Here is a 115,343-nt window from a genome sequence, read left to right on the forward strand (position 1 = left end):
GCCGTCCAGGTGTGTGAGAAGAGATCCACCTCGGCAACGTAGTGCGGTGCCGGAACGGCGGACAAGCGCATTTCGGGGACGGCGGGCCGCGTACCTGGACGATCGGCTCCGGCGCCCGCCGCGCGTCCCCGACCTGGCTCGACCGGCCCCGGTACAGCGGGGAGCGGTTCCGTCAGCCGGCGCTCCCGCACGGTGCCTGCCCGCTCCCCCGGTCCCGGTGCGGCGAGTAGAGGTGGCTGTCGCCGAACTGCTCGGCGGCCAGGGTCCGTCCGACCATGATGACGGCCGTACGCACGATGCCCGCCTCCTTCACCTGCGCCGCGATCCCGTCGAGTGTGCCGCGCAGGACCGTCTCCTCGGGACGGCTGGCCATGGCCACGACGGCGGCGGGGCAGTCGGGGCCGTAGTGCGGCAGGAGTTCCTCCACGACGCGGTCCACGTACCCGGCAGCGAGATGCAGCACGAGCAGGGCACGGCTGCGTCCCAGCGTCGCGAGGTCCTCGCCCTCGGGCATGGCCGTGGCACGGGCGGCCACGCGGGTCAGTACGACCGTCTGCCCGACTGTCGGCACGGTCAGTTCACGCTTGAGCGCGGCTGCCGCGGCGGCGAACGCCGGTACGCCCGGCACCACTTCGTACGGCACACCAGCGGCGTCGAGGCGCCGCATCTGCTCGGCGACGGCGCTGAAGACGGACGGGTCGCCGGAGTGCAGCCGTGCCACGTCGTGCCCTGCCTCGTGGGCTCCGACCAACTCGGCCGTGATGCGGTCCAGATCGAGCCGGGCCGTGTCGATCAGACGGGCGCCCGGCGGGCATTCGGCGAGCAGCTCCCGCGGCACCAGGCTCCCCGCGTACAGGCACACCTGGCAGGCGGCGAGCGTCCGTACGCCGCGCACCGTCATGAGGTCGGCGGCGCCGGGGCCCGCGCCGATGAAGTAGACCGTCACTCTGTTTCTCCGCTCGCAGCGTCGTTCGTCCCAAGGGCCGGGCGGCCGGGGCGCGTTCTGGTGACGGCCCACTGGGTGACGGGCATGGCCTGCCGCCAGCCGGTGAAGCCCCCCACGGGCGCCGCCTGCGCGACGGCCAGCCGGAAGAGTTCGCCGCCGTGCCGCCGATGCCACGCCGCCAGCAACGCCTCGGACTCCAGCGTCACGGCGTTGGCGACCAGCCTGCCGCCGCCCGCCAGCGCATCCCAGCAACCGTCCAGCACGCCCGGCGCCGTCAGACCGCCGCCGATGAACACGGCGTCGGGTGTGGGCAGTTCAGCCAGGGCGGCAGGTGCTTCGCCCCGCACGACCTGGAGCGACGGCACCCCCAGGGCATCCGCGTTGCGCCCGATGCGCTCCGCCCGCACCGGGTCCCGCTCGACGCTCACCGCCCGGCAACTGCGGTGCGCGCGCAGCCATTCGACCGCGACGGAGCCCGAACCGCCCCCGACGTCCCACAGCAGTTCGCCGGGCGCGGGCGCGAGAGCCGCCAGCGTCGCCGCCCGCACGTGACGTTTCGTGAGCTGGCCGTCGTGCTCGTACGCCCCGTCCGGGAGGCCCGGCACGAGCGAAAGCCGTGGCTCCTCACCGGACCGGCGGCACTCCAGGGCGATGACGTTGAGCGGATCGCCCGGCGGATGCGTCCATTCTCCGGCGGTGCCTTCGACCTGACGCTCCCGCTCCCCGCCGAGCTGTTCCAGTACGCGCATGCGGGTCGGCCCGAAGCCGCGCGTCCGCAGCAGCCCGGCGACCTCGGCGGGCGTCGCCGCTCCGGCGCTGAGTACGAGCACCCTGCGCCCGTCGTACAGGGCGGCGGTCAAGTTCTGCCCGGGACGTCCCACGAGCGTGACGACCTCGGTGTCCTCCACCGGCCAGCCGAGCCGGGCACAGGCATAGCTGACGGACGACGGCTGCGGCAGCACCGACAGCCGTTCCGGGCCCGCCACTTCGGCCAGTGCGCGGCCGATCCCGTAGAACATCGGATCGCCGCTGGCCAGTACGCACACGCGCCGGTCCCCGTACTCGGCGAGCAGCCGGGGGACGGCCGGACGCAGAGGCGACGGCCAGGCCACGCGCTTCCCCGTGCACTCCGGCGGCAGCAGGGCGAGTTGGCGCTCACCGCCGATGAGCACCTGCGCCTCGCGCAGCGACTCGCGGGCGGCCGCGGCGAGGCCGGGCCAGCCGTCGGCGCCGATGCCGACGACGGTCACTGCCGGCCGGGTGGGACATGCGCTGGCCACTGCTGCTACCTCGAACCTCGGGAGGGGGACGCAGCCGACTCTACTGACCGGTCACGGGCCCTCTCCCCGGCAGGGCACCCGGGTACTCCCAGGTCGGGGCTTCAGACCGTCCCGTCGGCGAAGCGGACGAAAGCCGCCCAGGCGCCGGGGGTCGCGGAAAGCACCGGCCCGGCGGGCCTCTTGGAGTCGCGCACCAATACCGCACCAAAGGCGGCCACCTCGACGCAGTTGCCGCCCGCATCGCTGCTGTAGCTGGACTTGAACCACTCGATCCCGCTCGAACCTCGCGCACCGGCTGTGCTGTTCATGATCCTCCCGCCAGATCGTCCAGCAACTTCACGCTCTCCTCGGGGCTGAGAGCCTGCGAGCGCAGCATCCCATACTTCTGGTGATACGAACTGACCTCATCCGGCTCGTCGACGAGGAAGCCGACGTGCTGGCCTTCGATGTAGGCGAGATGATCGTGATCGGGTGTCTCCAGGAGCACCATGGGACCGGCGAGCCCGGCGTGACTCTCGCGACTGGTCGGCATGATCTGGAGCCCCAGGAAGGGTAGTTCGGCGCAGCTTCGCAGGTGCCGGATCTGCTCCCGCAACGTTTCGGCTCCACCGATGGGCCTGTGCAGAATCACCTCCTCCAGCAGAAAGTTCATCATCGGCGGCCACGGCTTCCGTTCGAAGATCCGCTGCCGGTCGAGCCGTGCTGAGGTCCACTCCTCGACCTCCTCCGGACTGATGGGCGGGTACAGGCAGGAGAACACCGCCCGCGCGTAGGCCTCCGTCTGGAGCAGCCCCGGCACCACGTGGTTCTCGTACGACAGCAGCGTCAGCGCCTCCTGCTCGTGCTCGACGAAGTCCTGGGCGAAGGCCGGGAACCTCTCACGCTCCGGGACGTTCGCCACTGCCACCGCCAGTACGCCCTTCGTGTCGAGCAGTTCGTCGAGCTGTTCGGCCAGGTCGGGCTTGAGAGGTCTGCGGCCCTGCTCGATCGAGCCGATCGTGTCCTCGTGCACGCACAGCCGCTCGGCCAGCGCGGGCTGCGTGATGCGGGCGGCCCTGCGGAACTGGCCGACCTGGGCGCCGATCACGTGCCAGGACGAGTACTTCTTGGGCTTCTTGTTCCCCACCGGCTGCATGCGCGCGCTCCTTTCCCCGCCCCGCGCCGTACACGAGCGCGCCGGCGCCGTACGGTGCATCCGTACGGGTTGACTCCCTGGTCAAGGTTAGTGACCCACTGTGACAGTCGTCTCATGAACGACGAGATCCGACCCTCTCTCGCCCGCGCCGCCTTCTTCCGGCGCGAACGCCGATCCGTGCCCGCCGCCAGGGAGTTCGCGGCACGGGCGCTGGCCGACTGGCGCGCGGGCGCCCGTACCGACGACGTGCTGCTCTGCGTGAGCGAGCTGGCGACCAACGCCGTGCTGCACGGCGTTCCGCCGGGCCGCGGCTACAGGCTGCATCTGCTGCTGGCGCCCTCCGCCGGTCGTCTGCGCGTCGAGGTGCACGACAGCGGTCCGGGTCTGTCGCGCGTACGGGAGCGCGGGGCCGGTGCCGAGGACGTCGGCGGAAGGGGACTGCGGCTGGTCTCGGCACTCGCCGACAAGTGGGGAGCCGACGCGCGGGACCCCGGCAAGACGGTGTGGTGCGAACTGTCCCTGTGCCCGGGCCGCCCGGGCGACGCGGGCTGAACGGGGGCTGACCGGGGGCGAGTACAACGCCGACGCCGAGGTGCTCGTCGCGGGCGGCGCGAAGACGGTGCAGCAGTTCCTCGCGGCCCGGCTGCTCGACGAGCTGCACCTGCACCTCGTGCCCGTCGTGCTCGGAGGCGGCGAACGGCTGCTGGAGAACGTCCAGGACCCCGTACTCGAACCGGTGAGCGTCACCGCCTCCCCCACGGTCACCCACATCAAGTACCGCGTCGTGCACGACCGTTGAGCGAGGACGACCGTTGAGCGAGGCGGCCGGACCGCTTCGGTTGACGCCCGCTGTCCCCAGTACCGCCCGGGCCCCCTGGCCAGGACCGCCCACCGGCCCCGATGCTGGACCGGGCGGCGCGACGGCCCGGTGTCGCATCGGGACGGAAGCCGCCTCCGAACGAACGCCCTGTCCGACGTTTGGAGTTCGCATGACGTACGACATCGGCGCCGTCCGTGCGCAGTTCCCCGCACTCGCCACCGGAACGGCCTTCTTCGACGGCCCCGGAGGCACCCAGACGCCGCGCCCCGTCATCGACGCCATGGCGGACGCCCTCGCCGCTCCGCTCTCCAACCGCGGCCGGGTCACCGCGGCGGAGCGCAACGCCGAGACGCTCGTCCACGAGGCGCGGCTCGCGCTGGCGGATCTGCTCGGCGCGGAACCGTCCGGCATCGTGCTCGGCCGCAGCGCCACCCAGCTCGCGTACGACTTCTCCCGCACTCTCGCCAAGAGCTGGTCCCCCGGCGACGAGGTCGTGGTCACGCGTCTGGACCACGACTCGAACGTCCGCCCCTGGACGCAGGCGGCCACGCAGGCCGGTGCCGAAGTCCGGTGGGCCGAATTCGACCCCGCGAACGGCGAGTTGACCGCAGAGGACATCCGCGCGGTGCTCTCCGCGCGCACCCGGCTCGTCGCTGTCACGGGCGCGTCGAACCTGATCGGCACCCGGCCGCCACTGCCGGAGATCGCCCGCCTGGTCCATGAGGCGGGTGCGCTGCTGTACGTGGACGGCGTGCATCTGACCGCGCACAGCCTCGTCGACGTGGAACAGCTGGGCGCGGACTTCTTCGTCTGCTCCCCCTACAAGTTCCTCGGGCCGCACATGGGCGTCCTCGCCGCCCGCCCGGGCCTTCTGGAGACGCTGAACCCGGACAAGCTGCTGGCCTCCACCGACGACGTCCCGGAGCGTTTCGAGTACGGCACCCTGCCGTACGAGCTGCTCGCCGGTGCCCGGGCCGCCGTCGACTTCCTCGCCGCGCTGGGAGGGCCGGACGGCGGAGACCGCCGGGAGCGGCTGGCCGCGTCCTTCGCCGCCCTCGGCGAGCACGAGGACCTGCTGCTCGGCCGCATCGAGGACGGGCTCGCCTCCCTGCCCGGCGTCACCACGTACTCGCGTGCCGCGGCGCGGACGCCCACGGTGCTGCTCACCCTCGACGGCCGCAACACCCCTGACGCACACCGTCACTTGGCGGAGCGCCGCGTCAACGCCCCGGCCGGCTCCTTCTACGCGGTCGAGGCCTCCAGGCGGCTCGGCCTGGGCCACGAGGGGGGTCTGCGCGTCGGCCTCGCCCCGTACAACGACGCCGGTGACGTGGACAGGCTCCTGGAGGGACTGGCGGACTTCCTGCTATGACGTGACGGGCGCCCCGGCGGGCAGGGACCGGCGAAGAGCCTCCGAACATGGGGCGCACGCACAACGGCTGCCGCCCTCACGTGCCGCCCCGAGGCAGCACGCGGCGGCGCAACGATGCTGGACAATGCCGCCATGCGGATTTCGGCGAGGGCGGACTACGCGGTGCGAGCCGCACTGGAACTGGCGGCGGCGGACGAGGGTCCCGTCAAGGCGGAGACGATCGCCACGGCGCAGAGCATCCCCCACAAGTTCCTCGAGGGCATCCTGACCGACATGCGGCGCGGCGGCCTCGTCGTCAGCCGGCGCGGCGGGCAGGGCGGCTACCGCCTCGCCTCGCCCGCCGACACGATCACCATCGCCGACGTGATCCGCATCGTGGAGGGTCCGCTGGTGTCCGTACGGGGCGAACGCCCGCCCGCCTTGTCGTACACGGGCCCGGCGGAGTCGCTGCTGCCCCTGTGGATCGCCGTGCGCGCGAACGTACGGGCGATCCTCGGCGAGGTCACCCTGGCCGAAGTCGCGACGGGCGGCCTGCCGGACCGGGTCCGCAGGCTCGCGGAGGCGCCCGAAGCGTGGACGAACCCCTGAACTGCCTGATGGGGACCGCCCGGAGCCGTTGACCGTGTCCATCTGACGAGACGCTTCTTGACCGTGCCCGCCACAGCCCGCATGCTTTCTCTACTAATACGGTAGGAAAACTAGGGAACTGGATCGGGGCAGCATGCGCACGCTCATCGTGCTGGCGTTGACGGGACTGGGGGCCCAACTCGTCGACGGCAGCCTGGGAATGGCCTACGGAGTCACCTCCACGACACTGCTGCTGGCCGTCGGCACCAACCCCGCGGCCGCCTCCGCGACCGTCCACCTCGCGGAGATCGGCACGACCCTCGTCTCCGGCGCCTCCCACTGGCGCTTCGGCAACGTCGACTGGCGAGTGGTGCTGAAGATCGGCGTGCCCGGCGCCGTGGGCGCGTTCACCGGAGCGACGGTGCTCTCCAGCCTCTCGACCGAGATCGCCGAACCGGCGATGTCGCTCATCCTCCTCGCGCTCGGCGTCTACGTCCTGGGCCGCTTCACCTTCATCGGGCTCTCCTCGCGGAACCTCGGGAAGCCGCTGCGCAAACGGTTCCTCTCACCACTCGGACTCCTCGCCGGGTTCGTCGACGCCACGGGCGGGGGCGGCTGGGGTCCCGTCGGTACGCCGGCCATCCTCGCCAGCGGCAGGCTGGAGCCGCGCAAGGTGATCGGTTCGATCGACACCAGCGAATTCCTCGTCACCGTCGCCGCGAGCATCGGCTTCCTGGCCGGACTGGGCTCCGAGGGCATCGACCTGACCTGGGCCGCGGCGCTGCTCATCGGCGGTGTGATCGCCGCGCCGCTCGCCGCCTGGCTCGTACGGCACATCCCGCCCCGGGTCCTCGGTTCGGCGGTGGGCGGCATCATCGTCGTCACCAACGCCCGCACGCTGCTGAACAGCGACTGGCTCTCCGCGAACGGCACGGTGAGCACCGCTGTCCATGTCGTGCTCTACCTGGTCTGGGCGGGGGCCCTGGCGTACTCGGTGCGGGAGTACCGCCGCAACGCCGCCCGGGAACGGGAGTTGGTGCAGGCGGCGGGGAGCGCCGGGGACGCCGCCGGGGGCACCCGGAAGACCGAGGAGGAGCCCGCGGCGGCGAGCTGAGCGGTCTGCGGGCGGCCCCGGCTCAACCGGCGTGCGCGGGCTGGGCGTCGGCCCGGCCGGCGGTGCGGGTGCGCGTCAGCCTGCCACCGCCGTCAGGCCGAAGAGCTGAACGCGCAGCGGATCGAGCGCTGCCGAACGGAAGCGGAAGGGCGGCGCTGACGCCGCGGGGCAGGCGAAGCCGGTGCCGTCCGTGACGAATCCGCTCGTCACTCCAAGAGCTCGTGCAGGTGGTGCAGCCGTGTGTAGTAGTCGGGGTGGGAATCCAAGAGCTTTGTGAGTCCGCCCTGTTGAGGTGCGTCGAGCCCCGCAGGCGGTCCGTCCTTGGTCCCACCCGCACCCGCACCCGCACCCGCACCCGCACCCGCACCCGCGGCAGCCTCGTCCTTGTGACGCCGGGTCAGGATCTCCACCAGCTCCGGTCCGAAGCCGAGCGCGACGGCGTAGGCGTCGGCACGCAGTTCAGCGCCCCGTCCCAGAGCGGCGAGCATCAGAGGGCCGAGCACCACAGGAAGGGCCAGCCACCAAACGGCGGACAGCGCTGCCAGCGCGGCGCTGCCGAGGAGAAGCACGGCGCACCCTCCGCCACAGGCCAGTCCGCCGCCGCGACCCATGACCTCCATGAGGCCGGAGAACATCCGTCGGAGGAGGCTCCAGGTCAGCCTCGTCGGCAGCGAGTACCAGTAGGCCATGAGACTCGCCCATGCGTGCCCGCTCACGTGGTGGCCGAGTTCGTGGGCGAGCACGGCCGCGAGTTGCTCCTTCCGCAGCCCCTCGAGGGAATGCCGCGTGACGCCCACGATGTGCCCGGCCGCGGCAGTGGCGTTGAGCTGGTCCCGTTCGTCGATCCACAGGTCGTATGTGGCGCTGCGTACCCCGGCCCGGCGTGTCACTTCAGCCCACACGGATGCCAACTGCGCGCGCTCCTCGGCCGTAGGACGACGCATGCGCAATGCGTACTGTGCCAGGGATGCCTCGGTGGGACGGTGGAAAACCAGTGCCCCTGACGCCAGCCACACAAGCGTGACGAACAGGGCGAAGCCTGCGCTGACCAGGCCACCGACCCCGAAGACGAGCAAGAGGCTCACCAGCGCAGTGGGCACCGTCGCCATCAGCTTCCCGACGGCTGTCCGGTCGGCGCCGCGCTGGTACGCCTTGAGATGAACGCGCTGCTGCTCAAAGGGCACGTCCTGCTGGGCACCGGCGCTGGCCCCGCCGCGTGCGGTGCCCGCGTTCGCGGCGCTTGGAGGCCCCTGCGAGGCACCATCGCGGCGCGGCGGCTGTGTTGTGGCGTTCGGAGGAGGTGGGCCGTCCGGGCGAGGCGGCGCACTGTGCTCACGAGCGCCGGCCGATGTCCCCGAGGAGACGGGGGTGGTGCCTCCTGGGTAGACAGGCGGCTGGTCGTCGCCGGGGGCGGCCTCCGGTCCCGACGGGTACGCAGGCGGCCGGTCCTCATCCTCGCAAGCCGCCTCTCCCACGGCGGCGGGCACTTCACCGGGGTACACCGGAGGCTCCTCCGGGTACGAAGGGGGCTCCTCCGGGTACGGAGGGGGCTCCACCGGACGAGCAGGGGGCTCCTCCGGGTACGAAGGGGGCTCCACCGGGTACGCCGGAGGCTGTTCCGGATACGCCGGTGGCAGTGGTTCCTCGGCGACGTGCGCACCGGTATCCGGATGCTGCGGCTGCGACCCGGTCCGGCCCCCGGCGTGGTGGGGAGCAGGCTCGTCGGGTCGGGACGCGTCAGGCATGAATCCTCGTTCCTCTCCAGTCAGCCGAGGAGCAACGCGGCGGGAAGCAGCACTACAGCGGCGGTGATCGAAGCCAGACCGCTCCGAATCCACCAGTGCTTGCCGGCCACGATCCGGCTGTTCTCCATCAGGGATGCGACCAGGCCGGGCATCGGGGTGCGTTCGGTCTCGATCAGTGCCGCCGCCACCGCCTGAGGACCGTGCCTGGACGCGCTGCATATGTCGCCGAAGTACGTGACGGGCGTGCCCGGTTGCCAACTGCCGGAGCGATACCGGGGGACGACGGCGAGAAGCAATGAGCACAGCGAGACGAGGAAGCACGACGCCCCCGTCCACCAGACGGCTTGCGCTGCCGGGGAGAGCGACGAGGGATGCCATCCCTCTCCGCCGAGAAATCCGACGGCGGCCGCTGCCGTCACGCCCTGGGCTCCTGCCAGTACGGACGCCTTGGTGTCGGCGCGCGCCACTTCCTGCCGCAACTCTGCCAGCAGCCGTTCGGCGGCCCGTTGGCCGACCACTGCGGACCGGGTCGCGTCCGGGGCCGGAGCGGACGGCTGACCGTCCGTGGTCCGGGGGGCACATGCCGTTCCATCGTCTGTCATGACGCTGTCGTCGCCGGTCACGAAGCGGCGGAGGCGTCGTGGCCGTCCTCAGGGTGGTCCGGCGACGTGGACGGATCCGGCCCGGGCTGCTTGCTTCCTTCGGCGTGATAGCCGAACAGCGATGCACCCTCGTCGGTCGTCCCGCCCCCTCGGGACGCCTCGACTGCGGCGGCCGATGCGCGCTTCGAGCGTGCTGCCGCTGCCGACGCCGCCTGCCCGGCAGGCCCGTCCTCCTGCTGCTCCCGCGGTTGCACCCCCTCTCCCATGACGCCCGGCTTCTCAGCGGCGTCCCTGCCCTGCTCCACCCCGGCGGCGGGTTCGTCGCGGGACCCCGGGAAGCGCTGGCTGAAGAAGTCACGCATCACCTTCGCGGCCAGCTTTCGCGGCTCGTCCAGCTGGTGTTCCTCCAGGCCGCCCGGACCGCCGCCGAGCGCCTGCACAGCGACCTGCAACTGGTTCTGCACCATGTTCAGGTGGTCCTGCCTCAGGTTCTCCATCACGAGGCGGGTGTCCTCGGGATGTTTGGCGAGGTGAAAGGCCATCGTGGCGGGTCCGCCACGTTCGAGGTAGTACGTGTAGTACTCGATCTTCTTGGCCTCGATCTCCTGAAGTTCGAGCTCATGCTTGCCCTTGGCCAGCGCACGCTCGTGTCCGAGCTCCTGCTCCTGCTGCTCGGTCAGGTGCCGCTGCCGTCCCTGCGCGAGGGCGCGTTCGGCCGCGAGTTCGTCCTCACGCATGGCCAGGTCATGGCCCGGTTCGAGCTTGGCGCGCTCGTAGCGGATGGCACGCAGTTCGTGCTCATGCCGGATGGCCGCTTCGTCGCGGCGGATCTGCACCCCACAGCTGAGGCTCAGTCCTTCGGCTGCGCCGAAGGAGCCCGCCTGCTCCCTCAGCGCCCGCTGCACGTCCTGCTCTGCCTCGGCGCTCTCCTCCATCCCGCGGCGCCTGAGCAGGGGACGGGCGACGCTGTCGACCAAACGCTGCGCCAGAGCCGGTACGTTGCGCTCACCACTGCCCACGAACTTCGCCGGCTCCTTGACCTGCCAGGTGCAGCCCAAGGTCACTTCGAAGGCGAAGGCGTCGTTGCTGCTGGGCAGTTCGAAGACCCTGGAGTCCTGGTGCAGCCCGGTGTCGACCTCGTAGACGGTGGTCCACCTGTGCGCGGCGATCTCGGAGCGACTGGGACGGTGCGGCGGCAGGTAGGTGTCGAATTCGCCCTTGGACGTGGTGAAGACGAGCGCGTAGTCGATCCGGGTGGGCCGCAGGGACTTGAACCGCGTCAGCTCCTGGATCGTGATGACGGGGTCGACGATCTGGGTGTGACGGTTCGCGTCCTGCTGCCACTGGGGTGGACGGCTGACCATGCTGTTCCTTCTCCTCGAAAGACGGGAGGACGGGTGTGGTTACTGAGAACGACGCCGCCTCAACGGGATGTCGTGCTCACTGACTTGAGCCTCGTGTGCAGCCGGTCTGCGACAGCGGGGTGTCGCTTGCCTTCGTCGCAGCGCAGGTGCTGAAGCAGATACGCGAGCCGTTTACGGTCCTCGCCGGTCACCGAGAGCGCCGGCAACAGCTCCGCCAGCGCCGCTTCCGCGCCGGGGTCCTTGTCCGCCCGGCGCACCCAGTTGCGCATGACCTCCAGAGCGGAGGCCGTGCTCCACGGATCGTTGAGCACGGCACGCCACAGCGCGGCCATCGACTGCCGTTGCAACGCCCCGGGAGTACCGGGGACCGGCGTGAGCTGTGCGTACAGGTCCAGCAGCAAGGGCCGTCCACCACCGAGAACGTCATCCGTGGGGCCGCAGGCGTGGATGAAAGTGCGCAGTACGAAGCCACGCCAGACCGGCTCCTTCAGCAGCGGAACCAGCTGGGACAACAGACTGTCTCCGTCGCTGTCGGCGCTCTGTGCCTGTGCGAGGAGGAGCGAAGCCGCCGACTGCGCCAATTCGTCCGGTTCCTCGGGCCATGCCCGGGCCGGTCCGCCGCGCGCATCCAGTGCGGCGACGGCGTCGAGGACGGCATCGAGCGAATCGCGTGCGAAGGCATCACCGGCCAGCGCGTACGTACGTACGGCGGTCCAGCGCAGCCGGTGATCGTCAGCCGTGCACCAGGCCTGCAGAATTCGCGGCACGTGCGGGGCGTCGAGGCGGTGAGCGAGGGCGAGGGCGCTTGCGGCGGCCAGGCGGGTGCGGAAGCGGCGGGCACACGCCCAGGGCTGGATGAGCAGCCCCATTGCGGACGGTAGGTCCGCAGCGGCCAGGACCGCAGCGGCGGCCGCAGCACGGGTACGCACCACGGCGCGGGAGTCGTTCGCGAGCCGCCGCAGCCACGCGACCAGAGCGGGCCGTGAGGAGGGGTGGCCCGTCCACACTTCCCGCAGGAGCACGAACGCGGTGAGCGGGTCCCGGAACTGCACCTTCGTCTGCTGTACCGGACCCCAGTCGGATTCCTCGGTCTCCTGGTAGAGAACAGCCCGGGCGAACTCGACACGCTTGGCGCTGGAGCTGCCGAAGACGGGAATGCACGGCGACACGTCCGGCATCTCCGTGCGCAGCAGGTGCCTGTAGAGGATGTCGCTGAGCTCTGCCGTGAGCGGGTAGGGAGCCTCGTCGAACGCGGCGAGGGCGATGAGGAACGCCTTGTCGTGCAGAGTCGCGTCGGGATCGTCGAACCATTGCGTCACCTGCTGTTCGACAGCGGCGTTGCCGAAGTCGGCGAGCCCCGTCAGCGGGACCGTGCCCCGCGCATGGGCGGCGACGCGCTGGGCGAAGCGTGTCAGCTCCGCCACCGGACGCTGGTGCTGGAGCACGTCCTGCACCACGTCCAGAGCGAGCAGTTCGTCGACCGGTCGGCCGCCGAGGTCCTCCCGTTGAAGGTGGGCCCGGAGAAGTGCCACGGCAGGAGGCATCCGCCAGGAGACGCTCGGAAGACCGTCGAGCAGGACCGGACGCGGGCCGGTCACGAGGACGAGGTATCCGTCGGCTGACCGGAGTTTCTCGCTCGCCGCCCGGACGTGGTGCTCGCGCAGCGGGCGTTCAGGGCTGGTGGTGAGGCCGTTGAGGAGGTAGCCGCAGGAGCCGGTGAGTTCCGGCGCGATACGTCCGGGTGGGAGAACGGGATCGAGGGCGCGGTAGGCCGTCGCGCCGGCAGCGCGCAGCAGCATCAGCGCTGCGGTGCGTCTCCCGGTGGACGATGCGCCGGACAGCACCAGGACACGATTCCTGCGCAGCTCGGCGAGGGCTGTCGTGAAGCAGTCCTCCCCGGCAGTGGCTCCGCCCTCTGGGTGACTGCCGAGCGAGGGACGTACGAAGTACGAAGCAAGCGAGTCGACTTCGGCAGCAAGAATCTCGCCGGACGTCTCCTCCGGAGTGCCGCTCCCGAGGTGGTACTCGTACTTGCTGCCGCCCAGTACGACGTCTCCGGTGACCTGGCCCCCGCTCACACCGTGCTGGTCACCAGCCACAAGGGAGCCGCCCAGCCGCGCAGAGGACCCGAGGATGATGCCGGGGCTGTGCCGCAGGAGGTCCCTGCGGGAGTCCCACGCGTGGGCCGGGCGGTCGTCCTCAGCGGCCTCCTCCCCCTGCGCATCGGCGTGCGTCTGCTCTGCGGCGGCGGGCGCGTCCTGGGCGCCCGCTGGAGCCTCGCCGGCCCGAACGCCTCCTGCTCCGGGGGCTTCTCCTGGCGCCTCGTCGGTCCGCTGAGCCTGTTCGCCGCTCACTTCCCGCCCCCACGACTGTCCGCGTCCCCGGAGTCCCCTGCCTGCCCCTCGCCGTCGGGGGCACAGCGCGTGTCCGCCTGTGTCACCGAGGTCCCTCCGAGCACGACGCCGCCCGAGACCTGGCCGCCGCTCACGCCGTGCTGGTCGCCACTGACGATGGAACCGTGCACCGTGGGCGCGCCGTGGAAGTGGAAGACCGCACCGGCTGCCGGGGGTTCTGCGCCGCGCGGCAGTGCAACCCCGGCCGCCGCCAGGTCCGGCGGCGACGTGCCCTCCCCGGCAGCACCACCCTGCACGCTGCCGGACCTGGCCGGGGAACCGCCTTCCGCGGCCTGCCCCGGCCCGTAGAACCATGCGGGAAGGACTCCGTCCTTGACCTGGACATCCCGGCGCTGGAACAACTTGGGCCGAATGCCCCGATGTCCGTGCTGAACCACGCCCTCATGGACGGACTGGCTCACGCACAGCGCGCACGGCTCGCCGGGACGCTCGCTGAGCACCGAGCGAAGCGCGTCGGAATCAAGCAGACGGCAGGCCTGGTTGAGGTCGTGGCCGACGAGGCCGCCCGCTGTGCCTGCCTGCGGGTCGTGCGCGACCTCACCTGAGGAGAGGACCACTCGCAGCCTCATCTGCGCGCTCTGCGCGGCAAGCCTGTTGTGGCCGTGGAGAAGTTCGGGAGTCACGGTCAGCAGGGCCCGCAGAACGGCGGCCTTGGCGACGTCCCCGCTGATCAGGACGATCAGCCCGTCGCCGCGGTCCTCGCGGTACTGCTGGGTGCGCTCAACACCAGCCGTTGCGAGCGTCTCGTCGACGACAGAGTTCAAGGTGCGGCGCAGCACCGTCTGCACGACGTCGTCTCGACGGCTGAACTGCTCGATGTCGAGCAGCAAGATCGTGCGATTCACCGGTTCGGGCATGGTCACCTTCCGCTGGGGACGTGTGTCGCAACTACGTCTGGAAGGCCAAGACAGTGACACGGAAAGGGAGTTGAGGACGACGGAAACTAGCACAGAAGGAATGTGACCGAGTGCACACAGCGGCCCGGGGCCGCCAGTCAGCCCTCCCAGGTCATCTGCCGCAGCACTTCCGGACGCACCAGCACCAGCCCGCGGCGGCCCGTGTGCACCACCCCGCGGTCCCGGAGGTTCTTCAGCAGACGCGCCACGGCTTCCCGGGAGGCACCCACCGAGCCGGCCAACTCCTGCTGCGTGAGCCCGGGGGTGAGCCGCACACCCTCCGGGGTGTCCTCACCATGTGTTCTCGCCAACTGCAACAGCAGTGCCGCCAGCCGTTCCTGCACGCTCAGCGCCGCGTACTGCACACGCCGCCGGTCGCTGTCGCGGGTACGGTCGGTGGCCAGTGCCAGCAACTGCATGGCGATGGCGGGACGATCCGTGAGCAGCGCGGTGAAGCGCTCCGAGTCCACAGCAACCGTCTCCACCTCCCCCAGCGCCGTAACCGTCGCCGAGCGGGGTCTCCCACTGAGCACGGCCCCCTCGCCCACGATGTCGCCGGGACCGCGCAGCGCGAGGAGGGCCTCGTAGCCGTTGGAGGCGGATGACGTGACCTTCATCCAGCCGCTGAGGACGATCAGTACATGGGCGGAGGGTTCGTGCTCACGCAGCATCACCTCCCTCGCTGCGTACCGGATGTGACGCCCCAGGCCGAGGATGGCCTCGCGGTCCTCACGTTCGAGGCGAGAGAGGAAGGGAACCTCGTCCTCGAAGCCCGTCGGCCCCGTCGTCCACCCGCTGCCGCGCTCACTCATCCCGTCGGCCTTCCCCCCACAACCGTCACTGCCGCCCCTCAGGATCGCCCTTCAACTGGTCCACGCACGGGAAGTCACCGCACGCTGCCAACTCCTCCCGCACTGCACCACGGCGGCGACACACGTCGCGTCCTCCCCGGATTCTGCCGGGGTTCCGGGGAAGGGACCGGCGAACACGCGCGACCCGTCGCGAAGTTGCCCTCGGTGCTGGCAGGCTGCCACGCCATGAAGAGACTCACACTTCCCGGTGGCGTGCCCGCCTCCCGTACGACGGCGGCGGCCGTGCCCAGGCGCCGCCTCCGCAACAAGGCCGCCGCCGTCACCGTCGGCTTCGTCCTGGTGCTGGGCACGGGCGGGGCCGCAGGAGCCGAATCGCCCACGGCCGGCAGCGAGTTGAAGAAGACCCTCGACCGGATCCTCGACGACGAGCGGCTGGAGGGGGGCGCCACGAGCGTCGTGGTCAGGGAGGCTGCCGGCGGAGACGTCCTGTACAAGCGGCACTCCGGCGAGAGACTCATGCCCGCGTCGAACACGAAGCTGCTGACCGCCGCCGCTGCCCTGGACGTCCTCGGGCCGGACTACCGATACCGTACGGACGTCCTCGCGCACGGCACCCGCGACGGCGGACAGCTCGACGGTGACCTGTACTTGCGCGGCACCGGCGACCCGACGCTGCTCGCCGAGGACTACGACGCTCTGGCGGCCGACGTGGCCGCGTCCGGAATCAAGAAGGTCACCGGCGAACTCGTCGCGGACGACACGCGGTTCGACGACGAGCGGCTCGGCCGCTCCTGGGCCGCCGACGACGAGTCCGCCTACTACTCGTCGCAGATCTCCGCGCTGAGCGTCGCCCCGGACACCGATTACGACACCGGCTCCGTGAAACTGGAGGTCGCCCCCGGCTCCGCGCCGGGGAAGAAGCCCGAAGTGAAGATGACCCCCGCCAACGACTACGTCGACGTCGAGGTCACCGCGGAGACGGTCGCCGAGGACGGCTCCAACTCGCTGTCCGTGGACCGCGAACACGGCGGCAACACCCTCACGGTGAGCGGCGGCATCCCCGTCGGCGCCGACCCCGAGGAGTCGTGGACGAGCGTGTGGGAACCCACCGGCTACGCCGCCTCCGTCTTCGCCGAGGCGCTCAGGGACCACGGCGTCCGCGTCGCGGGCAGGACCGAACTGGGCAAGGCCACCCCGGACGGCGCACGGCGGGTCGCCCGTCACAAGTCGATGCCGCTGACCGAGCTGAACGTCCCGTTCCTGAAGCTGTCCAACAACAACCACGCCGAAGTCCTCACCAAGACCATGGGCTACGAGAGCGGCGGCGAGGGCACGTGGGACGAGGGGCTGAAAGCCGTCGACGGCTTCCTCGAGAAGGAGGGCGTGGACACCGGGACACTGCGCCAGGTGGACGGCTCGGGGCTCTCCCGTATGAACAACGTGCCCGCCGCGCAGATCGCCGCCCTGCTCCGTGCGGTGCGCAGCAAGCCGTGGTTCGAGGAGTTCCACGACGCCCTCCCCATCGCCTGCGCACCCGACAGGATGAAGGGCGGCACGCTCCGTACCCGCATGTGCGACACCCCCGCCGAACTCAACGCGCACGCCAAGACGGGCTCGCTGACCGGCGCTTCGGGACTCTCCGGGTACGTCACCGACGCCGGCGGCCGTCAGCTCGTGTTCAGCGTCATCCTCAACAACTACCTCGCCGAGTCGGTGAAGGACATCGAGGACAAGATCGTCGTCGCGCTGGCCGAGTCCGGCGGTGACGGCGAGGCGGCCGACGGCACAGGCCGGAGCGATGAGTCCCGGAACCCGAAGAGCGGCGGCCCGCAGCCGTCCGACACGGCCGGAACGGGCGTCCTGGAGTGCTCATGGAGGAAGCCGGCCCGCTGCTGACGGGGCCCCGCCCCTGACCGGAGGCCGTCCGGGTGCGTGCCGCCGCCGGTGCCGCACGCGCCCGGACTGCTGTTCAACAGCCTTGCCAGTGAGCAGGGTTCGAAGGTCGGACGAAGCCCCTCAGGTGCCGCATCAGGCGTTCGAAGTCCTGCCACCCCGACAGGTCCGACGGGTCGCCGGTACTGGAGCCGCCCCAGTACCCACTGGTACTCATTGAAAGGTTGGCGAGTCATCGTGCGAGGAAAGCAAGCCCTGCTGATCGGCATATGCGCCATCTTCGCCGTGATGCTGACGGGGAGTTGGTTCATCTGGGACGAATACTGGAGCGAACAGGCCGACGAGGTGGGCCGGTCGGAGACCGGTGAGGTCTACGCGCAACTCACCTTGGACGACGGCCGTGACGTCGAGCTGCGGTACACGCCAAGGGGACTGGTCGAACGTCACCAGAGCTCCAAGGGCGGCGCGTTCTCGAGGGCCCAACTGCTCTACGGCAGTGAGGAACTCAAGTGCAAGGACATCGTCCTCGCCACCCACAAGGACACAGTGGCAGCCATCGCCGGCTTTGGCTTGCACTGCCCAGCCGGAAACGAGCCGGACCGCTCGATGACCGCTGTTGCCACAGCGGACGACCTGGACGACTGGGACGTCGTGATTGGCGAGAACTTCGGCGGCTGGAAGTACCTGCGCTTCTCGCCGAGCGGCAAACACGTCCGGTTCTACATCCCCACGCTGGATGGAACCGCCAACCTGCACTGGCGGTTCTCCCGAGGCTTCTCTCAACCAGAGGGGCCTGAAGACGTGATCCCGAAGTGATCCGAGGGTTGTTTCCCCAACGGGAAGCTGGGGAGGTGGCCGACGTGCCGGACATCGATGATGTCGAAGCCGACGCGTGAACGTCGTTCTCCCCTCCCCAGGCCTCCGTCCAGGCGGTGGCTCAGGTGGCGTCCGACGGCCGGCTTCGCATCGAGATCCACGACGACGGCCTGGGAATGGACCCCGAGCATCTTGCCGAGGTCAACGCACGGCTCCGGCGCTCTCCCGATCCGGGCGGGGGCTTCACCAACCACATCGGGCTCGTCGTGGTCGGCTGCCTGGCCCGGCATCACGGCATCGAGGTGGAGTTCAGCCCGGCGCGGTCCGGCCGGGACGGGGGCACGACGGCGACCGTGCTGCTGCCCGCGAGCCTTTGTTCTCGGGCGTCGTGACAGCTGGAGGCAGTGGCGGACGTGGAACCCCCCGGCCGGGCCCGGCCCGGGGATTCCACGTCCGCCCCGCCCCTCGCCGTCCGCTCAGAGCAGCCCGAGGTGCCGGAGATCCGTCACGTACTTGGCGACGAGCGACGGCTGGAGCGAGGGGATGCCGTCGTGCCCGTCGGCTCCCGCTTCCCGCACGGCTGCGGTGAACCGGTCCGTGGGGAGCGTCCGTTCGGCGGGGGCGAGCTGCCCCGGTGTGCGGAAGGCGTCCATCAGCGGGAGCAGGGAGTGCTGCCGCTGCCGCTCCGGCAGGCCCCGCAGGGCCGTCTCGAAGCGCCCGGACCACTCGTCGTAGTCGTCGATGCGCCGGATGCGCTGTCCGCTCTCGATCAGCCAGTCCACGAAGACGTCGAGTGAGACGCCGTCGTCGTGCGGATTGACGACGTTGCAGGTGCGGAAGCCGTCAGTGGTCCGGTCCCCGATCGCGGCGACGGCCCAGGCGGTGAAGTCGGCCGGCAGACCGTGGAGTCGGGCCCGCTGCCGGTTGCCGCCCGCGTCGGTGCCGTAGAAGGAGCGGGGCGCGGTGCCGGAGGCGACGAGGCTGAGCAGCAGGCGGGTGACGACGTCGGGGACGTTCAACTGGCCGCGGTAGCGGGTGTGCGCGAGGATCATGTCCGAGCGGAGGACCGTGCAGGGCAGTCCGCACAGGTCGTGGGCCTCGCGGAGCAGCACCTCACCCGCCCACTTGCTCGTGCCGTAGCCGCTCGCGTACGCCGAGTCGACGCGGCGTACGGGGACGGTGGTGCGGATGTCGCCGTCCTCGGTGAGCGGCCCGGCCGACCGCGTGCCGACTGCCACACTCGACAGGAAGGCGAACCGTTTGACGCGCGTGGTGAGCGCCAGTCTGATCAGTTCGGCGGTGCCCGCCACGTTGGGGCCGAACAGCTGGCTGTAGGGCAGCACATGGTTGACCAGGGCGGCCGGGTGGACGACGAGGTCGACTTCGGCAGCGAGCCGCTGCCAGTCCCGCTCGTCCAGACCGAGGCCGGGTTCGGCGATGTCGCCGGCCAGCACCCGCAGACGGCCGTCGGCCGACTTCCGGTAGCGCTCGAGGAGTTCGGGGTCGCCGCTGTCGAAGGCCGCGTCGAGACGGCGGCGGGCGGCCTCCGGGCCGGCACCCCGGACGAGGCAGATCAGGGTGCCTCCCCGTTCCGCCAGCCGTTCGAGCCATTCAAGGCACACGAAGCGCCCGAGGTAGCCGTTGGCGCCGGTCAGCAGGACCGTGCGGGGCGGTCCGTCCGGACGCGGGAGTGTCCGGGCCTCGTCGAGTACCCGGGCGCCGGCGAAGGTTTCCAGGCGGAGATCCCCGGCGCGGATCTCCGTGGGCTGCGGTCCGTGCACGCCGGCGTAGGAAGGGCGGTCCTGACCGGAGGCGAGCCGGGTCCCGATGTGGTGCGCGAGCTGCCGCAGATCGGTGGCCGGACTGGTCAGGACGGCGACGGGGACGTCCACTTCGTAGATCTCGCCGAGCAGCCGGGACAGGGACAGGGCGGAGAGCGAGTCGCCGCCCAGGTCGGTGAAGCGCGCCCCGGGGTCGATGTCGGCGGAGGGGCAGCCCAGCAGGCTCCGGGCGGCACGCCCCACCGTCTCGAGCACGGGCCGTTCCCGGCCCTCGCGGCGCAGGGCGCGCAGTTCGTCCGCCTGCTCGGCGGCGATGTCCGCGTAGAGCTGCTCCAGGCGCGCGCCGTAGCGTTCCTTGGCCCGGGGACGGGAGAGTTTCCCGGCATCGGTGAGGAGACCGTTCCCGACGGAGAACGGTTCGGTCTCCACGATGAAGTCGCGTGGAATCTCGTAGGACTTGAGCCCGGCTTCCTTCGCGGCCTCGCGGAGTGCCCGGCTCAGGGCCGACTTGAGCGCGCCCGCGCTCCCCCCGGCCTGCTCGATCGTCTCCGGAGTCGGTACGACGGTGGCGAGGAGGTGGGAGCGCTCGCTGCTGCCGTGGACGAGTATCTGCCGGATCTGCGGACTGGCGGCGAAGACCGTCTCCAGTCGCGAGAGTGCCACCAACTCGCCCTGGGAGAGCTTCAGTACGTTCTTCGTGCGGTCCACGTACACGTACTCGTCGGGGCCGGTGCGGGCCATGATGTCGCCCGTCCTGTAGAAGCCCTCCTCGTCGAACGCCTCCGCGGTGGCCTCCGGCCGGTTGAAGTAACCGGCCATGATCATTTCCGTCTTGATCCTCAACTCACCCCTGGGGTACGGGGTATCGGTACCGAAGTAACCCAACTCCGGTACGTCGACGAGCTTGTGGTCGGTCACCGGCGGGGCCAGCTTGTGCCCCGTCGTGATCATCCCGGCTTCCGTCGCGCCGTAGCCGTCGGCCGGTTTCAGCTCCAGACACGCCTCCAGGAACGCCCGCGTCTCGGCGTCCAGCGGTGCGCTGCCGCACATGACGCGCACGATCCGCCCGCCGAGGACGTCGTCCCTCATCTCCGTGAGCACCGCTTCCTCGACGGCGGCCGGTTCGCCGCCCGCGGCCACACGCCGGTCCACCGCGCTCCGGTACTGCTGGAAGACCATCTCCGAGACGCGCGGGACCAGCATCAGGTCGGTCGGACGGGCGAGGGACATGTCCTCGAACAGCTCCGACAGGTCGCCGGCAGCCGTGAAGTAGTGCACACCGCCCGCGCTGAGCGTGCTGAACAGCATGTAACGGCCCGCAAGGTGGCTCATGGGCAGGTAGTTGAGCGTGATCACGGGTGTGTCGGTGGTACGCCACGACGCGCCCCACAGGTAAGTGGCGAGCCGCTGCGTGTACATGGCCCCCTTGGGAACGCCCGTACTGCCGGAGGTGTAGAGAAGCGAGGTCAGGGAGTCGTCGGCCACGTCCGTACGGAGGGGTGCGGGCGGCAGCGCACCTCCGCGTGCGAGCATCGCGTCCAGCGTGTCGATCGTGACCTGCGACCCGGCATCCGCGAGGCGTTCCGCCGCTTCCTCGAACCGTTCACGCCGCTCGTCCACCCGCAGGTCGCAGTCGAAGACGACCAGCCGCCGCAGCGACGCACTGCCCAGCGCCAGCTCAACGCCTGTGTCGAGGAGTTCGGCACTGACCGCCAGGACGCGCGGCTCCGTCTCCGCGACGAGCGGTGCGAGCTCGGACGGCGTCGCGGTGATGTGCAGCGGCACGGAGACCAGGCCGAGATGGATGCACGCCAGGTCGACGGTCGCGTAGTCACCGCTGGTGAAGCCCAGCGTGCAGACGAAGTCCCCTGCCGAGACGGGGGACTTCACGTCACCGGATAATTCGTTCGCGAGCGCCTGGACCCTGGCCTGTACGTCGCGGTAGCTGATGGTCCGGAACTCCGGCAGCAGTTCGTACGTCGTTCGGCCGGTCGTGGCGTCCTTCACCAGCTTCTTCGCGCGCTCGCCGAAGGCGGGGCGGTCCGCGTAACCCTCCAGGACCGTGGCCATGATCTGCGGGAGCCGCATGCCGGGTGCCCGGATCGCCCCGGTGACGGCGTCCAGCGGTCTGGCTGCCCTGAACTGCTCGTCGTGTGCGTACAGTTCAGCAGTACGGCGAGCCACCGGCGATTCAGCCGAGTGGGCATCGCTCCGGCTTCCGGACTGTTCGTTCACTGCCATCTCCGTCTCCTGTTCGCCGTCACGACGGGCTCCGGTCGGAAACGGCGACTCTATGCACTCAGCCGAACACTGTGGCGGGTTGAGCACATTGGTGCGCACTGGAGCGGGCAGACGGACGACTCGGCTTCAACTCGCATACCGCAAGCCGGACTTCACGCCCCGGTCCGGAGGGCTGCGACGCCGGCGCTCAACACGAAGCGGCCGGGCCCGGGGCCGGCCGCCAGGACGGCGGACCGGCTGCGATCCCTCAGCCCCGCTCACGTCCCGGTAGCGGGGCTCCGTCCAGGAACGCCTCGTACGCATCCCGGGCGTCGTCGTCGACGGCGGGCAGGGCGGGGCCGTACCGGCCGTCGGTCCGGTCCCGCTTCGGGCCGGAGACCCAGAAGTCCTCCCGGGTCTCCACATCGCAGAAGTTGCCATCGGACATGCCAGGTTGACGGCGCAGCGTGCGGCCGTGGACGTAGGCCGTCTTCCACGTCTTGGAGAATCGCACCCAGGCGATCCACGACGGGCCCCGGTCGATGTCGTAGCCGGTCTTGAGCTGCACGTACATGATTCGCCGGGGCATGAGCCGACAGTAGTGAACCGCCGCCGGAGCCGGCACTCGGTTTTCGGGCGGCCGGACGCCCCGTCAGCTCGGACGCCCCCGCCACACGCAGCAGTGGGCCGCAGCCCCCGGTGAGGGAGCTGCGGCCGACGGCCGAGTGGTCAGAACGTCGCGGTGAACCGGTACGCGAAGTGGTCGGAGCCGAAGCGCTGCAGGCGCTCGACCAGGGTGTTCTTCACCGACCGGGTGGCATAGGCCTGGTCGATCGGTGTGCCCTCGGCGCCCTTGACCCGGATGTACTGGACACTGCCCGGCAGCTTCAGCGAGCGCGGCCGGTTGAAGTCGCCGACCACGAAGACCGGCAGCTCGGGGTGCTTGCCGTGCAGGTTCTTGATGACCGAGCGCAGCTTGTCCGCGTGCTTCAGCCAGCGGCCCTGCCGCTCCGGATGCTTGCTCCAGGCACCGGAGATGAAGTGCGTGTTCATCATGACGAACCGCTGCTTCTTCGCCCGGTGTTCCAGGAGTGCCCAGGTGACGTAGCGGCTCGGCGTCACCCGCGCCTCGCCCTTGTGGGTCAGTACGGCGTCGGCCTTGATGAGCTTGAACGTGTCCTTCCGCCAGGAGATCGGCACTGCTCCTGCCGCGCCCTCCCGCGGCAGGAAGTGGCCGTACCCGGAAAGTTCGGTCCGCAGCCGCTTCCGGTCGGCCGCGGTGTTCATCTCCTGCCAGCCGATCACGTCGCCGTGCGGCTTGAAGGTGGCCTTCCCGCGCCACACGTTGTGGGTGGCGACCTTCATCTTGACGGCGGCCGCCGCGGCGGGCGAGCCGCCGGCGGGCGCCGCGTCCGTCGCGGCGTTGGCGGACACGGTGGAGAACGTGATCCCTGAGGCCATCAGGGCCGCCACGGCGCCGAGCAGCACCCTCGTACGCGGTCTCATTCAGAAGCTCCTCGAGGTCGGAACGTTGGAACGGAACGGTGGACCGGGTGGCCGGAACCGGCGGCCTCCAGCCGGCCGGCCAGGGTCTCCGTGCATGTGGGAGCGGCGACCGCAACCACCGTGCTCAGTGGCGGGTGACGCACCGCCGCACGTGACATCGCTCGTCGTCGGCCGACCGGACGATTCAAGAAGGCGGGCATACAAAGCGGATACATTCCGGCCGGGCACATCGGCGGCGCCGCCTCAAGTGCGTACACCGGGCCGCCGATCACGCAGATCTCGGGTACGCCGGGGGTTCAACGCCGCGCATGGCGGATCTTCAACCGCCCCAGCGCCATGGCCCCGGAGATCCGGATTCTCGGCCCGCCGGGGCGGGAGCGCCGCGGGGTCTTGTAGAGCGCGTCCTTCCACACGGTGCGCAGACCCTCGACGTCGACGACCGCGTCGCGAGGCACCGTGATCTTGGCTCTGCCGGAGCCGAGCTGCAACTCGATGTCGACCACCGGATGTTCGATGACCGCCCGGGACAGGTCCAGGTGCACCCTCCCGAACGCGGACTCGACCTTGAGCGTCCGGGGAACCCGCCATGCGCCGCGCCGCCGGATCCGTCCGTTGAGGGCGGCGATCGTGGACGTGGTGCCCGCATTCCCCTCCGGGAGCGAGGCCAGTGCCGACACGAGCTCGCCGTGCGTCTTGGCGGTGAGCACCTGGTGGAGGTGCTCGTCCATCTCCTCGTACGAGATGTGGCCTTCGGCGTACGCCTCCTGCAGGCGCTGCACGGCCGTTTCGCGGTCGTCTTCGCCGATGAGCGGCGACGGGTCTTCCGGCGGAGGAGGCACCGTCTCACTCTAGTAGGCGGCCGGCGCGGCGCCGGGGGTTCCCCGATACGGACGGCACCGGCGAGGAGTGGGAAGCCCGGACACCGGCCCGGTTCCGGCCCTCCGGAAGCTGACGCGGTGCACGCCGGACGGTCGTCGGGGACGGGATACGGGGGACGGGATACGAGGGACGGCGGACGGGAGACAGCGGACGGGGAACGGGAGGCGGGAGACGGGGGACGTCCCGCAACTCAGGCCTGTGCCGGGGCGTTGCGGGCGCGGCGCCGTACGTTGGTCACGGTGAACACCCCGGCGGCTGCCGAGGTGACGGCCAGCAGGAGATATCCCCAGGTGAACTCGCCCGTGGCCCCGAGGACCACGCCCATCACCAACGGCGGGAAGAACCCCCCGAGCCCTCCGGCGGCGCCGACGATCCCGGTGACCGAGCCGACCTGCGCCGCGGGCACGAGCCGGGCGACGAGCGCGAACACGGCGCCCGCTCCTGCTCCGAGGCCGACCGCCATCCCGAGGAAGGCGGTCGTCCCGACGGGGTTGAGCGGGGGTTCGAAGGCGCAGACGACGGCGAGCGCGGCCACAAGCGTGTAGACGGCGACGAGCACCGGAACGGGGTGCAGCCTGTCGGACAGCCAGCCGCCCAACGGGCGTGCCACGACGGCGAGTACGACGAAACCGGCGGTGCGCACCGCCGCGTCGGAATGCCCGAGTCCGTAGGCGCTGGAGAGGTAGGTGGGCAGGTAGACGCTGAAGGCGACGAATCCTCCGAAGGCCACGGCGTAGAGGAAGGCCAGCCCCCAGGTGCCGCTTGTCCGGGCGCCGGCAACCATGCGGCTGACCAGTGACCCTGCCGGGACGGCACGGTCCGGATGGTCGCGCAGAAGGATGTGGGCGGTGACGGCGTAGACCGCCAGGACGACGGCCGCCAGGTCGAAGGGGAAGCTGTTCGACACGGCGTCGGCCAACTGCACCGTGGTGAACGCCGAGATGGCGGTACCGCCCGTGCCCATACCGAAGATGCCGAGTGCCAGTCCGCGACGCTGCGGCGGGTACCAGGCGTTGACGAAGGGCACTCCGATCGCGAACGTGGTGCCGCCCAGCCCGAGGAAGAACCCACCGGCGATCACTTCGGCGAAGGAGTCGGCGAGGTGGCCCAGGTAGAGCACGGGCAGGATCGTCAGGGCGGAGACCAGGGGGAACATCCGGCGTGCACCGACACGGTCGGTCAGACCGCCCACGGGGACGCGTCCCAGAGATCCGACGATGACGGGAACGGCCACCACCAGGGACTGCTGGAACGAGCTGAGGCCGAGTTCGTCGGCGAGCGTCGAGCCCAGCGGCGCCAGCAGGGACCACGCCCAGAAGGCGACCACGAATCCGGCGGTGGCCAGGGCGAGCATCAGAGCGGGCTGAGCGGAGGCGGGCGTACGGTCCGTCCCGGGTGTGCCGTTCCGGTTCAAGAATCCTCCCTCGTTCCGACGAGCGGTCGCCCGCCTGAGCCGCCTGTGGTTCCGATGCCCACGGCAGTCCGCTACGACACCGTTACGGCTGAATCCTCGCGTGACGAAACATTTCACCCGTGGTCCGAGTCGAACCGCGGATCAGCGGGTACGCCTCGCTGGCAAGTGCCACTCCCAGCCTGTGTACGGACGAGGTGACAGCGTGACGGACCGCACGACTCCGGACACGAGAGGTACAGAGGCGGCGGAGGCCCGGCCGGCGGGGGACGCGCTGCTGCGGGCCGGCCGCTTCTTCACGCGCCGCGAAGTCACCCCGGACATGCGTGCCGAGTTCCGTGCGGGCGGCCGCGAGGGCGATGTCTTCTACCGGGACCGGTGGAGCCACGACAAGGTGGTGCGCTCCACGCACGGCGTGAACTGCACCGGCTCGTGCTCGTGGAAGGTCTACGTCAAGGACGGGATCATCACCTGGGAGAGCCAGGAGACCGACTATCCCTCGGTCGGCCCGGACTCGCCCGAGTACGAACCGCGCGGCTGCCCGCGCGGAGCGGCGTTCTCCTGGTACACGTACTCGCCCACCAGGGTCCGGTTCCCCTACGCACGCGGTGTGCTCACGGAGATGTACCGGGAGGCGAAGGCGCGCCTGGGCGACCCGGTGCTCGCGTGGGCCGACGTCGTGGAGGATCCGCAGCGCCGCCGCCGCTATCAGCAGGCACGCGGCAAGGGCGGGCACGTGCGGGTGTCGTGGGAGGAGGCGGTGGAGATGGTCGCCGCCGCGCATGTCCACACGGCCAAGCGGTGGGGGCCGGACCGGATCGCGGGCTTCTCGCCGATCCCGGCCATGTCGATGGTCTCGCATGCGGTCGGCTCGCGGTTCATCGAGCTGGTCGGGGGCTGCATGACCTCCTTCTACGACTGGTACGCGGACCTGCCCGTCGCCTCCCCGCAGGTCTTCGGCGACCAGACGGACGTACCGGAGTCCGGGGACTGGTGGAACGCGGCGTATCTGCTCATGTGGGGCTCCAACGTGCCCGTCACCCGTACCCCGGACGCGCACTGGATGGCCGAGGCGCGCTACCGCGGCCAGAAGGTCGTGGTGGTCTCCCCCGACTACGCCGACAACACCAAGTTCGCCGACCAGTGGCTGCCCGCCCAGCCGGGCACCGACGGGGCGTTGGCCATGGCGATGGGCCACGTCATCCTCAAGGAGTGCTTCGTCGAGCGGCGGGTGCCGTTCTTCGTCGACTACGTCCAGCGCTACACGGATCTGCCGTTCCTGGTCACGCTGGAGGAGCGGGACGGCGCGTACGTACCGGGGAAGTTCCTGCGCTCCAGCGACCTCGGCGGGACGGAGGAGGGCGCCGAGTGGAGAACCGTGCTGGTCGACGGCCGTACGGGAGAGCCGGTCGTACCGAACGGGACGATGGGCGACCGGTGGACCGAGGAGGGTGCCGGGCGCTGGAACCTCGAACTCGGCGATGTGACTCCGCAGTTGACCCTTCTCGGTGAGGACGCGGAGCCGGTCGCGCTGCTGCTGCCGCGCTTCGACACCGCGGACGGCGGGGCGACGGGCCAGGACGACGCGGTACTGCGTCGCGGAGTCCCGGCCAGGCGCGTCGGGGGCCGGCTGGTGACGACGGTCTTCGACTTGATGCTGGCGCAGTACGGCGTACGGCGGGAGGGGCTGCCGGGGCAGTGGCCGAGCGGCTACGAGGACGCCGGGTCGCCCTGCACGCCCGCCTGGCAGGAACCGCTGACGTCGGTTCCCGCCGGGACCGTCGTGCGGATCGCACGGGAGATGGCGCACAGCGCCGAGCGTTCCGAAGGCCGCACCATGATCATCATGGGGGCGGGGATCTGCCAGTGGTTCCACGGTGACGCCACCTACCGGGCGATCCTGGCGCTGCTGATGCTGACCGGGTCCATGGGACGCAACGGCGGGGGGTGGGCCCACTACGTGGGGCAGGAGAAGTGCCGGCCCGTCACCGGCTGGTCGACACTGGCGTCGGCCACGGACTGGCAGCGCCCGCCGAGGCAGGCGATCGGTACGGCGTACTGGTACACCCACACCGACCAGTGGCGCTACGACGGATACCGGGCCGACGCTCTCACCTCACCGCTGGCGAAGGGCGACCTGTCCGGACTGCACACGGCCGACACGCTCGCCCTGTCCGCCCGGCTGGGCTGGATGCCCTCGTACCCCCAATTCGACCGCAATCCGCTCGACTTGGCGGACGAGGCGGAGGCCTCCGGAGAAGACGTCGCGGTGTACGTCGCGGGGAAACTGGCCGCCGGCGAGCTGGGCTGGGCCTGCGAGGACCCGGACGCCGAGGAGAACTGGCCGCGCTGCCTGACGCTGTGGCGGGCCAACCTGCTCGGCTCGTCCGCCAAGGGGAACGAATACTTCCTGAAGCATCTGCTGGGCACGCACACCAGCCTGCGCGCGAGCGAGACACCGGAGGACCGGCGGCCGCGCGATGTGACGTGGCGCGAGGACGCCCCGGAGGGCAAGCTCGATCTGCTGCTCGCCCTGGACTTCCGCATGACCAGTTCGACGCTGCTCGCCGATGTGGTGCTGCCGGCGGCGACCTGGTACGAGAAGCACGACCTGTCCTCCACCGACATGCATCCCTTCGTGCACGCCTTCACCCCGGCCATCGACCCGCCGTGGGAGACCCGCTCGGACTTCGCCGCGTTCACCGCGATCGCCCGCCGCTTCAGCGAACTGGCCCGCGAACACCTCGGCGTGCGCCGCGACATCGTCACCACGGCGCTCCAGCACGACACCCCCGGCGAGACGGCGCAGCCGCTGGGCACCGCCACCGACTGGCGGGCCGACGGCACCGCCCCCGTACCCGGCCGGACGATGCCCGCCCTCACCGTGGTCGAACGCGACTACGGCGCCGTCGCCGACAAGCTCGCCTCGCTCGGCCCGCTCACCGAGCGACTCGGCCTCGCCACCAAGGGAGTGGCCTTCCACCCGAAGCCGGAGGTCGACCGTCTCGGGCAGCTCAACGGCCTGATGCTCGGCGGAGCGGGCGACGGACGGCCTGCCCTGGACACCGATGCCAAGATGGCCGAGGCCGTCCTCGCCCTGTCCGGGTCGACCAACGGCCGTCTCGCCGTGGAGGGTTTCCGCGACGCCGAGCAGCGCGTGGGACGACCGCTGGCGCACCTTGCCGAGGGCAGCGAGGAGCGGCGGATCACCTTCGCCGACACCCAGGCCCAGCCCGTGCCCGTCATCACCTCCCCCGAATGGTCCGGCAGCGAGACCGGTGGCCGCCGCTACGCCGCCTTCACCACCAATGTCGAGGAACTCAAGCCCTGGCACACCCTCACCGGGCGCATGCACTTCCTCCTCGACCACGACTGGATGCACGAGTTCGGCGAGGCGCTGCCCGTCTACCGCCCGCCGCTGGACATGCATCAGCTCTTCGGCGAACCGCAGATCGGCCCGGACGGCGAGAAGCAGGTCACCGTCCGCTACCTGACGCCGCACTCGAAGTGGTCGATCCACTCCGAGTACCAGGACAACCTGTTCATGCTGTCGCTGTCCCGCGGCGGCCCGACGGTGTGGATGAGCCCCCAGGACGCCGAGACGATCGGCGCGAGCGACAACGACTGGGTGGAGGCGGTCAACCGCAACGGCGTCATGGTGCTGCGCGCGATCGTCTCGCACCGCATGCCGCCGGGGACGGTGTTCGTCCACCACGCGCAGGAACGCGTCGTGAACGTGCCCATCGCCGAGAGCAGCGGACGGCGCGGCGGCATCCACAACTCCCTGACCCGCATCCTGATCAAGCCGACGCATCTCATCGGCGGTTACGCCCAGCTCTCCTTCGCCTTCAACTACCTCGGCCCCACCGGCAACCAGCGCGACGAAGTCACCGTCATCCGCCGACGCTCCCAGGACGTGAGGTACTGATGCCCCGCCGCGACTCCCGTGGAAAGACCCGGGGGGAGCCTGCCCCCGGACGCGTCATGGCGCAGCTCGCCATGGTCATGAACCTCGACAAGTGCATCGGCTGCCACACCTGTTCGGTCACCTGCAAGCAGGCGTGGACGAACCGCAGCGGAACCGAGTACGTGTGGTTCAACAACGTCGAGACCCGGCCGGGCCAGGGCTATCCACGGCGGTACCAGGACCAGGAGAAGTGGCAGGGCGGATGGGTCCGCACCCGCGGCGGGCGCCTGAAGCCCAAGGCGGGCGGCCGGCTGCGCAAACTGCTCACCATCTTCGCCAACCCCGTACTGCCCGACATCCGCGACTACTACGAGCCCTGGACGTACGACTACGAGAACCTCACCTCCGCGCCGCTCGGCGACGACTTCCCCGTCGCACAGCCCAAGTCGCTGATCTCGGGCGAACCGATGAGCGTGGAATGGAGCGCCAACTGGGACGACAACCTCGGCGGGGGCCCCGAGGCAGCCGAACTCGACCCGGTCGTCGAGCGGATGCGCAGCGAGGCGGAGGAGAAGGTCCGCTTCGGCTTCGAGCAGGCGTACATGTTCTACCTGCCGCGCATCTGCGAGCACTGCCTGAACCCGTCGTGCGTGGCCTCGTGCCCGTCCGGAGCGATGTACAAGCGGTCCGAGGACGGCATCGTCCTCGTCGACCAGGACCAGTGCCGGGGCTGGCGGATGTGCGTGACCGGCTGCCCGTACAAGAAGGTCTACTTCAACCACCGCACCGGCAAGGCCGAGAAGTGCCACTTCTGCTATCCGCGCGTCGAGGTCGGCCTGCCGACCGTGTGCTCGGAGACCTGCGTGGGCCGGCTGCGCTACATGGGCCTGGTCCTCTACGACGCCGACCGGGTCGGCGAAGCCGCCTCCGTCCCCGACGAGAAGGACCTGTACGAGGCGCAGCTGGGGCTGCTCCTCGACCCGGAGGACCCCCGGGTCGCCGCCGCCGCGCGGCGCGACGGCATCCCCGAGGACTGGCTGGAGGCCGCCCGCCGGTCGCCGGTCTACGCCCTGGCCAAGAAGCACAAGGTGGCCCTGCCGCTGCATCCGGAGTTCCGCACCATGCCGATGGTCTGGTACATCCCGCCGCTCTCCCCCGTCGTCGACGCGCTGACGGAGACCGGGCACGACGGCGAGGACCTCGACAATCTCTTCGGCGCCATCGACTCGCTGCGCATCCCCGTGGAGTACCTGGCGGAGCTGTTCACGGCAGGCGACCCGGCGCCGGTCCGGGGCGTACTGCAGAAGCTGTCCGCCATGCGCTCCTACATGCGTGCCGTCAACCTGGGGGACCCACCGGACGAATCCGTCGCCGGGGCCGTCGGCATGACGGGGCGCGAACTCTCCGCCCTGTACCGGCTTCTGGGCGTGGCCAAGTACAACGACCGCTACGTCATCCCCACCGCCTACGAGGCGGAGGGACGGCAGCTGGAGGAGGCCCACTGCAGCCTCGACTACGAGGGCGGCCCCGGCGCGTACGGCAGCGGCCCGTTCGGTGAGGCCTCGGGCAAGCCCGTCCCCGTCTCCGTGGAGACCTTCCACGCGCTGAAGGAGCGCCAGACCAGCGGCTCGATCGCCGATCCCGAGGACAAGCGGTCGCGCGTCAACCTGCTCAACTGGGACGGCAAGGGCCGGCCGGACGGCCTGTTCCCGCCCGGCCCCCCGCGGAACGAAGGAGAGGAACGCCCGTGACCTCCGGGCGCGACGCCGCCGTCATCTGTCAGGCAGCCTCCGTGCTGCTCCAGTACCCGGACGAGACCGTACGGGACCACCTCCCCCTGGTGGCCCGTGCGCTCGCCGCGCTGCCACCCGGTCCGGGCCGTGAAGCGCTGACCGGTTTCCTCGGCCATCTCGAAGCCACACCGCCCCGCGACGCGGCGGAGACGTACGTCGCCACCTTCGACCGGCGCCGCCGCTGCTGCCTCTACCTGACCTGGTGGACCGACGGCGAGACCCGCCGCCGCGGCAACGCCCTCGCCGTCCTCAAGGAGCGCTACCGCCGCGCGGGGCTCGAACCCGCCGCGCACGAGCTGCCCGACTATCTGCCGCTCGCCCTCGAGTACGCCGCCACGGGCGACCTGACCGACGGGCTCACGCTGCTCCAGGAGCACCGCGCCGGGATCGAACTGCTCCGCCTCGCCCTGCGCGACGCCGGTTCCCCTTACCACGCGGTGGTCGAGGCGGTCTGCACGCTGCTGCCCGGCCCCTCCCCGCAGGACCGCGCCGCCGCACAGCGCCTGGCCCGCAACGGCCCGCCCACCGAGACCGTCGGCCTGGAGCCGTTCCCCGCCGCAGATCTGGGAGGTGCCCGCCGGTGACCACGCTCGGCATCCTGCTGTGGGGCGTACTGCCCTACGTCACCCTCGCCGTCCTGATCGGCGGCACCCTCTGGCGCTACCGCTACGACCAGTTCGGCTGGACCACACGCTCCTCACAGCTGTACGAGTCGCGGCTGCTGCGCATCGGCAGCCCCCTGTTCCACTTCGGCATCCTGGTGGTGATCGTCGGGCACGTGATCGGGCTGCTCATCCCGGAGAGCTGGACCACGGCCGTGGGCCTGTCCGAAGCCGCTTACCACGTGCAGGCCCTCGTCCTCGGCACCGTCGCCGGGATCGCCACCCTCGGCGGCACGGCGATCCTCATCTACCGCCGCCGCACCAGCGGCCCGGTGTTCATGGCGACCACCCGCAACGACAAGGCCATGTACGTCGTCCTCGTCGCCGCTCTCGTCGCCGGCCTCGTCACCACTCTGCTGGGCGCCGGGGTGGTGGGAGAGGAGCACAACTACCGCGCGACGGTCTCCCCCTGGTTCCGCTCCGTCTTCACTCTCCAGCCGGACGTCGAGGCCATGGGCGCGGCCCCGCTCTCCTTCCAGGTGCACGCCCTGATCGGCATGCTGCTCTTCGCGGTCTGGCCCTTCACCCGGCTGGTGCACGCCTTCACCGCGCCCGTCGGCTACCTCTTCCGGCCCTACGTCGTCTACCGCTCGCGCGCCCACGGCGCCGCGTCCAGGCCGCCGCGCCCCGGCTGGGGGCCACCCGGCCCCTGAACCGGCCGGAGGCTTGCCCCGTGCACGCCACCCGACGAGGATCGATTCCAGAGCACACGGCCGGGCAAGCTCCCAGGGAGGCCCCCATGCAGGTGCCAGAACTCGACGCGAAGACCGTCACCTCACTCATCGCCGACGCCACGGCGGCCCCCTCCATGCACAACGCTCAGCCGTGGCGGTTCCGCTTCCTCTCCGGGCCCCGCACCGTCCAGCTCTACGCCGACCTCGACCGCGCGATGCCCCACACCGACCCCACCCGGCGCGCGCTCCATCTCGGCTGCGGCGCCGCCCTGTTCAACCTCCGCGTCGCCGCCGCACACGCCGGCTGGGAGCCGGAGACGCACCTGCTGCCCGACTCCTCGGACCCGCAGCTGCTCGCCGCCGTGCACCTGACCGACCCCGTCAGCAGCAGCTTCCACCTCGCTCAGCTGCACCCGGCCGTGCGGCGCCGCCACACCAGCCGCCATCCGTTCGCGGACAAGGAGGTCCCCGAGCAGATCAGGACCGCGCTGTGCGACGCGGCCGCGGAGGAGGGCGGACAGCTGACCTTCCCGGGCGCCTGGCACGTGGATTCACTGCTGGAACTCGTACGGGACGCCGAAGGCCACGACACCCTCGACCCCGACCGGTTCGAAGACGTGGCCCGCTGGACCCGCATCGGTGCCGCCGACGCCGACACGGCCACCGACGGCATCCCGGAGTACGCCTTCGGGCCCCGCAAGCGCGACGGCAAAGCCCCGGTACGTGACTTCGCCGGGCGGCGGCCGATCGCGGACCGCGGCTCGACCACCTTCGAGGAAACCCCTCAGCTCGCCCTGCTGGGCACCCCCGGCGACCACGTCGGCGACTGGCTGCGCGCGGGGCAGGCGATGGAGCGCGTCCTGCTCCTGGCCACCCTCGAAGGACTGGCCACCGCACTCACGTCCCACCCGCTGGAAGTGCCCGAGCTGCGCAGGCTGACACGCGACCCCCTGTCGGACACCGGCGCCGTCCAGATGGTGCTGCGTCTGGGCTACGGCCCACAGGGCACGGGAACACCGCGCCGTCCCGTGGACGAAGTGCTCGAGCGCTTCTGAGACCGGCCGACGCGCGCCGGCCTCGCACGCGGCGCGCGGACTGCGGCGTCCTGGAGACGCACGGACGCTGTGACCCGGATCGTTTCCGTCCGGGGCGGACCAGGAGACCCCGACGGCGCCCTCCGCGCCCCGTGCGGGGGCCTCGCCGGGCTCCCGCAGGCCGAGCAGAGGAGCCCCGGTCCGACGCCGTTCGAACGGCACGGGGCCGGACAGGCCCCGGACAAGCCATGGTGCTGCTCACGCGACGTACGGTGGGTGGCGTGGGTCCAGGTGCTCCACAGCATGGATGGCGACTGTGTGGCGCGCTGTACCGGAGTTCTGCCACTGAGTAGTGGGAGCAGCCCGGAGAGGGGCCTGGGAGCGCACTGGCAGCCGGCAGTTCGCGATCGACCGGACGTCACCGTCCGGCCAGGTCGTCGAGATGGAGCGGTGCTGTGAAAGAAGATCGCAGAGTCCGGCTGTGGAACGAAATCGTCGAACACGCACATGGTGAGGCGATTGCGCTCTGTCATGTCTGCGCCGCAGCGATCCGCGCTGCCGGAGTCGGAGCAGCAGCCGTCACGATGGTCCTCGATGCCGGCCCCCGCGAAGCGGTCCACGCCAGTTCCCAGCTCGCTTCGGACATGGCCGAGCTGACCGCGACGCTGGGTGAAGGACCCGATGCCTCGTCCGACAGCCCGTGTCTGGTGGCGGATCTCGCCGCTGACGAGTGCCGGACGCGCTGGCCGGTCTATGCACCGGCGGCACTGGCAGCCGGAGTACGCGCGGTGTTCGCTTTCCCGCTGCGCATCGGCGGGGCCGGTGTCGGGGTCATGACTCTGTACCGCGCCGAGCCCGGCAACCTCAGCCGTGATCAACTGGCCGACGCACTGATACTGGCCGACACCGTCCTGGGGTTGCTGCTCGATACGGGTCGGAACCCCCAGACGTCGCTGGACGGCCGCTGGTCCGAGCAGACCGGTCCATGGCATCCCGAGGTCCACCAGGCCACCGGCATGATCACTGTGCAGCTGGGCGTGACGGCGGCGGTGGCACTCGTACGGCTGCGGGCGTACGCGTTCTCGCAGGACCGGCGGTTGAGCGAGGTTGCCGGGGACGTGGTGGCACGGCGTCTGCGGTTCGACGGAAGCGAGCCGTAGGCATGGAGTCGGTGATCTTTTCTTCCGGCACCGGGCGATGCGACGGCTCGCACTTGGTGCAGACTGCGGGAATACCGAAGGACGCGGGTGAGTGAGATGGCACAGGTCCAGCTGACCGAAGTGTTCGTGGAGATGGCCGACACGCTCGTCGATGACTTCGATGTGCTCGACTTTCTTCACAACCTGACCGAGAGGTGTGTAGAGCTGCTGGGCGTCACTGCTGCCGGCATCATGCTCACCGACGAGCGTGACAACTTGCAGGTGATCGCCGCGTCCACGGAGAAGACACGTCTGCTGGAGCTGTTTCAGCTGCAGACCGATCAGGGCCCTTGCGTCGACTGTTTCCGCAGCGGTGAACCCGTGTCGGTGGCTGATCTGCGCACCGTCGGCCAGTGGCCTCATTTCACCGCTGCCGCCGCAGAGGTGGGCTTCGCTTCCGTGCACGCATTGCCGATGCGCTTGCGCACCGAGGTCATCGGCGCGCTGAACCTCTTCCATACCCGGGCGGGTGCCCTGGAGGGGGAGAAGCAGCGCGTCGGCCAGGCACTGGCCGACGTAGCCACCATCGGGCTGCTTCAGCAACGTGCGATTCAGCACCGGGACGGCCTCACCGAACAGTTGCAGACCGCGTTGAACAGCCGTGTCCTGATCGAACAGGCCAAGGGGACGCTCTCGGAGCGGTTGGGTCTGGAGGTGGACGAAGCCTTCGTGATGCTCCGCAACGGGGCGCGCTCGCGTAACCAACGGCTGTCCGTTTTCGCCAAGGCCGTGCTGGAGGGCTCCCAGGACGTGCTGCCGGAACCGGACGAGGCACCCCGCTGACACTTCCGCCGGACACGGCGTGACCGGGCAGATGAGCACCGGCCTTCGTCTGGCCTGCAAGCGGCGGTCGGCTCTACAGTGTTGCTGCGGCCCCAGACCCCGGTCGAGCCTCTGCCCGTTTAGTCGAGTGACGGGTGGAGCGACGGCTCCGGTCCGGCGCGAGGGGGCGACATGATCGCCAGTGAGTCCCGATACATCCAGCACGAGGAACGAGCGGCAGCCCGCGATGTGGCGGGGACCGCAACCGGCGCCGCTGCTGCGGAAGTTGCCGGTCTGCGGGCTGAGAACGAGCAGTTGCGTGAAGCGATGGACAGCCGCGCAACGATCGAGCAGGCCCGCGGCATGCTGATGGCCCTCGCTTCATGCCCAGGTCAGACCGCATGGTCCATGTTGGTGGAGATCTCCCAGCGCAGCAACGTCAAGCTGCGCGACGTCGCAGCTTTCCTCGTCGCCGCTGCGACCGGCGGGTTGCTTCCGCCGGAGATAGAACCTGCGTACCGGCACGCACTGGCCCGGGCGCGACGTGGACGGGCGCGCTGAACTGACCTGTCCCCATTGCGCCATGGCGGTTATGCTGACTTCCTGTCGCTCCGGACCCCGGTGACATCCTGCCCGAAGAACGCCTTGACACAGTGCCGTTCCGCACCGGCGGCGACCGCAGGATGGCGGCCAGGAGCCGACCCAGGCCGTGAATCCCCGCCTACTGCGATTCACGCACCGTCTGTCATCGCGCGTTCTGCCCTCGACCGGTGACGTCCCCTCACATGAGATCGCACGACCGAACTCAGGTGCGGGACACGTCAGATGAGGATGCGAGAACGATGAGCAGCACCGAGAACGGTCCGCGCAGCATCGCGGCGGACAGGACACAACTCCCCAGCAGCAGTTGCGTGACGGATGACTGGGAGATCTCCCTGGTGCTCTGCACGCGGTGGGTACTGCCGCTCCGTGCGCAGTTCACCTACCGAGCCGACGACCCCTACGCCGCTCAACTCGACATCCACCTGGACACCCGTCAGTCGGTGCGCTGGACCTTCGCACGCGAGCTGTTGGCCACGGGAACGGTCCGTCCGGCGGGCTTCGCAGACGTCCGCGCGTGGCCGGCTGACGACGGGACACGAGTAAGTCTCTGCCTGGAATCCCATCAAGGTGAGGCCCTGTTCGAGATCCCCCTGGCCCCCCTGAGCGAGTGGCTGGAGCGCACCTACCAACTCGTACCGCAGGGGCAGGAACACAGCCGGCTGAGTCTCGACTCGTGGCTCGAGGGCCTGCTGCAAGAGGCTCCGTACAGTTCCGGCTCCACAGCTGCGGACCTTGCCGACCGCGCGTGCGGCCAGGCGGACGACACCACCGGAACCCGCGCTTGCACCGACCGGGACCCGGGAGGCGAGCACGGGGGTGCAAGCGGGGCGTGAGGCACCTCTGACGGTGGTTCACGTCCCATGGACGGCGCGCTGTCCCCGCGCCGTACGGCCGCCAGAGTGAGGAGAGATGTCAGTCAACTGTCCCTGCCTGAGAGGGCGTTGACTCGACCCGGCTGACGTTCGGGGGTTTCGGGTACTGACGGGCGTCGGTGCCGCAGGGCGCCGCACAAGCGCGCTCCGCGCACCACCGGCGCCGACGGAACGCCCTCAGCCGGCGGCCCAGGCGTCCTCGATCGGAACCGCATGACCGAGGACGTCGGACGCGGCGCGGTGGCCGGAGCGGAGCGCCGCGTTGACCGTCGCCGGATCGTCGGTCCACGTCGCCTCGCCCGCGAGATGCAGCACGCCGCCCACGGGGGTGGCGAGAAGGTCATGGTCTTCGGGCGCCGATCCCACCGTCATGTACGCGTACGAACCTCGCGACCAGGGGTCGTCCTGCCACGAGGTCACGTGCACACCGACGGGGTTCTCGACGCGGTCGCCGTAGAGCCGGCGCAGTTCGCGGAGGACCGAGTCGACGATCTTCTCCTGCTCCCATCCTCGCGTCTCCTGCGCGGCCGGACCGGCGGCGAACGTGAGGAGCGTCGGCACGCCGTGTACGGCGGTCAGGTCGTACCAGGAGTGCCACCAGACCCCGCCCGGCCCTTGCTGGCGGATGCCGTACACCTCGTCGTCCCAGAACTTCGAGCGGAAACGGAGGAAGACCTTCTCGAAGGCGTTCATCTCCAGGCGTGCCAACGCACCGGCCACGGGTTCGGGCAGCGGGGGCTCGATGCTGAACTCCTCGGACTTCAGCACCCCGACCGGGACGGTGACCACGGCACGGTTCGCCGTGAACACGCCCTGATCGGTGGTGGCCTCGACTCCGTCGGACGACCAGCGCACCGAGGTGACGACGTGCTCCAGTCGAACGTCGAGTCCCGTCGCGAGGTGCGTCGCGAGGGCGTCGTAGCCGTCGGGGAAGACGACCTCGTCGCCGTCGATCCAGTCGTCGTCGAGCCCGTGCGCGTCGAGCTCGTCGATCCAGACGCCGTACTGCTCCTCGGTCCGATGGCGCAGGTACTCCCGGACGCGCTCGGCGCGTTCCGCCCCCCATCCCTGGGCGGCCAGGGCCGACTCGACCGCCTCGCCGTACGACCGTCCCGGCGTCATGGCGGCCACGACGCGGGCGAGCTCGGCATCCACCGCGCCGATGTCGGCCACGAAGCGCTCCACTTCGTCGTCGGTGAGACGAACGCCCGACGGACCGTAGTACGCGATGGGCCGGCTGTACGGCTGGTACCCGCCGACCGTGAACTCCACGGTCCGCAGCCCGAACGCGGCTGCCGCTGCGGCGACCGGGCTGTCGGTGATCCCATGTATCCAGGACGCGCCGAGATCGGTGACGACCCCGCCGTCACGGACGCTCCACACACGTCCGCCGATGCGATCGCGAGCCTCGAGCAGGACGACCCGCCGGCCGTTCCGGGAAAGCAGTCGTGCCGCAGTCAGTCCTGCGACACCCGCACCCACGACGAGCGTGTCGGCTCGATCCATCGCACCCACCCCTTCTCGGCGCGCTTCGCGCGGCGCGCCCGGTCAGCGTAGTGGCCGGTACGGCCTGTCGATCAGGCCCATGTGTCACGCCGGCGCCCTTCGGACACCACGTAGCTCAACGCTGCCTCGCGGAAACGGCCGCGGGCCGCACCTCCCGGGAGCGGAAAGTGCGGCCCACGGCCCGTGCACGGCCCAGGAGAGCGAACGGGGCGCTCTGACCTGCGCCGTTTCTGGACAGCGTCAGCCCGTCGTGCGCCGGTCCACGAACGTGCGCAACTTGCCGCTGGCCGCGGTCCGTTCGAACGCGGCCCCGTCGGTGATCTCGACCGAGCACGTGAGGAGGTCCTCCTCCTCGACTGCTGAGCGCAGGCCGGGAACCTCCGCCAGGAAGGCGGCCCGGGCGGAACCGGCCGCCGGGGCGTAGCGCTCGTCGAGCCGGACGGTGAGCCGCTCCCGCGCCGCCTCCGAGGTGAGGACGATCTGGAGTTCTCCGCGGTAGCCGAGGCGCGTCTCGGCGGCTTGGACGAAGCGCCGGTAGTGGTAGGAGTTCGTGCCGATGCGTGCCACGTCGCCGTGACGGCCGAGGAGTTCGATCCGCGGGGCACGGCTGCCGCAGGGGCACACGCCGTCGAGCGCTCGGCCGATGTCGCCGATCTGGTAGCGCTCGAGCCGCTGCCCGGACCGGGCTCGGCTGGTGAAGATCAGTCGCCCCGGTTCACCGGCGTCTGCCGGCCGGTCCTCCTCGAAGTCGAGGATCTCCAGGGTGTGCAGGTCGGTCAGCACGTGGTGGACGGAGCCGTCGGCGTACTCGCACTGGTATGCCAGCGGCCCGAGATCGGTGCTGCCGTACGCGGCCGACCGGATCACCTCGACGCCGAAGTCGTCGGTGAGAACGCGGCGTTGCTCGGCGGTGAAGTGCTCGCCCCCGTAGTACACCTTCCGGACTCCGCCGTAGGCGCGCATGGTCTCGCTCTGGGTGTGGAAGAGCCGCCAGAGGTAGGAGGGCATGCCGAAGAGGGTGTCGGCCCGGTAGGTCACCAGGGCTTCTGCGACTGCGGCGAGGTCGTTGCCCGCGGACAGCGGGATCTGGGTGGCGTTCAGCCGCTCCAGGATGGAGAAGAAGCTGATGAAGCTGCCGTACAGGCCGCCGCTGTAGAAGAGGTTGGCGGCGCGGTCGCGGGCCGGGTCGAACCCGGAGTCGAGCAGGCCGTTCGCAGCGGCACGCATCTGGGTGTCGTAGTCGGCGTTGGTGAAGACCGAGAGGGCGGGCGCGCCTGTGCTGCCGCCGCTGCGGAAGTACAGGTGGGCGTGTTCGGGGGCCAGGCTCCGCAACTGCTCCTGGACGCCTGCCTTGTCGAGCAGTGGTCCGGTGGGCGGGGCCGGCTGTACGGCCGGAGCCACGAGGTCGTCCAGGCAGGAGGTGGCGGTGAAACGCTCGTCGGCCTGTACGGCGACCCGCCTGCTGTACCGCTGCAACGCGTAGACGCCGTCGTGGGGTTCGCCGTCGTAGGCGTCGAGCATGGCGCCCACCGGGGTCACTCGCGTGACGCCTGCGGAGACGACGGAGCGGGCGAGCTCCGCCACGTCCGTGCGGGTGCCGGCGATCGCCGCGGTCTGCAGGTAGCGCCGCATGGGTCGCAGGGTGGCGGCTATGTCCTGGCGGGGCAGCGGCTTCACCCAGACGCTGCGGTGCAGCGGTGAGGCGGTCATCGCGGGACGGGTGTCGGCGAGGACGCGCCAGGAGCCGTCCTCGGCGGCGACGACCCGGGTCAGGCCGAGGTGCTGTTCGAGCCGGGCGACGAGTTCGGTATTGGTGATCTCGGCGTGCTCGGCGACGTCGAGCCGGGTGGGAGGCGTCTTGCCGGAGACCTTGGCCAGCTGAGCCGCGAAGCTGTCCGCGAAGGCGAAGACCTCCTCCTGAGCGTCGGTGTCGAGGTAGACGACCTGCGGGCTGGAACAGGCCTGCTGGTCGAGGAGGCAGACGTCCTCGGCGAGCGCGGACTGGACGGCGGGGTCGTTCCAGGCATCGCGGGTGAGGTACGCGAAGGAGATCTTGTGGCCCCACTCGACCAGGCGGCAGCCGGGCGGCGTGAGCGCGGCGACGCCGGCCACGGCGTCCTCGCCGCCCCAGACGGCGACCGCGTCGGCGGCGGCACACAGGGGCTCCAGCCATGCGCGGCGGCTGGAGGGGAAGCTCAGGGCGATGACCCGGCGGGCGAGGAGGCCGGTCTCGTCGACGGCGCCGAGCTCGGCGAGCAGACGCGGCGCGAGCGGTGTGTCGGAACTGCTGGTCTTCAGCACGTTGAGGTTGCCGGTGAGCAGTCCCTCGACGACGCTCAGCGGAGCCACGCCCGCCGCGTTGCCCGGGGCGATGTGCACGACGAGGCCGACCGGCGCCCACGCCTCGTAGACGGTCTCCCGCGCGTCGGGCCGGGTGAACCGCTCCGGGCGGAGTCCGCCGAGTTCTCTGCGGAGCTTGCGCTCCAGCGCCGGGCGGCTGAGGGCCTCGGCCAGCTCGGCGAGCAGGGAAGACGCCTGCTCCGGTTCCGTGCCGCCCTCGGTGAGACAGTCCGTCAGCCGGGCGTGGACCGGGTCACCGGGGGTGCGCAGTGCCTCGGAGAGCCGGTCGCAGGCGGACAGCACGACGTCGGTGGGCAGCTGCTCCCCCATCGTGCGCTCGGTGAGGGCAGGCAGGCCGGCGAGGAGCTCGGTGGCCTGCGCGTCGTCGACGAACGCGCCCTGCCACAGGTGGAGTCGTCCGCCGGTCGCCTCGGGGGTCGGTGCGCTGGTCATGACATTCCCTTCAGAAGTTCGGCGGCGGCCACCGCACAGCTGCGGTTGCGGCTCACTCCGGCGCGGCCGTGGACGGTGAACCACGGGGTCGGCTGGGCGCAGCCGCACTCCTCGCCGGGGTGCAGCGAGGCGAGGTCGCCCATGAGCACGCTCTGCGCCGGGACCGAGGTGATGTACGGGGAGACGAGGTGGAGGTAGCCGCGCTCACCGTGGGGAAGCGGCTCGAGGGTGGCGGTGTCGCGTACGGCGGCACGGGACCACACCGGAACGTGCAGCCGGTGCCGTTCGCACTCGACGTAGGGCACGCAGTGCTCGACGGACCCGAACGTGTCGCGGATCCGCTCGGAGGGGATGCCCAGGTGCTCGGTGACCTCCGCATAGAAGTCGTCCTTGCCGATCTGACGGTCGGCGTGGCCCTTCCAGCCGCCGCCGAGCACGACGAGCGAGCCGGGCGGCAGCTGCACCGGAGGGATCCCCAGCGAACGCATCCGCTCGAGGGTGAAGTGGAGGAAGGCCGGGAAGCCGAAGATCCGTACCGGCAGTCCCTCGTCGGCGTACCGCTGGAGCGCCTCGATGCAGCCGCGCACGTCGAACTCGTGTCCCGTGCCGGTGTGGCGCAGGGCGTGAGTGGTGTCCCGGGCGGGTGCGAAGTCGCACAGGTAGTTGTCGGTGAAGGAGGTGCCGAGCTTCAGGTGGGGTGCGGGCTCGTAGCTGTAGAGCAGGTAGTTGACGGGCTGGTCCGGGGTGATCCACCCGTAGTGGTCGAAGACGCGGGCCACCATGCGCTGGGCGGAGCGGATGGTCCACTCGTCGAAGAACATCTGGGATTTCTGACCGGTGGTGCCGGAGGACGTGAGGTGGAGGAAGACCTCGTCCCGGGGGACGGAGAGCACCTCGTGGCGCTTGAAGAAGTTGGCGTGCACCAGCGGGGCGCGGACGTCCGGGCCCACGCCGGGGGCCGGCGTCCCGGGCTCGTCGGTCAGCAACGACCGGAAGAACTCGGAGCGTTCGGCATGCCACGAGTTGCTCTCCGCCATCGCGGCGGCGAAGAGGGCGTCGGTCTCCGGGCCCTGTTCGTAGGGTGCCGCGAGGTCGCACAGTTGCTGGACGTGCCGAAGGGACGCCGGATCGGGGACCTCGGCGGGAAGCAGATGGCGGTTCAAGAGACAACCTCGTGAAGTGGAAGGTACGTCGCGGTCCAGGCCCTCAGATACGCGCTCAGGTAGGGCTGCACCGGCGAACTGACGGCGGCGGTGCGGAAGTCGATCTGGCGGTTGGTCCGGGAGAGCACGACGTAGTCGTGGAAGCGGTCGCCGAGGCGGCGCATGGCCGGATAGAGCGCGCTGGGAACGAATCCCGCGGCCAGGAAGGCGCTGAGCCCCGCGGTGTCGGAGAGGGGAAGCAGCGTCTCGACGTAGTCCACGCCGGTACGGGTGACCGCGGCCATCAGTGGTTCCAGGGCGTGCGCCATGGCGGCGGGGTAGGGGTGCACCGCGATGAGCGAGCAGCTTCCGGTGACCGGGTCCAGATCCGCGTACGCCTCGAACTCGCCGTTCTCCGGGGTGAGGATCGCGTTCGGTGAGTGCAGCGGGAAGAAGCGTCCCGCCGGGTCGGGGAACTGTTCGAGGAAGCGGCGGTTGACGAAGGAGCGGGCGGTGATGATCTCCATGGCCGTGGTGGAGGGGACGACCGGCCCGGAGAGCAGGCCGGTTCCCGGCACCTCGATGGGGCGGACGCTCGCGTAGTCGAGGCCCGAGGTCTCCTCCGCGGCGGTGAGGAGCGGAGCCAGTGGGGCGGGCACGCACGGCACGTACTCGCGGTGGTTCAGTACGTCGTCGGCGAAGCGGGCGAAGAGGGCGAGGCTTTCGCAGCCCGCCACTTCGACGGCGTTGGGCATCAGCCCCAGCGGGCGGAAGCCGTTGCGCACCACGATGTGCTGGGGGCCTTCGGTCACCACCCGCACCGTTGCGTAGATCGAATCGAGGGAGCCGGTGGCCAGGGCGTCGGCGCAGACTGCGCCGGTCAGCCGGCCGGCCAGTCCGCCCTCGCGGTGGACGGGGTGGACGGCGAGTCCGACGAGTTTGCCGATCCGGCTCCCGGGGTCGGTCTGCACGACCACCGAGCCGGCCAGTTCCCCGGTGCCGGGCCTGCGCGCGACCAGCCAGCGGGTGTGCGGATCGGTGATGAGCCGTCGCATCTCGGCGGGGTCGCTGCCGAGCGGCACCGGGTATCCGTGGCCGTACACCTCGAAGTACAACTGCCGCAGTTCCGCGACGTCCTGGAGGACGGCGGGGGTGATCGTGACGGTCATCGTGCTCCTCCTTCAGCGGTGGCGGTGGCGGTGGCAGTGGCAGCGACGGTGGCGGTGGCAGGCGCGGTCTCCGGCGCGGTCGTGTGCGCGGCGGCGATTGCCGTACGCCCGGAGCCGGGTGAGCCCGTCCGCTCGTCGGCGGCGTTCCCACGGGCGCCCGTCCACCACAGGGCGAGGGCCACAGGCACCAGGCCCGTCGCCTGGACCAGGCAGAGGGTCTGCGGCGAGATCCGGTCGCCCAGGACGCCGAACAGCAGGGAGGCGAGCGGGAAGGTGGCTCCGAGGAGCGACTGCATGACCGCGAAGAACCCCGGCTTGTCGGCGGGCGGTACGAGCCGCTGGAAGAGGGCTACGAACCGTACGCCGACAGCGCCCACGCACCACCCCGCGACGACCATGGCCGCCGCGTAGACGGTCCGGTCGGCAAGCATGCCCGGAAGGGCGAACGAGACCGCCATCAACCCCAGGCAGACGGCGCCGACAGTGGTCGGGCGCCCCGGCAGCCGGCTGCCGGTGAACGCCCCGGCGAGGGTGCCGATGCCGAGCGCGGCTTCCAGCAGCGCCACAGTCGAACCGTCGGCACGCAGCACGGAGGCGGTGTAGAGCGGCATGACGACGAAGACGGCCGTGGTGAAGACGTTCGCCGCGGCGAAGCTGAGCAACACCCTTCGGATGAACGGCAGTTCGGCGAGGATCTGCCGCAGCGTACGACGCGGAGCGGCAGGCTGTTCGCTGCCCGTTGCCGGCTCCTCGGCGGACTGTGCCGCCGTTCCTCCGCCTCGCGTCTGCTGAGCTCCCGTTCCGCGGGGCGCCGTTCCGGGGAAGCGTGTGACGCCGATCAGCCCGGCGGCCAGCAGGTACGCGCCGGCGCATCCGGCGACGATGCCCGGCAGCCCCCAGGCGTCGACCACGAGCGGGCCGAGGAGGCCGCCGGCCAGCCCCGCGAGGGACTGCGTGGACAGCTCGAAGCCGGTCGCCGCCTCGATGTCGGCGTCGTCGACGAGTTCGGGCACGGACGTGGTCAGGCAGGGGTCGAACAGGGCCTGGCAGCCCGCCAGGAGCAGGGCCGCGCCGTAGGCGACGCCTGTGGGCAGCGGAGTCGTGAACGCCCACGCCGCGGTGCACGCGGCGACCAGTCCGGCGCCGGCCGCCGCCGCGGCCATGACGGACCGGTACGGGTTGCGGGCGATGACGGCGGCCACCACGGGGGCCAGGGCGACCGCGGGAAGCGTGCACACGGCGAGGAACGCGCCGGAGGCCAGGCCCGGTTCGGACCCGGCGGCGTACTGGACGAGCCACCAGACGATGCCCACCTGGAACATCCGGGCCGAGCCCTGGGTGAGGACCTGGGCGATCCACACGGCGCAGAAGGCGGGGTTGCGCAGGACGACGGGCCCACGCCCGCGGTGCGCCTTCGCTGCGCTCATGCGTGCGGACGTTCGTCGATGACGCGAATCAGCTTCCCGGAGCGGGTGTTGACGGCGAGGTCGGCGTGCCGCACCCACTCCACGGCCATCGGGTGGACGTGCCCGGCGTCGACCGCCGCCGCGTACATCGGGCGGGCCGCCAGGAACGCCTTGTCCACGGCTGCGGTGAGTTCGGGCAGTTCCTCGTCCCGGAGGTCGGAGCCGAGACGCAGTATCAGCCCGTCGCGGTCCTCCCAGCGGCGCACCACCAGTTGCAGACCGGTGATGCGGCCCGCGGGGTCGACCGATCGCACCAGGTCCTGTACGTCCTGGGTGTGCAGCGCCACCGCGCCGACGCGGACTCCCTCTTCGGCGCGCCCGAGGATGCGGAAGTGTCCGGCTGTGGTGCAGGTCCACTCGGCGCGGTCACCGACGGGGTAGCGCAGGACCGGCATCAGGCGCCGGCGCAGGTCCGTGACGACGACACGGCCGGGGACGCCGGCTTGGGTGACGGGTTCTCCGCTGTCCTCGTCGAGGATCTCCACCACGGTGTGCGGAGTGAAGGCACGGTGCAGCCGCGGGTCGCCTCCCGGGACGGCGGCGCCCACGAGTCCGGCGTCCACCGCGGCGTAACCGACCGAGGCCACACGGGCGTTGGGGAAGGCCGTCGCCAACAGGCGCTGCTGGTCGTTGAAGATGCTCTCGCCGCCGAAGAACAGGGTGGTCACGTGGGGCAGTCGGCGACTGTCGGCCCGCAGGTACTCGGCGAGGGAGCAGAGAGTCGTCGGGGCTCCGGCGATCACCTCGACGTCGAACTGCTCGAGTGTCTCGACGGTCGAGGCCAGGGGCGCGGCGCCGCCGATCGGAAGGCGGACGTTGGCGACCGGGGCACGGTGCAGTGCGTCCAGGATGAAGCTGAAGCTGGCGTAGAGATCGCCCGTGTAGAAGAGGTCGGCGACCCGCTGACCGGGCCGCAGCCCGGCCTCGACCAGCCCGGCGCCGAAAGCCGTGGTGAATTCGTGCCATTCCACCCGGGTGTAGAAGGAGAACTTCGGCGCACCGGTGGTCCCACCGCTCTTGAAGACCACAGCCTCGTCGAGCGGGCCGGTCAGCAGTGTGTTTCCGCGAGGGGTGTTGGCCTGCCAGAACTCGGTCTGGGGTATGACCGGGAGTTCGGTCAGCTCGTTCACGCGGTCGGGCAGACCGGAGTAGAGCGCTGCGTAAAAGGGTGAATTGCGGCGGACGAAGCGTACGAGTTCCGCGAGTGATTGAACGGGCATATTTCCCTGCTTTACGGCATGCGAAGGAGAACGATGTCCCGGAAGAGCGAACACCGTTGAGGTGTGGTGTGGTTCAGCTGCTGTTCATGCAGTACAGCGTTCTACGGCCGGTCCCGGAAGTTTCACGGGTGGCCGGAATCCTTCTGGCAGACCCTGAACGGAAGCCTCGCTTCTGCTCCGGTCAACTCTGGCTTGCTACTCACTGCTTGAGGCTTGCGCCGACACTCGACGATAACACTCTCTCCACACCCTGATTACACCCCGCTCCGCCCTGCGACGGTGAGTTACATCTCACGGCGGCGGAATTACCAGGACAGCGGCGGATACCGCCCTGCAGCGCTTCACCGGAGTTGCCGAGCAGTCCCCGCACGAAGTGGCAGCGTCGTCCGCGCAGCGTCCACGGAGACGATCTTGTGGTGCGTCGCATACGGCTCGCCGTGGGCCGCTGGGCCTCCGGGCCGCCGATGCGCTGCGGAAGCGGGCGAGTTGAAGCTTTACCGTCATCGCCGACTCCGCTTCCGCCCGGTCACCGGTCAGCTTCCGGAGCAGGCCGCGCGACACATCGCCGACCGCCGCGAGCGACGAGGTCTGCGCCTAATCACCGCTGCCGACTGCTCCGCGGTCGGCCGGATCGCTCACCACGACCCGCACCCTCACCCGTCCTTGACCTTGGTGGCCGACGTGTCGTAGAGGCCGAGGCGACCTTGTGGCCGTCTCCGGAGCTCCCCGGCCAGGTGCCCGTACTCGCCCCGGCCGGCCCCGGGTGAGGCCGGCCCACAAGGGCGACAACCCTAGGACGGCGGCATGAGCGCGGCCCTGACGAGCTCGGCGAGGTCGTCGATGGGGAGTTCGGCGTCGCGGCGGAACTGGACGGAGATCTTGCCGCCCGTGATCTCCGGGTGCTTTGCCCTGAACGCCTCGATGGGTGCCGCGCTCCGGGCTGCGAGCGAGATCCCGCCTTTCCATGTGGCCACAGTCACTGGGAGTTTTCCGTGCTTGAAGGTCGGCAGCTTGTACGAGTACACGATCTCGTCGACGAGCCCTGTGCTGAGGATGACGGACTCGACGGCCTCGTAGATTTCACGGTCGGCCGGGGCGAGCTCAGCGATCCAGGTATCCACTTCTGGAGGGCGCTTCATCGCGAATCTCCTCTTCTCCTCACCTGATTACTCGTCATGGACCCAGATCGGCTGCCATGCCGCGATCTCGTGGAATCGGCGCAGCTCGGCAAGACCGCTGACGGCCCCGAGCCAGGCGGTATAGGGGGGCTGCCCGGGGTCAAATCCGCTCTGGGAGAGGACGATGCGGGTCTTGCCCTCAGAGCCTTCGAGTTCCCATGTGGCAACGCCCATCGGCCCGTAGTCGACCGACAGGAGCCGGTCGCCTTCGAGTTCGGCGATGCTGCCGAAGCCGTACTGTCCGCCGATCTCGGGATCGATCTCTGTCGGGAAGCCGAACCACGCACTGACCTTCTCAGGGTCGATCAGCGAGGCGAACACCGCTTCGACGGGAGCATCGACGGTGGTCTCACTCCGCAGAGTCGGGGACGTCAGATCGGTCAGGGTGAGCACGTCCCTGTCTTCGGCGTAGTCGACGAGGTTCGCGAGCGTGGCGGCCCAGAACGTCTGGATCTGGCCGAGTGCTCCGGGCGCTGCGGGGTCGGCTCCGGTGTGCTGCACGGTCACGACGGTCCCGTCGTCCGCTGCGGCCACGGAGATGTCGACGTCCGTCTCGGTGCCGTCGAGTGTCCAGGTGAAGTGGAGCCGGTCGGATGCCGCCTCCACGAGTCGTTGCGTCGGCTTGGCGCCGTCCGGGGTGTAGCGGCCCCAGAACTGATAGCGCTCGGGCAGGGACACCTCGGCGTGTTCGGCGAGCCAGACGGTCATCGCAGCGGGGGTGGTCAGCGCATCCATGATGCAGGCCGGAGGGACACCGGCTCTTACCCGCAGGATGAGCGGTGAAGTCTGTTCATTCACGATGGCCGTCCTTCAGTGCTGGGGTGGTGGTGTCCGGGTAGCAGGCGAGGGCAAGGGTGAATCCCTCGCCCTCGGCCCCGCCGTAGCGGGTGAAGAGCTGTTGGAGCATGGCCTGGACGTCGCGGAGGAATGCCTCCCGGTGCTCGGGCTTGACGCGCACCTCGCCGTGCACGCCGATCGATGGCAGCGGATCCTCTCGGGGGCGCAGCTGCGCGACGTCACGTTGGATCTGCTCGGCAAGATCCAGCAATCTCGCCAGATTCTCGTCGTCGGGATCGGTGGAGGGCAGCCCGATCATCCCGGGCGACATCCAGAATTTCCGCGCCACGGCCTGATAGGCCGCCTCGACGAGGTTGCGCACTTGACGTTCGGCCACGCGCTCCACGACACCCGCCGCTTCCAGCTGCTTCACGTGGTAGTAGACCCGCTGCGGCGTCTGTCCCAGCCGCTCGGCTACTTCCGAACAGGTGCGCGGTTCGGTGAGCTCGCGCAGCACGGCTGCCCGCGCGGGCTTGAGAATCGCCTCGGCCTGCTCGGCGCTCTCCACGTAGACGACGTCCCTCACGCCTCTGCCCCTCTCTCGGCGGCCTCGCATCATCGTTGACAAAATTTATTTTTACGTGAAGCATCAATTTTGTCAACGTCGGCCTCGACGAAAGAGATCCCGCTCATGGCTCGATCCGTCCTCACATCCGAACCGTCCGCGCCCACGGCGTCGACGACACGTCTACTCATCGCCGGCAGCATCGCCGGTCCGCTCTTCGTCGCCGTCGTGATCATCCAGCAGAGCCTCAGAGCGGGTTTCGATCCGCGCATTCACGCGCTGAGCATGCTCAGCCTCGGCGGCGGCGGATGGGTGCAGACGCTCAACTTCCTCGTCTCGGGCATCCTCGCGATCTGCGGCGCGATCGGACTGCGATCCGCGTTGAGAGCCGGCGTCGGCAGGCTCTGGGGACCGCTGCTCATCGGTCTCTACGGCGTCGGCCTCATCTGGGGCGGGCTCTTCCCGACCGACCCTGCGCTGGGCTTCCCCGACGGCGCATCCACCCCGACGAGCCAGTCATGGCACGGAACGCTGCACGCCCTGTCACCGACGATCACGGGCATAGCTCTCATCGCGGCGTGCATCGTGTTCGCCCGGCGGTACGGAGGACAGGGACTTCGCGGACTGACGTCCCTGGCCATCATCACGCCCCTCATCTACCTCGGACTCGGATTCAGCGCCTTCCCCCTCGGCGACCTGCGCCTACTGCTCGCCGGAGGAACCGTGATCTGGCTCTGGCCATTCGTCATCATGTTCCACGAAATGCGGTCCGCTCCGCCAAAGCCCCGGTGAACGAGGCGAGTTCTACTCGAGCAAACCTCGCCACGCCCTCATCGGGTACCTCCCGATGCCACCAAGCGTGACGAGCTCGGCCGGGGGTGCGGAATCCGAACCCGACCCGGACCGGGCGTCCCTGGCCAAGTGGGCATTCGAGGCGTACGCGACAGGGAGCTGAAGGTGATTGCGCGCGGCGGCCGACGCAGCAGCCTCGGGTCACAGGGCTCGCCCACGTCGACACACGTCCCACCTGGCCGCGCGCAACAGTTCCCTGACTACCCGTCGGCCGTCTTCGACGCCTGCGCACATCCGGTGCACATGAGGGTGGAGACAAACGGTGACCCGCGGAAGACGCCGGAAGGCGTTTCCGCGGGTCACCGTTGTCACGCACCGTCGGAGGCCACGCCGACCGGCCCGCGGTTCGGATGTCGAAGCACAGGCACAGTGATGGCCGGGTCCTATGGCTGAGCGGCCAAGCTCGGGGCGGGGAGCCCCCCATGCTTGCCGGCTGCATCCACAGGCCGAGGTCCGCCCGTTCTCCATCGCAAGTACTGGACGGTTCACACGAGCCCCAGGGCGGTCAACTCCTCGCCAACAGGCCTGAATCAGCCCATCGTGGACGAAATGATGCAACATCCGTCCCGCAGGGAGCGGTTCACGGCCGAACGCACCCAACTCCGTGATCGACAGGCCCCGTTTCGTGCGCCCACGTCTCGTACGAGGCGAGGGTCGCTGCCGCCCTGGGATTTCGGCCGTGTTGTCGGGTGCAGCACGGTTCATCCGTACCGAGTCTGCTCATAAGCAGAGCACTATCGGTTCTGCCACTGCAATTGCCTCTAACGTCGAACCAGTCTGCGGACTGTGCACCGTGGTCGGCGCGCGAGCAGTGCCGCGGGGGAACGCGACGCAGCGGATCCGTTGAGGAGGCCGAGGGTGACAGCGCTAACGTGCTCGACGTGCGGGGCACTTATCCAGACCGACGGTACATCGCCCTGTCCGTGCGTGCTCATGGCCGCGGCAGAAGTCGACCGGGCCTTCGAGACGTTCCAATACAGGTGGAGTCCTCTGCCGTCCAGGCCCGCCAAGGCCACCGCACCGCATGCTCCTGCCTCGGACGGCACAGGCGGCGCGCGTCCGGGCCGACGCGGCAAGACCGTTCTCATGGCCATTGCAGCGGCCGCGGCGTTCGGGACAGTGGCATTCAGCGTGCAAACGTTGAACGACGGTGAAACAAAGGACGAGAGCGGCGGCGCGCCGTCCTTCTTGCTTCCACCCGGCCTGGGCGGCACCGACCCGGGTGATGCGGCCGGCCAACGCCCGCCCGCTGGGGACGCCGATGGTTCCTCGCATCCTGACTGGTCGGACCAAGTCAGTGACGACGACGGTGGGTTGCGCCCTGCCATGCCTCCCCCCGAGCGTCACCCCGATGACCCCTCACCTCCGCCCTCGTCGAACGACGGCGGCGGCATCCCGCCCCACGACGACGGAGGAATCCCACCCAGCGACGGCGGAGGCGCTCCGCCCAACGGCGGCGGCGGCAGCTCGCCGGACAAGGGCCACGGGTTGGACAGGCTGCTGGGCAAAGTCGGCGGCCTGCTCGACGGTGGCGGCCACAGCCAAGACGGCGGTGGTCACCAGGGTGGCGGCAGCAACCAAGGCGGAGGCGGTCCCCAGGGCGGAGGTCCCCAGGGCGGCGGCAACAACCAAGGCGGAGGCGGTCCCCAAGGTGACGGTCCCCAAGGCGGGGGCCACCAAGGCGGCGGAGGCGGCGGCCACCAGGGCGGAGGCAGCTCGCCGAACAAGGGCCACGGATTGGACAGGCTGCTAGGCAAAGTCGGCGGCATGCTCGACGATGGCGGCCGCAGCCACGACGGCGGTGGTCACCAGGGTGGCGGCAACAACCAAGGCGGCGGGCACCAAGGCGGCGGTCCCCAGGGCGGGGGTCCCCAGGGCGGGGGCCACCAAGGCGGCGGTCCCCAGGGCGGGGGTCCCCAGGGCGGGGGCCACCAAGGCGGAGGTCCCCAGGGAGGCGGAGGCCACCAGGGCGGAGGCGGTCCACAAGGCGGCGGCCACCAAGGCGGAGGCGGTCCCCAAGGCGGCGGCGGAGGCGGAGGCCACCGCTAAGGCCTGTTGCGGGGTTTCAGCACGCAGCGCGTCCCTCATCAGGCCGCGCGGTGGCGGTGGCTCGATTTCTTCGACAGAGGTGGAAGTTCGAATTCAAGCTCTGCAAAAGATCTCGATATCCTCAAGGGCGTTCTCTGCGGCGCCGGATGTCCGGGAATCCTCGCGGAGCCTGGACACGGCATCGACGGCATCTTGGGATACCTGACCGTGCAAACGCGCGAGGTGCCCCAAACCGACTGCGGAGGTACTGCGCACCGCGGGGTCCCGATGCCGGGACAACCGAATGATCCACTTCTCCAGCCACTGACGGTTTTCACCGCTCAACGCCGAGGCCACGAGCGCTTCGCTCACCTCTTCCGGCTTCCCGTGCAGAAAGACGTCCTCCGCCACTTCAGGTGTGACCGGCTCAGGTGACTCGTACTGCACGGTGAAGAGCTCGTCTCATTTGGGGTTTCTGCGGTAGCAGATGAGGGTGCAGGCGGTGCTGCTGAAGGCAAGGCCGAAGTGAATGCCAATTCCCCTCGGCTGCGCATTCTGCCGACTAGTTCAACTTCGAAGACCCGTCAAACGGCAGCGGATCCACCCTGCGCCTACAGCAGATCAGCTCATCTCTTCGCGGACGTCCTTTCCCTGCTCGGCGAACGCCTTGAAATCCTGCATGTGCTGTTGCGACTGCTTGCGGAAGGCGCCGGGCATCAGAAGCCCCACCAGCCGCATCAGCAAGCCGTCGAACCTGTATTCACTCTCGCTCACCCAGAGCGTCGTCTCCGGACTGGCTTCGGTAAGCCGCTCGCGCACGGCACTCCACATGCCTTCGCCGACGATCTCGCGATCGAAGTGAACGACGCTCCCTTTCGGGATCGCGTGCAGGTCTGCCGGTTCCCGGCGCGTGACAGTCTCGGTGCACTCGAACTTCCGCTGCCCCGTCTGCATCACGACCCGCGACGTGGTACCGAGCTGCCCGTGCGTCCCACTCAGCGGCTCGTGCAGCACCAGGCCCCGCAGCCACTTCGGCAGGTGTGCCGGGTCGGCGAGCAGCTGGGCCACCCGCTCCCGCGGCAGGGCGATCTCGATCGAGTCGGTGTACTTCATGGCGCGCATCGCTCTTCCTTCCAGGGGTGGGACAACATGCTGTTGCACGGCTCGTCCTGCTCCTCGACCGAGGGGCGCTGACGCTCTGTGTCCGTAAAGGCAAACTCGTGATCTGCGGTGTGGTCGCCAGAGGTCACGGTCATTGAGCAACCTCGGTACGAATTGACCGGCTGACGCAGCGGGTGAGCGGCCCTCCGCCTGCGATCGATGATTCTCACCGGCGGTGCGAGTGCCGGGGACGCCGGTCGGCCCACCGCAGCAGGAATGTCAGGTCGGGTCGGGTACGTAGAACTTCGTCGTGGCCTCGACCGCGGCCGCGACCTGCTCCGGGTCGCCACCGGCGGCGAGGTGAGCCTGGCCCCAAGCCGCGGCGCTGCGCCGGCTGAACTCGCGTCCCTCGGGCGACTTCTCGAACTCGTCCAGGTTCTCGATCTCGTCGTCGGCCAGGAGCCGGGCCAGGGTGAGCAGACCCAGGTCCCAGCCGACGCCGCCGGCGCCGGGGCCGTACGTCGGGAAGAAGTGCGGGTCGACGACCGCGGCGTGGATCAGCTCGAACTCGGTGTCGCCGGCCGGGCCCGGGGCCAGACGCACCTCGACCTCGCTCGTGCCGGGCCAGGCGTCGGCGTCCGGGCCGTAGAGCCAGGACACCTTCAGCAGCCGCGGCGGATCGCACCGGAGGATTTCGCCGTGCCCCATACCCTCCAACTCGAACTTCCCGCCCAGCCGGAGGTCTCCGGTGACCGGCTTCAACCAGCGGGGCAGCCGCTCGGGGCTGGTGATGGCGTCCCAGACGTCCTCGATCTCCGCGTCGTATCGGCGCCGGAGCTCCACTGTGTACGCCTCGCCGGCCGGCACGGTGCCCTTGCCCATCTCCCGGTGCGCAGCGGCCAGTTCGTCCAGTACGTCCTTCATGTCATGTCCCCTCGGTGGGTGGATCGGTCCTGCTCGCATCGGTGTCGGACCCGTCCGTTCGCGTGGGCGTTCCACCTGCCCGGGTCTGGCGTGCACGCTTGCCTCGGGCCAGCTCGGTGCCGAGGGCGTCGAGGCGTTGTTCCCAGAACCGGCGGAACCGGTCCAGCCACGCGTCGACCTCGCGCAGCGGCGCGGGCTCGACTGTGTAGAGCCGGCGGGTGCCCTCGGCCCGGACCGACGCGAACCCGCTGTCGCGCAGCACGCGCAGATGCTGGGAGACGGCGGGTTGGGAGATCCCGAACTCGGCTCGGATGACGTCCGTGACCGCCCCGGAGGTCCGTTCACCGTCGGCCAGCAGTTCCAGAATGCGCCGGCGCACAGGGTCGCCGAGGATGTCGAACGCGTGCACGGCAGAGACCGTACCGGCCTTCACTTATATAAGTCAACGCTACTTGATGGAGCCACGTCGGCCTGAGCTCGCTCCTTGGGATTCTGCGGTAGCAGATGAGGGCGCAGGCGATGCTGGTGAAGGTGAGGAAGTGGGCCGCCTTGCGTTCGCAGCGTCGATGGAGGCTTCGGCAGCCGGCGCCAGCCGGGCCATGGTGCGTTCGATGGTCGAGCAGTGGCGGCCCAGCCGCTGCGAGTTCTCGTTGCCTTTGCGTGCGATGCGGTGGGCGATGCCGCACGCGGATAACCAGCGCGCAGGTGGTCGTAGTCGTAGACCTTGCCGCTGTGCAGCTTGCCCGGCCGTCGTCGGCGCCTCCCGCGGCGGGACCGATCGGCGGTATGCCCTGGAAAAGCGGTATCAGTGCCTGGCTGTCGTGGAGTTGGCACCGGAGATCCCGACTGAGATCGGGAGACCGGTGCGGTCGGCGAGCAGATGGATCTTCGACCCGTTCTTGTCCCGATCGACAAAATTCGGACCGGTCAGATCCCAGCTGCCCAGAACTGGCCAACCGGCGCCCGGTGCACATGAGGGTGGAAACAGACGGTGACCCGCGGAAGACGCCCGAAGGCGTCTCCGCGGGTCACCGATGTCACGCACCGTCGAAGGCCAGGTCGACCGGCCGCGGTTTAGATGTCGAAGTACAGCTCGAACTCGTGCGGGTGCGGCCGCAGTTGCATCGGGGCGATTTCGTTCTCGCGCTTGTAGTCGATCCACGTGTCGATCAGGTCGGCCGTGAAGACGCCCCCCGCCTGGAGGTACTCGTTGTCCGCCTCGAGGGCTTCGAGGACCGCGGGGAGGGAGGTGGGCACCTGCGGCACGCCCGCGTGCTCCTCGGGGGCGAGCTCGTAGAGGTCCTTGTCGATCGGCTCGGCCGGCTCGATCTTGTTCTTGACGCCGTCCAGGCCCGCCATCAGCAGAGCGGAGAAAGCCAGGTAGGGGTTCGAGGACGGGTCCGGCGCCCGGAACTCGACGCGCTTCGCCTTGGGGTTGGACCCCGTGATCGGGATGCGCATGGCGGCGGAGCGGTTGCGCTGGGAGTAGACCAGGTTGACCGGCGCCTCGAAGCCGGGGACCAGGCGGTGGTAGGAGTTCACCGTCGGGTTGGTGAAGGCCAGCAGCGACGGGGCGTGCCTGAGGATGCCGCCGATGTAGTAGCGGGCGGTGTCCGACAGGCCCGCGTAGCCCTGCTCGTCGTAGAAGAGCGGCGAGCCCTCGTTCCACAGGGACTGGTGCACGTGCATGCCGGAGCCGTTGTCGCCGAAGATCGGCTTGGGCATGAACGTGGCGGTCTTGCCGTTGCGCCAGGCGGTGTTCTTCACGATGTACTTGAAGAGCATCAGGTCGTCGGCGGCGGCGAGAAGCGTGTTGAACTTGTAGTTGATCTCGGCCTGTCCCGCGGTGCCCACCTCGTGGTGCTGGCGCTCGACCTGAAGGCCGGCCTTGTTCAGCTCCAGGGTGATCTCGGCGCGCAGGTCGGCGAAGTGGTCGACGGGCGGCGCGGGGAAGTAGCCGCCCTTGTAGCGGACCTTGTAGCCCCGGTTCCCGCCGTCCTCGATGGTGCCGGTGTTCCAGGCGCCGGCCTCGGAGTCGATGTGGTAGTAGCCGGCGTTGGCCTTGGTCTCGAAGCGCACGTCGTCGAAGACGTAGAACTCCGCCTCCGGGCCGAAGAAGGCGGTGTCGGCGATGCCGGAGGAGGCGAGGTATGCCTCGGCCTTCTTCGCCACGTTCCGCGGGTCACGGCTGTACTGCTCGCCGGTGATCGGGTCGTGGATGAAGAAGTTGATGTTGAGGTGCTTCTCCGAGCGGAACGGGTCCAGCCTGGCCGTCGCGAGGTCGGGGACGAGCGCCATGTCCGACTCGTGGATGGCCTGGAAACCGCGGATCGAGGAACCGTCGAACATCAGGTTCTCGTCCGGGTCGAAGGACTCGGCCGGGACCGTGAAGTGCTGCATGATGCCAGGCAGATCACAGAAACGGACGTCGACGAACTTCACATCGTTGTCCGCGATGTATTTCTTGGCCTCAGCGGCGTTCTGGAACATCCAACTCCTCCTAGTCCCGCCGTGGAGGGACGGGAATTGCTCGGGACGCAGGCCAGTGCGGTGGCGCGCGCTGACGGCGAGGGTAGGCAGGGGCGATTTCTCAAGCGTGACCCGACTGTTTCACCGATGTTAACCAGTGAACTCCTGTCCCCTGACGACCTGCAAACCAGGCCGTCTCCGCCGCGCGCTACCGTTGTCGCGTGGACAACAGGGAAGCTATCGGCTCGTGGCTCTCGGGCCCTCGCGCCACCGCCGAGAACATGGGCGCGGATTTCGGCCACCCGGGCGAGCGCCTGGGTCTGCCGCAGGACGGTCCGGGTTCCATCGCCTCCTTCGGACGGCGTCTGGGTGCGCTGTTCATCGACTGGGCGGTCGCCGCGCTGATCGGGTACGGGCTGCTCGCGAACGGTGAACTGCGGACCGCGAACAACTGGGCCCTCGCGGTCTTCCTCCTGATGAGCCTGCTCACCGTGGGAACGGTCGGCTGCACGCCGGGCAAGCGGATCCTCGGCCTGCGCGTCGTGTCGGTGGACGGGCTGACCAGGCTGGCGCTGTGGCGGGTGGCGGTCCGTACGGTGCTGCTCGGTCTCGCCGTTCCCGCTCTGGTGTGGGACCGGGACGGACGCGGCCTGCACGACCGGCTCTCGGGAGCGGTGCAGGTCAGGACGTGACCACGTCAGGACGTCAGCAGGTCAGGCCCTGACCCCGGGTCAGAGCCCGGAACGTGACGCGAGCGCGGGGGCGGGGCCCGGAGCCCGTCCCCGCGCAGACAGCAGAAGGGCCGGGTGCGGGAAACCTGCTTCCCGCACCCGGCCCTCGTCACGTTCTCCCGTCACGTTCTCCGCCGTGGCCGTGCCGCTTCCGTTCTCTGCCCGGTGCTCTCTGCCTGGTGCGCTGCGCAGCGGCTCAGCGCCCGCCCTGGCCCCGCGGCATCCGCATGCCCTTGGGCATCGGGCCCTTCGGGATCGGCATGTTGCTCATCAGGTCGCCCATCGCCCGCAGCCGGTCGTTGACCTGCGTGACCTGGCCGCCCTGCAGTACGCGCGACAGTTTCAGCAGCGTGGTGCGCAGCTTCTTCAGCGGCACCTGACCCTCGTCGTCACCGACGATGAAGTCGTGCACCGGTACGTCCGAGACGACGCGGGCCATCCGCTTCTTCTCGGACGACAGCAGCGTGCGCAGCCGGTTCGGGTTGCCCTCGCCCACCAGGACGATGCCCGCCCGGCCCACGGCCCGGTGTACGACGTCCTGGTTGCGGTTCATCGCCACGGCAGGCGTGACGGTCCAGCCGCGTCCGATGTTCTCCAGTACCGCTGCCGCGGCGCCCGGCTGGCCCTCCATCTGACCGAAGGCGGCCCGCTCGGCACGGCGGCCGAAGACGATCGCCATCGCGAGCAGAGCCAGGACGGCACCCAGAATGCCTGCGTAGACGGGGTGCCCGAGCAGGAAACCGATGGCGAGGAGTACACCCAAGGTGACAAGCCCCACGCCGGCCAGGATCCAGCCGATCATCCGGTCCGCACGCCGGGTCATCTTGTACGTCAGGGCGATCTGCTTGAGCCGCCCTGGGTTCTCGGAGTCTTCCTTCCTCGCCATGCGGGGAAGTTTACGTGGCGGTCGGCCTGCGGGTGGCCGCGGCCTCCAGTACCCGCTGGGCCTCGGTACGTGCCACCGCCCGGCGGCGGTCCTCGAGCACCGCTGTCCAGGCATTGCGCAGGGCGGTCTCCCGGCCCCTGCCCAGCAGCAGGCTCTCGAAGCTCTCCAGCGCGCGCAGCGTGGTCTGCAAGACGGTCCCCTCCGTGGTCGCGTGGCTCGCATGAACGGTGTGTGCGGCCATCGTCACCGTTAGGTGTTACCAGCGGATGACCGGGTGGTCAAAGGCTGCGAAAGCCGATGCGGCCAACGTCACGTCGGTGGGCGGGCGTCCGGCGGCGACGGGAGCGAGACCCGGGGGCCGGGGGGGGCCGGGGGGCCGCACGGAGCGGCGGCGGGAGGTGGACACCCCCTCCGCCGCCGATCCGTACGTCTCACGTGCAGGCCGCGCCCAGCGGACCCCGGCAGGTCCCCCGCTCACGCTGCCCGGGCGTCGCGCGCTTCCACTGCCTGCTTGTACAGGCGCCCGGCCCGGTAGGAGGAGCGGACCAGCGGGCCGGACATGACGCCGGCGAAGCCGATCTCCTCGGCCTCCTCCTGCAGTTCCACGAACTCCTGGGGCTTCACCCAGCGCTCCACCGGGTGGTGCCGCGCGGACGGCCGCAGGTACTGGGTGATGGTGATCAGTTCGCAGCCCGCGCCGTGCAGATCGCGCAGGGCCTCGCTGACCTCCTCGCGCGTCTCCCCCATGCCGAGGATGAGGTTGGACTTGGTGACCAGGCCGTCCTCGCGGGCGCGGGTGATCACCTCGAGCGAGCGCTCGTAGCGGAACGCGGGACGGATGCGCTTGAAGATGCGCGGCACGGTCTCGACGTTGTGCGCCAGGACCTCGGGCCGCGAGGAGAAGACCTCGGCGAGCTGCTCCGGCACGGCGTTGAAGTCGGGGATCAGCAGCTCGACGCCGGTGTCCGGCATGGCCTGGTGGATCTGGCGCACGGTCTCGGCGTAGAGCCAGGCGCCGCCGTCCTCCAGGTCGTCACGGGCGACGCCGGTGATCGTCGCGTAGCGCAGCTCCATCTGCTGGACGGACTCGGCGACGCGGCGGGGTTCGTCACGGTCGAGCTCGGCGGGCCTGCCGGTGTCGATCTGGCAGAAGTCGCAGCGGCGGGTGCACTGTTCACCGCCGATGAGGAAGGTGGCCTCGCGGTCCTCCCAGCATTCGAAGATGTTCGGGCAGCCGGCCTCCTGGCAGACCGTGTGCAGCCCTTCACGCTTCACCAGGTCCTGCAGCGCGTTGTACTCCGGGCCCATCTTGGCGCGGGTCTTGATCCATTCGGGCTTGCGCTCGATGGGGGTCTGGCTGTTGCGGACTTCAAGGCGGAGCATTTTGCGACCGTCGGGTGCGACAGCGGACACGTCCGGCTCCCTACGTACTTTCGATTCCTCGGCGAATATCAGGGTACGCCCACCGCTCGCACTGCCTTCAACCGCCGCTGACCTCGCAGAGACAGGGCAACGACAGGGAAGGGGGCGCGCGGCGGTCAGACCGCGCGGGGCAGCGGCTTCGCCGTCTCCAGCACCTCGCGCAGATGCTTCTCGGCGACGGGCAGCACCTCGGCGACGGTCACCGTGCGCCCCAGTTCGTTCGAGAGCGAGGTGACGCCCGCGTCACGGATGCCGCAGGGCACGATCCGGTCGAACCAGGTGTTGTCGGGGTCGCAGTTGAGCGCGAAGCCGTGCATCGTGACGCCCCTCGCCACGCGTACACCGATCGCACCGAGCTTGCGGTCCTCGCGGCGCTGCCCCGCGTTGGACGGCGCGTACTCCGGGCCACTGAGACGCGCGTCGAACTCCTCGTCCCCGAGCCGCGGGTCGAAGTCGAGCGAGAGCCCGCCCGGAGCCGCCCGCTTCTCGACGGGGTCGCCCAGCACCCACGCACCGCTGCGGCCCTCGACGCGCGTGGTCTCCAGGCCGAAGTCCGCACAGGTGCGGATCATGGCCTCTTCGAGGCGGCGGACGTGCTCGATCACGTCCACAGGCTGCGGCAGCTTCACGATGGGATAGCCGATGAGCTGGCCGGGGCCGTGCCAGGTGATCTTCCCGCCGCGGTCGACGTCGATGACCGGCGTGCCGTCGATCGGACGCTCCGAGGGCTCGGTGCGGCGGCCCGCCGTGAAGACGGGCCGGTGCTCCAGCAGCAGACAGGTGTCGGGGATCTCCCCGGCGACCCGGTCGGCGTGCACCCGGCGCTGCTCCTGCCACGCCTCCTGGTAGTCGACGGCGTCGGCGCCGAATCCCAGACGGACAAAGCGCAGCTCGCTCACGGCTCCTCCAAACTCGCGCCGGACGGACGCTCGCCCGGGGGCGGTCCGGGGCTGTCCGGGGCGGCGTCACCCTGGAGCAACTGTACGGCCGGCGGGACCGGCTCCGGCAGTCGGCCACCTTCTCACACGTATGGATGAAAGCGCAGCAAAGCGGGCGAGTCGGCACAGGCTGAGGGCTAAGTTCGCGCCGTTCCGCAGGGCGTCCCGGCGCCCTGCTGCAAGCCGTAGGGCAGGAGACCGTAAAGCTGATGACGATGGAACGATCTGGGGAGCCCGCCGCCCAGTCCTCCCCGCAGCGCATCCCCAATCGCCAGCTCGCCGCGCTCATCGCCGAGGCCGGCTTCTCGAACGCCGGACTGGCCCGCCGCGTGGACCAGTTGGGCCTCGAGCACGGTCTGGACCTGCGCTACGACAAGACGTCGGTGACACGCTGGCTGCGAGGTCAGCAGCCACGGGGGACGACGCCGGCACTGATCGCGGAGGTCTTCACCCGGCGTCTCGGCCGGCGGCTGACCGCGCAGGATCTCGGCCTGGACGCGTGCGCGCCGGTGTACGCGGGTCTGGAGTTCGCCTCCACGCCGCTGGAGGCCGTCGACATCGTCAGCGGGCTGTGGCGCAAGGACTCCGGCAGCCACGCGGAGCTGCGGAAGATCGCCTTCACCCCGGCCGGGCTGGTCGTGCCCAGCAGGGACTGGCTGATCGGCCGGGCGGACGAACGCGTGGCCCGCGGCGGCGACGCGGAACCCCGCCCGGCGCAGGCGGGCGAGGGCGGCCCCGGTGCTGCGGGCGCAGGGGGCCGCGGCGGCCCTGCGGGCGGGGGCCTCGGCCTGCGGCCGGGGGCGGTGCGCGCTGGAGGACCGGCGGGCAGAGGCGTACCGGGCGGCACGGGAGCCCCGGGGGCGCCGGCGCGGGTGCCGCCGCAGATGCGCGGCACGGCGCCCGTGCCGGTGGGGCAGGGCGTCCCCTCGTCCGCCGCGGTACGGACCTCCGCACCGTCTCTCCGTACGGACCGTCCGGACCGTCCGGACCGCACGGAGAGGGGCCCCGGGCAGCGCGTCACAGTCGGGGACATCAACGCGCTGCGCTCCGTCGGCGAGCTCTTCCGCGCGCTGGACCACGCGTACGGCGGCGGGCACGCCCGCCAGGCGCTGGTGCGCTACCTGGAGCACGAGGTGGAGCCCATGCTGCGCGGCGTCTACGGGGAGCAGCTGGGGCGGCGGCTGTTCGGCGCCGCCGCGGACCTGACGCGGCTCGCGGGCTGGACGTCCTACGACATCGCGGCGCACGGGCTGGCGCAGCGCTACTTCGTGCAGGCGCTGAGGCTCTCGCAGGCGGCGGGCGACCGGACCTACGGCAGCTACGTGCTGGTGACGATGAGCAAGCAGGCGGTCTATCTGGGGCACGGCCGCGAGGCGGTGCAGCTGGCGCGCGTCGCGCAGCAGGGCGCCGGCAGTGCCGCACCGCCGGTGGTACAGGCACTGCTGCACGCGGCGGAGGCGCGCGGGCACGGTGTCCTCGGGGAGGTGCGGGCGTGCACCTCTTCCCTGTCCCGCGCCGAACGGGCGCTGGAGGCGGCGAAGGCGGGTGAGGACGTACCTCCGTGGGCGCGCTTCTTCGACGAGGCGCAGCTGGCCGACGAGACCGGGCACTGCCACCGCGATCTGCAGCAGTACCGCGCTGCCGCGCTGCACGCGGAGCGTTCGCTCCAGCTGCGGGGTGCGGGCTTCGCGCGCAGCCGTCTGCTCTGCCGCGTGGTGCTGGCGACGGCACGGCTCGGGCTGGGCGAGGTGGAGCAGGCGTGCGCCCTGGCGGCGGAGGCGGCACAGCAGGCCGTGGAGATGCGCTCGGTGCGGGCGCACGAGTACGTACGGGACTTCGAGCGGCGCCTGGAGCCTTACCGGGACGCCGCTCCGGTGCGCGGCTACCGCGAGCGGGTGGCGGCGCTGGGCTGACGGTGCGGACCGGGCCGGGATCGCACTGCGGCCGGCCCGCGCCGACCGCGTCACGTCCGGCCGGGCCCCGCGCTGCCGCGCCCGCTCGGGTGCCGGTGTTCTCAGGTGCCGGTGCGTTCAGTCGCCGGTGCGTTCAGTCGCCGGTGCGGCCGTCGATGTGCTCCCGTACGAGATCCGCGTGGCCGTTGTGACGGGCGTACTCCTCGATCATGTACAGGAACAGCCAGCGCAGATCGGCGAGTTCACCGTTCGGACGGCTGAAGGTGTCGTCCGGTGATCGGCCTTCGGTGACGGCGCGCGCCGCCGCGATCTCACGATGGAGCACTTCGAAGTCGCCCTGGGCGCTCTCCGCGGTCCCGTCGTCGAAGTCGCCCTCCAGATTGTCCTCCGTGAAGAAGACCCACGGGAGGCCCTTCTCACCGCCGAAGTGGTTGCGGAACCACCAGCGTTCGACATCCGCGAGGTGCCGGGCGAGGCCCAGCAGGGAGAGCGTGGACCGGCCCACGGGCCGCAGCATGAGCTGTTCGCCGGTCAGGCCGCCGCACTTGTAGAGGAACGTCGCTCGCTGGAAGTCGAGCGAGGCGGCCAGCGCCTTGCTCTCCTCCGCCACGGACACGCGCTCGGGTCGCTGTACTTCGGGGGTCGTCCACGTCATGGGCACACGCTAGGCGCCGCCACCGACAACGGTCGCCGGAGGTGTTGATCGTCCCTGTGCCGGTTGGATGTGACGACACATCCGTTCTGGGCGGGAGGCGGGAGGCGGGAGGGCACAGCTGGTCAGGGCGCACTTCGGACCGCTATGTCAGTCGGCCTTCGCCAACCGAACCACCCCAACCACACCGTCCAAACCCGCGCGCTGCACCGTTACTAGCACTGGCGCAACCAGAGCGCCCGGCAAGCCCCGTCAGGGCCTTTCGGGCTTGCGGGCCAGAAGGCAGGCGTGCGGTCTCCTCACCCGTCCGCCGGGCTCCTGCTCCAGTCTCGCTGTGACGACGAGTCCGGCCTGGTCCAGCAGGCCGGCTGTGCGGTCCAGCGGCAGAAGGTACGACGTGTAGGACACCGGACGGCCATAGCCCTGGGTCGGAAGCAGCCGTTCATCGCCGACATAGTCTCCCCAGAGCAGGTAGCCGCAGGGCGCGAGCGTGCGGTGGAACTCGGCGAACACCGCCGGCAGCCACTGCGGGGGCGTGTGGTGGGTGGAGTACCAGGCCAGGATGCCGCCGAGCTCGTCGTCCCCCGTCTCCAGCGAGGTCATCGAGCCCTCGGTGAACCGCAGGTTCGGATAGGCGTGGCGGGCCAGCCCGATCATCTTCGGTGACAGATCGACGCCGAAGGCGGACACCCCCATCCCGGCCAGGTGCGCCGTCACGCGGCCGGGGCCGCATCCCAGGTCCGCGACCGGCCCCAGACCAGCCGTCCGCCCGAGTTCGGCGAAGCCCGCCAGCATCGCGCGGGACAACGGGTCCATCTCGGCTGGAGGCGGGACGCGTTCGACGTAGTCGACAGCAACCGTGTCGTACGACTCACGCACGGCGGTCAGATAGGAGGGCTCGGCCATGCGGGCGACCGTAGACCAGGCAACTGACAGGCAATGGCGCGACATTGTCGACCTGCGTGACACCACCGCTGCGGCCGCCCGGCCGTCACACCACTCCGGTGAACGTTCCCGGCCACAGAGCTGGGCGCCGCCGCCGACAGCGTGGCCGGGCGCCGTAACGCCGTCCTGCTGTCCTGCTGTCCTGCGCGCAAGCCGTCCTGCCGTCAGTCCGCTCCGTCCAGCCGCAGCAGCCCGGCCGAAGTCGGCCGGAAGCCGCACCGGGCGTAGAAGCGCGACAGGTGCGGCTCGAAGTCGACGTGCAGCCACTCGGCACCCCGTCGGCGCGCCTCGTCCGCGGCCCGCCGCACCAGCTCCGCGCCCAGTCCCCGTCGTCGCTCGGCCGGATGGACGGTGGGGTCGAGCAGGAAGGCGTGCACTCCGCCGTCCCCGACGACCTTGACGTAGCCGCGCAGCTCGCCGTCGCGCACTGCGGCGATCCAGAGCAGGCTGTGCCTCAACTGCCGCTGGAAGCCGGTTCTGCGGTGGCCGGGCCACGAGGCCGTGAAGAGCGCGTTCAGCTCGTCGTCGCCGAGCGGCGGACAGATCAGCAGCCGGTGGGGCGGGGTCGCGCCGCCGGCCGCCCCGTGTGTCTGTGTCATGCGGACAGTGTCACCGGGTGCCCTCCCGGGGCCGGGAGTGCGTGACGCGGCTCCGGCGGTGCGGCCGCGCCACACGGCGGCTCACCTCACAGCGCGGCTCGCCTCACCGCCCGACTCCGGCGGGCGCGGCCGGGCGGCGGCCGGTCGCTACGGCCGCCGCGGGGAGCCCGGGACGCCCGGCCCGGACGTACGGGCACAGGGGATCTCCATCGTCACCATCGTCGGCCCGCCCGGGGGGCTGCTGACTGCGAGGATGCCGTCGAACTGGCGGAGCCGCCGTTCGATACCCTCCATCCCCGTGCCCTTCGTGATGTCGGCGCCGCCCCGTCCGTCGTCGGTGACGGCGATGCGCAGCACGCCGCCCGCGTCCTCGCTGTAGTGGATGTCCAGCCAGACGCGTTCGGCGCGTGCGTGCTTGGCGGCGTTGGTCAGGAGCTCGCTGACGGCGAAGTACGCGGCCGATTCGACCGGTTCGGCGAAGCGGCCGTCCAGCTCCACTTCCGTCTCGACCGGGGCGGGCATGCGCAGCGCCAGGGCCCGCGCGGCGTCGCCGAGGCCGCGCTCGGCGAGCACCGGCGGGTGGATTCCCCGTACGAGGTCCCGCAGTTCGGTCAGGGCGTCCGCGGAGTTCTGGCGTGCCTGGGCGATGAGCTTCTTCGCCTGTGCGGGGTCCTTCTCGACGAGCGCCTCGATGGTGCCGAGGCTCATGCCCATGGAGACCAGGCGGGCCTGTGCGCCGTCGTGCAGGTCGCGTTCGATGCGGCGCAGTTCGGCTGCCGAGGAGTCGACGGCGTCGTGCCGCGTCTCGTACAGGTGCTCGACGCGCTGTTCCAGCTGGGCGCCGCGGCTGGGCGAGATCATCGCCTTGACGATGACGAAGTGCCCCTGGATGAAGGAGGGGTTCACGAAGAGCGAGAGCGTGATCAGGACGGCGCCGAGGCAGGCGCACAGTGTGGCCGTGCCGAACCCTTCGACGGGGATGAACGCGTACCAGTACTCGTGCTGCACGGCCCGCCACACGCCGGCCATGATCACGAAGCCTTCGATGCCGTACGCGATGAGCGCGGGAGGGAACAGCGCACTGACGAACCCCACGACGGAGTCCGTCAGCAGCCAGGCCAGGTCCCGCCAGGTCGCGGGGTCGCGCATCAGGCGGGTCCAGCGTTCGACGACGCTGCCCATGCTGGTGACGGGCGGCAGCGGGCGGTAGGGCCGGGGCACGTCCATGCCCGCCCAGTCGCGGGCGAAGTGGCGCCGCTGGTCGGCGTGCATGCGTACGAGATGGGTCACCGCGGGGGTGGTGAAGAGCCCTATCCCCAGCACGCTCAAGGCGATCGACACCACGCTGAGGATGAAGAGGGCCAGGGAGAAGCCGAGGGACATCACACACAGCGCGAGCCCGCGCACCGCGGCCACGAGTGCGTTGCGGGCACGCCAGCGCAGTTCCGCGTCCTCGACGAGCACTCCGGCCTTCTCCCGCTGGTTCACGGCAACGCTCCCTCTCCCCCGTACGCCCCCGCACCTCGGGCCGCTGTCCGGGGCCCTCCACCAGTCTGCGCCCGTCCCCGTGGCGCGGACACGGGGACCCGCACCCCGAAGGGGGTGTACCTGGCCCCACCCCCGCCCTCCTGCCGGCCCTGCCGCCGACGGGGGCCTCGGCGGTGCTGGAAGAGGGGGTCTCGGCGGCTGGGGCGGGGCGCGGCCGCTTTCTAGCGTCGTGATCTCGACCGACCGGCTCCGACGAGGGGAAATCAGCGATGCGACGCGACAGTTCGAGTCCGCCCGGGCCCGAGGGGCCGCACCGGGCGCCCGGTCCGCGGCTGCCGCAGGACGGACACGGGCAGGGTCTGGCCGCGCGGCTCGGCGGCTGGAGCACAGCTCACCGCAGGACCGCGATCGTCGGCTGGCTGCTGTTCGTCGTACTGGCCGCGACCGTCGGCGGCATGGCCGGCGTCGCCGAGGTGAGCCCGTCCGAGGGCGAGACGGGGGACTCCGCCCGCGCCACCCGGATCCTGGAGGAGGCCGGGATCGAGGAACCCGCCGGCGAGATGGTCATGGTGACCGGCGAGTCGCGCGAGCACTGGCAGCCGGTCGCCCGCGAGGTCGCCGAGGCCGTGAAGGCCACCGGCGAGGTGCGGCGGATGCGTCCTCCGGTGCCGTCGAAGGACGGCACCGCGGGGCTGCTGAACTTCCAGGTGAAGGGTGACGCGGAGACCGCCGGCGACCGCGTGCAGCCGGTCGTGGACGCGGTGGGGAAGGTACGGGCGGCGCACCGCGGTGACGGCGTCGAACTCCACCAGTACGGCCAGGCCAGCGCCGACAAGTGGCTCGGCGAGATGCTGAGCGACGACTTCGCCAAGGCCGAGTGGACAGCCGTACCGCTCGCCCTGGGGATCCTGCTGGTCGCGTTCGGGGCGCTGGTCGCCGCGCTGCTGCCCGTCGCGCTGGCCGTCACCGCGTTCGTCGCCGCCAACGGGCTGCTGGCGCTGGCCAGCCATCAGCTGCACATCTTCGACACCACCAGTTCCGTGATGCTGCTGATGGGTCTCGCGGTGGGCATCGACTACTGCCTGTTCTACCTGCGCCGGGAACGCGACGAACGGGCTGCGGGCCGGGACCCCGGGACGGCCCTGCGCATCGCCGCCGCCACCAGCGGACGTGCGGTGCTGGTGTCCGGGCTCACGGTGATGGTGGCCATGGCGGGCCTCTTCCTGTCCGGGCTCCTGATGTTCAAGGGCTTCGCCGTCGCCGTCATCCTCGTCGTCCTCATCGCCGTGCTCGGTTCCGTGACGATCCTGCCCGCTCTGCTCTCGTGGCTCGGGGACCGCGTGGAGCGGGGGAGGCTGCCCTGGCGGCGCCGCACGGACGGAACCGCCGGGCACGGCCGCGGGACGGCGCCGGCGCGGGAGAGCGGACGCGTCTCGGCCGCGGTGCTGCGACCCGTACTGGCGGCGCCGGGCGTCTTCGCGGTCCTGGCCGCGGTGGCCATGCTGGCGCTGTCCGCGCCGGCGCTCGGCATCAAGACCGAACAGCTCTCCCTCGACAAGCAGATGCCCTCCGACTCGCCGCTGCGGATCAGCTCGGAAGCGATCAGCGAGACCTTCCCAGGGGGGCCCACTCCGGCGCGTGTCGTGGTCGGGACCCGCAACGTGGACGCACCGGCAGTGCGGCGGGCTCTGGCGGACTTCACCCGCCAGGTCCGCGCCGACGGGGCCTTCGGCAAGGATGTGAAGACCACCGTGCATCCCGGCTCGGACGTCGTCCAGGTCCTCGTCCCCCTGGCGGGCGACGGCACCGACGCCACTTCGAAGGCCGCGGTCGGCACGCTCCGCGAGAGCCTCGTTCCCCGCACGCTGGAGCCGGTGGCCGAGGACTCGAAGGCCTACGTGGGCGGTGAGACGGCGAGTTCGATGGACTTCAACGACCAGTTGAGCCGGGGGATCGTGCCGGTCTTCCTCTTCATCACGGCCGTGACCTTCCTGCTGATGCTCGTCTGCTTCCGTTCGCTGCCCGTCGCCGCCGCGTCCGTCGTGCTCAACCTGCTGTCGGTGGGGGCGGCGTACGGCGTGATGACAGCCGTCTTCCAGCACGGCTGGGGAGCCGGGCTGCTGGGCACGGAGGCGGTCGGCGCGATCGAGTCGTGGATGCCGCTGTTCGTCCTCGTGGTGCTGTTCGGGCTGTCGATGGACTACCACGTCTTCGTGGTCTCGCGGATCCGCGAGGCCCATGACCGGGGTGCGGAGACGAAGGAGGCGATCCGCGAGGGCGTACGCGCCACCGCGGGTGCGGTGACCGGTGCAGCAGTGATCATGGTGGCGGTCTTCGCGGTGTTCGGAACCCTGTCGATGCAGGACATGCAGCAGATGGGCGTCGGCCTCGCGGTGGCGGTGCTGCTGGACGCGACGGTCGTACGGATGGTGCTCCTCCCCGCGGTGATGACCCTGCTCGGGGAGCACAACTGGTACCTGCCGCGCTGGCTCCGCCGGCTCCCCGACCCGGAGCACGGAGCGTCCGCGGGAACGCTCCCGGCAGCCGCCGGCGGGGCGAACGGCGCCGCGGCGCGCGCGGGTGCCGGAGCGGGCGCACCCGGGGACGGCCGTCCCGACAGCGGGGGTTCCGACAGCAGGGGTTCCGACAGCGGGGGTTCCGACAGCGGGGGTCCGGGCCGTCCGGACGTCCCGGCCGCACGCCGCTGAACCGGCGGCGCGGCGCCGGACGCGCCCTCGTCCCACGGTCCGCACCAGGGTGGCCGGGGCGCGTTCCGGCGTCCCGGCACCCGGTCGCGGAACAGGCCGCACGGCCGGTTTCCGCAGGTCAAGGACCTCTTCCCGCAGCACGCTCCACCACCGGACGCCCGTTCCCCCGGTCCGGCGAGCTTCTCCCGTGAGGCGCCGCGGCACCCCGTACCCTGCCCCCATGCCGCACATCACCGTCGACTATTCCGATGTCCTCGCCGAGACCTTCGACCGCCGCGGCTTCGGCCTCGCCCTGCATCCGCTGCTCGCGCGCACCGTGGAGGGCTCCGTCGCAGGCTGCAAGACCCGCTTCCGGCAGATCGAGGAGTGTGTGATCGCGGACGGTGCGGACGAGGTCGCCATGCTCCACGTGGAGGTGGCCCTGCTGTCCGGACGTACGCCCGAGGCGAAGGCGGAACTCTCCCGCGCGGTGCTCGGGCTCGCCCGGGACCACGTCAAGCCCATGCCCGGCATCACCCTGCACACTTCCGTCGACGTCTGCGACGTGGCCCGCGGCAGCTACGCCAGTCACACCGGAGAGGAACGCGCATGAAGTTCGGACTGCTCGGCACGGGCCCCTGGGCGGCGAGCACGCACGGCCCCGCACTCGCGACGCACAAGGACGCGCAGCTGACCGGCGTGTGGGGCCGCCGCCCGGAGGCCGCCCGTGCTCTCGCCGACGAGCTGGGGACCCGCCCCTACGACGACGTGGACGCGCTGCTCAGCGACTGCGACGCCGTCGCCGTGGCGCTTCCCCCCGACGTGCAGGCCCCGTTGGCGGTACGCGCGGCCGGAGCGGGCTGCCACCTGCTGCTGGACAAGCCCGTCGCGACAACGCCCGAGGCCGCCCGGCAGGTGTCGGACGCCGTACGGGCGGCGGGCGTCGCCTCGGTCGTCTTCTTCACGCTCCGCTTCAGCGGACCGACGGCGTCGTGGATCGAGGAACAGGCAGGCATCGAGGGCTGGTTGACCGGCCGGGCGGACTGGCTCTCCCCCGTCTTCGGCGGGGGCGACTCCCCGTACACGGCATCGCCCTGGCGCCGCGAGAGGGGCGCGCTGTGGGACGTCGGGCCGCATGCGCTGTCCGTGCTGCTTCCCGTGCTGGGGGATGTGGACGACCTCGAAGATGTCCGTGCCGCGCGGGGCGCGGGCGACACCGTCCACGTCGTTCTGCGCCACGAGCGGGGAGCGTCGAGCACGTGCACGCTCAGCCACTCCATGCCGCCGGCCGCCTCCGGCGTCTCCGCCGAGCTGCGGGGCTCCGCGGGGACGGCGCGGCTGCCCGAGCGGGACGAGTCACCGGTGGACGCCTTCGCCCGCGCCGTCGACGCCCTGGACGAGTCGGCTCGTACGGGCAGGGCGCACCCCTGCGACGTGCGCTTCGCGCAGCGCGTCACGGAGATCCTCGCGCAGGTGGAGTCGGCCCTCGGCTGACGGGGCGTCATCCCCTGCCGTGCCGGGGGCGCCCGGACGGCCGATGTGCGACCGTCCCCACGGGTCGTCCTGAACGCGCGCTGGTCACGGTGCCAGGCCGGTAGATTCGGGGCACATCCCAGCTTCCCGGCCCTCGTGGAGATCCCGTGCGCGTTGTCATCGCCGAAGACCTGTTCCTGTTGCGCGACGGCCTGGTCCGGATGCTGGAGGCGTTCGGCTTCGAGATCGCCGCGGCAGTGGACAACGGGCCGGAGCTGAGCCGGGCCCTCGACGAACTCGAACCGGACGTCGCAGTCGTCGACGTCCGCCTGCCGCCCTCCTTCAGCGACGAGGGCCTCCAGTGCGCCCTCGAAGCCCGCCGCAAGCGCCCCGGCCTGCCCGTACTCGTCCTCTCCCAGCACGTCGAGCAGCTCTACGCCCGTGAGCTGCTCGCCGACGGGACCGGCGGCGTCGGCTATCTCCTCAAGGACCGGGTCTTCGACGCGGAGCAGTTCATCGACGGGGTGCGGCGGGTCGCCGAAGGCGGCACGGCGATGGACCCGCAGGTGATCCAGCAGCTGCTCTCACGCCGTGCTCAGGACGAACCTATGGCGAAACTCACAGCCCGCGAGAAGGAGGTGATGGAGCTGATGGCGCAGGGACGTTCGAACGCGGCGATCGCCACCCAACTCTTCGTCACCGAGCGGGCCGTGGCCAAGCACACCTCCAACATCTTCGGAAAGCTGGACCTTCCGCCCTCCGACGACGACAACCGCCGTGTACTCGCAGTCCTCGCATATCTGGACGGAGCAGACAGGGGCTGACGGGCCGCGGCGTGCCGCGCCTCTCGTGCCGACAGACGCCACTCCATTAGCGTGCGCACCACATGTGACAGCTGTGAGCAGCAACGACGTGAGAAGTGGAGCACGACGTGGAGGACATCAACAGACGCACACTTCTGGGCACGGCCGGGGCGATCGGAGCGGGCGCGGCGCTCGGCGGCAGCGCCAACCCGGCCGCCGCCGAGGTCGCCGCCGAGGTCGCCGCCGGCCGGGACGCCCGTCGCGCGGACACCGACATGGGGCCCGCCCAGGCCGCGGTGCGGCGGCTGTTGCCCGACCACGCCGGCCAGATCTCCTTCACCGCGCTGACGAGCGGCAAGGAACGCTTCAAGGTGTCCGGGAGCGAGGGCGCCGTCGAGATCGCGGGCAGTTCCCCCGCCGTGGCGCTGACCGGTCTGCACTGGTACCTCAAGTACACCTGCCACGCGCACGTCTCCTGGGCGGGCAGCCAGCTCGACCTGCCCGCGAAGCTGCCCGCACCCGGCAGCCCGCACGAGCACAGCGCAACCGTGGCGCACCGCTTCATGCTCAACGACACCCACGACGGTTACACCGCCCCCTACGCCGACTGGGACCACTGGGAGCGGTTCATCGACGTGATGGCGCTGCACGGCTGCAACGAAGTCCTGGTGACGACCGGTTCGGAAGGCGTCTACCACCGGCTGCTGAAGGACTTCGGCTACTCCGACGCCGAGGCGCGCAGCTGGATCCCCGCCCCCTCCCACCAGCCGTGGTGGCTGCTGCAGAACCTCTCCGAGTACGGCGGCCCCGTCTCCGCCGGACTGCTGGAGCGCCGTACGGAGCTCGGCCGCCGCATCGTGGCGAGGCTGCGTGAACTGGGCATGCACGCCGTGCTGCCGGGCTACTTCGGCACGGTGCCCGACGACTTCGCGGACCGTAACCCGGGCGGGAGGACCGTCCCGCAGGGCGACTGGAACGGGCTGACGCGGCCGGCCTGGCTCGATCCGCGCACCGCTGTCTTCCGCAAGGTCGCCGCGGCCTACTACGCACACCAGAAGGACCTCTTCGGCGAGATCCGGCACGTCAAGATGGACCTGCTGCACGAGGGCGGCAAGGCCGGTGACGTGCCCGTCCCGGACGCCGCACGCGCCGTGGAGAAGGCGCTGCAGACCGCGCTGCCCGGCGCGACCTGGGTGATCCTCGGCTGGCAGCACAACCCGCGCCGCGAACTCCTCGACGCCCTGCGGCACAAGGACCGCGCGATGGTCGTCGACGGGCTCTCCGACCTGGAGAAGATCACCGACCGGGAGAAGGACTGGGGCGGCGTCCCCTACGCCTTCGGCACCATCCACAACTTCGGCGGACGCACCACGGTCGGCGCCAAGACCCACATGTGGGCCGACCGGTTCGCCGCGTGGCGCGACAGGGCCGGCAGCAAGCTCGTGGGCACCGCGTACATGCCGGAGTCCACCCACCGCGACCCCGCGGCGTTCGAGCTGTTCAGCGAACTGGCGTGGCGTCAGGAACCCGTCGACCGCGACCAGTGGTTCGCCGACTACGCGAAGCTGCGCTACGGCGGCGACGACGCCCGGGCCCGCAGCGCGTTCGCCACTCTGCGCAGCACCGCCTACGAGATCAGCAGCACGGACGGACGTCCCCACGACAGCATCTTCTCCGCCCGGCCCAGCCTCTCCGCCCGCTCGGGTGCCCACTACGCCACCAAGAGTCCGGCCTTCGACCTCGCGGACTTCGACCCGGCACTCACGGCGCTGCTGGACGTGGCGGAGTCGCTGCGCGGCAGCGACGCCTACCGCTACGACCTCGCGGACACGGCGCGGCAGGCCCTCGCCAACCGGTCCTGGCTGCTGATCGGCCAGCTCAAGTCGGCGTACGAGCGCGAGGACCTCGCCGGATTCCGCAGACTCAGCACGCAGTGGCTCTCCCTGATGAGGCTGAGCGAGGAGGTCGCCGACACGCACCGCTCGTTCCTGCTCGGCCCGTGGCTCGCCGACGCCCGTCGTCAGGCGGGCAGCGCCGCGGACGAGCAGGACCGGCTGGAGCGCACCGCCCGTACCCTGCTCGGCCCGTGGGCGGACCGTCCCGCCGCGGACAAGGGCAAGCTCGCCAATTACGCCAACCGCGACTGGCAGGGCCTCATCGGCGACTACCACCTCCCCCAGTGGCGCGCCTACCTGGAGGCGCTGGAGGACGCGCTGGCGCAGGGCAACGCGCCCAAGTCCTTCGACTGGTACGAACTCGAAGCGGCCTGGACCCGGGAGCGCAAGGAGTATCCGCAGCGCCCCTCCGGCGACGCCTACCGCACCGCCCAGCGCGTGCACACCGCACTGGCCAAGGCTCCGTTCCAGGGCAGCGTCGAGGTCAAGTCCGACCCGGCGACGCTGGAGCCCGGCGCCACCGGCGACTTCGACGCCGTCTTCCGCAACGAGAACGGCCTGCGGCCCACCGGGACCGTCGACTTCTCCCTCACCGGCCTCCGGGACGCCGAACCGCAAGGCTCCACCTCCGTCCTCCAGGTCCGGCAGGGCGAGAGGGCCACCGTGAAGTGGCGGGTCCGCGCGCCGAAGGACAAGCTGAAGGAGCCGCTGAGGCCGATGGACTACGAGCTGACGGTGGAGTACGGCCCGGAGGGCGAACGCCGGGTGCGGATGCCCCACCAGGGCAAGCTGTACGTCGCCGGGCCGCTGGACGACGGCCTCTCGACGTTCACCACCAACGACGCCGTGTTCGGTCAGCTCGGCCGACGCTTCGCGATCAACGGCGCCGGCGACGACATGTGGAAAGGCACCTCGCACTTCGGTGCCGTCTACCGGGCGGGCGCCCTGCGGGACGGCGTCTCCGTGACGGTCCGGGTCACCTCGCAGGAGGTCACCGGCCCGTGGGCCCGCGCGGGCATCATCGCGCGCAACGACCTGCCGGGTACGGGTTCACCGGGGTTCGTGAACCTCTCCGTCACCCCCGCCAACGGCGTGGTGCTCTCCTACGACTCCGACGGCGACGGCGAACTCGACACCTTCAAGCAGGTCACCGGCGTGACGGCCCCGGTACTGCTGCGCCTGACGCGCGACGGGCAGACCTTCCGGGGCGCCCTGTCCACGGACGACGGTGCCGGCTGGCGCTCCGTGGGGACGGTGCAGGTGCCCGCCGCGGGGTCACACCAGGACGTGGGCCTGTTCATGTCGGCGACGAACGGCGGCAACGGGGCACGTGGCACGGTCGAGTTCGAGGACTTCGACGTCCGCTGAGGAAGGGCCGGGTCCGGGGTGCCGTCCCGGACCCGGCGCCCGCGCCGGGTCCGGGACCGCGGCCGTGCGCGGCGGTTCCGTGGGTGCCTCGGCGGCAGCGGCAGACGCGCCGGCCGCTGCGGACCTCGTACGTCAGGACAGCACCACCGTTGCCACCCAGTACTCGGCGAACAGGCCGCCGCGGGCCCGCAGGATGTCGTTCCCGATGAACCGCGCGGTGCCCTGCGGCAGTTGCCCGCTCCCGGTCCAGCGGCCCGCGACCATGTCGCCGTCCACGAACGGGCCGACCTCCCGCGTGAAGGAGACGCCGTCGAACATCTCGTGGGTCTCGCGGACGGCCGCGGCGAGCTCGCCGGGGCCGTGCACCTCGCGGTCCGGCCAGTGGCCCACGAAGTCGGGGGTGACGATCTCGGCGGCCACTGAGGGGTCCCCGTTCCACAGGTCCTCCAGCCACCGGCCGTAGAGGGCGTGCAACGGCGTGGGGTGCTCGGTCATCTTCGCGCTCCTTCTGATTCCGGCTTGTTCGGCGTGCTTCCCGTTCCCCGGCGTTCCCCGGCGTTCTCCGCGACCTCCGCGACCTCCGGCTTCGGGCTCCGGCTTCGGGCTCCGGCTCTTTCCGGCGTCCCCAGGGGTCCTCCGGAGTCCGGGGAAGAGCCTGCTCCAGGTTCCGTCGAACAGGCCCCCGCCCGCCCTGCGACGCACGGGCCACGGGCACGGCCGTCCGGCGAGGCGCACCGTGTCTGCCGCGCCGCTCGCGCGGTGCGGCCCGTCAGGTGACCAACGTCCCGCTCGTTCGTTCTCGCTCACGTGGCCCTTTCGGAAGCGACTTCCCAGCAGACCCCCCGTACACAGCTCCCGTCCCTGGACGTACAGCAGGCCGAAGCCGCGCTCGTGGAGCACTACCCACGCCTCGTGCGGCTCGCCTATCTGGTGCTGCCGCCCTCACTCGCACGGCAGCGACGGGTACTGGCGGCGCACTCGCTCGTACAGCGCGCCCTGCCGCGCAGCCGGGACGCCGCCGCTACGGGACCGCTTCCCCCGCAGCGCAGCCATGGTGCGGCAGCCGGCACGGGCGACGCCACCGGCACCGGCGACGGGACGAGCGGGCGGACCGGTCCGGCGGGTGAGGTCTGCCTCTGGCTCGCGGCACGGATGCTCAGCGAGGCGCTCGCCGGTGAACGTACCCGCCGCATCGGCCCGTTGCCCCTGCCCCGGCTGCCCCGGCGTCCCGGTCTTCTCCCTCAGGTGTTCGGTCTGCGCCTCTTCCCGCGCTCGGGCGGTGCCGACGAACTCGCCCTGGACGAAGCGCTGTCCGAGGTCTCGGGTGCGGCGCGGGCGGCCTACGCGCTGCGCGGCCTGGAGGGCCTGGCGGACGGTGAGATCCACGCCATGCTCGGCGAGGCCGGCGTGCGGGACCCCGCGGCGGCGCTGCGGGAGGCGGACGGAATCCGGGCGCCCGCGGGCAGCAAGGACCGGTCGCTGCTGGCGTCCCCCGAGTTCGACCCGTGCTCGTTGCAGGCCAGGCCCACCGACCTGACGCGGCGCCGCCAGCACGGCCGCGCCGCGCTCGTGGCGGCCGTGGCTCTCGCCGTGTGCGGTGCGCTGCTGGGACTTCCGGGCGGCGCCTGGGGTCCGGACGGCGCCGCCGCGCCGCCCTACGCACGCAATCCCGTCGCCGAAAAGGCCCTCGATCCGGGCGCGTTGGTGCGCGTTCCGGCCGGCACCTGGAAGCGGGCCTCCCGCCCCGACTTCTCCGTCTGGCCTGCTCGCGGTGAACTCACCGGCAACCAGGCCCTGTTGCGCCGTGCACTGGCCGTATGGGCCCGGCCCGGCCCGCAGGTGAGGGTCTCCGCGACCCGCGGCACCTCCCCCGGTCCGCCGACGGGCCCGCCCCATCTGCTGTACGCAGGACGGCTCGACGGCGCGCAGGTCGTCGTTCTCCACGACGGTCTGCGAGTCGCGCGCTACGCCGAGCCGGAGGGGGCGGAGGAGGGCGGTGCCGTGCTCGACCTGGCGCGTACGGACGGCGCGGACATGGCCACCTCCGCCGCCCTCGTCGTCTCCCGCAGCGACTCCAACGTCCGCTATCTGACAGCTCCCTGGGTCACCGGGGCAGCCGAGACGGATCTGCTGCAGCCGGACGACTCCGGCCGCGCGCTCAGGAGGGAGCACGACGGGGTGCTGGCCTCGCTGACGGGGCCCAGGGTCTCGCGTGACTGCTCACGCTGGCCGGGACTGATGCTCACCTCCGAGACGGACTCCGGCCGTCCGAAGAAGCGTCTCTACACCGACCTTGGCGAACTGCCGGCCGTCCGGCTCACCTACGGGTCTCCGCGCCGCAAGGCGCGCGAGGCGACGGGAGAGCGTGCCCGCACACGTCTGGCGCACACGTCGTGCGGGATGCGCACGCTGGTGGGAAGCGGTACGCGGTCGGTCAACACCTGGCGTTTCAAGCAGCAGTCGCTGCCGGAGAGTGAGGGCATCGCTTCCTGGACGTGCACCCGCGCGGAGACCTGGCGGGGCGAAGGAGCGCAGGCCCTGGGCGGATTCCAGCCGCCCGCGGACGAGTCCGACGAGCCCGCCACGCTCACGGCCCGGGCGGTGGACACCCCCTCGTGCGGCAAGCGCGAACCGAACGTGGTCAGCGCCACACGCTGGAAGTCCCAGGCCGGCAACTGGTATGTGCTGGCGGCGGGTTCGTCGAAGGTGACGGGCATCAAGGCCAAGGGCAGGGGCGAGGGGAGCCCGAGCGGCTTCTCGACCGACCGTACGCTCACGCTCACCGCGACGAAGCGGGCGAAGGTGAAGCTGACGGCCCGGCTCTCGAACGGCGAGACCCTGCCCGCGCTGCGCTCGACACCGGGCGCACGCCGCTGAGTTGGGGTCCGCCCGCCGGATCGCCCGTCCCCCCGCGGACTCCGGCCCCTGCCACGGGGGCGTGTGCCGCGGCAGGGGTGGGACCGGCCCGACCGGCCGGGCGCGTGCGGCTCGCGTGTACGGGCCGCCGGCCGGCCGGACCGGAGTGGGGAAGCCGGCGTCAGGTGCTCCCGGCCCGGGGGCGTCCCGCGCCGTGGGGCGCCTGCCCCGTGGAGCCGCGCACGACGAGTTCCGGCTGGAAGACGAACTCCGTCTGGGGCACCGGGTTCTGGCGGATCTCCTCCAGCAGCGTGTGCACGGCGGCGTTGGCCATGGCACGTACCGGCTGACGCACGGTCGTCAGCGGCGGATCGGTGAAGGCGATCAGCTCCGAGTCGTCGTAGCCGACCACGGACACGTCCCTCGGCACGTCGAGTCCCCGCGCCCTGGCTGCTCTCACCGCGCCCAGCGCCATCAGGTCGCTGCCGCACACGAGGCCGGTGCAGCCCTCGTTGAGCAGGTCGTCGGCCGCGGCGTGCCCGCCCTCCACGGTGAAGAGGGTGTGACGCACCAGGCCCGCGGCGGCCGTGCCCGCGTCGCTCCCCCCGTCCTCGAGGGCGGCGAGGAAGCCCTCCGTCTTGCGCCGGGCGGGGACGAACCGGTCAGGCCCCACGGCGAGTCCGAGCCGGTCGTGCCCCAGATCCCGCAGGTGGCGTACGGCGATCCGGGAGGACGCGGCGTCGTCCGGTGAGACGAACGGTGCCGCGATGCGGTCGTTGTAGCCGTTGACGAGGACGAACGGCACCCCACGGGTGGCGAGCCGTGCGTACCGGCCCGGATCCGCGGACAGGTCGGCGTGCAGCCCGGAGAGGAAGATGATGCCGGTGACGGCGCGTTCGACGAGCTGGTCCACCAGTTCGTCCTCGGTCGCTCCGCCGGGCATCTGGGTGCCGAGCACCGGCGTGTAGCCGTAGCCCGTCAGCGCCTGCTCGATGACCTGCGCGAAGGCCGGGAAGATCGGGTTCGTCAGCTCCGGGATGACGAGCCCGACGAGCCCGGCGCTGCGCTGCCGCAGCCGCACGGGCCGGTCGTAGCCGAGCACGTCGAGCGCGGCGAGCACCCGCTGCCGGGTCGAATCGGCCACACCCGCCTTCCCGTTGAGGACGCGGCTGACGGTGGCTTCGCTGACCTGTGCCTGTCCTGCGATGTCGGCGAGGCGGGTGGCGGGCAGCACCGCCGTCATGCGACGGGCCCGGTGGTCCACCAGGCAGTGGTGTCCGTGGGGAGGACTTCACCGCCTTCGTACGGACCGCTGGCGAGCAGCAACTTCCCCGGGCGTGCGGGCAGTTCGACCGGCTTGTCGCCCGTGTTGGCCGTGCAGACGAAGCTTCCCCGCCGGAAGGCGAGCACTCCGTCCGGTGCGGGCAGCCACTCCACCGACTCACCCGCGCCGAGGCCGGGTTGCTCGCGCCGGATGCGCAGCGCAGCGCGGTACATCTCCAGGGTGGAGCCCTCGTCGCCGCTCTGCGCGGCCACCGAGAGCTCGCTCCACTCCTCCGGCTGCGGCAGCCAGCTGCCGCCCGTGCCGAACCCGTAGGAACTTCCCCGCCTCTCCCACGGCAAGGGCACCCGGCAGCCGTCGCGGAGCCCGTCCTGGCCGCTTTCGCGGAAGAAGGACGGATCCTGACGGACCTCGTCGGGCAGGTCGGTGACCTCCGGCAGGCCCAGCTCCTCGCCCTGGTAGACGTACGCGGATCCGGGCAGGGCCAGCATCAGCAGCGAGGCGGCACGTGCACGGGGAAGGCCGCCGCCGAGCCGGGTGCGGTGGCGTACGACGTCGTGGTTCGAGAGCACCCAGGTCGCCGGGGCGCCGACGGGACGCATGGCCTCCAGCGATTCGGTGATGACGGCGCGCAGCGCGCCGGCGTCCCAGTCCGTCTGCAGGTAGTGGAAGTTGAAGGCCTGGTGCAGCTCGTCGGGGCGTACGTACAGGGCGGTCCGCTCGGAGCTGGGCGCCCACGCCTCGGCGACGCCGATCCGCTCGCCGGGGTACTCCTCGAAGACCTTCCGCCAGTCGCGGTAGATCTCGTGCACGCCGTCCTGGTCGAAGAACGGCAGCTGCTCGCTGCCCAGCAGCCGCAACTGCCCGGGGCTGCCCATGTCGGGAAGGCCGGGTGCCTTGACCATTCCGTGTGCGACGTCGACGCGGAAGCCGTCGACGCCCAGATCCAGCCAGAAGCGCAGCACGGTGCGGAACTCGTCGCGTACGGCGGGGTGTTCCCAGTTGAAGTCCGGCTGTTCCGGCGCGAAGAGGTGCAGGTACCACTCGCCGTCCCCGACGCGCGTCCAGGCCGAACCGCCGAAGACGGACTCCCAGTCGTTGGGCGGCAGTTCACCGTTCTCACCCTTGCCCGGCCGGAAGTGGTAGCGGGCCCGCGCGGGTGAGCCGGGGCCCTCCCGGAGCGCACGCCGGAACCATTCGTGCCGGTCGGAGGAGTGGTTGGGCACGATGTCGACGATGACGCGCAACCCCAGCCCGTGCGCGTCCTCGATCAGGGCGGCGGCGTCGGAGAGTTCACCGAAGAGGGGGTCGACGGAGCGGTAGTCGGTCACGTCGTAGCCGCCGTCGGCCTGCGGCGAGGCGTAGAACGGGCTGAGCCACACGGCGTCCACGCCGAGCCGCGCGAGGTACGGCAACCGGGCGCGTACGCCCGCGAGATCGCCCATGCCGTCGCCGTCGCCGTCGGCGAAGGAACGCGGATAGATCTGGTAGATCACCGCCTCCCGCCACCAGTCCGTGCGGCCCTTCTCCGTGGCCGCACGGGCGTCCTGCGCCGGGGCGCCCTCCGGGCCGCGCCCGGTGACCGGGGTCGGCGCAGCCATGGGGGCGGGGTCGAGATGCTGGGTCATGTCATCCCTGTGGGTCGGAAGAGGAAGCGGTCTGCGGCGTTCGGGCGGTCCGTGGCCGGTGCACGGCGGAGGGCGTCAGGATTTCGTCGCACCCGCGGTGAGGCCGGCGACCAGGTGCCGCTGCGCGAAGCCGAAGACGACGGCCGCCGGCACGGCGATGATGACCGCGGCCGCGGTCATCGAGCCCCAGTCCGCTCCGTAGCGGTTGACGAAGGTCTGCAGGCCGCCGGCGAGGGTGAGGTTCTCCTCGCCGGTCATGAAGGCGGTGGCGTAGGCGACTTCGGCCCAGGCGGTCACGAAGGTGTAGAAGCCGGTGACGGCGAGACCCGGCCTGGCCAGCGGAAGCACGAGCCGCCAGAACGTGCCGAACGGGTTGAGCCCGTCGACGCGTCCGGACTCGTCGATGTCGACGGGGATGCTGTCGAAGAAGCCCTTCATCATCCAGGCGCAGAACGGCACCGCGACCGTCAGATACGTGATGATCAGGCCGACGGGCTGGTTCAGCAGGCCCAGGCGCGCCAGAGTGTTGTAGAGCGGCACGATCAGCACCGCCATCGGGAACATCTGCGTGATGAGCAGCACCCACATCAGCGGACGCATCCCGGGGAAGCGGAAGCGGCTGATGGCGTAGCCGGTCGTGGCGGCGATGAAGACTCCGACGACGGTCGTACCGACCACCACGAGCAGCGAGTTGCCGAACCAGGTCAGGAAGTAGGTGTCGGCGACGACGTGTTCGTAGTTGTCCACCGTGAAGTTCTTGACCAGTGCGGTCGAGAAGGACTCGCTCTTGGGTTTGAACGAGGTCACCAGAAGCCACAGCGGCGGGAACAGCGCGACGAGGGATGCGGCCAGCAGCCCTGCGTGCAGCCCGAACGAGGCCAGCGGGCCCCGCTCGCCCCGGGTGCGAAGCGCGGAACGCATCGTCACCACACCTCCCCCTGGCGGCGCAGTGCCCGCCGGTAGACGATCGTGAAGAGCGAGAGCAGCACCAGGATGAGTACGCCCCATGCCGCCGAAGTGGCGAAGTCCCGTGGGCTGTTGATGAAGGAGAGCCGGAAGGCGTACGTCACCAGGATCTCCGTGGAGTCCTCCGGGCCGCCCCTGGTGAGCAGGTAGATCACCGGGAACATGTTGAAGGTCCAGATGGTGCTGAGCAGGACGACCGTGCTGCTGACCGTGCGTACTCCGGGCAGCGTGATGTTGCGGAACCGCTGCCAGGGCCCGGCGCCGTCCATCTCGGCCGCCTCGTACAGCTCGCCCGGTATGCCCTGCAGGGCACCGAGCATCGCCACGATCATGAAGGGGACGCCCAGCCAGACGTTCACCGCGATGACGGCGACCTTGGCCCAGGTGGGATCGCCCAGCCAGGGCACCGCGTCGATGCCGCCGCCGTCGAGCACCTGGTTGAGCAGTCCGCTCTTCTCGTTGAACAGCATCTTCCAGGCGAAGACGGAGACGAACGCCGGAATGCCCCACGGCACGATCATCGCGATGCGGTAGAACGACCGCCCGCGCACCTGCCTGTTGAGCATGACGGCCAGCACCAGGCCGAGTCCGAAGGTGAAGCCGACGCAGCCGGCCGTCCACACCACCGTCCAGCCCAGCCGGTCCCAGAAGACACTGTCCCCGAGGATCTCCGTGTAGTTCTCGAGGCCGGTGAACCGGTACGTCGACGGGATGTGGTTGACGCCGATGGTGCGCTCGACGTTGGCCTCGTCCGCGTCCGTGAGGGACAGGTAGACGCCACGCAGCAGCGGATACCCGATGATGACGCCGATGACGAGGACGACCGGGGCGACCATCGCCCAGGCGTACCAGTGACGCGCCACCGCCCTGCGCAGCCTGGCGGCACCCGTGCCGCCGCCGCTCTTCTTCGCAGTCCCCCGCCCGCGACCGCCGGCGGCACCCTTCTCGCCGCCTGCGGTCGCGGGCGCCGACCGGCTGGTGGTCTCCACAGCCATGCCTTCCGCCCCGTCCCCTTCTACTTGTAGTCCTTCAGCAGCTTGCGGAACCCGTCGCCGACCTTGTCGGCGGCGGCGTCGGGGCTGCGGCTGCCGGTGAGGACCGCGTCCATCTGTCCGCGGACGGGCTCGAAGAGCGAGTTGCCCTCGGCGATCCACGGGCGCTGCACGGCCTCGTCGACTGCGGGCTTGAAGAACTCGACCATCTTGTTCTCGCGCACCGAGGGCTCGTCGTAGACGGACTCACGGGTCGGGAGCAGGCTCAGCTCCTCCGTCGTGCGCTGCTGGACCTCGGCGGAGCTCATGTACTTGGCGAACTCCTGCGCCGTCCGCAAGTTCTTGCTGCCCGCGTACACGGAGAGGTTCCAGCCGCCCTGCGGTGAGCCGCGGCCCTTGCTGCCGGCGGGGACGGGCGCGACTCCGAGGTTGGCCTTGTCGTCCTTGAACTGCTTGCCCTGCTGGGCACCGGCGATGTCCCACGGACCGTCGATGATCATGGCGACGTCGCCGTCCTGGAAGGCCTTGAGGCCGTTCTCCTGGCCGTCGCTGCTGTCCGTCACCGCGGCGCCGGAGTCGACGAGGTCCTTCATCCTGGCGAAGGCCTTGCCGCCTGCCGGGTCGTCCACGGTGACCTTCTTGGCCGTGGGGTCGACGAGGTCGCCGCCCTCGCCGTAGAGGTACGGCAGGAACCAGTAGGGGTCGTCCCCGCGCAGGTACAGCGCCGTCTTGCCGGTCTTGTTCTTGATCTTCTTGGCGGACTTCTTCAACTCGTCGAAGGACTTGGGTACTTCGACCCCGGCCTTCTTGAGCATCTTCTTGTTGTAGAAGAGGCCGAGCGTGTCGGTGACCTGCGGCACCGCGTAGGTCTTGCCCTTGAAGCGGGTGCTGCCGGCGGCCGTCTCGAGGTAGTCGGACGGCTTGTCGATCGCGGGTGTGCCGTCCAGCGGCGCGAGGTAGCCGAGGTTGGCGAAGTCGGCGACCCAGGCGACCTCGGTGCGCATCACGTCGGGGGCACCGGAGTTGCCGCCTGCCGCGTTCTTGAACTTCTGGTTCGCGTCGCCGAAGTTGACGTGCACGTACTTCACGTCGACCTTCGGGTGCTTCTTCTCGAAGTCCTCCGCGATCTTCTTGTACGTGCCCTTCTCGGCGTCGTTCGAGGTGTCCCAGTAGGTGACGGTTCCGGCTATCTCGCCGCCGCCACCGCTCTGGTCGCTCTGGTCCTCCCCGCCGCAGGCCGTCGCCGTCGCCGTGAGCGCAAGCACCGCGGCCGCCGCGATGACCCCTCTGCTTCGCCGCATGTCCATCCCCTCCACGTGTGCGTCCCTCGGCCGACGGCCTGGGGGACCCCCGGCGCCATGGGCGGCGCCCGGCTGCGGAGGAACGTAACAGCGCGGCGGCGCTCGCGAAAGAGTTTGCGGCAACTTTCAGAAAACGTAATTGCAGATCTTGACTACCCGCGCGGTGGGCACCGTGTGATCCGGCCGGTACAGTCCACCCCTGTGACCGCACGGCTAGCTGACATCGCAGCACAGGCGGGGGTCAGCGAAGCGACGGTCAGCCGGGTCCTCAACGGCAAGCAGGGCGTCGCCGCGGCCACCCGTGAATCCGTACTCGCCGCGCTCGACGTGCTCGGATACGAACGTCCCGTGAAGCTGCGCCGGCGCAGCGCGGGGCTGGTCGGCCTGATCACCCCCGAGCTGGAGAACCCGATCTTCCCCGCCTTCGCGCAGGTGATCGCACAGGCCCTCACCCGGCAGGGGTACACGCCCGTCCTGGCCACGCAGACGCCCGGGGGATCGACGGAGGACGAGCTGACGGAGATGCTCGTCGACCGCGGGGTCGCCGGCATCATCTTCGTCTCCGGCCTCCACGCCGACACCACGGCCGACATGCAGCGCTACGAACGGCTGCGCGGCCAGGGCGTGCCCTTCGTCCTCGTCAACGGCTTCTCGTCGAAGGTGCGGGCGCCTTTCGTCTCCCCCGACGACCGCGCGGCCATGCGACTCGCCGTCACCCACCTCGCCGCGCTCGGCCACCGCCGCATCGGGCTGGCCGTCGGGCCGGAACGGTTCGTGCCCGTACAGCGCAAGATCGAGGGATTCGTGCGCGCGATGGACGAGCAACTGGGCCTCGGCGCCGAGCGGGCCGAGGAGTTCGTGCAGCACTCCCTCTACACGCTGGAGGGCGGACAGGCCGCCGCCACCGCCCTGTTGGAGCGGGACTGCACCGGCGTGGTGTGCGCCAGCGACATGATGGCTCTGGGCGCGATCCGGGCGGCACGCCAGCGGGGACTCCAAGTCCCGCGCGAGGTCTCCGTGATCGGCTTCGACGACTCCCCCCTCATCGCTTTCACCGACCCGCCGCTCACGACGATCCGTCAGCCCGTCACGGCGATGGGCCAGGCGGCAGTGCGGGCGCTGCTGGAGGAGATCGGCGGTACCCCTGCCCCGCACAGCGAGTTCGTCTTCCTGCCCGAGCTGGTCGTACGCGGTTCCACTGCGTCCTTCCCCTCGGCCGCAGGGAGGACGGAAACCGGCTGATACCCGACCGCAGGATGATCGGCGGAACGTCCAGGTCTGGCAGACTGTCCCCTCATGGGGGCATCGACGACAAGGACCGCACAGGTACGCCGACAGACCGCTGGGACGCCGGAGACCGAGAGCGACGAGACCGGTCGCGGGGACGGGAGATCCGGAGCCGGGGCAGCCGGAACGACCACCGCTGACACGACCGCAGCCGACAGGACCGCAGCCGGCACGGCCACCGCTGAGACCGCCGGCGCCGCCGGACACGGCACCGGGGTCCGCACCGCCCTCATGACGCGGCTGCGTGCCGCCCGACGCCCCAGCATCTGGTTCGAGATCGTCCTCATCGCGGTGAGTTACGGCGTGTACTCCCTCATCCGCAACGCCGTTCCCGAGCAGCGCACGCAGGCCCTCGACAACGCCGACTGGATCTGGAAGGCGGAACACGTCCTCGGCATCGCCGTCGAGGATTCCGTCAACCGGGCCGTCAACGGCGTCACGTGGCTCATCCTCACGATGAACTACTACTACGCGACGCTGCACTTCATCGTGACGATCGCCGTGCTCGTCTGGCTCTACCGCCGCCATCCCGGCCGTTACGCGGCGACGCGCCTCGTCATCTTCGCCACCACCGGCATCGCCCTGCTCGGCTACTACCTCTTCCCGCTGGCACCCCCGCGTCTGATGCGCGGCGACTCCTTCATCGACACCGTGCAGGTTCACCAGACTTGGGGCTCGATGGCCTCCGGCAACCTGGCGGACATGTCGAACCAGTACGCGGCCATGCCGTCGATGCACATCGGCTGGTCGGTGTGGTGCGGCATCACCATCGCCGCGCTCGCCGCTCCGCTGTGGGTACGTGTGCTGGGCGTGCTGTACCCGGTGAGCACACTGATCGTGATCGTCTGCACCGCGAACCACTTCTGGCTGGACGCGGTGGGCGGCGTGATCTGCCTCGGCTTCGGCTTCGCCCTCTCCTACGGCTGGTACGGGCGGCTCTCGTACCGTCTGCCGAGACTGGTCAAGGCACCCGCCTGAGGTTCGAGAGCCCGGACCGGCGCGTCGGTCGGTCCTGACCGTCCGCGGTGCGAGGGCCCACGTCCGTGGCTGGCCCCTCGCGCCGCGCGGGGCCTGTGCCCCGCTCACTCCGAGGTTCCGTAGAAGAGCCGTTCCGCCACGGCGCGGGCCCGCCGCGTCACGCGGCGGTAGTCGTCGAGCATCTCCCCGCTTCCGCTGGCCTCCGGATAGCCGAGGTAGCGGCCGACGGCTCCCAACTCCCGTGCGTCCGAGGGGAACGTGTCACCTGCCCGGCCGCGCACGAGCATCACGGCGTTGCGCACGCGAGTGGCCAGCAGCCACGCCTCGTCGAGGGTCTGCGCGTCCTCCGGGTCGATCAGCTCCGCCTCTCCGGCGGCGCTCAGCGCGGCCCGCGTACGCGTCGTACGCAGCCCCTCCACCCCGGCGGCGTGCCGGAGCTGAAGCAGCTGCACCGTCCACTCCACGTCGGCGAGCCCGCCACGGCCGAGTTTGGCGTGCGTCGTGGAGTCCGCACCACGGGGCATGCGTTCGGACTCCATACGGGCCTTGAGCCGCCGGATCTCCCGCAGCGCCTCCTCGCTCAGCCCGTCGGCCGGATAGCGGACCGGGTCGATCAACTCGGTGAAGCGGCGCCCCAGATCCTCGTCGCCGGCGACCGGCTCGGCACGCAGCAGCGCCTGGCTCTCCCAGGCGGCCGACCAGCGGCGGTAGTAGCCGGCGTAGGACTCCAGGGAACGCACCAGCGGGCCGGACCTGCCTTCCGGGCGCAGATCCGCGTCGATGAGCAACGGCGGATCGGAGGTGGGCAGTTGAAGGAGCCGGCGGAGTTCCGTCGCGACGGCCAGCGCGGCCTTGCCGGCCTCCTGTTCGCTCACGCCCTCGCGGGCCTCGTGGACGAAGAGGACGTCGGCGTCGGAGCCGTAGCTCAGCTCGTGCCCGCCGAAGCGGCCCATGCCGATCACCGCGAAGCGGGTGGGCAGTTCGTCTCCCCACCGGCCGCGCACGGCTGCCCGCAGCGCACCGGCGAGAGTCGCGGCGTTGATGCCGGTGAGGGCCGCGCCGATACGGTCGACGGCCGGTGCGGGGTCCTCCGCGGGCAGCTCCTCGGTGCCGTACGCGCCGATCAGGTCGCCGGCGGCCGTGCGGAACATCTCGCGCCGCCGCACCCCTCGCGCCGCCGCCACCGCCGACTCGGCGTCCGCCGCGCGGCCCACGGCCGCCAGCACCTCCTGGGTCAGCGCCTCCCGCGTACGCGGCCGCAGCCCGCCCTCGTCGCCGAGCAGCGCGACTGCTTCCGGAGCCCGCAACAGCAGATCGGGAGCGAGCCGCCCGGCGGACAGGACACGTGCGAGGTTCTCCGCCGCGGCACCCTCGTCCCGCAGCAGCCGCAGGTACCAGGGCGTGGTTCCGAGCGCGTCGGAGACCTTCCGGAAGTTGAGCAGCCCCGCGTCGGGGTCGGCCGAGTCGGCGAACCAGCCCAACAGGACGGGAAGCAGGGTGCGTTGGATGGCCGCCTTGCGGCTCACACCGCTCGCCAGCGCCTCCAGGTGCCGCAGGGCTCCGGCAGGATCGGCGTAACCGAGCGCTTCCAGCCGCTGCCGTGCGGCGCTCGGCGAGAGCCGCGCCTCACCGACGTCGAGCTGGGCGACGGCGTCCAGCAGCGGCCGGTAGAAGAGCTTCTCGTGCAGCCGGCGCACCGCGGCGGCGTGCTTGCGCCACGCCTTGTGAAGTTCGTTGACGGAGTCGCTGCGGTAGCCCAGGGAGCGGCCGAGCCTGCGCTGGTCCGCCTCCCCTTCGGGCATCAGGTGCGTACGGCGCATCTTGTGCAGCTGGATGCGGTGCTCGAGCATGCGCAGGAAGCGGTACGCGGAGTCGAGCGCGGCGGCGTCCTGCCGACCCACGTAGCCGCCCGCGGCGAGTGCGTCCAGAGCGTCGAGCGTCGTGGGGCTGCGCAGCGTCGTGTCGGTCCGGCCGTGCACCAACTGTAGGAGCTGCACGGCGAATTCGACGTCGCGCAGGCCGCCCGGCCCGAGTTTGAGTTCACGGTCGACCTGCGCCGCGGGGATGTTCTCCACGACGCGGCGGCGCATCTGCTGCACGTCGGGGACGAAGTTCTCGCGCTCGGCCGCCTGCCACACCAGCGGCGCGACCGCCTCCGCGTACGCCTCGCCCAGCGCCATGTCGCCCGCCACCGGACGCGCCTTGAGCAGGGCCTGGAACTCCCAGGTCTTCGCCCACCGGTTGAGGTACGCGAGGTGGGAGTAGAGCGTCCTGACGAGCGGTCCGTTGCGGCCCTCCGGGCGGAGGTTGGCGTCGACGGGCCAGATGGTGCCCTCGGCGGTGGTGTCGGAGCAGATCCGCATCATCCGTGCCGCGAGACGTCCGGCGGCCTGGAGGGCCTGTGCCTCCTCGGTGCCGTCGGCCGGTTCCGCCACGAAGATGACATCGACGTCGGAGACGTAATTGAGTTCGCAGCCTCCGCACTTGCCCATGCCGACCACCGCGATACGGCATGACTTCGCGTCCTCGGGCGCCTCGGCGGAGGCGAGCGAGAGCGCGGCACGCAGGGTGGCGGCGGCCAGGTCGGCCAGCTCCGCGGCGGTCTGCGCCAGATCGCTGGTCCCGCACACGTCGCGGGCCGCGATGGACAGCAGGGCGCGCCGGTAGCGGTGCCGCAGATCGTCCGGGTCGGTGGCGGGGCGTACGGCCGCCTCGAACTCCTCGATCCCCGGGTGCAGATCCCTCCGCTCGTACGTGGCGAGTGCCTGCCAGTCGTCCGGGTGGCGGGCGAGGTGGTCGCCCAGCGCCTCGGAGACGCCCAGCACGCCGAGCAGCCGGTCCCGCAAGGGCTTGCTGGCGAGCAGCGTGTCCAGCAGGCGCTGCGGGTCCTCCTCCGCCTCGACGAGCCGGACGAGACCGTTCAGCGCGAGGTCGGGGTCGGCTGTCGCTCCGAAGGCGTCCAGCAGCTGGGTGTCGGCCCGCACTTCGCCGAACGCGTCCGAGGCGAGCAGCCGCTCCGCCGCGGCCGGTTCGGTGAAGCCGCGCCGCACCAGCTGTCCGTACCGGCTGTCCCGCCGACCGCCCTGCACCCTTGACCGTCCTCCGTACTCGCACACACTCCGCGTTCCGGCCGTACCCGGACGGCCGCCGTCCTACCGCACGACCCGCCGCTCTACAGCACCGGCAGGCTCTTGCGCAGCTCGAAGGCGGTGACCTCGGAGCGGTACTCCTCCCATTCCTGCTTCTTGTTGCGCAGGAAGAAGTCGTAGACGTGTTCGCCCAGTGTCTCCGCGACCAGTTCGCTGCGCTCCATGAGGGTGATGGCCTCGCCCAGGTTCTGCGGCAGCGGTTCGATGCCCATCGCCCGGCGCTCGGCGTCGGAGAGCGCCCACACGTCGTCGTCGGCGCCCGGCGGCAGCTCGTAGCCCTCCTCGATGCCCTTCAGCCCGGCGGCCAGCAGTGTGGCGTAGGCGAGGTACGGGTTGGCTCCCGAGTCGAGCGAACGCACCTCGATGCGGGTGGAGCCCATCTTCCCCGGCTTGTACATGGGCACCCGGATCAGCGCACTGCGGTTGTTGTGGCCCCAGCAGATGTACGAGGGCGACTCGCCGCCCTCCCCCGCTGTCCGGTTCGCGCCGCCCCAGATGCGTTTGTAGGAGTTGACCCACTGGTTGGTGACGGCGGAGATCTCACCCGCGTGTGTGAGCAGTCCGGCGATGAAGGAACGCCCCACCTTGGAGAGCTGGTACTCCGAGCCCGACTCGTAGAAGGCGTTGCGGTCGCCCTCGAACAGGGAGAGGTGGGTGTGCATGCCGGAGCCCGGGTGCTCGGAGAAGGGCTTGGGCATGAAGGTGGCCTGCACGCCCTGCTCCAGCGCGACCTGCTTCATCACCAGGCGGAACGTCATGATGTTGTCGGCCGTGGACAGGGCGTCCGCGTAGCGCAGGTCGATCTCCTGCTGGCCGGGGGCGCCCTCGTGGTGGGAGAACTCCACGGAGATGCCCATCGACTCCAGCATCGTGATCGCCTGCCGGCGGAAGTCCATGCCGACGTGCTGGGGGGTGTGGTCGAAGTACCCGGAGGTGTCCGCCGGGGAGGGACGCGTGCCGTCCACCGGCCGGTCCTTGAGCAGGAAGAACTCGATCTCGGGGTGGGTGTAGAAGGTGAAGCCCAGGTCGGAGGCCTTGGCGAGGCTGCGCTTGAGCACGTAGCGCGGGTCGGCGTAGGAGGGGGAGCCGTCCGGCATCAGGATGTCGCAGAACATCCGCGCCGTTCCGGGGGCCTCCGCCCGCCACGGCAGTATCTGGAAGGTGCCGGGGTCCGGCTTCGCGATCATGTCCGACTCGTAGACCCGCGCGAAGCCCTCGATCGCCGAACCGTCGAAGCCGATGCCCTCGTCGAATGCCTGCTCCAGCTCGGCGGGCGCGACGGCGACGGACTTCAGGAAGCCGAGCACGTCGGTGAACCACAGCCTGACGAACCGGATGTCGCGCTCCTCGAGCGTGCGGAGCACGAATTCCTGCTGCTTATCCATAGTCACCCATCCTCGCTGCTCAGCGTGCCCGCCCGCACCCGGGGCGACACCCCGTCGGGCCTCGGTCCCGGGTGACCCGGGACGGGGACGAGCATCCCACCACACGGTTTCCGGAGCGTTGCCTGCGCCCTTCCGCTCCCGCCGCGTCTCCAGTGAACCACGGGGAAAGGGGCGTACACGCGGGCCGAAGGGCCGCTCGCGGACGCGGATCCGCCGGGCGTTCCGGGGCTGCGGACCCGGGCGGAGGCGGGCGCGGAACCGCGGCGGGAGACGTGCGGAGAAGGCCCCGGGGACGCGTCCGCGGAAGGGTCCGGAAGAGCGGGGGCGGTACGGACCGGAGCCGGGAGGTGAGACCGGGCGGGGCGGGGTGACGAGGGCGTGCGGGCCGCCGCGCGGGGCCCTGAAAACGTAAGCCGCGGTCCGGCAGTGGGGGATACCGGACCGCGGCTGTTTGTTGCCTGGCCGGAGCGTTCAGAGGCGTCCGGCCGTGTGGTCTTCTCTTGGTGGGCCGTCTTGGCGCGACGACGTCACGCACTGAAGTTCGCACACCGGCCAGGCCGAGAACAAGGGTTACCGGTCAGTGTTCGAAGCCACATCTTGTGGGGCGTTCTTCGCGGATCGGACACCCGTCTTACCGCCGGTCACAGCCGGGAGTCCATGGCTGGATCCTGACGCGTTCCCGCCATTGCCGGCGGCCAGCCGCGCTTCGCTCTCGGAGGGCTGCGAGACCCAGCCGAGACTGGCCGCCCGCATGCCCAGCTGGAAGCGCGTACCGGCACCGAGCCGCTCCATGAGACCGCTCAGGCGACGCTGGAAAGTCCGGTAGCTGACGCCGAGTTGGCGCGCCATCACCTGGTCCGTCATGCCGGTGGTCAGCAGCGCCAGCAGCCGGGCCTCGTCCGGCGACGGCGCGTCCCCGGCGCCACCCGGACGGCCGGCCAGATACGCGGAGAGCGGCAGCGCACGCGCCCAGAGCACCTCGAAGAACTCGCAGAGCGCGTCCAGCAGGCCCGAGGGGTGCACGACGACGCTGCTCGCCATCTCGTGCGGCGCGGAACGGAGCGGGATCAGCGCGACGCGGTCGTCCGCGACCAGCAGTTTCGTCGGCGTATCGGCCATGACCCGCGCCTCCTCGCCCAGTTCGGCGCAGGCCTCGATGTCGGTGTGGATGCGGTGGAAGGTCTCCAGGCCGTGGGTGTCGTAGATGACGCGGTAGCCGATGCCGCGCCGCATGGTCTTCGCCTGCACCGGCATCATGCCCGTCTTGGGGTCGAGCCGGTCGGGGTCGCTGTTGGCGTACGGGGGGCGGTCGATGCCGCGTATCTGGTGCCGCGCGCTGTACTGCAACTGATCGACCTGCTGGATCACCGCCGCCCTGCCGGTGACGATCTCCACCAGGTCGACGGGGTCGCGGGCGGTGGCGTTGGCGCGGAAGCGCGTGGCGAGCAGCTGGATGTGGCGCCGGGTGCGGTGGATGGCCTCTTCACGCGCCAGCAGCAGCGACTCGAAGGCGACCTCCGGAGCCACGGGCAGGAACCGCTCCTCACCGCGCCGCTCCCCCGGGTACCTGCCGACCAGGCTCAACTTCTCCAGCGCTGTGAGGGTTTCGCGGACCTTCGTGGCACTCAGCCCCAGCGTCTCGCGCAGTTCCCGTACGGTGACCGCGCCGTCGACGAGTGCCTCGTAGGCCTGCTGTTGGACGGGTTCGAGACCGAGGGCCTCCAACATGTGCTTCCCCCTGTGCGGTGGCGAGTTCACGTCACTGACCGATGCCCGCCAGGCGGCCATCGAATCCAGTACACCAGGTATCGAAATGCTGCGGATACCCTCGCGTAAGTGACCTTGGGTACTGGATACAGTTGTGAGGGTGACGTGAACGCCACGTGTCCGGTTCCCCCCGGAGCTTCACGGAGCCACTCATTCCGCTTTGACAGCGCCTCCCGCGACGTACTCATACGTGTCCGGCCGGTGACCCTGGGTGGGCCCGCTCCGGCCCCGTCCGGTACCCCGACGGGCACCCCCTTCCTCTCGTCAGGAAGACGATTACAGTGGGCGGCGTGCCTCAACTACGTCTCGCCCTGAACCAGATCGACTCCACCGTCGGTGACCTCGAAGGCAACGCCGCGTCGGTCCTGCACTGGACGCGGCGCTCCGTCGAGCGGGGGGCGCACCTCGTCGCGTTCCCCGAGATGATGCTCACCGGCTACCCGGTGGAGGACCTGGCCCTGCGCGGTTCGTTCGTCCAGGCCAGCCGTGCGGCGCTGCGCACGCTCGCGCACCGGCTGGCGGAGGAGGGCCTCGGCGGGGTCCCCGTCGTCGTCGGCTACCTCGACCGCGCGGAGGACGTGCGCGCCACCCTGGGCAGCCCGGCAGGCGCCCCCCTCAACGCCGCGGCCGTACTCCATGAGGGCGAGGTCGCACTGACCTTCGCCAAGCACCACCTGCCCAACTACGGCGTCTTCGACGAGTTCCGCTACTTCGTGCCCGGCCAGACCCTGCCCGTCGTCAGGGTCCACGGCATCGACGTCGCCCTCGCCATCTGCGAGGACCTGTGGCAGAGCGGCGGCCGGGTCCCCGCCGCCCGTGCCGCCGGTGCCGGGCTGCTGCTGTCGGTCAACGCCTCGCCGTACGAGCGCGAGAAGCACGACACGCGCCTGGATCTCGTCCGCAAGCGCGCCCAGGAGGCGGGCTGCACGACGGCCTACCTCGCGATGGTCGGCGGCCAGGACGAGCTCGTCTTCGACGGCGACTCGATCGTCGTCGACAGCGGAGGTGAAGTCCTCGCGCGTGCACCGCAGTTCGAGGAGGCGTGCCTCGTCCTCGACCTGGAACTCCCCGCGGCGCCCGCGGCACCGCCCTCCGGGGTCGTGGACGACGGCCTCACCGTGCAGCACGTCGCCCTCAGCACGGAGCCGCTGGAGGCGTACGAGCCGGAGTTCACCGGCAGCGAGGCTCCGCGCATGGAGGACGACGAGGAGATCTACACCGCGCTCGTCACCGGGCTGCGGGCGTACGTGGCCAAGAACGGTTTCAGCTCGGTGGTGCTCGGCCTCTCCGGCGGCATCGACTCCGCGCTCACCGCGGCCATCGCCTGCGACGCCCTCGGCCCTTCCCAGGTGCACGCCGTCTCGATGCCCTCGCGCTACTCCTCCGAGCACTCCAAGGACGACGCCGCGGAGATGGCACGCCGCACGGGCCTCAACTACCGCACGGTGGCCATCGGTTCGATGTTCGATGCCTTCATGGATTCCGTCGAGCTCACCGGCGTCGCCGAGGAGAACCTTCAGTCCCGGCTGCGCGGTGTGACGCTGATGGGCATCTCCAACCAGGAGGGCCACATCGTCCTCGCGCCGGGCAACAAGTCCGAGCTGGCGTGCGGCTATTCGACGCTCTACGGCGACTCCGTCGGCGCGTACGGGCCGATCAAGGACGTCTACAAGACCAACATCTTCCGGCTTGCGAAGTGGCGCAACCGCGCCGCCGCCGAGCGCGGCGAGACACCGCCCATCCCGGAGAACAGCATCTCCAAGCCGCCCAGCGCGGAGCTGCGCCCCGGCCAGGTCGACACGGACTCCCTCCCTGACTACGGCGTGCTGGACGGCATCCTGAAGCTGTACGTCGACGGGGACGTGGGCCGCCAGGGCATCGTCGAGCGCGGCTACGACCCCGAAGTCGTCACGCGGGTGCTGCGGATGACCGACGCCGCCGAGTACAAACGGCGTCAGTACCCGCCGGGCACGAAGATCTCCGCCAAGGGCTTCGGCAAGGACCGCCGCCTGCCCATCACCAACCACTGGCGGGAGAGCGCCTCCGGGAACGGCACGGCCGGCTGACGAACGCACCCCGGCGACGCGGGGCGGGCCCCGGAGGTCCGCCCCGCACCCGGCTCACCCCCGGCCGCTGCGCATCCCGGTCCGCTCCCCCGGCCTGCGCCCCGCCGGTGTCATCTCCCGGACACGGTCGGCCAGTTCGGCGAGGTGCCCGAGCGTCGCCTCGTCCGCCGCGTCCGGCGGCGCGACGATGACGTGATCGATGCCGAGGGAGGCCAGTTCGCCGCAGCGCTCCACGCTCTCGGCGACGGACCGGCCTTCGGGAAGACGCATGTGCAGGGTCTTCTCGATCTCCCCGTACGGCCTGCCGAGGCGCTCGCAGTGGCCCCTCAGGACACCCAGCTTGTGCCGTACGTCGGAGCCGTGGAAGAGGTTGCAGGCGTCGGCGTACTCGGCGACGAGCCGGAGGGTCTTCTTCTCACCGCTGCCGCCGATGAGGACCGGCGGGTGCGGCCGTGTCAGACGGGGAGCGGTCACCGTACGGGCGAGGCCGAAGTGCCGTCCGCGGTACGGCTCTTCGTCGTCGCTCCACATGCTGCGGACGATCTGGAGCATCTCCTCCAGGCGCTCGAAGCGCTCGGCGGCGGGCGGGAAGGGCACGCCGATCGCCCGGTGCTCCTCCTCGTCCCAGCCCGCGCCCATCCCGAGGACGGCGCGGCCGCCGGACAGCGCGTCCAGGGTGGCGAGTTGCTTGACCAGCAGGCCCGGCGGACGGTGCCCGACTCCGGTCACCAGCGCGCCCAGCGTGATACGGCTCGTGTGGGCGGCGGCGTAGGTCAGAGCACCGTAGGCCTCGAGCATCGGCTCGTCCGGCGCCCCGAAGTTCGGAATCTGCCAGAAGTGGTCCATCACCCACAGGCTGGCCAGACCTGCCTGCTCCGCGCCGCGTGCGACCTGTGCGAACCGGCCCGCGACGGCGGAGTCGCCACCTGGCCAGGTGAAGCGTGGGCAGGCGAGTCCGAGTTGCATGAGGTACTCCTTCCGGGCAGGCCGAAACCGCCCCGTGTCGGGGCTGGTCGAAGAGTCGGCACAGACATGTGAACAGGACCGGCAGCGCGGGTTACGGGACCGCGGGAGCGGGACGTCGCCCACCTGCGCGGAGCCTGCGCGGCGCGGAGCCTGCGCTGCGCGCCCGGCGGCGGGAGTGACGCAGAAGGTGTGCAGGCCCACGGCTGCGGAAGCGCATGCGGGGAGGAAGGCGGCCGTCCCGACCGGCCGTGCCATGCGGACGGTTGCGTGAGATGCGGTCACCTGTGAGAAATACGCTGCAAGGGCAGCCTATCGGCCCCCGTCAAGGCCGCCCCTGCGGCGGGCCGCCGAGCAGACCGCTCCGGCGGGCGCCCCGCTCACTCCGGCGTGTGGAGACGGGCCGTCGCCGTCGCCACGGCCACCAGCGTGCCGTCCTCGGCGGCGAGTTCGCCTGCGAGGAAGCACACCTGTCTGCCGCGCTGGACGACGCGGCCACGTCCGGTCAGCCGCCCGGGCAGAGCGGGCCGGAGGTACTGGATGTGCAGGTCGAGCGTCGGGGCGAGCTGCCCGTCCGGAAGTGCCGCCGCCAGCGCCGGGCCCATGGTGTCGTCGAGCATGGCCGCCAGGAAGCCGCCCTGGATCGCACCCGCCGGGTTCGTGAACTGCTCGTGCGCCTGGAAGGCGACCTCGATGGTCCCGTCCTCCGGGACGACCTCGATCAGCTCCCAGCCGAGGAGCACCGAGGCCCGAGGCGGGGCGAGCCGGCCGGCGAGCATCTCCCAGAACGTGCCGCACCGTCCTCCGCCGGTCTCCGGAGCGTCCGCTTCCGACTCGTTGGCTGCCATGTCCGGAATTGAACAGGCTCCGGCGGGCAACCGCGCAGCAGCTCACCCGTCCGTGTACGGAGTTGCGCCGGTCCGCGGGCGGGAACGGCGAAGGGCTCGCGCCGCGGCGCGAGCCCTTCTGCCGGGAGGAGTGTGGGGGCGGACGCCGGGAGCCGGTCCCCCCGGCTCCCGGCGTCCGCCCGGGTCGGCGCGGGTCAGCCCGTGACGCTCTCGGCGGCGCGGGCCCGGCGCAGCCCCGGGACGCCGCCGCGGGCGACGATGCGCGAACGGGAGAGCGTCGGCGCCCCGTCCAGCACACCCGCCAGCACGGCGATGCCGAGCCCGGCCAGCGCCAGTACGACGCCCACCAGCATGGGCGAGGTCCAGCCCCAGCCGGCCGCGACGGCGGCACCTCCCAGCCACGCCCCGCCGGCGTTGGCGAGGTTGAACGCGGACTGGTTTCCGGCGGAGGCCAGCGTCGGCGCCTGCCGGGCCTTCTGCATGATCAGCATCTGCAGGGGCGTCGTCGTCATGAAGCCGAGCCCGCCCAGTACGACGACCATCACCATCGCCGCCCACTTGATGTCGACGACGGCGTGGAAGGTGACCATCGCCACGGCGAGCGCGCCGAGGCCGCCGTAGAGCGTGGGCCGCAGGGCGCGGTCCGTCAGCGGACCGGCGACGAGCGCTCCCAGCGTCATGCCGATGCCGAAGAGAGCGAGCACCACGGTCACGGAGGACTCGGCGAGCCCGGTGACCTCGGTCATGATCGAGGCGAGGTAGCTGTAGACGGCGAAGACGCCGCCGAATCCGAAGACCGCGGTGAGCAGGCCGAGGATCACCTGACGGTCGCCGAGGGCGCGTACCTCCTGGCGGAGGCCGGTCCGCTGCTCGGCGGTCATCTCGGGGACCAGTGCGGCGAGTGTCACCATCGCCAGCAGGCCGATGGCGCTGACGACCACGAACGTCGCCCGCCATCCGAGGGCCTGCCCGATCGCCGTTCCGGCCGGTACGCCGACGATGTTGGCGACCGTCAGCCCCAGGAACATGGTGGCGACGGCACGGGCCCGCCGGTCCTCCGTCACGAGCCGTGCCGCGACGACGGCGCCGACCCCGAAGAACGCACCGTGCGGGAGCCCGGCCAGCACCCGCCCGGCCAGCAGGGCCGCGTAGTTGGGCGCGAGGGCGGACGCGAGGTTGCCGACCGTGAAGAGCGCCATGAGCAGCACCAGCATCCGCTTGCGCGGCGTACGCGCGCCGAACGCGGTGAGCAGCGGGGCGCCGATGACGACGCCGATGGCGTAGGCGGAGACCAGATATCCGGCTGTGGGCACGGAGGTGCCCATGTCCCGCGCGACGTTGGGCAGCAGGCCCATCATCACGAACTCGGTCGTGCCTATTCCGAAGGCGCTGATCGCGAGGGCGAGCAAGGCCAGAGGCATGAGGCGGGAACCTTTCAAGGCAGGGTTGATCAAGGTCGTAAGCAAGGTTTTCTAAGGGGGAATGCGCTGCGAGCCTGCACAACGACGCCGTCAGGCGCAGACACAGCTTCTTATGTTCTCACACGGAACAAAGTCTGTCAGATGCGTTTCCCCCGCGGCGCCGCCGCGTGTCTCAGGACGGCAACAGCTGGGCGGACAGCGCGTGATTCATGCCACGGCCCGGACGGACGCAGCGTGCGGGGGCGGTGGCCCTTGCAGGGCGAGAGGACCACCCGGCGCACGGGCACGAGCCGGCGCTCGGGGCCTGTCCGACGGATGGCACCGTCCGCCGCAGGCGGTGCTCACGGCGGACGGTGCATGCGGCCGCAAGCGGACCCAGGCGGACGATCGTCCTCGCAGCGGGCTGCCCGGTCGGTACGACAACGCGGGGCCCCCGAAGCGGGGGATCTGCCTGCCGGGCGCCGCGAGCAGACGGGACGGGTCGGACAGGGCCTTAGAAGTCGACCGACGCCGCCACGGGCAGGTGATCGCTCCCGGTCGCGGGAAGGGACCAGGACGAGACGGGCTCCAGGCCCTTCACCATGATCTGGTCGATCCTCGTCGTCGGGAACGAGGCAGGCCAGCTGAAGCCGGGGCCGTCCCCCGACGCTCCCTGCGTCGAGCGCATCTGGGAGGTGACGGGTGCGAGCGCGCGGTCGTTCATGGTGCCGTTGAGGTCTCCGAGCAGGATGGTCTTGTCGACCGGGTCGTCCGCTATGGCGTTGCCCAGCGCCGCGGCGCTGTCGTCACGCTGTCCCGCCGTGAAACCGGAGGCGAACTGCAGCCGCACGGACGGGAGATGGGCGGCGTACACGGCGACGCCTCCCTTGGGCGTGTCGACGGTCGTACGCATCGCCCGCGGCCAGCCCATCTTGATGTCGACCGTCTTCGTGTCGCGCATCGGGTACTTGCTCCACACACCGACCGTGCCCACGCGCTCGTGGTAGCGGTAGGCACCGGCGAGGCCCTTGTCGTACAGCGACGCCTGCCCGCCGGCGACTTCCTCGAGCGCCACGATGTCCGCGCCCGAGCCCGCCAGTTCCCGCGCCGTACGGCTCGGGTCCGGGTTGCCGGCGTTGACGTTGTGCGTCACGACGGTGAGGTCGCCGCCCGTACCCGACTTGCTGGTGAACTGGCCGGCGAAGAGGTGCAGCCACACCATCGTCGGCAGCAGCAGCGCGACCAGCGCGAGCGCGGAACGGCGCAGCACGGCCAGCAGCGCCAGCACCGGTACGAGCACGCCGCCCCAGGGCAGGAACGTCTCCCACAGCGAGCCGAGGTTGCCGATCGTGTTGGGGATCTCGGAGTGCCAGAAGAGCGCCGCCCCCAGCAGCAGGGCGAGCACGCCCAGCACCCAGCCGCGGCGCCATGCGCCACCGCCGCCCCACCGGCCCCAGTTGCCCAGACCCCGGGGTACGGAGCGGCCGTCCTGACGGGACCGGGAAAGGAAGCCGCGCGACTCGCCCGACGTCTTCGCCGATTCCGTCATGTACGCACGTGCCATCCGCTGTCCTCGCTTGCCTTGCCGGTGCCTGGTCGAACGATAGGTGATGCGGGCGCCGTGTCCTGCACGGCGAACGTCCTGCACAACACCCGGTGGGCGCGTTCCCCTTGGGCTGCGCCACCCTTGCCGGCCAGGACGAATATCCCGGCAGGCCGGGTTCCGGTGTCCAGGGTTCCCACGCATGCTGTGACGGAACCGGCACATGCCACGGCACACGACCGCGACGTGCACGGATGTGCCGCACAGGTGCCGCGCCGGGGGCGGGGCCCACGCCGCGGCAGCCGCTCCGGCCGCCGCCTCACTCCGGAGCCCGCACCCCGCCGAGCACGGAGTCCACGATCTGTTCCGCCAGTCCCTCGGGCAGATCCTTGCCCTCGTGGAGGACGGTACGGGTGAGCATCGGCCCGGCGAACAGTTCCCCGAGCAGCTCCACGTCCAGGCCGCCGCGGAGCTCCCCGCTCTCCAGTCCACGCCGCAGCACGCCGTGCAGGGCCTCCCGGCGCACCTTGATGACGCTGTCGTGGTACTGGTGCCACAGCTTCGGGTGGCTGCTCACGTGGCTCATCATGGTGCGCAGCACCGCCGAGTTCCGTTTGGCCAGCCCGACCCGCCTGTACCACTCCAGAATGGTGACGAGATCGTCCCGTACGGACGTGCCCGGGAGTTCGGCCTGCGGCTCCTCCAACTCCCCCACCACCGCCAGCAGCAGGGCGTCCTTGCCGGGCCACCGCCGGTAGACCGTGGCCTTGCCGACCCCGGCCGTGCGGGCGACTCGCTCCATGGACAGTGCGTCGATGGAGACGCCTTCCTCCAGCAGCCGCAGCACGCCCTCGATGATGGCGCGCTCGACGGCCTCGCTGCGCGGCCGGCCACGCCGCGCGGGTGCGGTGCCGTGCGGCGCCGGCATCCGGTTCATCGCGGCGCCTCCGTCGTGCCTGTGCGGCCCGGACCGGCGGTGAGCCGGCGGGCCGTCGCTGTGTTCCGGCTCATGGCTTGTGTCTGTGTCTGTCTGTGGCTGTCTGTGGCTGTCTGCGACTGCGGCGGTGGCTGCTGCTGTTCAGGCTGTGGAAGCGGTTGCTGGTCCCGGCCGGGCGCCCCGGCCACCCACGCGAGGAGTCCGTCCGGCGGTGCCCGATTCTGTCATGGCAGCCACCCTTGCGCCGGTCGTCCGACCGCCCGGTGTCCGTCACCGGGACGGTCACCGGCGGGACCGAAGGCGGTCGGCGAGGGCTTCAACTTCCGGCACCCACAGGCGGGTTGGCCGCCTCCGTTTGCGGCGGACGCGAACTCTCCCCCTGCGCCCGCGGCTTGCCGGGAAGCCATACGGCCACGACGACCGCTCCCAGCAGCGCCACAGCGGCCGAGCCGGCAGCCGCCACGTGCATCGCATCGACGAAGGCGTCCTTCGCGGGGTCGACCAGCGCCCGGCCGGCGGGTCCCATCCGGGACGCCAGCGCGAGCGTCCCCTCGATCGACTCGCCGGCGGCGTGGCGGACGCCCTCGGGAAGCGGCAGCGCCGCCAACTCCCCCTCGACGCCTTCGCGGTAGCGGGCGGAGAGGACCGAACCGAGCACGGCCACCCCCATGGCGCCGCCGACCTGACGGAAGGTGTTGTTCACCGCCGAGCCCGAACCGGCCTTCTCCCGGGGCAGCGACTGCATGATCGAGACAGTGGCGGGCGGCATGATGTGCGCCATCGCCGTGCCCTGTACGAAGAAGACGACCTCGAGCGCCCACACCGGCGTCGTACGGCCGAAGAACAGGAATGCCGCCATCCCCGCCGCCACCAGCAGCATGCCGCTCGTGCAGACGGCCTTCGCACCGAACCGCTCGACGACCAGCCGCGCCCTGGGTGCGAAGACCAGCTGCGCGAGGGCGAGCGGGAGCATCAACAGCCCCGCCTCCAGCGCCGAGAAGCCGCGCACGCTCTGCATGTAGAAGACGGCGAAGAAGGTCACCCCCATCAGGGCGAAGAAGACGAGCGCGATGGCGGCGACGGCGGCGGAGAAGGACGGATTCCTGAAGTAGCCGACGTCGAGGGCCGGATGGGCGCTCCGCCGCTCGTGCAGTACGAAGCCGGTCAGTACGGCCACGGCGCCGCCCATGGTGAGCAGCACCTCGGCGTCGGTGAAGTCGGCCAGCTGGCCGCCCTTGATGATCCCGTAGACCAGCAGCACCAGCCCGGCTATGGACAGCAGGACCCCGAAGGGGTCGGTCCTCCCCGGGGCCGGGTCGCGGGAGTCGGGGACGAGCAGCACCATCGCCGCAAGCGCCACCACGACGATCGGCACGTTGACGAGGAAGACGGACCCCCACCAGAAGTGCTCCAGCAGCAGACCGCCCGTGATCGGGCCGATGGCGATGGCCAGTCCGACGCCACCCGCCCAGATGCCGATGGCCTTCGGCTGCTCGTCACGCTCGAAGACGTTCATCAGGATCGCCAGCGTGGACGGCATGACGAAGGCGCCGCCGAAACCCATCAGCGCCCGGAACGCGACCAGTTGACCCGGCGAGTCGGAGAGGGCGGCGCACACGGAACCGAGACCGAAGACGACGAGACCGAAGAGGAGCACCCTCCTGCGGCCCCAACGGTCCCCCAGCAGACCCGCCGTGAAGAGGAGGCCGGCGAACACCAGCGTGTAGGAGTTGACCGCCCACTCCAACTCGCTCTGCGTGGCGCCGAGTCCGACGGGTGCGGGCTGGGCGACCGTCTTCATCGCGACGTTGAGGATCGAGTTGTCCAGCACGACGATCAGCAGGCTGAGCATCAGGACGGCGAGCACGGCCCAGCGCCGCCGGTGGACCGTTTCGGGTGTGAAGGAGGGACTCATGCCGCCACTCTACGCGTATCCGATACGGAGCCGTCTCGTATCGTTATGAATGCGGAACCCGCACATTGAAGTCCCGGGGCCGCCCACTCGGCCTCATCCCGGCCGGCGCCCCCTCCGCCGGCCGCCGTCCGCTCCGTCCGGCCGGGTTGCTGCCCGGCTTCTCCGGCGCGCTGCCGATCCTCGCGCCCTGGGGCGGGCGGGCTGACGAGCCGGGGCGCCGCCGGTCGTCCGGTGACGCTCGCGCCAGGGGCCGGGGGTCGCCCGTTTCCCTTCCACTGACCGGCGGCGCGTGCCAGCATGGAGGTGTATCCGGGGACGCCGTCAGGGCGCCACGAGACCACACAAAACAGGAGCCTTCAGCCATGTCTGATGCGCAGAAGCAGGCCGCGCCTTCGCAGAAGCAGCCGGCCACTCTCTACGGCGGAGCACGGAACCGCCGCGTGACCGTCCGGGACCTCGGCGCCGCCAAGGAGCGCGGGGAGCGCTGGCCGATGCTCACCGCCTACGACGCCATGACCGCCTCGGTCTTCGACGAGACCGGCATCCCCGTGATGCTCGTCGGCGACTCCATGGGCAACTGCCATCTCGGCTACGAGAACACCGTCCCCGTCACCCTGGACGAGATGACGATGCTGACGGCCGCCGTCGTACGGGGCACCAAGCGCGCCCTCATCGTCGCGGACCTCCCCTTCGGCACGTACCAGGAAGGGCCCGTGCAGGCGCTGCGCAGCGCCACACGTCTGATCAAGGAGGCCGGGGCGGGCGCCGTGAAACTGGAGGGCGGTGAACGTTCCGCCCACCAGATCGAGCTGATGGTCCAGTCGGGCATTCCCGTCATGGCGCACGTCGGCCTCACGCCGCAGTCCGTGCACGCCATGGGCTACCGCGTGCAGGGCAGGGGCGAGGAGGCGGCCCAGCAACTGCTGCGGGACGCCAAGTCCGTACAGGACGCAGGGGCGTTCGCGGTGGTGCTGGAGGCGGTGCCCGCGGAACTGGCCGCCGAGGTGACCCGCTCCCTGCACGTCCCGACCGTCGGCATCGGCGCGGGAGCGGAGACCGATGCACAGGTACTGGTCTGGACGGACATGGCGGGCATGACGGCCGGAAGGGTGCCCAGCTTCGTCAAGCAGTACGCGCGGCTGCGGGAGACGCTGGGCGAGGCAGCCAAGTCCTTCGCCCAGGACGTGATTTCGGGGGACTTCCCGGAGGCGCGGCACAGCTTCTCCTGATTTTGCCGCACGGACGGCAGACGGCGGCCCGTCCTCCGCGGGCCGGAGGCGGGCCGCCGCACGGAGACACCCGGTCCCCACGGGGCAACTCTCGGTGAGCAGGGCCAGTTGGCCTGTGTGTTCGGCGTGCCGGTACGGTCTGGACCCATGACCGGCGCCGGAACCCACCCCGACCACCACCGCATCAGCCCCGTCTTCCTGGGGATCGCAGCGATCATGGCCGTCTCCGGATGGGGCGTATGGTCGGGCCTGGCCGAAGTCACCGGTGTGGCGGTCTTCTTCTTCGTGGTCTCCGGCTGGGTCGTCTCACTCTGCCTGCACGAGTACGCCCACGCGCGCACGGCGCTGCGCAGCGGGGACGACTCCGTCGCCGAGAAGGGCTATCTCACCCTCAACCCGCTCAAGTACACGCACGCCGTGCTGAGCATCGTGCTGCCGGTGGTCTTCGTCGTCCTCGGCGGCATCGGCCTGCCGGGCGGCGCGGTCTACATCGAACGGGGACGCATCCGGGGGCGCTGGAAGCACAGTCTGATCTCGGCCGCCGGGCCGCTGACGAACGCCCTGTTCGCCGCCCTGCTCACCGCGCCCTTCTGGCTGGACGCCATGGACGACGTCCCGTTCGCCTTCCGCTACGCCCTGGCGTTCCTCGCGATGCTGCAGGTGACCGCGGCCATCCTGAATCTGCTGCCGGTGCCCGGCCTGGACGGCTACGGCGTTCTGGAGCCGTGGCTCTCACCCGCCGCGCGGCGGCAGGCGGAGCCGTTCGCACCGTTCGGGCTGCTGGTGGTCTTCGGCTTCCTGTGGATTCCCGAGGTGAACGGGGTGTTCTGGGACGCGATAGGCAACGTGATGCAGGTACTGGACGTCTCGGACCTCGACGTCGCCTACGGCTACGACTACTTCCGCTTCTGGCAGGGCGAGCCGGCTGTCGCCGTCACACCACAGCCCTAGTAGTGCTGCGACCGGAAGGTTCACCGGCTCGCGACGCCCGGCGAACCCTCCCGGCCACAGCACTAGACGGTGTCCGTACCCGCGCCCGGTCCCGTACCCGTATCGGCGCCGGCTCCCGCTTCCGCCTTCGCGGCGTTCCGCGCGCCGCGTGCCCGACGGCCGTAGTACCAGGCCATGTTGGAGGCGAGGCCCGCGAGCAGTACCCAGATCACACCGAGCCAGCTGCCCTTGACGAAGGAGAGCACCGCCGCGGCCACCGCGAGCACGCACAGGGCGGCGGCGAACCGGGCGAGCAACCGGGGAGGAAGGGGCGAGGCGGCGGGGGCGGACACGGTGGCGGCTCCAGTCGGACGGTGCGGTTCGGGTGGTGCGTGCCGGACGGTGCGGCGCTGCGCCCATTCTCCCCCATCCCGCGCGACGCCCCGGGCGCCGGCCCTCGGCCACCAGGCCGCCCCGGACCGGCTCCGGGCCGCTGCGGGCCGCCGCGGGCCGCGCTCTGAGGCCGACGCCGCTCCCGCCCGCCGCTCCGCGCCCCCCTGCCCGTCACATGTCGGTGAGCCTGATGCCCGCGTGCACCTTGTAACGCCGGTTGACGGAGACCAGGTTGGCCACCAGCGACTCGATCTGGTGAGCGTTGCGCAGCCGGCCGGCGAAGATGCCGCGCATCCCCGGGATGCGACCGGCGAGCGCCTGCACGATCGCGCAGTCCTCGCGGACCTCGCCGAGCACCATCACGTCGGTGTCGATCTTCTCGGTCTCCGGGTCGGCGAGCAGCACGGCGGAGAGATGGTGGAAGGCCGCCGTCACCCGCGAGTCGGGCAGCAGCGCCGCCGCCTGCTGGGCTGCGCTGCCCTCCTCGGGACGGATCGCGTAGGCACCCTTCTTGTCGAACCCGAGCGGATTGACGCAGTCCACGACGAGCTTGCCGCGCAGCTCCTCGCGGAGCGCCTCCAGCGTCCGGGCGTGGCCGTCCCACGGCACGGCGACGATCACGATGTCCGAGCGCCGCGCGCACTCGGCGTTGTCGGCGCCCTCGACTCCCATGCCCAGCTCGTCCGCGGCCTGCTGGGCGCGTTCCGCCGCACGCGAGCCGATGATCACGGCCTGGCCCGCCCTGGCCAGCCGGTAGGCCAGCCCGCGTCCCTGGTCACCGGTGCCGCCGAGCACTCCGACGGTGAGGCCGGAGACGTCGGGCAGGTCCCAGGGGTCCTTCTTCGGAGCGGGCGAGGAGGAGGATGCAGAGGAAGAGGAAGTCATACGGGCGATCCTGCCACCCGCCGCCGCCCCTTGGCCGCACTCCGTTCCGTGAAGGTGATCACGTACCGGGGGTCTCCCCGAGCAGTTCGTCCAGCGGGATGCGGCGGAAGGTGATCGTCGCGTACGGGCTCGACTCCCCTGTCTCGTAGAGCAGTCCGAGCGTGTGGTCGTCGACGCGCACCAGGTCGGAGTACGCAGCCGGCCGCTCGTCCACGGTATGCACGGGACGCCAGCCGGTCCCGCCGTCGGAGCCGGTCCACACGGTCATGCTGCGCCGCTCCTCCGGGTCGCCGGGCGCGGAGAAGAGCAGCACGTCCGGGTCGCGCAGTTGCAGGACGCTCCCTTCCACCACCGGGGCCGTGAGTGCGGGCTGCGGCTGGAAGGGGGCCAGCAGGCTGCCGCCGCCGTCGGCGGAGTGCGCGTCGGCGCGGTGCGCGGTGCTGACGGCCTCGGTGCGGGTGTTGAAGTACACGCGCCCGTCCGGGAGTTGGGCTGCGGTGGTCTCGTTGACGTTCACCCAGCCGTCGGGGTTGTCATCGATGTAGCCGATGCGCCACGTCGCTCCCCCGTCGTCGCTGAGCAGGTCGTGACCGCCGTTGTAGTGCCCTTCGGTGCCGTCGTCGGTGCCCGTGGGCGGGATCGAGTGGTTCGCGGGCACGACGAGCCGCCCCGCGTACGGGCCCTCCGACAGGCGCAGGGCATGGCCCGGAGTGGTGGCGTACCAGCGCCACTCCGGCCGTTTCGCCTCTCCGGTGATCTCCCTCGGGACCGACCAGCTCGCCCCGGAGTCGTCGCTGAACTGCACCCACACGCGCCTCGCGTCGGCCGGTGCGACCTCGCCGCGCCTGATGCGGTCCTCGCCGGCGTCCGCCCCGTTCGTGACGGAGACGAGCACGAGCCGCCCTGTGACCGCCCCCTCCCCCCGCGCGTGGCTGACCACGGGGGCCGGATTGCCCGCGGTGCCGTCCCCGAAGGTGGCGACCACACGCAGCTCTTCCCAGCTCAGCCCCCCGTCGGCGGATCTGCGGGAGACGATGTCGATGTCACCTGCGTCGCTCGAGGAGTGCACTCGCCCCTCCGCGAAGGCGAGCAACGCACCGTCGGGGGCCTGCACGCAGGCCGGGATGCGGAAACTCGCGTAACCCTCGGTGCCTGCCACGAAGGGCACGGATGTCTCGTACGGCATGGCGACTCCCGGCTTCCGGAAACGGGACGGGTACTGCCCGCGACCGAAAGTAAGCAGCCAGCGACAGAGCGTCAAGGAAACGGGAGATGAACGTATCCGCCCGGCCGGAACCCCGTGCACCGCTGCCCGCCCCGGCCCGAACCGTCACATCCGTAAGGGTGACCACAGCCGAATCTCCTGTTCCGCGGGGCCTGTTGAGGCATCATGCCGGGCCATGGATGCCGTACGCGTCGCACATCTGAGGGAAGTGCTCGCCGGGACCGGGTGGGTGCAGTCGGCACGCCGGTTCGCCGGTTCGCTCCGGGCCTCGGTCGGCCCGCACCGGGGCGGGCTGCTGCTGGTGGGGACGGAGTCCTACGAACCCTGGCACCTGGCCGCCCACTTGGACGACGAGGCCGCCTGGTCCGGTCTGCCGGAACTCTCACCGACCCTCGTGCGCCACCGGGTCCCCCCGTCCGCGCCCGCTCATCTCTCGGCGGGCCTCGGCCGTATCGAAGCGGCCGGACGCAGGGAGACCGTACTGGTGGTCGCCTCCGGGCCGCCCGGGGGCGGGCTGCTGGAGCGGGTGCACGACGCCCGCCGGGCAGGCGCGACCGTGCTCGCTCTGGACGACCGCGCCGCCGGGGACCTCCGCGACCTGCACGGCATCGCGCACGACGCCCTCACCGCGGACGCCTCCGAGGTGGACCTCGACACCGTCCAGCACCTGGTCAGCGCAGCAGCGGGGGAGAGTCTCCCCGGACCGGGCGCGGCCGGCGGCCCGCCGGGGTCCCGCCTGCGGCGGCCCTTCCGCGACCGCCTCTCCCGCCTCGTGGACCACCTCTCGGCGCCGCCGCCCACGCGCTGGTAGCAGGACGCTCCAGCACCAGGCACCCCTTCCCGCACACCCGCAGGCGTCCGGCCTGCCCCGCATCCCGTCCGCTCCGGGGGACCGGCCGCCGCCGTCCCCGCCCGCACGGCCCTCTGGCGCTCGGGCCCCGCAGCGGGCAGCCTCGGTGGAGCCCCGTCACCGGCCCGCTCCGCCGAGGAGAGACATGCCGACACCCCCCAGGGGAACCACCGGAACACCTGGAACCACCGGAGCACCCGGAACCCCCGGAGCCCGCCCTGACGGAGCGGAGCCGGGCACCGCGGCACACCGCCCGCGGATCGCCTTCGCCATGGAGCCGGCCGCGGCCGAGAGCCTCCTCGACGACGAAGTCCTCGACGCGCTGGCCGAGTTCACCGACCCCGAGCCGCTGCCCGCGCTCCACGGCCTCCGCACGGACCGGGCACGGCGCGTACTCGCAGGTGCCGAACTGCTGGTCACCGGGTGGGGCTGCCCGCCCCTCGACGAGGACGTCCTGGCGTCGGCCCCACGGCTGCGCGCGGTCGCCCATACGGCCGGCAGCGTGCGCGGACACGTCACCGAGGCGTGCTGGGAGCGGGGCATCGAGGTCTCCTCGGCCGCCGCCGCCAACGCCCGTCCGGTGGCGGAGTACACCGTCGCGATGATCCTGCTCACCGGCAAGCGGGTGCTGGAGACGGCCCGCGCGTACGCCGCCGACCGCGACCGCGGCGACTGGCTGACCGCACCACCCGGACTGGGCAACTACCGGCGCACCGTGGGCATTTGCAGCGCCTCGCTCATCGGCCGCAGAGTCGTCGAGCTGCTGCGCCCCCACGACTTCGAAGTGCTGCTGTACGACCCGTACATCTCCGCCGGGGAGGCCGCCGCACTCGGAGTACGGACAGTGCCGTTGCCCGAACTCTTCGCGTCCTGCGACGTGGTGAGCGTCCACACCCCGCTGCTCCCGGCCACCCGCGGTCTGGTCTCCCGCGAACTCCTCGCCGCCATGCGGCCGGACGCCGTCCTCCTCAACACTTCACGCGGCGCCGTCCTCGACCAGGACGCGCTCACCGAGGCGGTGCTCGCCGGGCGGATCCGCGCGGTGCTGGACGTCACGGAGCCGGAGGTGCTGCCCCGCGGGCACCCCCTGTGGGAGTGCGAGAACGCGCTCATCACGCCGCACATCGCAGGCTCCCTCGGCAACGAGCTGCGGCGGCTGGCGGACCTGACGGTCTCCGAAGTCGCCCGCTGGGCCGCAGGAGAGGGCTTCGCCCATCCCGTACGACGCGAAAGGCTGGCCTACCTGGCATGACCGGACCCGCCGCCACCCCCTGCCCCGTCCCGTTCGAACTCCCCGCCGAGAACCGGGAGTCGAGCCCGTACACCGGATGGACCCGCGCCCACTGGGAAGCGACCGCCGACGGTCTGCTGCACGCCGCCTGGCGCTACGCCACCCCGCGGGGAGCCATGCTCGACCTCCCGGGACGCCCCTCCCGTACGGGAGTCCGCTCCGACGGGCTCGAGGGCTACGCCCGTACGTTCCTCGCAGCGGCGTTCCGCGTCGCAGGAGCGGGCGGCGAGGACCCCCACGGCTGGCTGGAGAAGTACGCGAGCGGGCTGGCCGCCGGCACCCGCACACCCGGACGGGAGGACGCCGAATCCTGGCCCCCGGTGCTGGACCACACGGTCCTGGGACAGCCGATGGTGGAATCCGCGTCCGTCGCCCTCGGGCTGCGCCTGAGCCGCGACTGGCTGTGGGACCGGCTGGACCCCGGCGTCCAGGACCGTGCGGCGAACTGGCTGCGCGGCGCGCTGCGCCACGTGCCGGCGCCCAACAACTGGTACCTCTTCCCCCTGACGGTGGCCGGCTTCCTGGAATCGGTGGGACGCGGCGACAGGGAGACCTGGCTCGCCCTCGAACGCGGCCTGGAACTCCTGGAGGGCTGGTACGCCGGAGACGGCTGGTACAGCGACGGGGACGGCCGGGCCTTCGACCACTACAACGGCTGGGCCCTGCACCTGTACCCGCTGATGCACGCCCATCTCGCCCAGGACACCGGCCGGTCGGCGCACCACGGCACGCGGCTGCGCTCCTTCCTGGAGAGCTACGCGCTGCTCTTCGACGGCAACGGCGCGCCGGTCCACTTCGGCCGCTCCCTGACGTACCGTTTCGCCGCCAACGCGGCCGTCGCACTCGGCGCGCTCACCGGGCACACCCCTCTCGCACCCGGTGTCTCCCGGCGGCTGCTGAGCGGGTCACTCCGCTACTTCCTCGACCGGGGCGCCCTCACCCCGGACGGGCTGCTCTCGCTGGGCTGGCACGGCGCCCACGAGGCGACGCTCCAGGACTATTCCGGCCCCGCCTCGCCGTACTGGGCGTCGAAGGGACTGCTGCCACTGCTGATCCCCGCCGGCGACCCCCTGTGGACGGCGCGCGAGGAAGCCGCCCCCAGCGAAGGCGCCGACCGCGCGCTGACCCTCCCCGCTGCCGGACTCCTGATCCAGACGACCGGCCGCGACGGACTCGTCCGGCTGCACAACCACGGCAGCGACCACGTCCCGGCCCACGAGGGCCAGAGGGCCCTCGCACAGGACCCGCTCTATGCACGCCTCGCCTACTCCACCCGGACCGGCCCGACCGCCGTCGGCAACGTCCCCGACAACCACTTCGCGGTCGAACTGCCCGACCCACGCGATCCGCTGGGCGGCACCACCTCCAGCGCCCGCCTGCGCATCCGTCCCCTGGCCGCCGGCGCCGACCCGGAGGGCACCTGGGGCTGGGCGGCGTCCTCGCACACCCCGGTCTTCGCCTCGGGCGGTCCCATGGTTCCCGGACTGAGCGTGCAGAGCGTGACGTTCGTACGCGGCCGCTTCGAACTGCGCGTGCACCGCGTGACCGGAGCTCCGCCGGGAGCGCGCGTACGTCTGACCGGCTGGGCCACGCCCCCGCAGCAGGACGGCCCCGACGAGGAGGAGCCGGTCACGGGACAGCTGCACGGCCTGCACGGCTGGAGCGGCCCCGGCCGCCCGTCGGTGCTGCGCGCCCCGCAGGGCACGGCGTTCACCCGCTGGGCGCTCGTCCCCTCCCTGACCGGCGACGCGAGAGGCACGGCGCTCTTCGCCGCCCTGGCCACGCTCACCACCGCGGCGGGCGCCTCCGCACGCGAAGTTCCCGGACTGCACACGGCCGCCGCCCTCGTATCGGCCGACCAGGACTCCGTCGAGGTCCGGTGGACGACGGACGGCGCCCGCACCCGTGTCTCCTTCACCCCGCACGCGCCCCGGATCTCGACCACCCCGCCTCCCGGCTGAGCGCACTTCCCGCGCGCCGCGGGCACGCCTGCGGTACGCGCGGCCGTGCCTGCGTGTCTGCTGCCGTGCCTGCTGCCGTCCTGCGGCCGTACGCCCCCGCAGCAGCGAAAAGCATTTGCCGCTTCCCCCACCGGCGCGGCGACAATGACCGCCCGTGTCTCCCAGTCCGCGCAATCTGCTGCCCGACCTCGCCCCCTGGCGCTCCTCACGCGAGTTCCGTCTGCTGTGGAGCGCGGGCGCCGTCACCGTCCTCGGCAGCTTCCTCACCTTCGTCGCCCTGCCGCTCCAGCTCAAAGAGCTGACCGGCTCGGCGGCCGCCGTCGGTGCGCTGGGGGCCGTGCAACTGGGCCCGCTGATCGTCTTCGGACTGTACGGCGGAGCCCTCGCGGACGCCTTCGACCGCCGGAAGCTCATCGTGTGGAGCGAGGCGGGCCTGGGAGCCGTCGCCCTCGGCCTGCTTCTCAACTCGCTGCTTCCGCGTCCGGCAGCCTGGCCGCTCTACGCAGCCGCAGCTCTCACCAGCGCACTCACCGGCGTCCAGCGCCCCGCCCTGGACGCCCTCGTCCCCCGCATCGTCCCGCACGAACAGCTCTCCGCTGCCGCCGCCCTGAACTCCCTGCGCTGGCAGTTCGGCGCCGTCGCAGGCCCCGCAGGGGCAGGGCTGCTGATCGCGTACGCCGGCGTGGAGGCGGCCTACGCCCTCGACGTGGCGACCTTCGCCGTCTCGGTGCTGATCGGCTGCCGGCTGCGCCCCGCCCCGCCCTCGCACGGGGCGAAGCGCCCGTCCCTGCGCGGCATCGCCGAAGGCGGCCGTTACGCCTGGAGCCGCAAGGAACTGCTCGGCACCTACGCCGTCGACCTCGCAGCGATGCTGTTCGCCTTCCCGCTCGCGCTCTTCCCCTTCCTCGCCGAGGACCTGGAGGCCGAGTGGTCACTGGGTCTGATGTACGCGGCCTTGCCCTTCGGTTCCCTGCTGGTCAGCCTGACCAGCGGCTGGACGGCCCGGGTCCACCGGCACGGCCGCGCCGTGCTGTGGTCGGCGCTGTGCTGGGGAGCGGCCATGGCGGCTGCCGGATGGATGACGGACGTGTGGCTCGTCCTGGCATGCCTCACCGTGGCGGGCGGCTGCGACATGATCAGCGGGATCTTCCGCTCGACGATGTGGAACCAGACCATCCCGGACGGGCTGCGGGGCCGTCTCGCCGGCATCGAACTGCTCTCGTACTCGGCAGGCCCGCAGCTCGGCCAGGTCCGCTCCGGCGGCGTGGCCGCCTTCACGTCCGTACGCGCGTCTGTCTGGTCGGGCGGCCTGATCTGTGTCGCCGCCGTCGGCCTGCTCGCCCTCGCCCTCCCGAAACTGATGTCGTACGACGCCCGCACCGACCCGCACGCCCGCCGCCGCAGGGCGGAACACGCCGAGCCCGGCGGCCCGGACACCCACGCACCGCCGGACGCCGTGTCCGAAGCCCCGGGGACGTCGCCCTGAACGCCGGGCCACCCGCCGGCGGACGGCCGCCGCGCCGCCCCCGCGTGGCGGCCCGTCAGTCCTCCGCGCCGCTCCCGCCCCGCGACGACGGGTTCTGCCACCTGGGGTCGTTCTCCCACTCGGCGTTGCGCTCCTGCGAGGTCTCCAGCGCGCGTGCCGCCTCCGCGGGCGTCCCGTACGGGCCGAGCCGGTTCTTGGCCGGGCACTCCGGACCCTCCTCGACCTTCTCGTGCTGGAGGCAGTAGTACCACTCGCCGGGTTTCCCGGCCGACTTGCGCTTGAAGGGAGCCATGGAGTCATGCTCCCCCCTGAGCCCGGTCCGTACCACAGTTAGACTCGCGCACATGTCTGGCCAGTCGTTGCTCTCCCCCGGTGAGCTCTCCCCGCACCGCTCCGTGCCCGCGTCGATCCCGCGTCCCGAATACGTCGGCAAGGACGCTCCCACTCCGTACACCGGGCCCGAGGTGCAGGACGAGGAGACCGTCGAGAAGATGCGGGCCGCCGGCCGTATCGCCGCGCAGGCCATGGCGGAGGCGGCGAAGCACATCGCGCCGGGCGTCACCACGGACAAGCTGGACGAGATCGCGCACGCCTACATGTGCGACCACGGGGCCTACCCCTCCACTCTCGGCTACCGGCAGTTCCCCAAGTCGCTGTGCACCTCCGTCAACGAGGTCATCTGCCACGGCATCCCGGACTCCACCGTGCTGCGCGACGGCGACATCGTGAACCTGGACGTCACCGCCTTCACGGGCGGTGTGCACGGCGACACCAACGCCACCTACCTGTGCGGCGACGTCGACGAGGAGTCCACACTGCTCGTCGAGCGCACCCGTGAGGCACTGGCCCGCGCCGTCAAAGCGGTGCGCCCCGGGCGTCAGATCAACATCATCGGGCGGGTCATCGAGTCCTACGCCAAACGCTTCGGCTACGGCGTCGTCCGGGACTTCACGGGCCACGGCATCAACACCTCGTTCCACTCCGGCCTGATCATTCCGCACTACGACGACGAGCGGGCCACGACGGTGATGAAGCCCGGCATGACGTTCACCATCGAGCCGATGCTGACGCTCGGCACGTACGAGTGGGACATGTGGGAGGACGGCTGGACGGTCGTCACCAAGGACCGCAAACGCACCGCCCAGTTCGAGCACACGCTCGTCGTCACCGGGTCGGGCGCGGACATCCTCACCCTGCCCTGACCTCCGGGCCTGCGGCGCCGTGCGATCGTCAGCAGGGCACCCGGCGGAGGTTTTCCCGACACCCTGTCGGTAAATGATGTGGTCATGACCCCACAGCTGTCGGCAGGCCACCCCTTCTCCGCCCACATCCGTGACGCCTCGCGCGCACAGCACACGGAGGCGGAGAACAGCCCGTTCATGAGCGACATGCTCGGCGGGAAGCTCGGGCGGGCGGCGTACGTGCGCTACACGGAGCAGCTGTGGTTCGTCTACCGGGCCCTGGAGGAAGCGGCGGGCGGCCTCTCCGACGACCCCGTCGCGGGACCGTTCGTACGGCGGGAACTGTTCCGGCTGCCTTCGCTTGAGCGCGACCTGGACCACCTGCACGACGGCACGGCCTGGCGCACGACGGTCACGCCCCTCACCGCGACCGCAAACTACGCGGACCGCATCGCCGAGGTCGCCCGCGACTGGCCGGGCGGCTACGTCGCCCACCACTACACCCGCTACCTCGGCGACCTCTCCGGAGGCCAGGTCATCCGCTCCACCGCCGAGAAGACCTGGGGCTTCACACGAAAAGGCGACGGGGTCCGGTTCTATGTCTTCGAGGACATCCCGAACCCCGCCGCCTTCAAGCGGGGATACCGCGAACTGCTCGACGCGGTACCGGCCGACGATGCGGAGAAGCGGAACATCGTCGGCGAATGCAGGCGCGCCTTCGCGCTGAACACGGCCCTCTTCGAGGAACTGTCAGCCCTTCAGCCGGCCGCCCCCTGACCTGTGGTCAGCGGTCGCCGGCCACCGCGCTGCGCGCCCGCGAGATCAGCCCATGGCCTTCTGCGCCTTCGAGGTGTCGGTCAGGGGCGAGGGGTAGCGGTCCTTGCAGAGCTTCACGTGGCCGACGTTGTGCACGTAGCGGGCGCTGACCCAGTACTGGCTGTTGCGCAGCTTGTACCAGTAGGGGTTGCCGTCGATGACCTGCGCGCGGACCTTGCAGTCCAGGCCACGCTTGGCGTGGTACGGCAGCACGTACTTCACCGAGGAGTCGGTGCTCGGGTACTGACGCACGTTCAGTCCGGACTTGGCGGTGACGACGCCGAAGGGCTTGTGCGGGTCGGCGGCGACAGTCGCCTCGGCCGAGCTCGCTCCCAGGAGCGAACCGCCCAGGAGGACGGCGGAAGCCGTGGCGGCGATCCGTACACGACGAGCAGTAGTGGCAGCCATTCAGCTGCCTCCTTTCCGTAAGCCGTGAGCGGCGGGGGCCTGGGGGACGACGTCGGAGGGACGTGCTTTCCGCTGACAGCCCCCACGCCGGATCACGGAGCAACTGGGGTGTTCTGCCCGATTTTATGCAGCTATGTACTGGTCCAGGCGTCATCACACGCGGGACACGAGCTCGGCACATTGTTCGGTGCCGTCCCCCCTGACCGGTCCTGCGGCTCCGTCGCCGCGGGCCGGGAGAAGGGCCGCCGGGGCGGGGTGCCCGGCTTGCGGCACTCGGGCTCGGCGTGCGGCCGGACCGGCCGGGACGGCGCTCGCGAGCTGACGGGAAGTCACCGGGAGCGGGCCCCGAACCCCGGGGTGGCGCTCCTCCACACACGCGGAACCTCCCGAAGGGCTCCATCACTCCCCCTCAAGTGCAGTCACGTCGCCGCGCATGATGTCATTCGGCCCCGGCCTCGGGCGCAGACGCCGCAGGCCGGGCAGTAAAGTGCGTTACCGCGAGGCGGGCGGGGAGGTCACCACGATGAAGGCGCGACAGGCGCGACAGGTGCGGCTGCTGGGGGCGGCGACGACCACGACGGTGCTGACGGTGGCACTGTCCGGATGCGTGACGGTGCACGGCGAGACGGCAGTGGTTCCCGCGGTCTCCAAGTCCGAGGCGAAGAAGGTCCTCGAACGCTTCAGCAAGACCAGCAACAAGGCCAACCGGACCTTCGACGTCAAGCTGAACACGACCGTCGAGACCGGCGCACTCGGAGCCATCGACCAGGCGGGCCTGAAATCCCGTAAGAAGGTGCAGCCCGGGGGCAACCCCGGCTACAAATCCCTGCGCCTGTCCGACGAGCGGTTCCTGATCCCCAAGCAGGCGGGCTGGCCCAAGTTCTTCGTCGCGGACACCCAGACCAACCGGATGCGGAACGGCCGTTGGCTGTTCGTCTTCCAGCGGGACAGCGCCGACGCGCCCTGGAAGGCGTCCTACCTGGCGGTGATCGAGAACACGGAGATGCCCGAGTTCGCCTTCGGAAAGGGCGGCTACGCGAAGGCCGTACCCGGCACCAGCGGACACGGACTCACGCTCTCGCCGGACGAGTTGAGCGACGCGTACGTCAGCTACCTGCGCGACGGGGAGGGCGAGGACGACTTCGCACCGGGAGAGCACACCAGCAAGCGGCGCGCACAGCGCCAGGGCGCCGAGAACAGGCCGGGCAGGCGGACGGAGTTCGCCGACCAGGCGGCCAAGGCACCGCAGTACGCACCGTTCGCGCTGCGCACGAAGGACGGCGGGGCGCTGGTCTTCTTCGCCTCGCACCACCACAGCAAGGAGACCTTCGCCGAGGGCTACAAGCCGCCGGTGAA

Annotated in this window: 97 protein-coding genes and 1 pseudogene (2 of these 98 cut by a window edge); 38 read left to right on the plus strand and 60 right to left on the minus strand. The window is 70.9% G+C overall.

Features of this window, described 5'->3' with window-relative positions:
• The 5 genes from ACFPA8_RS01995 to ACFPA8_RS02015 form a co-directional block, all read right to left on the minus strand.
• On the minus strand, positions 1-29 hold the 5' end (the start) of the coding sequence (locus ACFPA8_RS01995) for a maleylpyruvate isomerase N-terminal domain-containing protein (protein WP_386441292.1). The gene continues 628 nt to the left of window position 1, outside the view; the window shows 29 of its 657 coding nt (coding positions 1-29); its start codon is at positions 27-29; its stop codon lies off the left edge, out of view.
• A gap of 143 nt (positions 30-172) precedes the next feature.
• Positions 173-946, minus strand: coding sequence for a precorrin-4 C(11)-methyltransferase (gene cobM, locus ACFPA8_RS02000; protein ID WP_386441293.1), 774 nt, complete (start codon positions 944-946; stop codon positions 173-175).
• Positions 943-2,226: a precorrin-6y C5,15-methyltransferase (decarboxylating) subunit CbiE gene (gene cbiE, locus ACFPA8_RS02005; protein WP_386441295.1), complete on the minus strand. Its 1,284-nt coding sequence runs from the start codon at positions 2,224-2,226 to the stop codon at positions 943-945. The genes cobM and cbiE overlap by 4 nt, the downstream gene beginning before the upstream one ends.
• Before the next feature lie 101 nt (positions 2,227-2,327).
• Positions 2,328-2,534 (minus strand): DUF397 domain-containing protein, encoded by a 207-nt coding sequence (locus tag ACFPA8_RS02010; protein ID WP_386441298.1) that lies wholly within the window; start codon positions 2,532-2,534, stop codon positions 2,328-2,330.
• Positions 2,531-3,361: a helix-turn-helix domain-containing protein gene (locus ACFPA8_RS02015; protein WP_386441300.1), complete on the minus strand. Its 831-nt coding sequence runs from the start codon at positions 3,359-3,361 to the stop codon at positions 2,531-2,533. The genes ACFPA8_RS02010 and ACFPA8_RS02015 overlap by 4 nt, the downstream gene beginning before the upstream one ends.
• A 114-nt stretch (positions 3,362-3,475) precedes the next feature.
• Between ACFPA8_RS02015 and ACFPA8_RS02020 the strand changes: the two genes are divergently transcribed.
• The 5 genes from ACFPA8_RS02020 (at position 3,476) to ACFPA8_RS02040 (ending at position 7,234) form a co-directional block, all read left to right on the plus strand.
• The gene (locus tag ACFPA8_RS02020) at positions 3,476-3,913 is read left to right on the plus strand and encodes an ATP-binding protein (RefSeq protein ID WP_386441303.1); all 438 of its coding nucleotides are present in this window, start codon (positions 3,476-3,478) and stop codon (positions 3,911-3,913) included.
• Between the two features lie 40 nt (positions 3,914-3,953).
• A complete protein-coding gene (locus tag ACFPA8_RS02025; protein ID WP_386441305.1) occupies positions 3,954-4,160 on the plus strand; it encodes a dihydrofolate reductase family protein in 207 nt (68 codons plus the stop codon).
• A gap of 190 nt (positions 4,161-4,350) precedes the next feature.
• Positions 4,351-5,553, plus strand: a complete 1,203-nt coding sequence (locus ACFPA8_RS02030; protein ID WP_386441308.1) for a cysteine desulfurase-like protein — start codon at positions 4,351-4,353, stop codon at positions 5,551-5,553.
• Positions 5,554-5,685: 132 nt separating this feature from the next.
• Positions 5,686-6,141, plus strand: coding sequence for an RrF2 family transcriptional regulator (locus ACFPA8_RS02035; RefSeq protein WP_386441311.1), 456 nt, complete (start codon positions 5,686-5,688; stop codon positions 6,139-6,141).
• A 133-nt stretch (positions 6,142-6,274) separates the two neighbouring features.
• Entirely contained in the window at positions 6,275-7,234 is a 960-nt protein-coding gene (locus tag ACFPA8_RS02040) for a sulfite exporter TauE/SafE family protein (protein WP_386441313.1), read from the plus strand.
• 75 nt (positions 7,235-7,309) lie between these two features.
• Here ACFPA8_RS02040 and ACFPA8_RS02045 read toward each other — a convergent pair whose 3' ends face one another.
• The 7 genes from ACFPA8_RS02045 to ACFPA8_RS02075 form a co-directional block, all read right to left on the minus strand.
• Positions 7,310-7,444 (minus strand): hypothetical protein, encoded by a 135-nt coding sequence (locus tag ACFPA8_RS02045; RefSeq protein WP_386441315.1) that lies wholly within the window; start codon positions 7,442-7,444, stop codon positions 7,310-7,312.
• A complete protein-coding gene (locus tag ACFPA8_RS02050) occupies positions 7,441-8,418 on the minus strand; it encodes a M48 family metalloprotease (RefSeq protein ID WP_386441318.1) in 978 nt (325 codons plus the stop codon). The genes ACFPA8_RS02045 and ACFPA8_RS02050 overlap by 4 nt, the downstream gene beginning before the upstream one ends.
• A 581-nt stretch (positions 8,419-8,999) precedes the next feature.
• The gene (locus tag ACFPA8_RS02055) at positions 9,000-9,581 is read right to left on the minus strand and encodes a Pycsar system effector family protein (protein WP_386441321.1); all 582 of its coding nucleotides are present in this window, start codon (positions 9,579-9,581) and stop codon (positions 9,000-9,002) included.
• Between the two features lie 17 nt (positions 9,582-9,598).
• Positions 9,599-10,945: a PE-PGRS family protein gene (locus ACFPA8_RS02060; RefSeq protein WP_386441324.1), complete on the minus strand. Its 1,347-nt coding sequence runs from the start codon at positions 10,943-10,945 to the stop codon at positions 9,599-9,601.
• Positions 10,946-11,004: 59 nt separating this feature from the next.
• Positions 11,005-13,299, minus strand: a complete 2,295-nt coding sequence (locus tag ACFPA8_RS02065; protein WP_386441327.1) for a hypothetical protein — start codon at positions 13,297-13,299, stop codon at positions 11,005-11,007.
• A complete protein-coding gene (locus tag ACFPA8_RS02070) occupies positions 13,296-14,204 on the minus strand; it encodes a nucleotidyl cyclase domain-containing protein (RefSeq protein ID WP_386441329.1) in 909 nt (302 codons plus the stop codon). The genes ACFPA8_RS02065 and ACFPA8_RS02070 overlap by 4 nt, the downstream gene beginning before the upstream one ends.
• 149 nt (positions 14,205-14,353) lie before the next feature.
• The gene (locus tag ACFPA8_RS02075; RefSeq protein WP_386441332.1) at positions 14,354-15,067 is read right to left on the minus strand and encodes a Crp/Fnr family transcriptional regulator; all 714 of its coding nucleotides are present in this window, start codon (positions 15,065-15,067) and stop codon (positions 14,354-14,356) included.
• A gap of 225 nt (positions 15,068-15,292) precedes the next feature.
• On the opposite strand from ACFPA8_RS02075, the gene dacB reads away from it, so the two are divergent.
• From dacB to ACFPA8_RS02090, 3 genes are all read left to right on the plus strand, one after another.
• Positions 15,293-16,963: a D-alanyl-D-alanine carboxypeptidase/D-alanyl-D-alanine endopeptidase gene (gene dacB / locus ACFPA8_RS02080; RefSeq protein WP_386441335.1), complete on the plus strand. Its 1,671-nt coding sequence runs from the start codon at positions 15,293-15,295 to the stop codon at positions 16,961-16,963.
• A gap of 234 nt (positions 16,964-17,197) precedes the next feature.
• On the plus strand, positions 17,198-17,776 hold the full coding sequence (locus ACFPA8_RS02085; protein ID WP_386441338.1) for a hypothetical protein: 579 nt from the start codon (positions 17,198-17,200) through the stop codon (positions 17,774-17,776).
• A gap of 116 nt (positions 17,777-17,892) precedes the next feature.
• Positions 17,893-18,168 carry an ATP-binding protein gene (locus ACFPA8_RS02090; RefSeq protein WP_386441341.1) on the plus strand — a complete coding sequence of 92 codons (276 nt, stop codon included), beginning with the start codon at positions 17,893-17,895 and terminating at the stop codon, positions 18,166-18,168.
• An 84-nt stretch (positions 18,169-18,252) separates the two neighbouring features.
• On the opposite strand, the gene car is transcribed toward ACFPA8_RS02090, so the two are convergent.
• From car to ACFPA8_RS02115, 5 genes are all read right to left on the minus strand, one after another.
• Entirely contained in the window at positions 18,253-21,798 is a 3,546-nt protein-coding gene (gene car, locus ACFPA8_RS02095; RefSeq protein ID WP_386441344.1) for a carboxylic acid reductase, read from the minus strand.
• A 247-nt stretch (positions 21,799-22,045) separates the two neighbouring features.
• Positions 22,046-22,366 carry a hypothetical protein gene (locus ACFPA8_RS02100; RefSeq protein WP_386441347.1) on the minus strand — a complete coding sequence of 107 codons (321 nt, stop codon included), beginning with the start codon at positions 22,364-22,366 and terminating at the stop codon, positions 22,046-22,048.
• A gap of 140 nt (positions 22,367-22,506) precedes the next feature.
• Positions 22,507-23,283: an endonuclease/exonuclease/phosphatase family protein gene (locus ACFPA8_RS02105; RefSeq protein WP_386441350.1), complete on the minus strand. Its 777-nt coding sequence runs from the start codon at positions 23,281-23,283 to the stop codon at positions 22,507-22,509.
• A gap of 296 nt (positions 23,284-23,579) precedes the next feature.
• The gene (locus ACFPA8_RS02110; protein WP_386441353.1) at positions 23,580-24,122 is read right to left on the minus strand and encodes a DUF1707 SHOCT-like domain-containing protein; all 543 of its coding nucleotides are present in this window, start codon (positions 24,120-24,122) and stop codon (positions 23,580-23,582) included.
• A gap of 230 nt (positions 24,123-24,352) precedes the next feature.
• Positions 24,353-25,516 (minus strand): MFS transporter, encoded by a 1,164-nt coding sequence (locus tag ACFPA8_RS02115; protein ID WP_386442761.1) that lies wholly within the window; start codon positions 25,514-25,516, stop codon positions 24,353-24,355.
• A 262-nt stretch (positions 25,517-25,778) separates the two neighbouring features.
• On the opposite strand from ACFPA8_RS02115, the gene ACFPA8_RS02120 reads away from it, so the two are divergent.
• The 9 genes from ACFPA8_RS02120 (at position 25,779) to ACFPA8_RS02160 (ending at position 37,040) form a co-directional block, all read left to right on the plus strand.
• Positions 25,779-29,501, plus strand: coding sequence for a nitrate reductase subunit alpha (locus tag ACFPA8_RS02120; protein WP_386441356.1), 3,723 nt, complete (start codon positions 25,779-25,781; stop codon positions 29,499-29,501).
• 56 nt (positions 29,502-29,557) lie between these two features.
• On the plus strand, positions 29,558-31,231 hold the full coding sequence (gene narH, locus ACFPA8_RS02125; protein ID WP_386441359.1) for a nitrate reductase subunit beta: 1,674 nt from the start codon (positions 29,558-29,560) through the stop codon (positions 31,229-31,231).
• On the plus strand, positions 31,228-31,857 hold the full coding sequence (gene narJ / locus ACFPA8_RS02130) for a nitrate reductase molybdenum cofactor assembly chaperone (protein ID WP_386441361.1): 630 nt from the start codon (positions 31,228-31,230) through the stop codon (positions 31,855-31,857). The genes narH and narJ overlap by 4 nt, the downstream gene beginning before the upstream one ends.
• On the plus strand, positions 31,854-32,588 hold the full coding sequence (narI, locus tag ACFPA8_RS02135; RefSeq protein ID WP_386441364.1) for a respiratory nitrate reductase subunit gamma: 735 nt from the start codon (positions 31,854-31,856) through the stop codon (positions 32,586-32,588). Before narJ ends, narI begins: the two co-directional genes overlap by 4 nt.
• A gap of 86 nt (positions 32,589-32,674) precedes the next feature.
• Entirely contained in the window at positions 32,675-33,664 is a 990-nt protein-coding gene (locus ACFPA8_RS02140; RefSeq protein ID WP_386441366.1) for an Acg family FMN-binding oxidoreductase, read from the plus strand.
• A gap of 434 nt (positions 33,665-34,098) precedes the next feature.
• Positions 34,099-34,803 (plus strand): GAF and ANTAR domain-containing protein, encoded by a 705-nt coding sequence (locus ACFPA8_RS02145; protein ID WP_386441368.1) that lies wholly within the window; start codon positions 34,099-34,101, stop codon positions 34,801-34,803.
• Positions 34,804-34,899: 96 nt separating this feature from the next.
• Positions 34,900-35,625, plus strand: a complete 726-nt coding sequence (locus ACFPA8_RS02150) for a GAF and ANTAR domain-containing protein (protein WP_386441370.1) — start codon at positions 34,900-34,902, stop codon at positions 35,623-35,625.
• Positions 35,626-35,796: 171 nt separating this feature from the next.
• On the plus strand, positions 35,797-36,165 hold the full coding sequence (locus ACFPA8_RS02155; protein ID WP_386441372.1) for an ANTAR domain-containing protein: 369 nt from the start codon (positions 35,797-35,799) through the stop codon (positions 36,163-36,165).
• Between the two features lie 281 nt (positions 36,166-36,446).
• The gene (locus tag ACFPA8_RS02160) at positions 36,447-37,040 is read left to right on the plus strand and encodes an SsgA family sporulation/cell division regulator (RefSeq protein ID WP_386441374.1); all 594 of its coding nucleotides are present in this window, start codon (positions 36,447-36,449) and stop codon (positions 37,038-37,040) included.
• 216 nt (positions 37,041-37,256) lie between these two features.
• Here ACFPA8_RS02160 and ACFPA8_RS02165 read toward each other — a convergent pair whose 3' ends face one another.
• From ACFPA8_RS02165 to ACFPA8_RS02205, 9 genes are all read right to left on the minus strand, one after another.
• Complete coding sequence (locus ACFPA8_RS02165; RefSeq protein WP_386441377.1) at positions 37,257-38,585, minus strand: flavin monoamine oxidase family protein; 1,329 nt, start codon at positions 38,583-38,585, stop codon at positions 37,257-37,259.
• Positions 38,586-38,825: 240 nt separating this feature from the next.
• Positions 38,826-41,378: an acyl-CoA reductase gene (locus ACFPA8_RS02170; RefSeq protein WP_386441380.1), complete on the minus strand. Its 2,553-nt coding sequence runs from the start codon at positions 41,376-41,378 to the stop codon at positions 38,826-38,828.
• Complete coding sequence (locus ACFPA8_RS02175; RefSeq protein ID WP_386441383.1) at positions 41,375-42,541, minus strand: LuxE/PaaK family acyltransferase; 1,167 nt, start codon at positions 42,539-42,541, stop codon at positions 41,375-41,377. Before ACFPA8_RS02175 ends, ACFPA8_RS02170 begins: the two co-directional genes overlap by 4 nt.
• Positions 42,538-43,689: a GNAT family N-acetyltransferase gene (locus tag ACFPA8_RS02180; RefSeq protein WP_386441386.1), complete on the minus strand. Its 1,152-nt coding sequence runs from the start codon at positions 43,687-43,689 to the stop codon at positions 42,538-42,540. The genes ACFPA8_RS02175 and ACFPA8_RS02180 overlap by 4 nt, the downstream gene beginning before the upstream one ends.
• The gene (locus tag ACFPA8_RS02185) at positions 43,686-45,116 is read right to left on the minus strand and encodes an MFS transporter (RefSeq protein ID WP_386441389.1); all 1,431 of its coding nucleotides are present in this window, start codon (positions 45,114-45,116) and stop codon (positions 43,686-43,688) included. The genes ACFPA8_RS02180 and ACFPA8_RS02185 overlap by 4 nt, the downstream gene beginning before the upstream one ends.
• Positions 45,113-46,375, minus strand: coding sequence for a phenylacetate--CoA ligase family protein (locus ACFPA8_RS02190; protein ID WP_386441392.1), 1,263 nt, complete (start codon positions 46,373-46,375; stop codon positions 45,113-45,115). Before ACFPA8_RS02190 ends, ACFPA8_RS02185 begins: the two co-directional genes overlap by 4 nt.
• 791 nt (positions 46,376-47,166) lie before the next feature.
• Positions 47,167-47,514, minus strand: a complete 348-nt coding sequence (locus tag ACFPA8_RS02195) for a hypothetical protein (RefSeq protein WP_386441395.1) — start codon at positions 47,512-47,514, stop codon at positions 47,167-47,169.
• 27 nt (positions 47,515-47,541) lie between these two features.
• Positions 47,542-48,351, minus strand: coding sequence for an SRPBCC family protein (locus ACFPA8_RS02200; RefSeq protein WP_386441398.1), 810 nt, complete (start codon positions 48,349-48,351; stop codon positions 47,542-47,544).
• Complete coding sequence (locus tag ACFPA8_RS02205; protein WP_386441400.1) at positions 48,344-48,916, minus strand: ArsR/SmtB family transcription factor; 573 nt, start codon at positions 48,914-48,916, stop codon at positions 48,344-48,346. The genes ACFPA8_RS02200 and ACFPA8_RS02205 overlap by 8 nt, the downstream gene beginning before the upstream one ends.
• Before the next feature lie 105 nt (positions 48,917-49,021).
• Here ACFPA8_RS02205 and ACFPA8_RS02210 point away from each other — a divergent pair, with 105 nt between their 5' ends.
• The gene (locus ACFPA8_RS02210; RefSeq protein ID WP_386441402.1) at positions 49,022-49,687 is read left to right on the plus strand and encodes a DUF998 domain-containing protein; all 666 of its coding nucleotides are present in this window, start codon (positions 49,022-49,024) and stop codon (positions 49,685-49,687) included.
• A gap of 2,202 nt (positions 49,688-51,889) precedes the next feature.
• Here the strand turns inward: ACFPA8_RS02210 and ACFPA8_RS02215 are convergent.
• The 6 genes and pseudogenes from ACFPA8_RS02215 to glnA form a co-directional block, all read right to left on the minus strand.
• Positions 51,890-52,222 carry a hypothetical protein gene (locus ACFPA8_RS02215; protein WP_386441405.1) on the minus strand — a complete coding sequence of 111 codons (333 nt, stop codon included), beginning with the start codon at positions 52,220-52,222 and terminating at the stop codon, positions 51,890-51,892.
• Between the two features lie 174 nt (positions 52,223-52,396).
• Positions 52,397-52,897, minus strand: a complete 501-nt coding sequence (locus ACFPA8_RS02220) for an SRPBCC family protein (protein ID WP_386441408.1) — start codon at positions 52,895-52,897, stop codon at positions 52,397-52,399.
• Between the two features lie 258 nt (positions 52,898-53,155).
• Complete coding sequence (locus tag ACFPA8_RS02225; protein ID WP_386441411.1) at positions 53,156-53,800, minus strand: SRPBCC domain-containing protein; 645 nt, start codon at positions 53,798-53,800, stop codon at positions 53,156-53,158.
• A 1-nt stretch (position 53,801) separates the two neighbouring features.
• Positions 53,802-54,209 (minus strand): ArsR/SmtB family transcription factor, encoded by a 408-nt coding sequence (locus ACFPA8_RS02230; RefSeq protein WP_386441414.1) that lies wholly within the window; start codon positions 54,207-54,209, stop codon positions 53,802-53,804.
• 79 nt (positions 54,210-54,288) lie between these two features.
• A pseudogene (locus ACFPA8_RS02235) lies at positions 54,289-54,731 on the minus strand (transposase family protein); the annotation flags it as partial.
• Positions 54,732-54,874: 143 nt separating this feature from the next.
• Complete coding sequence (gene glnA, locus ACFPA8_RS02240; RefSeq protein ID WP_386441417.1) at positions 54,875-56,290, minus strand: type I glutamate--ammonia ligase; 1,416 nt, start codon at positions 56,288-56,290, stop codon at positions 54,875-54,877.
• Positions 56,291-56,490: 200 nt separating this feature from the next.
• Between glnA and ACFPA8_RS02245 the strand changes: the two genes are divergently transcribed.
• Entirely contained in the window at positions 56,491-56,961 is a 471-nt protein-coding gene (locus ACFPA8_RS02245; protein WP_386441419.1) for an RDD family protein, read from the plus strand.
• A gap of 235 nt (positions 56,962-57,196) precedes the next feature.
• Here the strand turns inward: ACFPA8_RS02245 and ACFPA8_RS02250 are convergent, their stop codons facing one another.
• The 4 genes from ACFPA8_RS02250 to lipB all read right to left on the minus strand — a co-directional run bounded on the left by ACFPA8_RS02250 (position 57,197) and on the right by lipB (position 60,207).
• Positions 57,197-57,886: a DUF4191 domain-containing protein gene (locus ACFPA8_RS02250; protein ID WP_386441422.1), complete on the minus strand. Its 690-nt coding sequence runs from the start codon at positions 57,884-57,886 to the stop codon at positions 57,197-57,199.
• A 10-nt stretch (positions 57,887-57,896) separates the two neighbouring features.
• Positions 57,897-58,127: an SCO2195 family GlnR-regulated protein gene (locus ACFPA8_RS02255; RefSeq protein WP_465270227.1), complete on the minus strand. Its 231-nt coding sequence runs from the start codon at positions 58,125-58,127 to the stop codon at positions 57,897-57,899.
• 233 nt (positions 58,128-58,360) lie between these two features.
• The gene (gene lipA / locus ACFPA8_RS02260) at positions 58,361-59,299 is read right to left on the minus strand and encodes a lipoyl synthase (RefSeq protein WP_386441427.1); all 939 of its coding nucleotides are present in this window, start codon (positions 59,297-59,299) and stop codon (positions 58,361-58,363) included.
• A gap of 125 nt (positions 59,300-59,424) precedes the next feature.
• Positions 59,425-60,207, minus strand: coding sequence for a lipoyl(octanoyl) transferase LipB (gene lipB / locus ACFPA8_RS02265; RefSeq protein ID WP_386441430.1), 783 nt, complete (start codon positions 60,205-60,207; stop codon positions 59,425-59,427).
• 248 nt (positions 60,208-60,455) lie between these two features.
• Here lipB and ACFPA8_RS02270 point away from each other — a divergent pair, with 248 nt between their 5' ends.
• A complete protein-coding gene (locus ACFPA8_RS02270; protein WP_386441433.1) occupies positions 60,456-62,159 on the plus strand; it encodes a regulator in 1,704 nt (567 codons plus the stop codon).
• A 133-nt stretch (positions 62,160-62,292) separates the two neighbouring features.
• On the opposite strand, the gene ACFPA8_RS02275 is transcribed toward ACFPA8_RS02270, so the two are convergent.
• The 4 genes from ACFPA8_RS02275 to ACFPA8_RS02290 form a co-directional block, all read right to left on the minus strand.
• The gene (locus ACFPA8_RS02275) at positions 62,293-62,814 is read right to left on the minus strand and encodes a DinB family protein (RefSeq protein ID WP_386441435.1); all 522 of its coding nucleotides are present in this window, start codon (positions 62,812-62,814) and stop codon (positions 62,293-62,295) included.
• A gap of 249 nt (positions 62,815-63,063) precedes the next feature.
• Positions 63,064-63,717 (minus strand): class I SAM-dependent methyltransferase, encoded by a 654-nt coding sequence (locus ACFPA8_RS02280; protein ID WP_386441438.1) that lies wholly within the window; start codon positions 63,715-63,717, stop codon positions 63,064-63,066.
• A 203-nt stretch (positions 63,718-63,920) separates the two neighbouring features.
• A complete protein-coding gene (locus ACFPA8_RS02285; RefSeq protein WP_386441440.1) occupies positions 63,921-64,355 on the minus strand; it encodes a GNAT family N-acetyltransferase in 435 nt (144 codons plus the stop codon).
• Positions 64,356-64,502: 147 nt separating this feature from the next.
• Positions 64,503-65,738 (minus strand): sensor histidine kinase, encoded by a 1,236-nt coding sequence (locus ACFPA8_RS02290; protein WP_386442764.1) that lies wholly within the window; start codon positions 65,736-65,738, stop codon positions 64,503-64,505.
• Positions 65,739-66,112: 374 nt separating this feature from the next.
• On the opposite strand from ACFPA8_RS02290, the gene ACFPA8_RS02295 reads away from it, so the two are divergent.
• From ACFPA8_RS02295 to ACFPA8_RS02315, 5 genes are all read left to right on the plus strand, one after another.
• Positions 66,113-68,551, plus strand: coding sequence for an MMPL family transporter (locus ACFPA8_RS02295; protein ID WP_386441443.1), 2,439 nt, complete (start codon positions 66,113-66,115; stop codon positions 68,549-68,551).
• A 220-nt stretch (positions 68,552-68,771) separates the two neighbouring features.
• The gene (locus tag ACFPA8_RS02300) at positions 68,772-69,143 is read left to right on the plus strand and encodes a 5-carboxymethyl-2-hydroxymuconate Delta-isomerase (protein WP_386441444.1); all 372 of its coding nucleotides are present in this window, start codon (positions 68,772-68,774) and stop codon (positions 69,141-69,143) included.
• Entirely contained in the window at positions 69,140-70,024 is an 885-nt protein-coding gene (locus ACFPA8_RS02305) for a Gfo/Idh/MocA family protein (protein WP_386441447.1), read from the plus strand. The genes ACFPA8_RS02300 and ACFPA8_RS02305 overlap by 4 nt, the downstream gene beginning before the upstream one ends.
• A 146-nt stretch (positions 70,025-70,170) precedes the next feature.
• Positions 70,171-70,827: a LuxR C-terminal-related transcriptional regulator gene (locus ACFPA8_RS02310; RefSeq protein WP_386441449.1), complete on the plus strand. Its 657-nt coding sequence runs from the start codon at positions 70,171-70,173 to the stop codon at positions 70,825-70,827.
• 107 nt (positions 70,828-70,934) lie between these two features.
• Positions 70,935-74,069: an alpha-N-acetylglucosaminidase gene (locus ACFPA8_RS02315; RefSeq protein ID WP_386441452.1), complete on the plus strand. Its 3,135-nt coding sequence runs from the start codon at positions 70,935-70,937 to the stop codon at positions 74,067-74,069.
• 132 nt (positions 74,070-74,201) lie between these two features.
• Here ACFPA8_RS02315 and ACFPA8_RS02320 read toward each other — a convergent pair whose 3' ends face one another.
• Entirely contained in the window at positions 74,202-74,564 is a 363-nt protein-coding gene (locus tag ACFPA8_RS02320; protein WP_386441453.1) for an ester cyclase, read from the minus strand.
• A gap of 312 nt (positions 74,565-74,876) precedes the next feature.
• Here ACFPA8_RS02320 and ACFPA8_RS02325 point away from each other — a divergent pair, with 312 nt between their 5' ends.
• Positions 74,877-76,946, plus strand: a complete 2,070-nt coding sequence (locus ACFPA8_RS02325) for a hypothetical protein (RefSeq protein ID WP_386441456.1) — start codon at positions 74,877-74,879, stop codon at positions 76,944-76,946.
• Positions 76,947-77,106: 160 nt separating this feature from the next.
• On the opposite strand, the gene ACFPA8_RS02330 is transcribed toward ACFPA8_RS02325, so the two are convergent.
• From ACFPA8_RS02330 to ACFPA8_RS02350, 5 genes are all read right to left on the minus strand, one after another.
• The gene (locus ACFPA8_RS02330; protein WP_386442767.1) at positions 77,107-78,168 is read right to left on the minus strand and encodes a LacI family DNA-binding transcriptional regulator; all 1,062 of its coding nucleotides are present in this window, start codon (positions 78,166-78,168) and stop codon (positions 77,107-77,109) included.
• Entirely contained in the window at positions 78,165-79,835 is a 1,671-nt protein-coding gene (locus ACFPA8_RS02335) for a glycoside hydrolase family 13 protein (protein ID WP_386441458.1), read from the minus strand. Before ACFPA8_RS02335 ends, ACFPA8_RS02330 begins: the two co-directional genes overlap by 4 nt.
• A 75-nt stretch (positions 79,836-79,910) precedes the next feature.
• Entirely contained in the window at positions 79,911-80,756 is an 846-nt protein-coding gene (locus ACFPA8_RS02340; protein WP_386442770.1) for a sugar ABC transporter permease, read from the minus strand.
• Between the two features lie 2 nt (positions 80,757-80,758).
• A complete protein-coding gene (locus tag ACFPA8_RS02345; RefSeq protein WP_386441461.1) occupies positions 80,759-81,796 on the minus strand; it encodes a carbohydrate ABC transporter permease in 1,038 nt (345 codons plus the stop codon).
• Between the two features lie 20 nt (positions 81,797-81,816).
• Positions 81,817-83,094 carry an extracellular solute-binding protein gene (locus ACFPA8_RS02350; protein WP_386441464.1) on the minus strand — a complete coding sequence of 426 codons (1,278 nt, stop codon included), beginning with the start codon at positions 83,092-83,094 and terminating at the stop codon, positions 81,817-81,819.
• 201 nt (positions 83,095-83,295) lie between these two features.
• Between ACFPA8_RS02350 and ACFPA8_RS02355 the strand changes: the two genes are divergently transcribed.
• Positions 83,296-84,336: a LacI family DNA-binding transcriptional regulator gene (locus ACFPA8_RS02355; RefSeq protein ID WP_386441467.1), complete on the plus strand. Its 1,041-nt coding sequence runs from the start codon at positions 83,296-83,298 to the stop codon at positions 84,334-84,336.
• A gap of 54 nt (positions 84,337-84,390) precedes the next feature.
• Complete coding sequence (locus tag ACFPA8_RS02360; RefSeq protein ID WP_386441470.1) at positions 84,391-85,359, plus strand: phosphatase PAP2 family protein; 969 nt, start codon at positions 84,391-84,393, stop codon at positions 85,357-85,359.
• 104 nt (positions 85,360-85,463) lie between these two features.
• Here ACFPA8_RS02360 and ACFPA8_RS02365 read toward each other — a convergent pair whose 3' ends face one another.
• The 3 genes from ACFPA8_RS02365 to ACFPA8_RS02375 form a co-directional block, all read right to left on the minus strand.
• On the minus strand, positions 85,464-88,448 hold the full coding sequence (locus ACFPA8_RS02365; protein ID WP_386441473.1) for a bifunctional [glutamine synthetase] adenylyltransferase/[glutamine synthetase]-adenylyl-L-tyrosine phosphorylase: 2,985 nt from the start codon (positions 88,446-88,448) through the stop codon (positions 85,464-85,466).
• Positions 88,449-88,531: 83 nt separating this feature from the next.
• On the minus strand, positions 88,532-89,893 hold the full coding sequence (locus ACFPA8_RS02370; RefSeq protein ID WP_189038670.1) for a glutamine synthetase family protein: 1,362 nt from the start codon (positions 89,891-89,893) through the stop codon (positions 88,532-88,534).
• Between the two features lie 570 nt (positions 89,894-90,463).
• A complete protein-coding gene (locus ACFPA8_RS02375; protein ID WP_386441476.1) occupies positions 90,464-91,621 on the minus strand; it encodes a helix-turn-helix domain-containing protein in 1,158 nt (385 codons plus the stop codon).
• A gap of 329 nt (positions 91,622-91,950) precedes the next feature.
• On the opposite strand from ACFPA8_RS02375, the gene ACFPA8_RS02380 reads away from it, so the two are divergent.
• Positions 91,951-93,726: an NAD+ synthase gene (locus tag ACFPA8_RS02380; RefSeq protein WP_386441479.1), complete on the plus strand. Its 1,776-nt coding sequence runs from the start codon at positions 91,951-91,953 to the stop codon at positions 93,724-93,726.
• A 54-nt stretch (positions 93,727-93,780) separates the two neighbouring features.
• Here the strand turns inward: ACFPA8_RS02380 and ACFPA8_RS02385 are convergent, their stop codons facing one another.
• From ACFPA8_RS02385 to ACFPA8_RS02410, 6 genes are all read right to left on the minus strand, one after another.
• Complete coding sequence (locus ACFPA8_RS02385) at positions 93,781-94,692, minus strand: LLM class F420-dependent oxidoreductase (protein ID WP_386441482.1); 912 nt, start codon at positions 94,690-94,692, stop codon at positions 93,781-93,783.
• 377 nt (positions 94,693-95,069) lie between these two features.
• Entirely contained in the window at positions 95,070-95,537 is a 468-nt protein-coding gene (locus ACFPA8_RS02390; RefSeq protein ID WP_386441485.1) for a PaaI family thioesterase, read from the minus strand.
• Positions 95,538-95,731: 194 nt separating this feature from the next.
• On the minus strand, positions 95,732-96,958 hold the full coding sequence (locus ACFPA8_RS02395; protein ID WP_386441488.1) for an MFS transporter: 1,227 nt from the start codon (positions 96,956-96,958) through the stop codon (positions 95,732-95,734).
• A 493-nt stretch (positions 96,959-97,451) separates the two neighbouring features.
• Entirely contained in the window at positions 97,452-98,501 is a 1,050-nt protein-coding gene (locus ACFPA8_RS02400; protein ID WP_386441491.1) for an endonuclease/exonuclease/phosphatase family protein, read from the minus strand.
• 298 nt (positions 98,502-98,799) lie between these two features.
• A complete protein-coding gene (locus tag ACFPA8_RS02405) occupies positions 98,800-99,408 on the minus strand; it encodes a TetR/AcrR family transcriptional regulator (RefSeq protein WP_386442773.1) in 609 nt (202 codons plus the stop codon).
• 325 nt (positions 99,409-99,733) lie between these two features.
• On the minus strand, positions 99,734-101,332 hold the full coding sequence (locus tag ACFPA8_RS02410; protein ID WP_386441494.1) for an MFS transporter: 1,599 nt from the start codon (positions 101,330-101,332) through the stop codon (positions 99,734-99,736).
• 362 nt (positions 101,333-101,694) lie between these two features.
• Between ACFPA8_RS02410 and panB the strand changes: the two genes are divergently transcribed.
• A complete protein-coding gene (gene panB / locus ACFPA8_RS02415; RefSeq protein ID WP_386441497.1) occupies positions 101,695-102,561 on the plus strand; it encodes a 3-methyl-2-oxobutanoate hydroxymethyltransferase in 867 nt (288 codons plus the stop codon).
• A gap of 147 nt (positions 102,562-102,708) precedes the next feature.
• Positions 102,709-103,512 carry a site-2 protease family protein gene (locus ACFPA8_RS02420; RefSeq protein WP_386441500.1) on the plus strand — a complete coding sequence of 268 codons (804 nt, stop codon included), beginning with the start codon at positions 102,709-102,711 and terminating at the stop codon, positions 103,510-103,512.
• A 62-nt stretch (positions 103,513-103,574) separates the two neighbouring features.
• On the opposite strand, the gene ACFPA8_RS02425 is transcribed toward ACFPA8_RS02420, so the two are convergent.
• The 3 genes from ACFPA8_RS02425 to ACFPA8_RS02435 form a co-directional block, all read right to left on the minus strand.
• Positions 103,575-103,844, minus strand: coding sequence for a hypothetical protein (locus ACFPA8_RS02425; RefSeq protein ID WP_386441503.1), 270 nt, complete (start codon positions 103,842-103,844; stop codon positions 103,575-103,577).
• Positions 103,845-104,055: 211 nt separating this feature from the next.
• The gene (npdG, locus tag ACFPA8_RS02430; RefSeq protein ID WP_386441505.1) at positions 104,056-104,769 is read right to left on the minus strand and encodes an NADPH-dependent F420 reductase; all 714 of its coding nucleotides are present in this window, start codon (positions 104,767-104,769) and stop codon (positions 104,056-104,058) included.
• Positions 104,770-104,827: 58 nt separating this feature from the next.
• Positions 104,828-105,955 (minus strand): sialidase family protein, encoded by a 1,128-nt coding sequence (locus tag ACFPA8_RS02435; protein ID WP_386441508.1) that lies wholly within the window; start codon positions 105,953-105,955, stop codon positions 104,828-104,830.
• Positions 105,956-106,169: 214 nt separating this feature from the next.
• Here ACFPA8_RS02435 and ACFPA8_RS02440 point away from each other — a divergent pair, with 214 nt between their 5' ends.
• The 4 genes from ACFPA8_RS02440 (at position 106,170) to ACFPA8_RS02455 (ending at position 111,582) form a co-directional block, all read left to right on the plus strand.
• Positions 106,170-106,805, plus strand: a complete 636-nt coding sequence (locus ACFPA8_RS02440; RefSeq protein WP_386441511.1) for a hypothetical protein — start codon at positions 106,170-106,172, stop codon at positions 106,803-106,805.
• 310 nt (positions 106,806-107,115) lie between these two features.
• On the plus strand, positions 107,116-108,096 hold the full coding sequence (locus tag ACFPA8_RS02445) for a hydroxyacid dehydrogenase (RefSeq protein ID WP_386442776.1): 981 nt from the start codon (positions 107,116-107,118) through the stop codon (positions 108,094-108,096).
• Entirely contained in the window at positions 108,093-110,096 is a 2,004-nt protein-coding gene (locus ACFPA8_RS02450) for a DUF2264 domain-containing protein (RefSeq protein ID WP_386441513.1), read from the plus strand. Before ACFPA8_RS02445 ends, ACFPA8_RS02450 begins: the two co-directional genes overlap by 4 nt.
• A 154-nt stretch (positions 110,097-110,250) precedes the next feature.
• Positions 110,251-111,582 carry an MFS transporter gene (locus tag ACFPA8_RS02455; protein WP_386441516.1) on the plus strand — a complete coding sequence of 444 codons (1,332 nt, stop codon included), beginning with the start codon at positions 110,251-110,253 and terminating at the stop codon, positions 111,580-111,582.
• Between the two features lie 55 nt (positions 111,583-111,637).
• Here ACFPA8_RS02455 and ACFPA8_RS02460 read toward each other — a convergent pair whose 3' ends face one another.
• Positions 111,638-111,874 carry a hypothetical protein gene (locus tag ACFPA8_RS02460; protein ID WP_386441519.1) on the minus strand — a complete coding sequence of 79 codons (237 nt, stop codon included), beginning with the start codon at positions 111,872-111,874 and terminating at the stop codon, positions 111,638-111,640.
• Positions 111,875-111,926: 52 nt separating this feature from the next.
• Here ACFPA8_RS02460 and map point away from each other — a divergent pair, with 52 nt between their 5' ends.
• Together map and ACFPA8_RS02470 are read left to right on the plus strand one after the other, a co-directional pair.
• Positions 111,927-112,784: a type I methionyl aminopeptidase gene (gene map / locus ACFPA8_RS02465; protein WP_386441522.1), complete on the plus strand. Its 858-nt coding sequence runs from the start codon at positions 111,927-111,929 to the stop codon at positions 112,782-112,784.
• Positions 112,785-112,868: 84 nt separating this feature from the next.
• A complete protein-coding gene (locus ACFPA8_RS02470; protein ID WP_386441525.1) occupies positions 112,869-113,540 on the plus strand; it encodes a biliverdin-producing heme oxygenase in 672 nt (223 codons plus the stop codon).
• 45 nt (positions 113,541-113,585) lie between these two features.
• Here the strand turns inward: ACFPA8_RS02470 and ACFPA8_RS02475 are convergent, their stop codons facing one another.
• Positions 113,586-113,987, minus strand: coding sequence for an SH3 domain-containing protein (locus ACFPA8_RS02475; RefSeq protein WP_386441527.1), 402 nt, complete (start codon positions 113,985-113,987; stop codon positions 113,586-113,588).
• A 523-nt stretch (positions 113,988-114,510) separates the two neighbouring features.
• On the opposite strand from ACFPA8_RS02475, the gene ACFPA8_RS02480 reads away from it, so the two are divergent.
• On the plus strand, positions 114,511-115,343 hold the 5' portion of the coding sequence (locus ACFPA8_RS02480; protein ID WP_465270228.1) for an SCO2278 family lipoprotein. It continues 160 nt past the right edge of the window; 833 of the gene's 993 nt are visible here — the first part of the coding sequence; its start codon is at positions 114,511-114,513; the stop codon falls past the right edge of the window.

Source organism: Streptomyces ovatisporus (assembly GCF_042653885.1).
Taxonomy (GTDB): Bacteria; Actinomycetota; Actinomycetes; order Streptomycetales; family Streptomycetaceae; genus Streptomyces; species Streptomyces ovatisporus.

What these genes read in the sequence shown, in the direction of transcription:
- ACFPA8_RS02340 (WP_386442770.1), bottom strand. Translation starts at nt 80,756, where the DNA reads ATGCGTTCCGCGCTTCGCACCCGGGGCGAGCGGGGCCCGCTGGCCTCG.
- ACFPA8_RS02225 (WP_386441411.1), bottom strand. Translation starts at nt 53,800, where the DNA reads ATGAAGGACGTACTGGACGAACTGGCCGCTGCGCACCGGGAGATGGGC.
- ACFPA8_RS02210 (WP_386441402.1), top strand. Translation starts at nt 49,022, where the DNA reads ATGGCTCGATCCGTCCTCACATCCGAACCGTCCGCGCCCACGGCGTCG.
- ACFPA8_RS02360 (WP_386441470.1), top strand. Translation starts at nt 84,391, where the DNA reads ATGGGGGCATCGACGACAAGGACCGCACAGGTACGCCGACAGACCGCT.
- ACFPA8_RS02345 (WP_386441461.1), bottom strand. Translation starts at nt 81,796, where the DNA reads ATGGCTGTGGAGACCACCAGCCGGTCGGCGCCCGCGACCGCAGGCGGC.
- ACFPA8_RS02030 (WP_386441308.1), top strand. Translation starts at nt 4,351, where the DNA reads ATGACGTACGACATCGGCGCCGTCCGTGCGCAGTTCCCCGCACTCGCC.
- ACFPA8_RS02165 (WP_386441377.1), bottom strand. Translation starts at nt 38,585, where the DNA reads ATGGATCGAGCCGACACGCTCGTCGTGGGTGCGGGTGTCGCAGGACTG.
- ACFPA8_RS02115 (WP_386442761.1), bottom strand. Translation starts at nt 25,516, where the DNA reads ATGCTCGCCCTGGCCACCGCCGGATTCGTGGTCGCCTTCTGGGCGTGG.
- ACFPA8_RS02470 (WP_386441525.1), top strand. Translation starts at nt 112,869, where the DNA reads ATGACCCCACAGCTGTCGGCAGGCCACCCCTTCTCCGCCCACATCCGT.
- ACFPA8_RS02285 (WP_386441440.1), bottom strand. Translation starts at nt 64,355, where the DNA reads ATGACACAGACACACGGGGCGGCCGGCGGCGCGACCCCGCCCCACCGG.
- ACFPA8_RS02290 (WP_386442764.1), bottom strand. Translation starts at nt 65,738, where the DNA reads ATGTCCCTCGGCTTCTCCCTGGCCCTCTTCATCCTCAGCGTGGTGTCG.
- ACFPA8_RS02395 (WP_386441488.1), bottom strand. Translation starts at nt 96,958, where the DNA reads ATGCCTCTGGCCTTGCTCGCCCTCGCGATCAGCGCCTTCGGAATAGGC.
- glnA (WP_386441417.1), bottom strand. Translation starts at nt 56,290, where the DNA reads ATGTTCCAGAACGCCGCTGAGGCCAAGAAATACATCGCGGACAACGAT.
- ACFPA8_RS02250 (WP_386441422.1), bottom strand. Translation starts at nt 57,886, where the DNA reads ATGGCGAGGAAGGAAGACTCCGAGAACCCAGGGCGGCTCAAGCAGATC.
- ACFPA8_RS02460 (WP_386441519.1), bottom strand. Translation starts at nt 111,874, where the DNA reads ATGGCTCCCTTCAAGCGCAAGTCGGCCGGGAAACCCGGCGAGTGGTAC.
- ACFPA8_RS02435 (WP_386441508.1), bottom strand. Translation starts at nt 105,955, where the DNA reads ATGCCGTACGAGACATCCGTGCCCTTCGTGGCAGGCACCGAGGGTTAC.
- ACFPA8_RS02320 (WP_386441453.1), bottom strand. Translation starts at nt 74,564, where the DNA reads ATGACCGAGCACCCCACGCCGTTGCACGCCCTCTACGGCCGGTGGCTG.
- ACFPA8_RS02010 (WP_386441298.1), bottom strand. Translation starts at nt 2,534, where the DNA reads ATGAACAGCACAGCCGGTGCGCGAGGTTCGAGCGGGATCGAGTGGTTC.
- dacB (WP_386441335.1), top strand. Translation starts at nt 15,293, where the DNA reads ATGAAGAGACTCACACTTCCCGGTGGCGTGCCCGCCTCCCGTACGACG.
- ACFPA8_RS02105 (WP_386441350.1), bottom strand. Translation starts at nt 23,283, where the DNA reads ATGAGACCGCGTACGAGGGTGCTGCTCGGCGCCGTGGCGGCCCTGATG.
- ACFPA8_RS02300 (WP_386441444.1), top strand. Translation starts at nt 68,772, where the DNA reads ATGCCGCACATCACCGTCGACTATTCCGATGTCCTCGCCGAGACCTTC.
- ACFPA8_RS02450 (WP_386441513.1), top strand. Translation starts at nt 108,093, where the DNA reads ATGACCGGACCCGCCGCCACCCCCTGCCCCGTCCCGTTCGAACTCCCC.
- ACFPA8_RS02180 (WP_386441386.1), bottom strand. Translation starts at nt 43,689, where the DNA reads ATGACCGTCACGATCACCCCCGCCGTCCTCCAGGACGTCGCGGAACTG.
- ACFPA8_RS02270 (WP_386441433.1), top strand. Translation starts at nt 60,456, where the DNA reads ATGACGATGGAACGATCTGGGGAGCCCGCCGCCCAGTCCTCCCCGCAG.
- ACFPA8_RS02390 (WP_386441485.1), bottom strand. Translation starts at nt 95,537, where the DNA reads ATGGCAGCCAACGAGTCGGAAGCGGACGCTCCGGAGACCGGCGGAGGA.
- ACFPA8_RS02405 (WP_386442773.1), bottom strand. Translation starts at nt 99,408, where the DNA reads ATGCCGGCGCCGCACGGCACCGCACCCGCGCGGCGTGGCCGGCCGCGC.
- ACFPA8_RS02475 (WP_386441527.1), bottom strand. Translation starts at nt 113,987, where the DNA reads ATGGCTGCCACTACTGCTCGTCGTGTACGGATCGCCGCCACGGCTTCC.
- ACFPA8_RS02040 (WP_386441313.1), top strand. Translation starts at nt 6,275, where the DNA reads ATGCGCACGCTCATCGTGCTGGCGTTGACGGGACTGGGGGCCCAACTC.
- ACFPA8_RS02035 (WP_386441311.1), top strand. Translation starts at nt 5,686, where the DNA reads ATGCGGATTTCGGCGAGGGCGGACTACGCGGTGCGAGCCGCACTGGAA.
- ACFPA8_RS02330 (WP_386442767.1), bottom strand. Translation starts at nt 78,168, where the DNA reads ATGACGGCGGTGCTGCCCGCCACCCGCCTCGCCGACATCGCAGGACAG.
- ACFPA8_RS02195 (WP_386441395.1), bottom strand. Translation starts at nt 47,514, where the DNA reads ATGAAGCGCCCTCCAGAAGTGGATACCTGGATCGCTGAGCTCGCCCCG.
- ACFPA8_RS02020 (WP_386441303.1), top strand. Translation starts at nt 3,476, where the DNA reads ATGAACGACGAGATCCGACCCTCTCTCGCCCGCGCCGCCTTCTTCCGG.
- ACFPA8_RS02100 (WP_386441347.1), bottom strand. Translation starts at nt 22,366, where the DNA reads ATGCCCCGGCGAATCATGTACGTGCAGCTCAAGACCGGCTACGACATC.
- ACFPA8_RS02075 (WP_386441332.1), bottom strand. Translation starts at nt 15,067, where the DNA reads ATGAGTGAGCGCGGCAGCGGGTGGACGACGGGGCCGACGGGCTTCGAG.
- ACFPA8_RS02440 (WP_386441511.1), top strand. Translation starts at nt 106,170, where the DNA reads ATGGATGCCGTACGCGTCGCACATCTGAGGGAAGTGCTCGCCGGGACC.
- ACFPA8_RS02170 (WP_386441380.1), bottom strand. Translation starts at nt 41,378, where the DNA reads ATGACCAGCGCACCGACCCCCGAGGCGACCGGCGGACGACTCCACCTG.
- ACFPA8_RS02370 (WP_189038670.1), bottom strand. Translation starts at nt 89,893, where the DNA reads ATGGATAAGCAGCAGGAATTCGTGCTCCGCACGCTCGAGGAGCGCGAC.
- ACFPA8_RS02160 (WP_386441374.1), top strand. Translation starts at nt 36,447, where the DNA reads ATGAGCAGCACCGAGAACGGTCCGCGCAGCATCGCGGCGGACAGGACA.
- ACFPA8_RS02060 (WP_386441324.1), bottom strand. Translation starts at nt 10,945, where the DNA reads ATGGTCAGCCGTCCACCCCAGTGGCAGCAGGACGCGAACCGTCACACC.
- map (WP_386441522.1), top strand. Translation starts at nt 111,927, where the DNA reads ATGTCTGGCCAGTCGTTGCTCTCCCCCGGTGAGCTCTCCCCGCACCGC.
- ACFPA8_RS02420 (WP_386441500.1), top strand. Translation starts at nt 102,709, where the DNA reads ATGACCGGCGCCGGAACCCACCCCGACCACCACCGCATCAGCCCCGTC.
- ACFPA8_RS02295 (WP_386441443.1), top strand. Translation starts at nt 66,113, where the DNA reads ATGCGACGCGACAGTTCGAGTCCGCCCGGGCCCGAGGGGCCGCACCGG.
- ACFPA8_RS02255 (WP_465270227.1), bottom strand. Translation starts at nt 58,127, where the DNA reads ATGGCCGCACACACCGTTCATGCGAGCCACGCGACCACGGAGGGGACC.
- ACFPA8_RS02305 (WP_386441447.1), top strand. Translation starts at nt 69,140, where the DNA reads ATGAAGTTCGGACTGCTCGGCACGGGCCCCTGGGCGGCGAGCACGCAC.
- ACFPA8_RS02410 (WP_386441494.1), bottom strand. Translation starts at nt 101,332, where the DNA reads ATGAGTCCCTCCTTCACACCCGAAACGGTCCACCGGCGGCGCTGGGCC.
- car (WP_386441344.1), bottom strand. Translation starts at nt 21,798, where the DNA reads ATGGCAGTGAACGAACAGTCCGGAAGCCGGAGCGATGCCCACTCGGCT.
- ACFPA8_RS02375 (WP_386441476.1), bottom strand. Translation starts at nt 91,621, where the DNA reads ATGTTGGAGGCCCTCGGTCTCGAACCCGTCCAACAGCAGGCCTACGAG.
- ACFPA8_RS02150 (WP_386441370.1), top strand. Translation starts at nt 34,900, where the DNA reads ATGGCACAGGTCCAGCTGACCGAAGTGTTCGTGGAGATGGCCGACACG.
- ACFPA8_RS02335 (WP_386441458.1), bottom strand. Translation starts at nt 79,835, where the DNA reads ATGACCCAGCATCTCGACCCCGCCCCCATGGCTGCGCCGACCCCGGTC.
- ACFPA8_RS02445 (WP_386442776.1), top strand. Translation starts at nt 107,116, where the DNA reads ATGGAGCCGGCCGCGGCCGAGAGCCTCCTCGACGACGAAGTCCTCGAC.
- ACFPA8_RS02155 (WP_386441372.1), top strand. Translation starts at nt 35,797, where the DNA reads ATGATCGCCAGTGAGTCCCGATACATCCAGCACGAGGAACGAGCGGCA.
- panB (WP_386441497.1), top strand. Translation starts at nt 101,695, where the DNA reads ATGTCTGATGCGCAGAAGCAGGCCGCGCCTTCGCAGAAGCAGCCGGCC.
- ACFPA8_RS02140 (WP_386441366.1), top strand. Translation starts at nt 32,675, where the DNA reads ATGCAGGTGCCAGAACTCGACGCGAAGACCGTCACCTCACTCATCGCC.
- ACFPA8_RS02275 (WP_386441435.1), bottom strand. Translation starts at nt 62,814, where the DNA reads ATGACGTGGACGACCCCCGAAGTACAGCGACCCGAGCGCGTGTCCGTG.
- narH (WP_386441359.1), top strand. Translation starts at nt 29,558, where the DNA reads ATGGCGCAGCTCGCCATGGTCATGAACCTCGACAAGTGCATCGGCTGC.
- ACFPA8_RS02015 (WP_386441300.1), bottom strand. Translation starts at nt 3,361, where the DNA reads ATGCAGCCGGTGGGGAACAAGAAGCCCAAGAAGTACTCGTCCTGGCAC.
- ACFPA8_RS02280 (WP_386441438.1), bottom strand. Translation starts at nt 63,717, where the DNA reads ATGGCCGAGCCCTCCTATCTGACCGCCGTGCGTGAGTCGTACGACACG.
- ACFPA8_RS02350 (WP_386441464.1), bottom strand. Translation starts at nt 83,094, where the DNA reads ATGCGGCGAAGCAGAGGGGTCATCGCGGCGGCCGCGGTGCTTGCGCTC.
- npdG (WP_386441505.1), bottom strand. Translation starts at nt 104,769, where the DNA reads ATGACTTCCTCTTCCTCTGCATCCTCCTCCTCGCCCGCTCCGAAGAAG.
- ACFPA8_RS02185 (WP_386441389.1), bottom strand. Translation starts at nt 45,116, where the DNA reads ATGAGCGCAGCGAAGGCGCACCGCGGGCGTGGGCCCGTCGTCCTGCGC.
- ACFPA8_RS02385 (WP_386441482.1), bottom strand. Translation starts at nt 94,692, where the DNA reads ATGCAACTCGGACTCGCCTGCCCACGCTTCACCTGGCCAGGTGGCGAC.
- ACFPA8_RS02220 (WP_386441408.1), bottom strand. Translation starts at nt 52,897, where the DNA reads ATGCGCGCCATGAAGTACACCGACTCGATCGAGATCGCCCTGCCGCGG.
- ACFPA8_RS02055 (WP_386441321.1), bottom strand. Translation starts at nt 9,581, where the DNA reads ATGACAGACGATGGAACGGCATGTGCCCCCCGGACCACGGACGGTCAG.
- ACFPA8_RS02400 (WP_386441491.1), bottom strand. Translation starts at nt 98,501, where the DNA reads ATGGCACGTGCGTACATGACGGAATCGGCGAAGACGTCGGGCGAGTCG.
- ACFPA8_RS02190 (WP_386441392.1), bottom strand. Translation starts at nt 46,375, where the DNA reads ATGCCCGTTCAATCACTCGCGGAACTCGTACGCTTCGTCCGCCGCAAT.